The following is a 115,343-nucleotide window of genomic DNA, read 5'->3' on the forward strand; positions in this document are numbered from 1 at the left end:
TGTTAGGTGCTGGGCCTATTCAAAGCCGATTAAGTGAATTGGCTATTCAGTATCACTGTACCTTAGTCTGTGGTAGTTTTCCGATTCAAAGTGAACAATCAGAAAAAATATATACAAGTAGTTTGGTTTTTTCGCCGCAGGGTGAATTGATCGCACATTACAATAAGATACACCTGTTCGATGCCGATGTGGCAGACACTCAGGGGGCATATCGAGAGTCTGATACCTTTATCGCAGGAAAAGAAATTAAGGTCATTGATTGCGGTTTTGCGAAAGTTGGCCTCGCTATCTGTTATGATTTACGTTTTCCAGGATTGTTCCAGCAACTTAGAGAGCTTGAGGCTGATATTATCTTATTGCCAGCCGCTTTTACTAAGGTAACGGGTGAAGCACATTGGCAAGCCTTATTACAGGCTAGAGCCATTGAAACCCAGTGTTACTTTATTGCTGCTAATCAAGGTGGGGAGCATTTTCTTAATCATGCTCACTTCGAGCCGCGTTATACTTTTGGGCATTCCATGATCATAGATGCGTGGGGAAAAATAATGACTCAGCTGACCACTGGTAACGGTGTTATCTATGCCAATTTTGATCAAGAAAAATTACTCGATATAAGAAAAATAATGCCTGTACAGCAACATAATAAATTTAGCTGTACACAAAAACTTTAATAGAAATAAGGATCGTCAATGTCTTTTGAACAAGTAGTAGACAATTTTTTAGCACCTGCTGATATGCAAATTAGTGATTTAGAATCACAACTGAGTCAAATTTCTGGAGCTCAAATTGACTATGCTGATTTTTATTTTCAAGCAAGCCGACATGAATCTTGGTTGTTAGAAGATGGGATTGTCAAAGAAGGCAGTTATAACATCGAAAAAGGCATTGGTATTCGTGCTGTGTCTGGTGAAAAAACCGGCTTTGCATATTCTGATCATATCTCTAAAAAAGCCATTACTGAAGCCGCTAATGCTGCCAAAAGTATTGCTAATTCAGGGCAAGAAAAGTCAGTAAAGCTAGTCATGCCAACAGCACAACCTATTTATTATGGTTCAGCGGATCCTTTGCAAAGCATGAGCCGCGACAAAAAAATTGAGCTATTGAAACAAGTTGATACCTTCGCGCGCGCTCTAGAGCCTTCTGTTAGTGAAGTTACTGTGTCATTAAACGCCGTTTATGAAGAAATATTAGTAGCTGCAAGCGATGGTACATTAGCGTCAGATATTCGCCCTTTGATCCGTTTTAGTTGTTCTGTGTTAATTGAGAAAAATGGTAAACGCGAACGAGGTAGTGCCGGTGGTGGTGGTCGTTTTGATTTAGATTATTTTACCGATACGCAAGAAGGTGAACTTAGAGCCTTCTCTTATGCGCGCCAAGCTGTTCGTCAGGCTCTCGTTAATATTGATGCTATAGCTGCTCCTGCAGGAGCTATGCCGGTTATTGTTGGTGCTGGCTGGCCTGGTGTATTGTTACATGAAGCAGTAGGGCACGGTTTAGAAGGTGATTTTAATCGTAAAGGTTCATCTGCATTTTCTGGAAAAATAGGCCAGCAAGTTGCTTCTAAGCATTGCACTATTATCGATGATGGTAGTATTGCTGATCGCCGTGGTTCAGTGAACATAGACGATGAAGGTACTAAAGGTCAGCGTAATGTTCTCATTGAAAATGGTATTTTAAAAGGTTACATGCAAGATAAACTCAATGCACGTTTGATGGGTGTTGCGCCAACGGGGAACGGACGTCGTGAATCCTATGCGCATTTACCAATGCCACGTATGACCAATACCTTTATGTTAAATGGTGAGTATGAGCATGATGAGTTAATTGAAAGTGTTAAAAAAGGTATCTACGCGCCTAATTTTGGTGGTGGGCAAGTGGATATTACTTCAGGTAAATTTGTATTCTCTGCCTCTGAAGCTTATTTGATTGAAGACGGAAAAATCACCGCCCCGATCAAAGGCGCGACATTAATTGGTAATGGCTTTGATACCATGCAGCAAGTGTCTATGGTGGCTAATAATATGTGCTTAGACCCAGGCGTTGGTGTTTGTGGTAAGGAAGGGCAAAGTGTACCGGTTGGTGTTGGTCAGCCGTCACTTAAAATTGACCAATTAACCGTTGGTGGAACTAATTAACTTTTTAATTTTTAATTTTCAAGTTACAGTTTTAAGCTTAATTAGACTCTTGAGTTTTATGAACTTCAAATGAAAGTTATAAAATAAACGATAAAAAAAGCCTGTCCAGTTCATTCACTGCACAGGCTTTTTATTTAGCTTTGTTAATGTTTTATAAAGACAGCTACTTATAAACAGTTGGTTTTTAAGTAGACAAACAGCTCTTTAGCAGTTTTAGCTGGTTTTTCTAATTTCTTTTCTTTATTCGCTTGGCGAATCATTTGGCGTAGTTTTTGACGTTCAAGTTGTGGGTACATCTCTAGCGCATCATTTACTTTAGGGTCGCCTAATTCAATCAACTGATCCGTTAACAACTGTAAATGCGAAATTGCATGGGTACGTTTACGGTTGTTATCATTGAGAATATCCAACTTAGCAGTAATTTTTTCCATATCTTCGGTACGTAATACTTTCCCGATATATTGTAATTGTCTGCGTAATGCTTCATGTTTAGTGGATATTTTATGCGCTACTTTAATCCCTTCCATCAAAGTATCACTACCAGGGATTTGTGCTAATTGCTTTGTATTTAAGGCCACTAATTGGCGACCAATATCTTTTAAAGCTTCAGCTTCACGTTTAATTTGCGACTTACTGATCTCGTCTTCTTCAAAGATCTCTTCAACTTTTTTATTCATAGCTTATGGTCTATCACGTTAGGGATTAAATAATTAAGCGCATCATACCATCATCACAAGATGCTTACCTTAATCCATGTTATTATTTCTTATCTTAAATTTAATTATACATTGTGGTGCTTAAACATGATTGAACAGAAACAGTTACTAGAAAATGCCGTTAATACGGCGCTTAATATTGCCAATGATTTAGGTGTAAGCCAAGCTGAAGTTGCGTTAGGGAAAAGTGCTGGGATTTCTGTGAACACCCGTTTAGGTGAAGTTGAAAACATTGAGTTTAACCACGATGGTGCAATGGGGATCAGTGTTTATGTTGATCACCGCAAAGGAAGCGCTTCTACCGCTGATTTAAGCGAAGAGGCGATTGCTGCGAGTGTTAAAGCGGCGGTTGATATTGCCAAGTATACAAGCCAAGACCCCTATGCAGGCTTATTAGATAAACGCTTTTTAGAACAAGCTCCCATTGATTTAGATTTATACCATGCAAGTGATAAAAATACCGACCAACTGTTAGCTTTAGCCAAACAATGTGAAGATATTGCGTTGAATTTAGATAAACGCATTGTTAATTCAGATGGTGCAGGTGTTAATAGCCATACTAGTTTGCAGGTGTACGGTAACAGCAATGGTTTCTTAGAAAGTTATGGCAGCAGTCGCCACAGTTTAAGTTGTGTCTTAATTGCACAGGAAAACGGTGAGATGCAACGTGATTATAGTTATACCAGTGCCCGTGATATGGATGACCTCTTTTCTGCACAATGGGTTGCTGAACAAGCAGTGAAGCGCTCGGTTGAACGTTTAGGTGCCCGTAAAATAGGCACACAGGAAAGCCCTGTATTATTTTGTCCTGAAATGGCAAGTGGCTTATTTGGTCATTTAGTGAGTGCGATTAGTGGCGCAAGCTTATATAAAAAATCTTCATTTTTATTAGACTCAATTAATACTCAAATATTCCCTGACTGGTTGTCAATTTCTGAAGACCCACATATCGTTAAAGGGATTGCTAGTTCACCCTTCGATAGTGAAGGCGGACGTACTATAAAACGCAATATTATCGACAATGGCTTTTTACAAACTTATTTATTAACGGGTTATGCTGCACGTAAAATGGGTCTAGAAAGTACTGGCCATGCTGGCGGTATCCATAATTGGTTTGTAAAGGATGGCGGACTTGATTTAGCTGGTCTATTAAAAGAGATGGGCACCGGATTATTTGTCACTGAGTTAATGGGGCAAGGCGTTAATATGGTGACCGGTGATTACTCTCGTGGTGCGGCGGGCTTCTGGGTCGAAAATGGTGTGATTGCTTACCCTGTTCATGAAATTACTATTGCTGGTAACTTGAAAGAGATGTTCATGGATATTAGTGCTGTTGGTTGTGATACCGACCCAAGAAGTAGCTTACAAACGGGTTCTATCTTAATTAAAAAAATGAAGATAGCTGGCGCATAAATTACACATTTTAATTACTTTGTATGTTTAGATTTTATTAACAGCTGGCAGAGAGTAACTGACAGCTGTTTTTATGTTTATGCCAACCATTGTTGATGTAATTTTTCACTATCTCCTAAATAGTTTAATAACCACTTTATTGCCGGTGGTAGAGCACCATCACGCCACGCTAAGCAACAAGGGCTATTATCTTGAGCACCAAAAGCTAACGTTTTCTTTACTAATAGTCCTTGTTTGATTAATGGCTTTGCACGATGCGTAGGCATTAATCCAACTCCTAATCCTGCGATAAAAATCTGTTCTGCACTATGCCAGTTAGGCACTACTAACCGACGTTGGTTATTGAGTAGCCAGGTGGTACGCTTTGGCAATATGCGCGAAGTGTCTTCTAAACAGATACTTGGATAGGTAATTAGTTGTTGTTCGGTCAAGGCTTCGTTTTGCTTTGCTAAAGGGTGATTTTTACTGACGACAAAGTCCCATGATAACTCCCCCATACTCCGGTAAGCCACACCGCCATCAATCGGTACTGCAGAAGTTGCACCAATGGCGATATCAGCACGGCCATCAACCAATGCATCCCAAACACCATTAAACACTTCCATGGTAAGTAATAATTCAATATCTGGGAATTGCTGATAAAAATCTGCAACCAGTTGATTTACGGACGCCTCCCTTACAACATTGTCTAGTGCTATAGAAACACTACTTTGCCAGCCATTAGCAACTCGCTGTGTTTGTACTTTCACTTCCGACATCTGTTTAAGTAGCAAACGTGTTTGTGAGACAAAATACTCACCCGCAGGTGTGAGCTGTACTTTTCGGTGTAGGCGCTTAAACAGCAATACGTCTAATTTATTTTCAATTAATTTCACCGTGTAGCTGATTGCACTGGGCACTTTATGCAACTCTTCCGCGGCACCAGAGAAGCTTCCGCGGCGGGCAACTGTATCGATAACAATCAAATCATGGTGAGAAAACATACACGTCAACTTTTTTGATGGTAAAGGTTAAAATATACCGTTTTAATCTCGTTTTGTACAAGAATATACTGTCGCAAATTTATTATATAGAGCACTTAAATGATTAAACAACAGGTTAAAATTCCTTATATTTGGTTATCTGGATTGAGCATGCTAGGTTTCCTTGCAACTGATATGTACCTCCCGGCTTTTGATGTATTACGCCAAAATTTAGCAACAACAAATCAGATGATCGGTTGGTCATTAAGTATCTTCCTGTTAGGTATGGCGATAGGTCAGCTTATTTATGGGCCATTAAGCGAACGACTTGGTCAAAAAAAAGTGCTTATTTCTAGCTTAGCTATTTTTAGTATTGGTACAGTTATCTGTGCAATATCGGGTAATGTAGAACAATTATTAGTAGGGCGTTTTATACAATCTTTAGGTGCTGCGGGGGCGACAGTTATTTGGCAATCTTTTGTTATCGAAAAATATGATGATAAAACTTCTCAGCATATTTTTGCTACAGTTATGCCGTTAGTCGCATTGTCTCCTGCATTAGCACCATTATTAGGCGGTTTACTTGAAGTTCAATTTGGCTGGCAGAGCATTTTTTATTGTTTACTTTTAATTGGTGTTGTTTGGGCGATCCGAAGTAGTTTAATCGATTTTAGTAGTAATAACGTTACTCAGCAAAAGGTAACTGATCAACCTTCAATCTCGATTTTAAAACAGTATGTTAGTATTTTAAAATCAAAAAAATTCAGCGGTAATATGATCATTTATGCGGCTTGTTCAGCAGCCTTTTTTGCATGGTTAACCGGGTCTCCTTTTGCAATGAGTGCAATGGGTTATTCAGGTACTGATATTGGTTTGAGTTATGTACCGCAAACTATCGCTTTTATCATTGGTGGATATACTTGTCGGACATTACTAAATCGCTATAACACTGAGCAAATACTGCCATTGTTACTGAAAACTTTCATTTTAAGTGTGATTGCAACTTTTGCAGTTGCGGTGGTAGGCACTGGTAATAGTATTGTTCCCTTGCTAATTCCGATGTGTTTTATGGCAGCAGCCAACGGTGCAATTTATCCGATTGTAGCAAATAATGCATTGGTATCTTTCAAAAGTAGCAGTGCGTCAGCATCTGGCTTATTGAACTTTTTACAGATGATGTTGTGTGTACTAGCTAGCGCAATGGTGTCACTGTTCAGTGAGTATGGTGTAATAGCCATGAGCGCAGTCATGGCATGCCAAGGGGTATTTGTTATTGTTGGTTATAGTTTGATAGCAAAAGACCGTAAAGTGACAGAATTAGAGGCTAGTGCCGCTTAATTTAGAGATTGTTTCCTAGCGTTTTTTATCGTACAGCAAAATCGCTAGGATATTTATTTTGTAACTTTTCTAAAAGCGCCTATGCCTCTTTTCACTGTTTAAAGGACCTTATCGCAAGTAATAATTTACTTTTTCTTTAACTGCTTGCGAAGTTATTAGATATTGAACATAAAAATATTCAATAAAAAAGACAACCGAAATTAATGCAGGTTGTCTTTATTTATTGCCTTTATTTTAAGCTTGGTTTTATAGGGTATATACATACCCGTTACATAGAACAAAACCAGATCTGCTATTATTTTAATTCTGTTAGCATTTCATCGCTATAAGCAAGGGTCTCTTCACCATGAATCATTTTGCTAATGTAATCTGGATTAGCAATAAACGGACGACCAATTGCAATTAGGTCAAACTTATCGTCATTAATAGCCTCTTTTGCACTTTCAAAGCTGTAACTTCCTACACCGACTAAAGTACCCTTTGAGTAACCTGCACGTAAATATTCAGACGTTGTTTTACCCTGTAATGAGTCAAAACGTGTGCTGTCATCGAAAATTCCACCGTGTAAGTAAGCTAAGTTTCTACTCTCAAGTTGCGCTAATAAGTAATCAAAAATAGCTTGATCGCGATTATCTTCGCTCATATTAAAGTACGCACCCGGCGTTAAACGTAATGCAGTACGATCGTTACCAATTGCTGCGATCACCGCATCAACTACTTGTAGTGCAAAGCGAGACATATTTTCAGGTGTTTGACCGTATTCATCGCCACGTGTATTGGCTGCATAATGTAAAAATTGGTCGATCAAATAGCCATTTGCACCATGTATTTCTACACCATCAAAACCCGCTTCTATTGCATTCTCAGCCGCTTTTGCATAATCAGCTATTAAGCCTTGAATATCTTCAATCGTCGCAGCTTTAGGCGTGATATAAGTTAGCTCACGCATGCGCGGAACAGAACCTTCAACTGCAATCGCAGAAGGGGCTAACACTTCACCATCGAAAAAGTGTGGATGTGCGACACGACCTACATGCCATATTTGCGCAAACATTTTACCGCCATTTTTATGTACGGCATCAGTGACTTTTTTCCAACCTTGAATTTGTTGTTGGGTAAATAATCCGGGAGTATTAGGGTAGCCTTGTGCATCGGGGCGAATAATAGTCGCTTCACTAATAATTAAGCCAGCATCAGCTCGACGTGCATAATAATCAACCATATCCTGTGTAGGGACTAAATCATCATCTGCCATACAACGGGTCAGTGGTGCCATTAATACTCTATTACTTAGCGTGATCGTGTCGTTTAATTTAAACGGTGAAAGTAAATCAATAGCCATTATATGTTCCCTTGTTGTAATTAGTTGTTGTTACTAATCGTTGTAATTAATTGTGTTAAACAAAATTATTTGTTGTAACCATAGTTAAGTAATGGGGATGGTTTAATGCTTATCAAGGCTTATTTGAATGATTGTTCAAATAAAATTGTAAAAATTTAAGATGTGTTTAAATAACCTGCGTAAAGCAATAAATTCGACTTATAAATAGTTGTCTTTTATTTGATTAAAAATTATAGGTTAATGTTTTTATCCTTTTAAAACAATAAGTAAGATTGCTTTTTTTGTGATCTTCTCTGCATTTGTAGATGTTAATTAAATGTAACCAAGCTTTTAATTAAAAAGTTACTACAATCAATCTAGTCGTGAGTTGTGAACCCATCTTATTAATTTATCAATTGAATATGTTTGCACTACTTTTAATATCAAATCCGTTTATTTAGATTTATTTGCAGCGGATTTTGATGCTGCCCAAGCTAGGCATTAAACGAATAAGTCTGAGCATATCGAAACAGTTGAGCTACATAAGTCAGTAAATAAGCAATTAACTAAAAGCAAGCGAGTAATTACATGCAAAATAGTTTTAAGAAAATTCCATTCAAAGCAAAAATATTAACATTAGTTGTTGCCATCATTACGATTTCAGTAATGATTTCATTCTTAAGTGCAAATTATTATATTAAAGAATACATTTATAAAAATGACACCCAGAATATTCAAGCTCAGCTTAATCTCGTTAAAGATCAGTTGATTAATGATTTTGAAAATAATGTAAAACTTGCTCGTAATAGTAATTTTAGTTTTACGGAAATACAAAAGGCGGTCGACTCCACTGGTTTTAGCAATATTATAAAATATAAGTATGGGTCGGTATTTGATAAACAAGGCAGTATTGATGAGCCGTCAAACAACGAAAAATATATCGCACAAATTGCTAATGCAAAAGATCCATTATCAATCAGTAATGTCTATTTTGAAAATCAGATCCCTTACATCAATATTACTAAAAAAGAAGCTGATGATGCCGGTGATATTTTTGTCATTGACCTTACAAAAATACGTCGTCTTTTTGAAATGTCTGCCGTAGATGGTAGTTACGTTGAATTAAAAGACTCTGTGGGCACTGTTTTATTCTCTAACAAAATAGAGGGTGATTTAACGCCTATTAGCAATACCTTTAGCATTGAAGGTAACGAATGGGCGCTGACCGGTTACATCGATAATAGTTATATACAAGGTAATACCGATAACCTCAATAATTCCATTACTATCGCATTATTAATCGCTGCTGCCGTGATTATTCCACTTAGTGTCTTAGCTCTAAATATTGCCTTCCGTCCTGTTGTGACATTAAGAAATGTGATCACAGACTTAGCTAATGGCAGTGGTGATTTAACACATCGCCTGAAGGTGGAAACAAGTGATGATTTAGGTAAGATTGCTGATGGTATTAATAAATTCATAGAAAACCTACAGCTTATGATGCTCGATGTTTCTCACTCTAGTGTCAACATTAACAATCAGATAAATACCTTAGAAGACTTGACCAAGTCGAGCCATCGCTTATTGCAATCGCATAGCGAAGAGATGGAAATGGCGGTGACTTCTATTCATGAAATGAGTGCGACAGCCGATGCAGTGGCAGAAAGTGCAGCTAATGCCGCGAAACAGACAGAGGCGACCAATAGCGAAGCAGAACAATCTAAAGTAGCGGTACAACAAGCTGTTCAGAGTGTCACGGATTTAGTCGATGAGGTTGAAGATACCGGCAAGACAATTATATCAATGAGTGAAGACAGTGCTCAAATTAGTAGTGTTTTGAATGTGATTGGTGAAATTGCACAGCAAACTAATCTACTTGCATTAAATGCCGCGATAGAAGCCGCAAGAGCCGGAGAACATGGTCGTGGTTTTGCCGTGGTGGCCGATGAAGTAAGGGCACTTGCCGCAAGAACAAGGCAGAGCACGATAGAAATTAATACTATGCTAGAAAAGTTAAGTGTTGGTTCTGAAGCTGCCGTGGTTAGTATGGATTCAACTAAACAAAGTTGCCTCAGTACTGCAACTACAACTTCTAAAGTCTCTTCTTCGCTTGATTTAGTGACTGAAGCCGTACTTAATATTAATGACTTAGTAGGGCAAATAGCAACGTCTGCAGAAGAGCAGAGTTCTGTGAGTGAAGAAATTAATCGTAATATGACGGCGATTCAAGGTATGGTCGATACACTCAGTGTTAATGGTAAAGAGACGGTCAATAGCACCCATCATTTAACTGAATCAAATCTACAGTTAGTGGCTATTATCAATAAATTTAAACTTAAATAATAGGACAATAACGTTGCTGGAGTGTTTAGGAAATACTTGAAGTATTGACTTAAATAGCTAAGCTTTTTTGGAATTACAGTAAAATAAAGTAATAAAACTAACTGTTATATAAGTAATTGTTATAAAAGTTAAATGCCGCGTTGAATATAATCCATTCAACGCGGCATTTTTATTTTCTGAGCAAGCTTTCCTGATTTTAGAAAAGCGATGCCATCTTAAAAAGGCATATTATCTTAAAAGTATGCTCTGTCAAAAAGCAGTTAATAAGTCTGTGTTAATATTAAGGCTCTTGATGAATAATGTAAGCTTTAGGGTAGTCTTTTTGAATAGTTTTTAATAAAGCTTCTGTTTTTGCTTCACTACTTAAAGGACCTATACGTAGATAATAGAGGTTATTTTTTTGTTCAAAAAAAGTCGCTACGTTATGTTTAGTTTTTAATGCGTTGGATAGTTGAGTTGCCTTTGCTGCACTTGATGTCACTAAATATTGAATGGTAAAGGTACCGTAGATACTCTCATTTTGTTGTTTGTCTAATAAGCTAGTACTTTCATCTTCAGAAAAGTGGATTAATTTAATTTCAACTTGTCCTGTACCTGCCTGAATAATATCTAGTTTTTTAGCCGCCGCGTAGGACAGGTCAATAATACGCCCTTTATGGAAAGGACCACGGTCATTCACTCGCACAATAATTTGTTTTTTATTCGCTAAGTTAGTGACTTGCACGTAACTTGGTAAAGGCAGGTTTTTGTGCGCTGCACTCATTGCAAACATGTTATAACGTTCACCATTGGAAGTGAGGTGACCATGAAACTTATTACCGTACCAAGAAGCACCGCCAGTTTCCGTTAGCTCGGTAATATCACGCCATACTTTGTAGTCGATACCACGTACGCGATAGTCTTTGTTACCACCTCGAGATTGTGGCTCATAGCGAGGATTCACATCTTCTATATGTGCTAATGGTGGAATAGCCGTAGGCGCATGATCATCACTATATTGATAGCGTTTTTGCTCACTACTACAGGCACTTAACAAAATACAGGTTAAGCTGAATAGGATTAAATTCTTCATTGTGGGGTCACCGTTTTATATTAAAGCGTTTATGAGTGTGAATAGACATTAGAATGCCAAATCCTGCCAGTAGGGTAACAATCGACGTCCCGCCAAAGCTGATCACTGGAAGTGGAACACCTACCACAGGTAATAATCCGCTCACCATACCAATATTCACAAAGATATAAACAAAAAAGGTCAGGATGATACTGCCTGCGATCAGTTTGGTAAAGGCATCTTGCGCTTGATTAGCAATCCACAGGCCACGACCAATAATCAAAATGTAAATACTCAGTAATAACAACACCCCCATAAAGCCAAACTCTTCTGAAAATACTGAGAAGATAAAGTCTGTATGTCGTTCCGGTAAAAACTCTAGTTGCGATTGTGTGCCTTCTAGCCAACCTTTTCCCCATTGTCCGCCTGAACCGATGGCAATTTTAGATTGGATAATATGGTAACCGGCACCTAAGGGATCCGCTTCTGGATTAAGTAGGGTTAATACTCGCCCGCGCTGATAATCGAGCATTAAAAAATACCATAGAATAGGAATAAACCCGATCACCCCCGCCAAAGCAATAGCAATGTATAACCAAGAAATACCCGATAAAAACAGTACAAATAAACCCGAAGAGGCGACTAAGATAGAGGTACCTAAATCCGGTTGTCTAGCGATTATTAATGTCGGAATAATAACAATGATAAGGGCAACAAGGGCTTGTGTAAAACGTGTTGGAAGTGTGTGTTGGCTGACATAATACGCGACCATTAAAGGCATGATCAGTTTCATAATTTCTGAAGGTTGAAACTTAGTAAAGCCTAAATCTAGCCAACGTTGTGCGCCTTTTCCGGTATGACCTATTACCAATACGGCAATCAATAACATCACACAAATAATAAATATACCGGGTGTCCAGCGTCGATACCATTCCGGTGGTATTTGTGCAATCACAATCATCACGGTTAAAGCAATGGCGAGACGGACCAATTGACGATAGACCATTTCATAGCCGGCCACTGAATATAATACCGTTAAGCTAATACTCATTAGTGCAAATAAACCCAGCAATAGGTACGGGTCGATATGCAAACGATAAAAAATACTTTTTTGAGCTTGGGTGCTAACCATAATTATGAATCCGGTGCAGATTTAGGTGCGATTGGATGTATGTTTTTAAAATATTCATCAAATAATTCACGCGCGATAGGTGCTGCATTACTACTGCCTCCGCCTGCATTTTCTAATACAACTGAGACCACAACTTCAGGTGATTCAAAGGGAGCAAAGGCAACAAACATCGCATTATCACGGTGACGTTCATTAATTTTATCGGCATCATAAACTTCATCTTCTTTGATATTGATGACCTGAGCTGTACCCGATTTACCTGCAACTGTATAAGGTGCATCACCAAAAGCACGATAAGCGGTACCAGAACGTTTACTGGTTACGCCTTGCATGGCTTTTAACGCAATATCCCAATAACGGCTACTGTGTAATTTGATGATCGGTGCGGTTTCGTACACTGGCGTTGAGGTTTCTCCCGCAGCAGTGATCGAGCGTAATACATGCGGTTTAATATTTTCTCCACGCCTTGCCAGAATAGCCGTTGCTTTTGTTAACTGAATAGGTGTAACCGTCCAGTAACCTTGTCCAATACCAATCGAGATAGTATCTCCATCGTACCAAGGTTGATTAAAGCGGCCTCGCTTCCAATCACGTGATGGCATAATTGCCTTTGTTTCTTCTGCAATATCTAAGCCGCTGTACTCACCAAAGCCAAATAAGCGCATAAAGGGCTCGATGCGGTCAATCCCTAACTTATAGGAAGTATCATAAAAGAAGGTATCACAACTTTGTTCAATAGCATGGAACACATCAACTAAACCATGCCCCCAGCGTTTCCAGTCACGAAAACGGCGTTTGGAGTTAGGTACAATCCACCAACCAGGATCTTTTATTTTAGTTTCTTCGGTGATCACTTTTTCATCTAACGCTAATAACGCCATTTGTGGTTTGATGGTCGAAGCTGGAGGGTAGCGGCCTTGAGTCGCACGGTTTATTAATGGGCGATCTCGAGAGGACAGTAAAGATTGATATTTTTTCTGGCTGATCCCTGTTACAAATAAGTTTGGATCGTAACTTGGTGCCGATACTAAACTTAATATTGCACCGGTTTTTGCTTCCATTAATACAATGCTACCGCGGTTATCACCCAATAGCTCTTGTGCTTTTAATTGTAAATTAATATCAATATTAAGGGTGATATCTTTACCCGGTGTTGGTGCTGTAAATTGCAAGGTGCGGATCACTTTACCCCAGCTATCCACTTCCACCTGGCGTTGTCCTGGCTGACCGTGCAAAATATCTTCGTAATAACGTTCGATACCTAATTTACCGATGTAGCGAGTACCTTGGTAACGTGCGCGTTCACCGCGTTGTTCAATTTTTTCTAAATCTCGAGTATTAATTTTTGCGATGTAACCTAAGACGTGTGTGAATGCATTACCAAAAGGATAATAACGTTTTAAGCTCGCTTGAATTGAAAAACCTTTAAAGAGATGTTGGTTAACGGTAAATAGTGCGACTTCTTCAGGCGTTAACTGATCGCGAATAGTGATCGCTTTAAAAGATCGTGAATAACGATTTTGGCTTTTAAATTTAATTAATTCTCTATCTGTTAAAGATAAAAGTTTGGTTAGCCGTTCAATATCTTTTGTTAAGTTATTGGTTTTATTGGCAATAACTTGCAAACTATAAACCGGTCTATTTTCAGCGAGAATAACACCGTTGCGATCGTAGATTAAACCACGATTGGGCGGCACTGTTTGTACACTGATCCTGTTGGCATTAGATCGTGTTTTGTAAGTATCGAAGGAGTTAATTTGTAGGTAATACAAATTGGAGATCAAAATACCCACTGCAAGCAGTATTGCTAAGAAAACAACTAGAGTTCTACGTAAAAAGAGGGCTGATTCAGCACTGTGGTTACGTATGCTATTACGCTTTCTCTTCAACTTTATTCCCTGTGATAAGGGTGGTTAATGGTTAGCGTGAAAGCTCGGTATAAGCTTTCAGCAACTAAGATTCTTACTAATGGATGCGGTAGGGTTAATGCAGAAAGAGACCAGCGTTGCTCTGACTGTTGAATGCATTCCGGTGCTAAACCTTCAGGCCCGCCAATTAATAGGCTAATATTTCGCCCATCGTGCTGCCACTTAGTCATTTCATTCGCTAATTGTTCTGTTGTCCACGATTTCCCTGTCACTTCTAACGTGACAATTTTATTACCTTTTGGAATCGCTTCTAAGGTTAATTCACCTTCTTTTTTCAAAATACGCTTAATGTCCGCGTTTTTTCCACGTTTACCTGCGTTAATTTCTAATAACTCAAGTTGCATCTCTTTTGGGAAACGCCGTGCATATTCAAGGTAACCTTTTTCAACCCAGTCAGGCATTTTAGTACCCACTGCAATTAGCTGAATTTTCATTACGCTGTTTCAGTCCATAGTTTTTCTAGTTGATAAAATTGACGAGTTTCATCTTGCATTACATGTGCAACCACAGTACCCATATCAATTAATACCCACTCACTACCTTCAAGGCCTTCAACGCCTAGTGGCACTTCACCCGCGTTTTTTGCTGCTAATGCAGTTTGTTCTGCAATTGAGCGTACGTGGCGTTTTGAAGTACCAGTACATATGATCAAAGTGTCAGTGACATCTGAGATACCTGCAACATCAATAGTTACGATTTCTTTTGCTTTCATGTCTTCAAGTTGATTGATGATAAAAGCTTTTAATTGTTCGTCTTGCAAAGGAATTTCCTTCCGAGTTTATTGGTTAAATTGTATTAAGCGGCGGAGTATATCACGCAACTTATTAATTGGTCGCCTTTTGAGGATAATTTCACTTTTTTATTAACCGATATAACAAATAAATAAAATACCTAGCCGAGGAAAGTGTGATTGTGATCCTCATTTTAAAAGATCCATTGCTTGCAATAATATCGCAGAATATTAGACTGGGTGTCCAAAAGTGGGAAAAAGTGTCGTTTTGTGGATCTTTTTCTTATAAAATGGATCTTTCACTCATCAATCAATGGAACTGAACCGTCATGTTGCGTGGTGCAAATGCGATCAATCTCGACACAAAAGGACGTATAGCGATCCCTACTCGGTATCGTGATTGGCTATCTGACACTTGTCAGGGGCAGTTTGTGTGCACGATTGATTTTCAAACGCAGAACTGTTTGTTGCTTTATCCATTACATGAGTGGCTATTGATTGAAAATAAATTACGTGGTTTATCAAGTACCAACCCACAGGAAAGACGTATACAGCGATTAATTTTAGGCCATGCCAGTGAATGTGAGTTAGACAAAAATGGCCGTACTTTAATTGCGCCCACCTTACGCCAGCATGCAAAGCTAGATAAAAAAATAATGTTAGTCGGACAATTAAATAAATTCGAAATTTGGGATGAGCAAGTGTGGCATCAACAAGTTCAGCAAGATCTACAAAGTGACATGTCATTAGGCATGGAATTAAGTGATTCTCTCAAGGAGTTCTCGTTCTAGATGAGTGAGCATATAACTGTATTATTAAATGAAGCCGTTGATGGACTAGCGATTAAACCCGATGGGATTTATGTCGATGGGACATTTGGACGTGGTGGACATTCACGACATATTTTATCAAAACTAGGGCCAAATGGTCGTTTGATTGCGATCGATAGAGATCCGCGTGCAATTGCAACCGCAGAAGCTTTACAAAAAGAAGACAGTCGCTTTCAAATCGTTCATGGACCTTTTTCAGGTTTGGCTGAATACATTAAAGACCTAGGTTTGGCCGGTAAAATAGACGGTGTGTTATTAGATCTTGGTGTGTCTTCTCCACAACTTGATGACGCAGAGCGCGGGTTTAGTTTTATGCGCGATGGACCATTGGATATGCGCATGGACCCGACCTCGGGCATTAGTGCCGCAGATTGGTTGGCAAAAGCAGATGTTGATGATATTGGCTGGGCCTTAAAAACTTTCGGTGAAGAGAAGTTTGCCTACCGTATTGCACGCGCGATTGTCGCAGATCGAGTAGAAACTCCGTTTACTCGCACGTTGCAATTAGCACAGTTAATTGAGCGTTTATGTCCTAAGCGTGAAAAGAAAAAACACCCTGCAACGCGGAGTTTCCAAGGCATTCGTATTTATATCAATAGTGAGTTAGAAGAGATCCATAAGGTATTAGACGGTGCTTTAGATATTTTGGCGATTGGTGGTCAACTTTCGGTGATCAGTTTCCATTCTCTGGAAGATCGTATTGTAAAACGCTTTATTCGTAAGCAGGAAAAAGGGCCTGAGTATCCGCCTGGTTTGCCTTTAACTGACGCACAAATGCAAGTGGGTAAAAACGTAAAAGCGGTGGGTAAAGCGATTAAACCAAGTGCTGAAGAAATTGCTGTCAACACACGCGCTCGTAGCTCGGTATTGCGTGTTGCTGTCAAATTGAGACAGCCAGAGGTTAACTAGATGGTGGCTTCTCGTGAAAATTTATTATTACTGATATTAGCGGACTTACGTCAAAACGCGATCCTGGTGATCCTAGGAATCGTGATATTAATCAGTGCTTTGTATAACATTTACATCACTCATGAAACACGAGAATTAGTGACAAAAAAAGAATTCTTATCTCAACAAAAAGATAACTTAATGATCGAGTGGAAAAACTTGCTGATCGAAGAACATACACTCGATGAACATAGTCGCATTCGTTCAGTTGCAACCAAACAGTTATCAATGTCGCAACCAACCAAACAAAATAGTGTATTAGTGGAAATTCGATGAATAAAAGACGGACGACATCAAGGGCAAAGGGAAGCTCACAAACAAGAAAGAAAAAAATCTACCTGAGTTATTCCTCGGGTAGATATGTTTTTGTTGCTGTGACTATTTCATTAATTGCAATAGCCTTAATTTCCCGCCTTGCCTTTATACAGATCTTAGAACCTGAGTACTTAACCAATGAAGCTGACAAACGTAGTTTGCGTGTCACTAAATCCGTGGTGCATCGAGGTAATATTGAAGATCGTAATGGTGAAGAGTTAGCGATCAGTGTACCAGCCTTTGCTATTTGGGTAGATCCTAAAGAGGTCAAAAAACATTTTGCTTTCACCCTTGAAGAGTGGGCTGATAGTGTTGTTGTCAATCCCAAAACAGGGTTAGAGCGACATACCAAAAAATACTTTTATGAATCAAAAAAATGGTCTGCGTTAGCCGAGGTATTAGGCATTGAACGTGAAGCTATTGCTAAAATAATTCAACGACCTAAGGCACGTTTTGCTTATTTAAAACGTCAAGTTAACGATCCTATGGTGCAATATGTTAAGCAGTTAAAACTGTCCGGGATTGCTAGCCAATTAGAGTCTCATCGTTTTTATCCTACTGGTGAAATTAATGCCAATATCTTAGGGTTAACTGATTTAGATGCACAGGGTATTGAAGGTATTGAAAAAAGTTATAATGATTACTTACAAGGACAAACCGGTAAAAAACGTGTTCGTAAAGACCGTTTAGGTAATGTTATTGATAATATTGAAGTACTTAAAGAGAAAAAGTTAGCAGGCAATTTACAGCTTACTATTGATCAGCGTATTCAAGCTGTTGCTTATACTGAATTGAAACGTTCAATTAAAATGAATAACGCAACTTCAGGTTCTATTGTGGTGTTAGATGTTCACACCGGTGAAATCTATGCGATGGCCAATTACCCCTCATTTAATCCAAACGATCGTACTCAATACCAAGCTTACAAATTACGTAACCGAGCGATTACTGATACCTTTGAACCAGGCTCAACGGTTAAACCTTTAGTGGTTGCTAGTGCATTGATACACCATAAAACCGATGTTGATGAAGTGATTGATACTTCTCCTGGTTGGATGACCATTGGTGGTCGTCGCGTTCGCGATGGTCGCAACTACGGAAAAATGGATTTGGCTAAAATTTTGAAAAAGTCCAGTAATATTGGGGTAAGTAAATTAGCCTTACGTTTAAAACCAGAGCAATTGCAGCAAACTTTTGCTGATTTTGGTTTTGGTAATGATACTGGTATTGCTTTGATTGGTGAAAGTGTTGGGCGTTTACCTATTCGCCATCGTTGGTCTGATTTTGAATTAGCCACTATGTCCTTTGGATATGGTATTACCTCGACAACGCTACAGCTTGCTAAAGCTTATGCCATCTTAGGTAGTGGTGGTATGCAATATCCTTTGTCTATTATCAAAGGTCCAGAATATCCAGGCGAACAAGTTATTCCTAAAAATATTGCGCTTGAAGTCGTTGCAATGATGGAAGGGGTTAGTGAACCAGGCGGTACCGCAAAAAAAGCCAAAGTTGAAGGTTATCGTATAGCCGGTAAAACTGGGACTTCTCGAAAAGCTGAAGCAGGTGGTTACGGTGATGATTATGTTGCTGTCTTTGCAGGAGTAGCACCGGCTAGTCGTCCTCGTTTTGCAATTGCTGTGATGATTAATGAACCACAGGGTGATCGTTACTATGCCGGCGATGTGGCTGCGCCTGTATTTTCTGCCGTGATGAAAAGTACTTTGTTATTAACACATGTATTACCCGATGGTGGAGATCAAAGTTACACCTATTTGGAGGCTAAATAATGGTTAAAGAAACGCAACCGGTGCCAGCAAAGAATGTAAAAAGTGTGCTTAATCAACACCAAGATAATATCGACATTACTTGGTTGCTAGCGCCTTGGTTAACTGTTTCATTAACTCAGTCTTTATCTGGCATGACCTTAGATAGTCGTGAAGTTCAGCAAGGTGACTTATTTGTTGCTTTGCAAGGGGCAATTAATGATGGCCGCAGGTTTATCAATAATGCCATTAATGCTGGTGCTGCAGTGGTGCTTGCTGAAACTACCGATAAAACAGCCAATGGCCACATCCGCTTTGAAGCAACGACGCCTGTCATAAATATTTATCAACTAGGCAAACATCTTAGTGCATTAGCTATGCGCTTTTACTTTCCTCAACAAAATCTACATGCGGTTACGGCTATTACTGGTACGAACGGTAAAACCACCATTGCTAGTTTGCTAGCAAATAGCTATATGTTGTTGAATCAGCAAAGTGCACAAATGGGCACTATCGGCAATGGTTTATATGGAAAGTTAACAAGCAGTTTAAATACTACTTTAGATGCCATTTCAGTTTGCCGTGAATTGCAACATTATCAATCCCAAGGTGCCAAACATACAATCATGGAAGTGTCTTCACATGGTTTGGTACAAGGGCGTGTTGCAGCTATCCCTTTTCAAACCGCTATTTTTACTAACTTAACGCGCGATCATCTTGATTATCACGGTACGTTAGAAGCTTATGCTCTCGCTAAGAAGACATTATTTACTGAGTTCCCTCTGCAACATCGTATTATTAATGCCGACGATGCAGTTGGACAAGCTTGGTTAAAAGAATTTCCAAAGGCCATTGCTTATGGCGTGAATGCGCAGCAATATTTTTCAAATCAACCTTTCTTCAGCATTAAAAAAGTACAGTACCTCGCGCAGGGAATTAGTTTTGAATTTGCCTCTAGTTGGGGTGATGGTGTTATCAATGCACCGTTTTATGGTGACTTTAATGTTTCAAACATTGCCGCAGTCTGTTGTGCGTTACTGGCGGATGGTTTTTCGATTAAACAAATTGCAGACGTGATAGCTAAGTTAACTGTTGTGCCTGGAAGAATGGAGCAATACTTTTTTGCGCAACAACAGGTCACGTTTGTGGTTGATTATGCTCATACACCTGATGCTTTGCTGAATGCTTTAAAAGCGTTGCAAAATCATAAACAAAAGGGGCGTATTATCGCTGTCTTTGGCTGTGGTGGTGATCGTGATAAAGGCAAACGACCTGAAATGGCTAAAATGGCGGAGCAAGGTGCAGACCAAGTGGTAATTGTTGACGACAACCCACGTAGTGAAGATGCCCTGCAAATTGTTCAAGATATTAAAAAAGGCTTAACTCAACCTGAGTTGGCCTTAGTGATACATGATCGTAAACAAGCCATTCTACATTTACTACAATCAGCACAAGCTAACGATATTATTTTAATGGCTGGAAAAGGGCATGAAGATTATCAAATCTTTGGCGATAAAAAAGTACATTATAGCGATCGAGAGTGTTTGAGCGACTTGATTGAGAACAAAGATAAACAGCAGGAACAAAGCGTATGATACCGATCACCGTAGAACAGTTATGTGAAGCGACTGATGGTCAGCTTAATTTAGATAGCCTTAATTTAAATAGTCTTAATGTAGATAATCAGAAATCAGATAATCTGACTTTAGCGCAAATTAATTCTGTTGTGATTAATAATGTAAGTACTGATACTCGAACCATCAGTGAAAATGACCTGTTTATTGCATTAAAAGGCCCAACTTTTGATGCGCATAACATGCTACAAAGCGCCCTTGATAAAGGTGCCGCAGTCCTATTAGTTGAAAAGAGCTGGGTTGAAAAAAACAGGGGTGAAAAAAACTCGGTTAAAAATAGTTGCAGTGAAAGCAACATCTTCACTTTTGCCGATGATTGCATTGTGGTGATGGTTACAGATACAAGAATTGCATTAGGTTTATTAGGACGCTATATCAAGCAGCAAATAAAAGGCCTTAAATGTGCAGCGATCACCGGTAGTAACGGTAAAACCACCTGTAAAGAATTATTGAGTGCCATACTATCCGCACATAATGGGAACTCGGACAAAGTATTAGCGACTGCCGGTAATTTTAATAATGATATAGGTTTGCCATTAACGCTATTGAGATTACAAGCACAACATCAATTTGCTGTACTTGAATTAGGGGCTAATCATATTGGTGAAATCGCCTATACCTCAGCACTCGTTGAACCCGATGTGGCACTAGTAAACAACGTAATGCCTGCGCATTTAGAAGGTTTTGGCTCGTTGCAAGGTGTGGCGACTGCAAAGGCTGAAATTTGGTCTAGCTTAAATAAATCTGGTATTGCAGTAGTGAATTTAGATGCAGATTTTGCTGCAGATTTTGTGCGAAACTTAACTAATCAAGAGCAACGCTTTATTACTTTTTCAGCTGAACTTAAAAGTACAGATAGAGCAAAAAACATAGCGGAACCGGATCTATTTGCATCTGACATTACACATAATCAACTCGGGCAAGCGAGCTTTACATTAAATCTTGCAAATACATTAATAAATAACCTCAATTGTTTGCCAAACATACGCATACAATTGAACCTTCCTGGGTTACATAATGTCAGTAATGCACTAGCAGCAAGTACCATGGCGATTGCCTTAGGATGCACCTTACAGGATATTAAACAGGGTTTGGAAACTGTCCAACAGGTAGCTGGTCGAGTGAATTGCTCTGTAGTTTCAGATCGCTTAACAGTGATTGATGATACTTATAATGCAAACTCTGCGTCGGTTAAAGCGGGTATTGATTTATTAACGCAATATGACGCGCAACAAGTGTTGGTTTGCGGTGATATGGGAGAGCTAGGCGAATTCGCGGAACAGGAACATAAAAGTATTGGTGAATATGCTCAACAACAGGGCATTCAGCAATTATTTACCGTAGGAAATTTGAGTCAACTCGCAACCCATGCGTATAATGCGGCTGCGAAAAAAACAGTGGCAGAACATTTCTCAGATAAACAACAACTTAAACAAGCTATCTGTGCTTATTTAAGTGATAAAGAATCTAAAATAGTGATGCTTATAAAAGGGTCGCGTAGTGCAAAAATGGAAGAGATCGTTGCTTTTATTAAACAAACCACTGCGTAAGACGTCTACATTAGCTGTACAACAGCTTTATATAAATAGGATTTAACAATGGTAGTCTGGTTAGCGGAATTACTTTCAAGTCATTACACTTTTTTTAATGTGTTGACATACTTATCCGTGAGAATGGTTTTAGCTGTTTTGACTGCACTTGCATTTTCATTGTGGGCGGGGCCTAAGTTGATCCGTTATTTACAAAGTCAGCAGATCGGACAAATTGTACGTGATGATGGGCCAGAATCTCATTTCAGTAAAGCTGGAACACCAACCATGGGTGGTGTACTCATTTTAGCCGCGATCGTATTAAGCACGTTGTTGTGGGCAAGATTAGATAATCTATATGTTTGGATTGTGCTGTTTACTACCGTTGCTTTTGGCGCGATCGGCTTTATGGACGATTATTTAAAAGTGGTTCGTAAACATCCCGATGGATTAATTGCACGTTGGAAGTATTTCTGGCAATCAGTGGCCGCGCTGGCTTTAGGTATTGTCCTATATATGACAGCACAAGGTGATGCACAATTAACTTTAGTGGTACCTTTTTTCAAAGAATATATGCCGTACCTAGGTTTATTATTTATTCCATTGGTTTATTTCACCGTGGTGGGTAGTAGTAATGCAGTCAATTTAACCGATGGCTTAGATGGTCTAGCAATTATGCCAACGGTGATGGTAGCGTCTGCTTTTGCATTGATAGCGTATTTAACTAGCCATGTTAACTACTCTCATTACCTATTTATTCCATATATTCCACAAGCAAGTGAATTAGTGATTATTTGCGGTACCATTGCCGGTGCTGGTTTAGGGTTTTTATGGTTTAACACTTACCCTGCGCAAGTCTTTATGGGCGATGTGGGTTCACTGGCTTTAGGCGCTATCCTTGGTGTGATTGCGGTATTGGTTCGTCAAGAATTTTTATTAGTGATCATGGGCGGTATTTTTGTACTAGAAACTGTCTCGGTAATTTTGCAGGTGGGCTCTTATAAAATGCGTAAGCAACGTATTTTTAGAATGGCACCTATTCATCATCATTACGAGAAAAAAGGCTGGCCAGAGCCACGTGTAATTGTTCGTTTCTGGATCATTACTATCGTATTAGTGTTGATTGGCTTAGTTACGCTGAAGGTTCGCTAATATGATTGCTAAGCGTATTGCCATTATTGGTTTGGGAGCAACTGGCCTATCTTGTGTCAATTTTTTCCGTAAAAAAGACATTGTAGTTACTGTCTTCGACACTCGTGCAGTTCCGCCTGGCAAAGACCAACTTGACGCAACAACAAAGCTGATCAGCGGGCCTTTATCAGCACAACTTTTATGTCAATTTGATTGTTTAGTGGTTAGTCCTGGCATTGCAATTGCGACGCCAGCAATTGATGCCGCTATCAAGTCGGGTGTGGAAGTGATCGGTGATATTGAGTTATTTGCGCGTGAATTAAAAACAGCACCTTATCAACATGCAAAATTGGTTACCATTACTGGCTCAAATGGCAAAAGTACGGTGACTAGCTTACTTGGTGAAATGGCTGTTGATGCTAACGTTAATGTTGGGGTGGGTGGTAATATTGGTGTACCAGCCTTAGATTTATTAAGCGCCGATGTTGCACTTTATATTTTAGAATTATCTAGCTTCCAATTAGAGACGACCGAGTCTCTAAATGCTGATATCTCTACTATTTTAAACATCAGCGAAGATCATTTAGACCGTTACCCAAGCTACCAAGCTTATATCGATGCAAAACATAAGATTTATCAACAAAGTCAATCGGTTTTGATTAACCGTGACGACCCATTAACCTTTACTGAAAAACAACCTCAATTAAGCTTTGGTTTTGACCAACAGCATTATGGTTTAATGGTTCAAAAAAATGAACATTATTTAAGCCTTGAGCAACAACCTTTATTAGCTTGTTCTGCTTTGAAATTGAGTGGTAAGCATAATTGGATGAATGCATTAGCTGCGCTCGCTTTAGGGCAACAAGTTGATTTACCTATGACGAGTATGTTAGCTACATTACAAACCTATACTGGACTCAAACACCGTTGTGAGTTTGTTAAAGAAGTGCAAGGTGTTCGTTGGATCAATGATTCTAAAGCCACTAATATTGGTGCAACCCAAGCAGCGCTATTAGGCTTGTCTGATACCATTCAAGGTAAAGTGCATGTTATTTTAGGTGGTGACGGTAAAGGCGCTGATTTCTCTGAATTAAAATCGGTATTACAGGAAATAAAAGGGCAGATTGTTTGTTTCGGACGTGATGCTGCATTAATTGCAGAACAGGATGCTCGAACCATTATTGTTGAAAATTTAGATCAAGCGATTTCACATATTAATCAACAGGCCGAAGCTGGTGATTTAGCTATTTTGACACCTGCCTGCGCCAGTTTAGATATGTATAAAAACTTCATGGCACGTGGTGATCATTTTATTGATTTAGTTAACGCTCTTACTGGAAAAATCTAGCCATGTTTAGGGCTATTAGTAATAAGTTAGCATCTGTCTTTAGAACACTAACTTTTCAGTCGTCGCTGCAGCCGCAAGCTTATGATCGTTCTTTATTGGTGTTAGTGCTTACACTTATGGGCGTTGGCTTAGTGATTGTCGCCTCTGCTTCAATGCCAGAAGGAATAGCACTTTCCGATGACCCATTTCGTTTCTTAAAACGTCACCTTATTTATATTATTTTATGCTTATTTATATTAGCTGCGGTGGTGTCGATCCCAATTACACGCTGGCATAAATACACGCCTTTGATCTTATTACTTTCCACTTTAGCTTTATTTTCAGTGTTATTAATTGGTACTGAAGTGAATGGTTCCTTACGTTGGTTGCGTTTTGGACCCTTGAATATTCAACCTTCTGAGTTTGCAAAGCTGTCTGTGGTGTTGTTTATTTCAAGCTACCTTTTACGTCGGCAAAAAGAGGTGATTGATACTATTAAAGGCTTTATAAAACCTTTGGCGATATTAGCGTTACTGGCGTTGTTACTATTATTACAACCAGATCTAGGTTCAACCGTGGTGATCGTAGTGATCATGATGGGCATGTTATTCATTGCTAATGCACGCATGATCTCTTTCGTGGGGATCGCAGTGGCCTTGTTATCGGTGATCATCCTATTGATTGTTACCTCACCCTATCGTATGGCAAGGGTTTTTGGTTTCTTAGATCCCTGGGCTGATCCATTTGGCCGAAGTTACCAGTTAACACAGTCTTTAATGGCTTTTGGGCGAGGCGGCTGGTTTGGTGAAGGGCTAGGTAACTCAGTACAAAAACTTGAATATTTACCTGAAGCACATACTGACTTTATTATGGCTATTCTCGCGGAAGAGTTAGGTTTTATTGGTGTTAGTATTGTTATTATTCTTGAGTTTATTCTCGTTTATAAAGCTTTTTCGATTGGTAGAAGAGCGTTACAACAAAACTTTGTTTTTGCTGGTTACGTTGCTATCGGTATTGCAATTTGGTTCGCTTTCCAAACCGCAGTTAATATTGGTGCCGCTTCCGGTGTCGCACCTACTAAAGGTTTGACCTTACCTTTGATTAGTTACGGTGGTTCGAGTTTGATCACGATTGCTATTGCTGTGGGATTGGTATTGCGTATTGATTTTGAAACGCGTTTAAGCTCTGCTCAGGTGCGCATTACAAAGAAAGTCAAAAAGAAAAAATCGAAGCCAAAAAACATACCTAGCGATATACCTAGCTTTGCACCTAATACTGTATCCAGTATTGATTTCGATACGGAATCAGACAAGACGATTGACAACGCTGCCGACAACACTGCCGACAACACATCCAGCAAGGTATCTAAAAGTGTGCCTGACAATGCATCAAGTAATGACCTAAAGGTTGAATAATATGAATAAAACTAAAACCTTATTGGTGATGGCTGGCGGTACTGGTGGGCATGTATTTCCGGGCTTAGCGGTCGCAGATAAATTAAAAAGTGAAGGCTGGCAAGTTAGCTGGTTAGGTACAGCTGCAAGAATGGAAGCAAGGTTAGTACCTGAACACGGTTATGAAATCGATTTTATTGATGTGGCCGGAGTTAGAGGGAATGGCATCAAACGTTTGCTAGCAGCTCCTTTTCAAATTTTGAAATCAATTTTTCAAGCACGTAAAGTCTTAAAAAATAGACAAGTAGATTTAGTATTGGGTATGGGAGGCTTTGCCAGTGGACCAGGTGGCATTGCGGCTTGGACTTTAGGTATTCCAGTTGTTTTACATGAGCAAAATGCAACCGCTGGAATGACCAATCGCTTACTCTCTTATTTCTCAAAAAAGGTATTAATGGGCTTTAGTGGTGCATTTTTGAATGAAAAAGCTATTTTAGTCGGTAATCCAATACGCAAAGATCTTTTGGCTTTACCTGAAAAGCAATTTTCAGCATCCTCTTCTAGCTTAAGGGTACTCGTAATTGGTGGAAGTTTAGGCGCACAAGTTTTAAATGAAACAGTACCTCAAGCATTAATGAACTTTGATGCGACAAAAGTGTCTATTTTGCATCAAACTGGAAAAGGCTTTTCTGAGTCTGTTTTAGCACGTTATCAAGACACTCATGTAGAGTATAAAGTACAAGATTTTATTACTGATATGGCTGCCGCTTATGATTGGGCGGACGTTATTATTTGTAGGGCAGGGGCGCTTACAGTTGCAGAAGTTGCTGTGGTAGGCTTACCTGCTATTTTTGTTCCTTTGCCGCATGCGGTAGATGATCATCAAACAAAAAATGCACAAAGTTTAGTCAATGCAGAGGCTGCAATATTACTTCCTCAAAAAGACTTAAATGCAAAAAAATTAAGTGAATGTTTGGCGACATTAAGTCAAAATAGGCAGTTGCTTGTTGATATGAGCACAAACTGTAAAAATATAGCAATTAGAAATGCAACGGAGCAAGTGGCTGCGGTTTGTAATTCCTTAGTGAAAATATAGTGAAAGTGAATTCCGATGACAAAAATTGAATTAGCAGAAATCCGTACCATGATCCCAGAAATGCGCCGTGTAAAACAGATCCACTTTGTGGGGATAGGTGGCGCTGGTATGGGGGGGATTGCTGAAGTATTAGCCTATGAAGGCTATAAAATCACTGGTTCTGATATTGCTGAAAATACCGTCGTTAAACGTCTGCGTACCATTGGGGCAGAAATCTTTATTGGTCATGCACAAGAGAATATCTATGGTGCCTCAGTGGTGGTTGTATCAACAGCCATTAATAAAGAAAACCCTGAGTTATTGGCCGCGCAGCAAGCGCGTATTCCCGTGGTTCGTCGTGCTGAAATGTTAGCCGAGTTAATGCGTTATCGCCATGGTGTTGCTGTGGCGGGTACGCATGGAAAAACCACCACAACTAGTTTGATTGCGAGTATTTATCGTGAAGCAGATTTAGATCCTACTTTTGTGATTGGTGGTTTGCTAAATAGTGCTGGTACTAATGCTAAATTAGGGCAAAGCCGTTATTTAATTGCCGAAGCAGATGAAAGTGATGCTTCATTCTTGCATCTACAACCCATGGTGTCAGTAGTGACCAACATTGAAGCTGATCACATGGATACCTATCAAGGTGACTTTGAAGTTTTAAAAGATACTTTTGTGCAATTTATTCAAAACTTACCTTTTTACGGTACTGCGGTTGTTTGTTTAGATGACCAAGTGGTTGAGAGTTTGATCCCGCGTTTTGCTCGTCAATGTGTGACCTATGGTTTTCATGAGCAAGCCGATGTGCGTATTTCTAACTTTCAACAAACGGTTAGCAGAAGTGAATTTTTAGTACACCGTAATAATCGCCCTGATTTAACGATCCAGTTAAATTTACCGGGTAAACATAACGCATTGAATGCTGCTGCGGCAATTGCTGTAGCGATGGAAGATGATATTGAAGATGCGGCTATTTTAGCTGCATTACAAAGTTTTGAAGGCATTGGTCGTCGCTTTGAACAATATGGTGAATTCGAAACCGGTCGTGGTAAAGCGATGTTAGCAGATGATTATGGCCATCACCCAACGGAAGTACAAGCAACCATTAACGCAGCACGAGCAGGTTGGCCCGAAAAGCGCCTTGTGATGGCGTATCAGCCGCATCGTTATACACGTACTCGTGATTTATACGAAGATTTCGCGCACGTTTTATCGCAGGTTGACCAACTATTATTATTAGATGTTTATTCCGCAGGGGAAACGCCAATCGCAGGTGCAGATAGCCGTTCGCTATGTCGCACGATTCGTCAACAAAGTGGTAAAGAGCCTATTTTTGTTGCCTCACCTGAAGCTTTGCCGGGTGCATTAGCAAAAGTGATTCAAGAAGGTGATCTAGTCCTTACTCAAGGTGCGGGCAATATTGGCGCAGTTGTTAAAACCTTAGCTGAATTAAAATTAGATATTGAAAAAATGACACAAGTGAGCGCAAGTTAATGGCGATAGATTTTGGAAAAGTAGCTGTTCTGTTTGGTGGTAATAGTGCAGAACGAGAAGTCTCTTTAATGTCAGGCAATGCCGTTTTAAATGCGTTAATTCGTCAAGGTGTTGATGCGCATGCCGTGGATCCTAAAATTGATGATATTTCACAAATTAAAGCGTTAGGTTTTGAGCGAGCTTTTATTGTATTGCATGGTCGTGGTGGCGAAGATGGCACTATTCAAGGCTTTTTAAATACATTGAATATTCCCTTTACGGGCAGTGATGTATCGAGTTCTGCAATTGGTATGGATAAAGCCAAAACTAAGCAAATTTGGCAAAGTTGTCAGTTGCCTACTGCAAGCTATCAAATTATTATCAAAGAAAACTTTGAACCATCAACCGCTACCGATATACTAGCTTCCTTATCGGGTGCTGTAATGGTTAAACCGGTACACGAAGGCTCAAGTATTGGTATGGCTAAAGCAGAAAATGCAGAACAATTAGTGGCTGCTTTAGAAGAAGCCTTTAAGTTTGATAATAAAGTATTACTTGAATCTTGGATAACCGGTGATGAATTTACTGTTTCAATGCTAAATGGTCGCGCATTACCGGCTATTAGTATGAAAACAACTAATCAGTTTTATGATTACCAAGCAAAATATCAATCCACAGAAACACAATACTTGTGTCCCTGTGGGCTGTCAGATAATGAACTAATCGAGTTAAACTATTTAGCTGAAGAAGCTTTTAAAACTATTGGTTGTAGCGGTTGGGGACGTGTTGACTTTATGCGTGATGAAAACAAAAACTGGTTCCTATTAGAAGTGAACACCGTGCCGGGAATGACTGAAACCAGTTTAGTACCAAAAGCAGCGAAGCAAGCTGGTATTAGCTTTGATCAATTAGTGTTATCTATTTTAGAGCAAACTTTATAATCTATGTGGCATAAGTTAAAACAGGTCAAAATAAGCAAATGGATTGGTTTCTTTGTTTTTGTACTATTAATGTATGCCTTACAGGATAGCTTTTTTAAATTAAAATTTTGGTTAACGGACCACCAATCATCACCATTAACGGCATTAGTGCTCACGGGTGACCGCGAGCATATTACTGAAGATGTGGTGAGAGAGGTGCTAGCAGACCAAGAAGATAGGTTAAATTTCTTTACTTTAGAAATAGCTGAGATACAAAAACAATTAGAGCAAAAGCCCTGGGTTTATTCTGCATCGATTCGAAAAAATTGGCCCGATACATTAAAGATTCATATTGTTGAGCAATCGATTGTTGCTTCATGGAATCAGAAGTCATTATTAAATCGGTTTGGCGAAATTATCGATGTGTTACCTGAGCAGGACAATAATTATATTGCGCTGTCAGGTGATGATAAACATTCTGAACAAGTGCTGAATACATATTTACAATTAAATCAGTTATTGTTGCCGAGTCATTACAGAATTGCTGCTTTACATAGTGACCAACGTAATGCCAGTGAATTAGTGTTAAGAAATGGCATTAGTTTGAAGTTAGGTAAAGAACAAAAATTAGAACGTATACAACTATTTTTAAATGCATTTCCAAGAATTGCACAAAAATATGAAATCAGCTCCATCGATTATGTTGATCTTCGTTATGATACTGGGTTGGCAATTGGATGGAAGAAAACAGAAAATAATAAAACCTAATATAATAATTTTATGCTCATGTTGAGTTAATTCTTCTCTCTTAAAATAGAGAAAATGGTGATAGACGAATGGAAAGTAATTACACAGTTGGTTTAGACATTGGTAGTAATAAAGTGGTTGTCTTAATCGGTGAGTTATTAGCAAATGATGTAATTAATATCGTTGGAGTGGGCAGTGCCCCGTCCAAGGGAGTTGATAAAGGCTCTGTAACGAACTTAGATGCAGTCGTTGAGTCGATCGCAAGTGCGTTAAAACAAGCAGAAGATATGGCTGACTGTCGAGTCTCGTCAGTTAACTTATCAGTTTCAGGTTCGCACATTGAATCAATGAATGAATCGGGTACTTGGGCGATTGATGCACACGAAGTGACTAACTATGACGTTGAAAGTGTGATCCATAATGCGCGTTCAGTGAAAATTCGTGATGAACAGCGCTTATTACATGTCATTCCTCAGGAATACTCTATTGATTCCCAAGGGCACATTAATAATCCTATTGGATTGTCGGGTGTTAAGCTAAAAGCAAATGTACATTTAATTACTTGTCATAATGACCTAGTTAAAAATTTAGAAAAAGCAGTTGAACGTTGTGGTTTAGTGATTGACCAATTAACATTTTCAGGTGTTGCATCAAGTGAAGCTATTCTTAGTGAAGATGAAAAAGAGCTAGGTGTCTGTATGATCGATATGGGGGGTGGTACAATGGACCTTTCTATCTATATCGCAGGTTCATTACAGCATAGTATGGTACTTGATTATGCGGGTAACTCAGTGACTAACGACATTGCCATTGCATTTAGTGCTCCGCCAACGTCAGCTGAAGCAATAAAAGTTAAATATGGGTGTCTAAATAAACGCTTAGTACTAGATGAAGAGACCATCGATTTACCAAGTGTCGGTGGCCGACCTGCACGTAGTTTGCAGCGTTCAATATTAGTAGATGTTATTGAGCCACGATATAGTGAGTTATTAACTTTAGTTAAGAATGAAATCTTTAAATTGAATGATAAATTTGCGCGTGAAGGTTTAAAGCAACAATTAGCGGCGGGTGTTGTCATAACAGGTGGTGCTGCTCAAATTGAAGGTTTGGTTGAAGTTGCTGAAGAAGTATTTGGTAATATTCAAGTTCGAATTGGTAAACCGGAACATATTCAAGGGTTAGCTGATGATGTAAACTCACCAGCTTACTCTACGGCAGTAGGTTTATTACGTTATAAAAATGACGAGTTTGCAGGTGAAGAGGATGCTGAGCCTGAAAATCGTTTTGCAAGTTTATTCAGTAAAATAAAAAACTGGATAAAAAAAGAATATTAGTTATCAAGTTACATGGATTGGGTGGTAACAGACGATGTCACAAGAAAATAATAGAGTGGAAGAGAGTCAAATGTTTGAAATAATCGATGATGAAGACCATTCAGCACAAGCCATAATTAAAGTTATTGGCATTGGTGGTGGTGGTGGTAACGCGATCAATTATATGATCGAAAAAGGCCTAACTGGCGCTGAATTTATTGCTATGAATACGGATGCGCAAGCATTACGTTCATCAAAAGCAGATATTCGCTTACAATTAGGAGCTAATATCACTAATGGTTTAGGTGCCGGTGCAAACCCTGAAATTGGTTATAAATCAGCACTTGAAGATAAAGAGCGTATTCGAGAGATCGTCACTGGTGCCGATGTTGTATTTATTGCTGCTGGTATGGGTGGTGGAACAGGTACCGGTGCTTGTCCAGTTGTTGCTGAAATCGCTAAAGAAGAAGGTGCATTAACCATTGGTGTGGTTTCAAAACCTTCTTTGTTTGAAGGCCGTAAGCGAATGAATTACGCAACGCAGGGGATTGCTCGTTTATCTGAAAATATTGACTCTTTGTTGATTATTCCAAATGATAAACTACAAAAATCTTTACCACGTGGTATCTCTTTCTTAGATGCGTTACGTGCTGCGAATGGCGTACTTTATGATGCGGTTTCTGGTTTTTCTTCAATCATTAATAATGAAGAAAGTACTATCAATATCGATTTCGCGGATGTACGCACTGTAATGACAGAAGCGGGTACTACTGCGGTAATGGGAATCGGTGTATCTTCTGGTGAAAACCGTGCTGAAGAAGCCGTTGAAGAAGCTATTTCATGTCCATTATTAGAAGATGTCGATCTATCAGATGCACGCGGTGTCCTTGTTCATATCGTTGCTGGTATCGATTTCAGTTGGGATGAATACCACACTGTGGGTGATGCGTTAAAACAATTCGCTTCCGATGACTCTCAAAATATCATTGGTGTAACTGTTGATCCAACCTTAGAGACGGGTGAATTACACGTTACAGTAATTGTGACGGGTATTGGTGAGCGTAAATCTGAATTAAATGTAGTTAAAAACCCTACGCTTAATACTCAGAAAACACCAGAAAGTGTTGAAAAAGCACCTGAAGTTGAAGTTGCAAAAAGCAATGTTGAAGCTGAAGATGCTAGTCAAGCGGAGCCTGAAATAGTAGAGCCAATTGCTGAAGTTAAAGATAAAACTAGCACCGAAAGTTACTTGGATATTCCTGCTTTTTTAAGACGTCAAGCAGATAACTAAATTAAAGCCAAAGATATAACAGTTTGTGATATTGATCTCAAACTGTTATCATTCGTCGCAGATATCATCGTAGTGGAGGTCATTTTATGATTAAGCAAAGAACATTAAAACAAAGTGTTAAATCAACGGGTGTTGGTTTACATTCAGGGAACAAGGTAACAATAGAGTTGCACCCTGCACCTGTTAACACGGGTATTGTTTATCGTCGTATTGACCTTGACCCGGTGGTTAGCTTTAAAGCACATGCACAAGCAGTGCAAGAAACGCTTTTATGTACTTGTTTAGTAAATGATCAAGGACAGAAAATTTCTACTGTTGAGCATTTATCTGCTGCATTGGCTGGTTTAGGTATTGATAATATTATTATCGATGTTGACGCACCAGAGATTCCAATCATGGATGGTAGTGCGAGTCCTTTTATTTTCTTGCTTCAATCTGCTGGTATCGAAGAGCAAAATGCAGCTAAAAAATTCATCCGTATTAAAAAAACAGTACGTGTAGAAGATGAAAAAGAAGGTAAGTGGGCTGAATTGCATCCTTCTGATAATGGATTCAGTTTAGATTTTAAAATTCATTTTGATCATCCTGTATTTGAAGGTCAAAACCAACATGTTGAAATGCAGTTTTCAGGTGACTTATTTGTTAAAGAAATCAGTCGCGCACGTACTTTTGGTTTTATGAAAAGCGTTGAGTATCTACAATCTAATAATCTAGCATTAGGTGCAAGTTTAGATAATGCGATTGGTTTAGATGAGTTCCGTGTATTAAACCCTGAAGGTTTACGTTACGAAGATGAATTTGTTAAACATAAAGTATTAGATGCTATCGGTGATTTATATTTATCTGGTTATAGCATTCTTGGTCATTTAAAAGCCTTTAAAACTGGTCATGCCTTAAACAACAAGCTTTTGTGTGCGTTGCTTGCTGATCAAGAAGCATTTGAAATGGTGACCTTTGAAGAACCTGTTAGTGAATCACCAATACAATACATCGAACCTGTTTTTGTTACTGCTTAAAATACTTAATTAAGATTGAATAAGTGTTTAGTTAAGCAAAGATAGACTTCAATGAAAGCCACTTTATTTTTAAAGTGGTTTTTTTTTGCATTTTTTAGAGCGGGGATAAATGTTCGTGCCCTTTAGAATCTGCAACACAGAATTGGTTTACTTTAAGCATAGAACTGAATAGAACTCGAATTGAATAGTTTTGGTTAGTTAATCGCTATTATTCACTTTTATTGGTTGAAAATTTAGCTAATGATTGTAGTGCTTTTTTTAATTTAGGATCGGCATTTTCAGCTAATGCTAAAAAAGAGTCTGCAATATCTTTACTCATTTTTTGGGCGCGTTTTTTTACTGGTTTGTTAGTTTTTAGTTGCGATGGGGTCACTTTTGCAAGGGCTGGGTTAACTTTGACCTTGATGCTAATCAAAGACGAATGATGGGTGCGCAATTCGCTGAGGAGATCACTTCGTATAAATTGTAAACGCTGAAGCCATAGTGAGGTCGGACTTTCTATAATCAAAGTCCCATTTTCAATATTTCCTATACGACATCCACTGATGTTGTGTTGTTTTAAAAGCCTTTGTAGTACCATATCCAACTTAGTTATCAAGGATGTACTTTTCTGATAACTATTTTTTTCTAATAATAGTGCAATGGGTTTAGGTTGTTTCTTGTAAGATTTCATAGCAGCCATCAATAGTGAATTAAGTTTATGAGTATAACGGTTATTTATAATAGGAAGGAGACTGAACATAGCTTTTCTATAACAAGATCGACATTTATTTTCGTGTGCATATTGATTGTCGCGATCTTGATGACGAGTGCTTGGCTGTTACAATCGCATTACCATCAACAATTAACCCAACATAAAATACAAGCTCTCAGTGAGCGAGACCTCATTAAGCAACAATATTTAGACACCTTACAATCTCAAACCAACCAACAAGTGCAAGCACTGGCTGTTAAAATAGGTCAATTACAGGCACAGAGTATTCGCTTAAATAATTTAGGTGAACGTATTGTCGATAAATCAAATTTTCCCAAAGAGGAATTTGAGTTTGATATTAACCAATATATTGATCAAGGGCTTATCCTTGATGCCGATAACCTAGATAAAAGTCTAGATCAAAGTTCAGACCAAAGTTTAGAGCAAAACCTAGACCAAAATGTAGAGTCTGACAACGAGCAAGTCGTGGAAGAGGCGATTGACCATGAGCCAATTGATAATATATCTGCAAATGCAGAGTCAGTAGATGAAGAAATTGAGCAGCCAGTGCCGTTAAATGTTGTTTCCAATGTAAAAGCATTAGACACTTCAGACCTAGCAAAACTTCATAAAAATGTATCACTCCTCGCATATCAGTACCAAAAGAATCAAAATTTACTGCAACAACTTGAAATTACATTAACTAATCTCCATCTTACAGATGAGTTATTCATTTCTGGTCGCCCTGTTCCAATTCAAGGATCTTGGATATCTTCCCCCTTTGGGACTCGAACAGATCCATTTACGGGGCGTTTACGTCGTCACAAAGGCGTTGATATTGCTGGACATACAGGTATGCCGATTAATGCTACTGCGGCAGGGGTAGTAACAACATCAGAAGCACGCACTGGTTATGGTTATGTGGTAGAGATCAATCACGGTAGTGGTTTGAGAACACGCTATGCACATGCTTCATCGTTACTTGTAGCGGTCGGGGCTGTTGTTGAAAAAGGGCAACAAATTGCAGTGATGGGAACAACAGGCCGCTCAACAGGGCCACATGTGCACTATGAAGTCATCAAAGATGGCACCCAAATAGACCCAGTTTATTATATACAAAGATTACCAAGCTAAATTACAACTTTTATCCGACTTTTTACAATGAGAAAAGCAAAATGATCACATCGCTAATAACAAAAATAATAGGTAGTCGAAATGACCGTTACCTTAAAAGCCTACGTAAAGTAGTAAATGAAATTAATAAACTTGAACCGGAGATTAAAGCGCTATCGGAAGAAGAGTTAAAAGCTAAAACCGCTTATTTTAAAGAACGTCTCGCTAAAGGCGAAACCATCGATGATATTTTGGTTGAAGCTTTTGCCGTAGTCAGAAGTGCTTCTGAACGTGTATTTGGAATGCGTCACTTCGATGTGCAGTTGATTGGCGGTATGGTATTAAATGAAAACAAAATTGCAGAAATGCGTACTGGTGAAGGTAAAACCTTAACGGCCACATTACCTGCTTATTTAAATGCGTTAACCGGTAACGGTGTGCATGTTATTACCGTGAATGATTACCTAGCGCGTCGTGATGCGGAATGGAATGCAACACTATTTGAATATCTTGGATTAACCGTTGGTATTAACTTGTCAGGTATGACCGGTGAAGAAAAACGTACTGCATACGCTGCCGATATTACCTACGGTACGAATAACGAATTCGGCTTTGATTACCTACGCGATAACATGGCTTTTGAAGCATCACAACGCGTTATGCGCGGTCTCCATTTTGCTATTGTCGATGAGGTTGATTCTATTTTAATCGATGAAGCAAGAACACCATTGATTATTTCAGGCCCTACCGATGGTGATGCAACGCTTTATACTAAACTAAATTCAATTATTCCTTTACTGACTCAGCAGGATAAAGAAGATACTGAAGAATATGTTGGTGAGGGGGACTTCACTGTTGATGAGAAAAGCAAGCAAGTATTATTAACTGAACGCGGTCAAGAAAAAGTTGAACGTATCTTACAAGAACGTGGGTTATTAGAAGAAAATACTTCTTTATATGCGGCATCTAGCATCAGTTTATTACATCATGTGAATGCAGCATTACGTGCTCATACTCTGTTTGAAAAAGATGTTGAATACATTGTAACAGCACAAGGTGAAGTCGTTATTGTTGATGAACATACCGGGCGTACTATGCCTGGTCGTCGTTGGTCTGAAGGTTTACATCAAGCTGTTGAAGCAAAAGAAGGGGTTAAAATTCAAAATGAAAACCAAACTCTTGCCTCAATTACTTTCCAAAACTACTTCCGCTTATATGAAAAATTAGGTGGGATGACAGGTACAGCAGATACAGAAGCATTTGAATTCCAGTCTATTTATGGCTTAGAAACTATTGTAATCCCTACCAATCGCCCTATGGTTCGTAAAGATGGTGGCGATTTAGTTTATTTGACTGAGCTCGAAAAGTATCAAGCTATTATTGAAGATATTAAAACACGTTTAGAGCGTCGCCAACCTGTGTTAGTCGGTACGGTTTCGATTGAAAATTCTGAATTACTTTCTGAGTTGATGACCAAAGCCAATATTAAACACAATGTTTTAAATGCTAAATTCCATGAAAAAGAAGCTGATATTATCGCACAAGCAGGGGCGTTAGGATCAGTTACTATCGCAACTAACATGGCCGGTCGTGGTACAGATATTGTATTAGGTGGTAATTTACAAAACCGTCTAGAAAAACTAGGTGAGTTGACTGAACAACAAATTGTTGCTGAAACCGCTGCATGGAAAGAAGATCAAGCGGCAGTGTTAGCTGCTGGAGGCTTGTACATTGTAGGTACTGAGCGTCATGAATCGCGTCGTATCGATAACCAATTACGTGGTCGTGCGGGACGTCAAGGTGACGCCGGTGAAAGTCGTTTCTACCTGTCGATGGAAGATTCGTTAATGCGTATCTTTGCTTCTGAAAAAGTGTCTAATATGATGAAAAAATTAGGCATGGAAAACGGCGAAGCGATTGAACATCCTTGGGTAACTCGTGCTATTGAAAATGCACAACGTAAAGTAGAAGGCCGTAACTTTGATATGCGTAAATCATTGTTGGACTTTGATGATGTTGCCAATGATCAACGTAAAGTCGTTTACCAACAACGTAATGGTATTATGGACAGTGATAATATCACTGAAAACATAGAGCAAATGTGGGCAGACGTATTCAATACCTGCATTGACGAATATGTACCGCAACATTCGTTAACCGAGCAATGGGACTTAGCTGGATTAGAAGCGCGTCTGAAACAAGACTTCTTGATCGAGTTACCAGTGCAACAATGGTTAATCGACGATGCGAATATACAAGAAGAAACCATTCGTGAAAATATCGTAGATCATGCGCGTAATACTTACCAAGATAAAAAAGAACAAGTGGGCGAGTCTATTATTGCTGGATTTGAAAAATCAGTAATGCTGCAAACTATTGATATGTTGTGGAAAGAGCATTTAGCCGCGATGGACCATCTTCGTCAAGGTATTCACCTACGTGGTTACGCTCAAAAAGATCCAAAACAAGAATATAAACGTGAATCTTTTGAACTGTTTATTGCGATGTTAGAAAACTTGAAAATGGATGTAGTAGGCATTTTATCTAAAGTACAAATTCAAAGTAAAGAAGAAGCCGAAGCAATTGATCAACAGCGCCGAGAAGCGGAAGAGAAAGCGAAAATTCAATATCAACATGCACAGGTCAATAGTGATGGTGAAGCTGAAAAAGAAGCTGATGAAACGGCTGATACCTTTATTCGAGAAAACAAAAAAGTGGGTCGTAATGAGCCATGTCCTTGTGGATCAGGTAAAAAATTCAAGCAATGTCATGGTAAATTAGGGTGAGCTAATATCAGTGTTATTTAGATAACACCAGTGCAGCATGACATAAAAGGTGGTACTTCTTTGAAGACCACCTTTTTCTTTTTAAAGCGTAAACAACCTTAATCGATACAAGTAAGTGTGAATATTATGATAGAACAACAAACCATCAGTATTGCCATTGTACAAAATGAACAGAAACAATTACTTATTAGCCGCCGTCAACAAGGTAAGCACCTCGCTGGAAAGTGGGAATTTCCGGGAGGTAAAGTTGAACAGGGTGAGTCGCTTGAAAGCGCAATGTTACGCGAGCTAAAAGAAGAAGTAGGATTAAGCGCAACCCAGTTCACTTTATTTGATTCACTTAACTTTCAATATGACCAACTAAACCTGAGTCTGCATTTCTATTTAGTTAAAGCCTATGAAGGCGAACCTGTGTCTTTAGAAGGACAGGAGATAAAATGGGTTAGCGCATCTCAACTCATTGAATATGAGTTCCCTAAAGCTAATTTAACCGTGATTAATAAATTACTCTAACGCGCATGAATGAGGTAAATCGTGGTACATTGTTACGCGTTTTGCCGGTATAACGATAGCTGATAGTTGCGCCAATTGGCGGTGGATTTTGGCGTTCTTTATCACTAAAACCAGAGCCTATCTTAAAGGTGATACCATCTTCGGTTTTTACTAATAAAGAACCCAGTTTTCCTTTATATTTACCTTTGCCGGGTAGATGTTCGATCACTGTCGCTTCAGCATCTTCAAATTTTTTCAGTTTCATCAAGTCTCTATTACGTTTATGTTGATACAAAGCCTGTTCATGGTGCAGCATTAAGCCCTCTCCAGTTTCAGCTACAACCTTATCTAGTAATGCGTATAAAGCAGTAATAGAGGTTAACTTTTGTTGCTTTATGACCTGTAAATAGGGGCTCTTCGCTTGATCAACTAATTGTTGCATCTGCTGAATGCGTTGTGAAAATGGTGCTGGGCTGAGTGGTAGATCAAAGATCATAAACTTTACCTGTTGCCATCGAGGATTATTTATATCTTGAGTACGCACAATACCTGACACTTTTTCAAATTGTTGTCGTGATATCCATAACTCACCATCAAGTGCAGTAGTGGGGAAATCGCGTGTAAACCAAGCTGGGGCAGTGAAACGGTTACCCTGCTTAGATATAAGTTGCTCTCCATCCCAGTAAGCACGTAACCCATCTAATTTTTCACTGACAAAATATTGTTCAATATTAATGTCTTGACGAAAGGTGGTTGCAAGTTGGATTGCCGGTGTCTGGGCATAGCAAAAAGTTGTGCTAAAGAAGATGATTATCAGCAGGCATGTTTTAGTCAGTTTGGAGCAAATGAGGCCGTTGCATGGTATATAATAGTAGTTTATTAATCTTTTTATCGTGACGACAAATAGGCAGGGACTGAAGCGATTAATCGTATTTATCATAAGAACCTCCAACACAGTAAAAGAACAAAGACTTTTACAAGTGTAGGAAGTTTTTTGCAGTTAGGTTATTTTTTATTCTTGGATAAAGCGCATTGATAAGTCGACAGCATGTAGATGCTTGGTTAATGCACCTACAGAAATATAGTCCACGCCGGTTTCGGCATAACTTAAAATAGTCGTGTTATCTACATTGCCTGATACTTCTAAGTCTGCTTGACGTGAATTACCTTTATTAATGGCTACAGCTTCTAACATCATTGCAATGCTGAAGTTATCTAACATAACACGTTGCGCACCTGCATCTAATGCCTGTTTAAGTTCATCAATACTTTCCACCTCAACTTCTACCCAACGTTCAGGGTGTTGTTGATTAGCAACTGTTATTGCTTGTTTAATGCCACCACAGGCCATAATGTGGTTTTCTTTAATTAAGTAGGCATCGTAAAGGCCAATGCGATGGTTAAAACCACCTCCGCATACCACCGCATATTTAGAGGCATTGCGTAAACCGGGTAATGTTTTACGCGTATCTAATAATTTACATTGAGTTGAAGCAATTAAGTCTGAGTAGTACTTGGTAGTGGTTGCGATACCAGATAACGTCTGAATAAAGTTTAATGCTGTACGTTCGCCTGTTAATAATGTTCTTGCTGGCCCCTGTAATGTGAACAACGGGCTATTAGCGAGTACAAAATCTCCGTCCTTAACATGCCAAGTGATAGTCACTTGATCACCTAATTGGCGAAATACTTCTTGGGTCCAAGCCTTACCACAGAAAACTGCATCATCACGTGTAATTACTGTCGCTTTTGAGCGTTTATCTTCAGGAATTAAATTAGCGGTAATGTCACCTTCAGCTGCTGATAATCCATTTAAATCTTCGTTTAACGCTAAGCTAACACTTTGTGCAATTTCTTGTTCAATCATGGTAAATTTCCAGACGGGGATAAAAAATGAAATATTACCCTAATGGCCTTTGAATACCAATGACCTTAATGCTTAACTCTTATAAAATAAGAGATACAGATCAATATAAAGAGAAGATATAATGCAAGTGATTATTGGCTTAACTGGCGGTATTGGCAGCGGAAAATCAACCGTAGCAAAAGAATTTACCGCTTTAGGAATAGATATTGTTGATGCAGATAAAGTTGCTCGACAGGTGGTTGAACCTGGACAACCTGCATTAGCTGAAATTGAACTTTATTTGGGCCCCGATGTCTTAAATGCTGCAGGCGAACTTAATAGAGCTAAGCTGAGGCAACTTATTTTTCAATCTGAAACTAAAAAACAATGGTTAAATGCATTATTGCACCCCATTATTCGCGATACATTATTAGCTCAACTAAACATGGCTAAGAGTGAATATGTGATGTTGGAAGCGCCATTATTACTGGAAAATAAACTGACTCAATATACTGACTATACGCTAGTCGTTGATGTAGACGAAAAATTGCAAATCGAGAGAGCAATGCAACGAGACGACAATTCAAAATCTCAAATTCAAGCCATTATGGATGCGCAGATTAGCCGTTCGCTTCGCTTACAACAGGCTGATTATGTTATTGACAACACTAGTGTTGATCGCGTGGCTTTAAAACAACAAATTAAATCGTTACATTTGAAATTTTTATCCCTAAAAAAGAAGACATTTAATTCTTAGTTATGCCTTTTAATGTAACCTTACTTTTTACAAAACAAATAAATAGACTATTTTATGATCTCTTTTGAATACCCCCTAACAGAAAAAAGTCGTTGTTACTTACGCTTTGAGTCACTTTTTTTACAAATTAAACAAAGCATGGGTTTGGATCATGAAAGTGATGCTACTGCCTATTTCAAATCATTATTTGAATTAATAGAATTAAGTGACCGCAGTGATATTCGACATGATTTAATTAAAGACTTACGCGCTTTATTAGAAGATATGCAATCATGGTTGGCTTGGGAGCAGGCAGACACTGAAGCCATTAAGGCATTAATGGTAGAAATAAGTGAATTGATTAGTACCTTATTAGTAATGTCAAAACAATTGAAATTCTTTAAAGATAGTCGTTTTTTAACATCGTTAAAACAACGTTTTTTCATTCCAGGTGGTTGTTGTAACTTTGATTTACCGCAGTTTCATTTCTGGCAAGCACAGCCTATTTCGGTACAAAAAGCAGATGCTCAAAAATGGTTTGAACACTTTGATGTATTAGAACGCGCGTTAACATTATTTTTGAAAATGAAACGTCATCAAGGTATTAAGTCTAAACAGCGTGCTAAAAATGCTTTTTACCAAGGTGAAGTTGAACATGCCTTGTTTATTATCATTAATGTGGATCCTGCGCTACAGGTATATCCTATGATATCAGGGCATAAACATCGTTATTCGGTTCGTTTTATGAATGCCAATGCTGAAAATAGTCACGCTGATTATATAGAGTTTGAACAGATTTTTTGTTAACAAAAAGCGATTAAAGTTAAAATAAAAGATTAAATATGTAAGGAAGAACGATGAAAGTTAATTGTCCAACTTGTAAAAAACAAGTTGTTTGGGATAAACAAAGTTTGTACCGTCCATTTTGTTGTAAACGTTGCCAGCTTATTGATTTAGGTGAATGGGCGGACGAAGAAAAACGCATTAAAGGGGAATCAGTAAGCCCCGAGAATCTTCCTCAAAATAAAACGATTTATTTTGAGGAAGATTAAATAAAACTATTTATTGTTAATAAATGATTAGAAAAACTTCTTTTTTAATCGAATCAACAAAATATTTTATACTACCAAAAAAAAATCAAAACTTAATACTGTAAAAATTCAGAATGCTAGCGTAACTTAGGGTACATTCTGAATGTTTACAGTCCATCCTAAACATTCATTAAATATCCATCAGCGCTTCACCTTTATGCTTAGTATTTTTTACATCAAGGTTTGCTGATTTAGTATCTTAAGAGAAATGTAGTCGTACAGTAATCGGTATATGGCTCTATTCAAAAAGGGGACCTATGAACGAATATAGACGAAGTTTATTGTATTTTATTTTGTTTGTTAATTCTGAGCTATGCGTTATATGGCGCCTATGCAGGGTATACAAAGGAGAAAGAAGCAGTTCGTTCGCGTATAGCCAATACCAGCTTCTTGGTTACTGAATGGCTTAAAGGAGAGTTTCAAGCATCAGATTACGTCCTATTAAATATAATGAGTCATCTCTCTTCAGATGATTTGATTTACCCTCACCCGGATCCACAACAGCAACAAGCGAGCACCAAATTTTTCACCTCCAAACTACAAACTTTACCTAATTATTATACTGGTGTGGGTACGGCAGATAAAAATTGTATTCTTACTCATGTTTATAATTATCCCCCTCGATTATCTGTACTTGGCTTTGATGGTAGCCTACGAGATTGGTGTGTTGAGCACAAAAATGATGAAAACTCTGAACAAGTTGTGACACCTGCTTTTATTAGCACTACTGGTAACATTGGTGTAGTGCAGAGTCGCGCCTTTCGTGGAGGCTCAAAAAAAGTGGCTGGGGTGGTTGCTTTTCAGGTGGAGCTAAATTTCTTTTCAACATTCATTGAACAAGTCACATTGGATAAACACGGTGTAATTGCTGTAATAGATAGTAATATGATGCTATTGGCTCGAAGCCCCAATATTTCGGAAAAAATCGGGGTACAAGTTAAGGAGGACGTTGCTGCTGATTACATTGCTTCCAAGCGTAAAACTTTAATGACATTTAACTATACCTCTCCACTGGATAATCAGAACAGATTTTATGGGTTGCGCAAAGTAGATACTTTACCTTTTTATGTTTTAGTGGGTGAAGCTAACGAAGACTGGTTACAAAGTTGGTATTCAAAAACATTGATGGTGTTCTGTGTTGTGAGCATATTATTTATTATGTCGATCCTATTGTTGTTGAATCATCGGAAACAACTTGATCAAGCTAAAAATTTATTATTATTAGCACAAACAGACTCGCTCACTAAAACATTAAACCGACGCGGTTTTATGTTACAGGCCAAAAAAGAATTGGATATAGTGCATCGATATGACACTGATCTTGCTATTTTTGCACTGGATATTGACCGCTTCAAATTAATCAATCATACACATGGGCATGCAACAGGCGATAGAGCAATAGTTTCTTTTACAAAAGTCTGTTTTGACTCATTACGTGATGTCGATATTTTTGCCAGAATCGGGGGGATGAATTTATTATTTTATTACCGCACACCAATTTTAAACACGCGCATATTGTCGCTGAACGTATCAGGCAAGCAGTGCAGGCATGTATTGTTATGAACGATAGCAATAAGTCGGTAGCAGTTACATTAAGTATCGGTGTTGCAATGATTGCTCCTGAAGTTGAAAGTGTTACTGAGATGATGGGGATAGTTGATAAAGCACTTTACTCTGCAAAACAGAATGGACGTAATCAGGTACAATATATTGAAAATGATTATACCTATCTCTCAAATCGCTTTGATCAGATATAAATAATTATTATTACAGACCACGTGAATAGTTATTATTATTCATTTGTGCACTTCATTTTTTTACTTCATCTATTCAACGTATTAACGGTTATATTTTAATTATAAAAGCTTAACTTGATTCAAAGTATATTCAAGGTCATGATCAAAACATGCTATTGAAACAGATATTATGTATTTCAATAAATATTGAACAAACATTGAAGCAACATCGTAGATAAAAAAAGGGAATATAATGACGTTACAAGACTTTATAAAAAAATTGCAGACACAACCACAAGTGATTGAGTTTGCGGATACAATGGCTGTTATTGAAGAAAATTATAACTTTACTGAAACGTCGTTTAGTAATGGGCAACAAAAAAACGCTGCTGGCGAAAATGCAGGCTCATGTAAGATTTTTTCATTTGCACAATTAAATAACTTATCTGAAGAACAGACCTTGGCTTGTTTTGGTGTTTATTATCGCGACCATGTTTTAGGTCATCCAGATGCTACGGATCATCAGAATATTCGTCAATTTATGGCCAATGGTTGGGCTGGTATTAATTTTGATAGTGTGGCATTAAAGCCTTTATAAGGTGATGATTGCTGTTATTTAATGAGTAACAGAAGTATCAAGTTGTAATAAAAAAAGCAATAAAATGGGGTTAATTCATAACCCCATTTTTGTAGCGTATTACAGGTCATGTATTACAGGGTAAAAACAACGCTTAACTACCAGCTAATTTAACTTGATAACCTTGTTTTTCTAATACCGATTTAATAATGTCACGTTGATCGGTTTGGATTTCAATCACAAAATCTTTAACTGTACCACCACATCCAGTTCGCTTTTTAATCTCTTTTGCCAATGCTTTAATGGCTTTATCGTCCAGTTGCAAACCTTTAATCAAGGTCACTCCCTTACCTTTACGTCCTTTAGTTTCACGATGTAGACGAATAATGCCGTCACCCTCAGGTGCAACCTGCTTTTGCTTGCTTTTTTCTACTTTGCCACCGTCTGTAGAATAAACTAAATTTAAATCACCAAAATCCATCATCATCCCTACCTATTCAATTTTTATCTATTTTATACCGGTTAATACGGTAGATGCAAAAATCAATACAAAGCTTATTTAAGGTGACAAATTGATCTAAAACAAGAGTCTTGTTTATAGCGGCCATTTTAGTCTACTTTACGTTGTTAATGATAATAGTTTGTATTACCTTGTTAGTTAGTAACAAGCACTGATTGATGCATTCAGTGCAGCAGTGGTGAGGTATAAAAATGGTATTATCTGAATTAAAAATAGGACAAATGGCAAGTATTGTGAACATCAATGCTATTGAGCCTATGATGCGCAAAAAATTACTCAATTTAGGCTTTTTACCAAAAGCAAAAATACAATTATTACGTGTTGCTCCGATGGGGGATCCGATTGCAATTCGCTGTGCAAACAGTTCTATCGCGTTACGTAAAAGCATCGCTAATCAAATCATAGTGGAGCGCTAAAATGAACTTAAATATCGCAACGATTGGTAACCCTAATTCAGGGAAAACAACGTTATTTAACGCGCTCACTGGTAGTAATCAACGAGTGGGTAACTGGAGTGGTGTAACGGTTGAGAAAAAAACGGGTCACTTTACTTTAGACAAACAGCAAGCCGTTAAAATCATTGATTTACCGGGTATTTATAATCTGGATCATGACCAGTTTGGATCATCACTAGACGAACGCGTTGCATTTGAGTACATGATGCAAAGTGAACCTGATATTGTAATGAATATTATTGATGCGAGTTGCTTAGAAAGAAGCTTATATTTAACCTTACAACTATTGGAATTGGGGTTGCCGGTATTAGTGGTACTCAATAAGATGGACCTTGCAGATAAACAACACTTAGTGATTAATGAGAAAGCTCTCAGTAAGCAATTAGGTTGTCCTGTGGTGTCATTATCGGCGCATGATCAACAAGCAATAAAGCAATTAAAACGCACTTTTATGGATCTGGATTTAACTGCTCTAAGTAATGATTTCTCGCTTGATTATGGTCCTCAATTAAGTCCTGTCATCGAACAAACATCGCAATTATTCCCTGCCAACACGCGCTTAAAACGACAAGCATTAGCCATTAAATGTATTGAAAATGACCACTCAATACTAAAAGGCTTTAATCAACAAGAGAAACAGAGCATTCAACAACTGCGAGATTCATTGGCGATTGATGTCGATTTGCAAGTCGCAGATGTACGATACACTTTTATTTATGCACTAACACAACAAGCTGTCAGAACGAAAGGGCACCTCAGCCAAACTCTAACAGAAAAAATTGATGCTATTACCTTAAATCGATTCACTGGTATTCCTGTGTTTTTATTAGTGATGTACTTGATGTTCATGTTTTCTATCAATATTGGTAGTGCATTTATTGATTTTTTTGACATTGCTGCAGGTGCCTTGTTTGTAGATCAAACAGCGCAGTGGTTAAGTCTTGTGAATACACCTGAATGGCTTATTAATGTCCTCGCTTATGGGGTTGGAAATGGCATTCAAACCGTCATGACATTTATTCCTGTGATTGCTTGTTTGTATCTGTTTTTAGCCGTCTTAGAAAGCTCAGGATATCTTGCTCGAGCAGCTTTTGTTATTGACCGTGCAATGCAATTTATTGGTTTACCGGGTAAGTCTTTTGTGCCGATGATTGTTGGTTTTGGTTGTACAGTACCCGCTGTGATGGCAGCAAGAACCTTAGAGAAAGAGCGTGAACGTTTATTAACCGTGATCATGTCTCCGTTTATGTCCTGTGGTGCTCGGTTACCTGTGTACGCTTTATTTGCCAGTGCGTTTTTTCCAGACCAAGGTCAGAATATCGTTTTTTTACTGTATTTAATCGGTATTTTAGTGGCGGTATTGACGGGCTACGTATTAAGCCGAACGATTTTACCTGGTAAAAGCGAAAATATGTTTTTAGAAATTCCAGATTATGAGTTACCGACGATTAAAAATACCTTAATTAAAACCTGGCAAAAACTTAAAGGGTTTATATTTGGTGCTGGGCAAACCATTGTCTTAGTGGTGACATTACTTAACGTAGTGAACTCTGTGGGTATTGACGGTAGCTTTGGTCATCAGGATAGTGAAAGCTCATTGCTTAGCCAAGGGGCGCAGATTATCACACCGATTTTATCGCCACTGGGTATTAATGACGATAACTGGCCTGCAACGGTAGGTATCGTTACGGGGATATTTGCTAAAGAGGCAGTGGTAGGCACGCTCAATAATCTCTATTCAAGTCAGACTGCAGGGTCTGAAGCTGAATTAAGTTTATTAGAAAAGCTTAATCAAGCATTGGCCACTATTCCTGAAAACCTTATGGGCATTGATGTTAGCGATCCATTAGGTATAAATGTCGGGGAATTAGGAGATTTAGCTACTGCAGCAGATGAGCAAGGTGTTGACCTGACTATTTATGGCAACATTCAGCAAGCCTTTGTGAGCCAAGAAGCGGCCTTTGCTTACCTGCTGTTCATTCTACTTTATGCACCTTGTGCTGCCGCTATGGGAGCGATCGTCAGAGAAGTTGGGATGAACTGGGCACGATTTATCGCCGTTTGGTCTACCGCTATCGCTTACATTGTGTCGGTTGCTTATTACCAAATGGCAACTTTTGCATTGCACCCAATGGCGAGCTTAGCTTACCTATTAGGTTCAGCTTTGATTATTTTAATCGTGCTATATAAATTAAAACTAAAAGGCAATTTGTTGGCTGATGTCTCTATTACTTCTAAACAATCTTTGGTGTAAAGGAGTAAAACATGATTTTAAAACGTTTATCTGACTATATTGAAACGCAACAACGTGTCGAAGAAGGCACAATATTAAAGCATTTCAGATTACAAAAAAATGGACTCGCACCGATGATTGAAATACTGATCCGAGCAGGACATATACAAAAAACAGTCAATCAACGCGGTGATAAACTACCACCACAGGTTTTCTATAGTTGGCATAAACAACAAGTTATCCCTATGACAACGTTATTATAGCCACACAATATAAGCCGCTTAATAACAGAAATAGGGTGTTTAAGCTTGTTTCGCTGATCATAACTTTTAAATTTATTATTTTGGTAATAAACCTTACACAACAAATACCTGATGCAGTAACTTGCTCAGGTATTTTTTTAGTTAAAATTTGTGACTAGCATCAGTTATTCAAAATATGTACAATCCACCTCCGAATTTATACCAGAATTAGTCTAGTTGAGGCATTCCATGAGTCAGAAAAAAGTAAACCTGTTAGATTTGAACCGTCAAGGTTTACGTGATTTTTTCACCGAAATGGGTGAAAAACCGTTTCGTACCGAACAAGTAATGAAATGGATTTACCATTTTGGTTGTGAAGATTTTGATCAAATGACCAATATTAATAAAGCATTGCGTGAAAAATTAAAGCAACGTGCAGAGATAATTGCGCCTGAAGTTAAAGTTGAACAACGCAGTGAAGATGGCACTATTAAGTGGGCAATGACAGTAGGTAACCAAGAGGTTGAAACTGTTTACATTCCTGAAAAAGATCGTGCTACGTTATGTGTTTCATCACAGGTAGGTTGTGCTCTAGCCTGTGATTTCTGCTCTACAGCTCAGCAAGGATTCAACCGTAACTTGACCGTGTCTGAAATTATCGGCCAAGTATGGCGAGCAGCTAAAATTATCGGTGTGATGGGTGAAAGTGGAACTCGACCTATTACCAACGTGGTAATGATGGGAATGGGTGAACCGTTATTAAATTTAAACAACGTTATTCCTGCAATGGAATTAATGTTAGATGATTTAGGTTATGCGTTATCGAAACGTCGCGTAACATTATCTACATCGGGTGTAGTGCCTGCGTTAGATATTTTAGGCGACCGTATTGATGTAGCATTAGCGATTTCATTACATGCGCCAAATGATGCGCTGCGTTCTAAAATGATGCCTATTAACGACAAATATGATATTGCCGACTTCTTAGCGGGTGTAAAACGTTATATTAGTAAGTCGAATGCAAACCGGGGTAAAGTGACCGTGGAATATTTATTATTAGATCACGTTAATGACTCTACGGATCAAGCTCACGAGTTAGCGCATTTATTAAAAGATACGCCGTGTAAAATTAATTTGATCCCATTTAATCCATTCCCTGGTAATGACTATACTAAACCAAGTAATAGTCGTGTTGACCGATTCAATAAAGTGTTGATGGAGTATGGTTATACGGTGATCGTGCGTAAAACACGCGGTGATGATATCGACGCTGCTTGTGGGCAATTAGTGGGTGATGTTATTGACCGTACTAAGCGCACCATGAACAAACGCCAACATGGCGAAAACATCAATATTCAACAGAGTTAATAACAGAAAGCCTAAATTCTGTTCTTGAACAAGACGATCCAGTTCAAGAACAGTTAAAAAAAGCATGCATCAAACAACAAGTTACTTCACAATAGAGATGCTTGAAAGACATTTCCTGCACGACTTTTCGTTCTTGAGGAATTTATGCGTTTTATATTGATTAGCTTAGTCTCTTTATTTTTTATTTCAGCTTGTGTCTCAAGCGAAACAACTAAAACCATTAATAGCCCCAACGGTCAAAAAATGGCTTTTAATCCTGAACGCGCTGCGGATACACGTTTAAAATTAGCTTTGTTATATCTAGAAAACAAGCAGATGCAGCAAGCCAAAGAAAATCTTGATACCGCCTTAAAATACCAACCTAATAGTGCCAAAGTCTTTCGTATCTACGCTTATTATTATCAAAAAGTAAACGAAAACGATAAAGCAGAGCAATTTTATAAAAAATCCTTAGCCTTAGATGATGATAATGGCGATACTTATCATAACTATGGTACTTTCTTATGCGCACAAGGTAAGTATGAAAAAGCAGAAGAGGCTTTCTTAAAAGCAATTTCATTACCACATTACACGCGCGTTGCCCGTACTTACTCCAATGCGGCCGTATGTGCAGAAGAGGCAAAAGATAATAAGAAAGCCATTTTCTATTATGGTTATGCTTTATCACATAGCCCTAATAGTATTGGTATTAATTTATCTTTAGCTAAGTTAAATATTACTGAAAAAAATTATAAAGCGGCTGCAATCAACTTATTTACCTTTCAACGTAGCTCACCTGCAACGGCAGAAAGCTTATGGCAATGGGTTCGTTTGAGTTATGCTTCCGGCAAAAAAGCAAGTTTAGCAAGATATTCGGCACAACTTTTAGATAAATTTCCTACCTCTCAACAAGCTTTGAGCTATTTAAATAATGAGCACTATGACTGATCAAACTCTACAGATGGAAACGACAATGACACTCGATAAAGTTCTTAAAGAAAGTCGATTAGCGGCTAATTTATCTATTGATGAGCTTGCTCTTAAACTCAATTTGAAAGAAACCGTTATTTTAGATATTGAAAATAATTTAGAGCAAGTGATTGCTGAAAATCGATACCCGATCATTTATTTACGAGGTTATATTGCCAATTACAGTAAAATGGTGGGGGTGACTGATCTAAAATCTTATCCTGAATACCAACAATTAATACACCCTGAAAAACGTGTAACAACCTTAAAAAGTCCGCATATTCTCAGGGCAAAAAAAAGCTCAGCAAAAAAAGTGCTCTGGACAATCTTCCTACTGATGTTACTCACCGCCACAGGATTGGCTGTGTTTTGGAATTATTCTGCTTTGTTTTCTATGGTAAAACCAGGTGTTATAACTGAAAATAGAGAGATGCGCTTGCCTGAACAATCTGATGAAAATGAGCCTTTGTTTAATGACCAAGATACTTTGCCGGCTGAGTCGATAGCGCAACCTGTGACAGCTGATGAACAAAGTGTTGAAACAGAAAGCGCACAGTAATGATCAGCAAGATAGAGCAATAGCGACTACCAATCTAACTAATAAATAATATTAGACGCACTAATATGTGAATGAAAAGTCGTTAGTTAATACTTGCAGGAGCGGCTCTATTTCAACTAAAATTAGCGCAATCTATATTGCGGCGAAGTTTCTATTAAATGATGTTAAATTTGTGCGAGTAAGCAACTAATTGTCACTTCGTACAGTCATAATTCAGTCATAATAATTCGACAATAAAAGCGATATACTAACGTATCACCTTGAACCTTTAACTTTAAAGAGTAATTACAATGAGTCATACCTCTTCGATAATACGCCGCGTATCTAAACAGATCATGGTGGGCAATGTCCCTGTGGGTGGTGGTGCACCAATTACCGTGCAATCAATGACTAACACGTTAACAACAGATGTGGATGCAACCGTTGCACAAATCAGACGCTTAGAAGCGGTTGGTGCCGATATGGTGCGAGTTTCTATTCCTACTATGAATGCGGCTGAAGCGTTTCGTGAAATTAAAAAGCAGTGCAACATTCCTTTGATAGCCGATATTCACTTTGATTATCGTATTGCGTTGAAAGTGGCTGAGTACGGTGTAGATTGCCTACGCATTAATCCTGGCAATATTGGTAATGAGCAACGAATCCGCAGTGTTGTGGATTGTGCACGTGATAAAAATATCCCTATTCGAATTGGCGTTAACGGTGGTTCTTTAGAGGTGGATATTCAAGAGAAATATGGTGAACCGACTGCGCAGGCATTAGTGGACTCTGCGTTACGTCATGTGGACATTCTAGATCGCCTTAACTTTGATCAATTTAAAGTCAGCGTAAAAGCATCTGATGCACTATTAGCCGTTGAATCATATCAACTATTAGCAAAGCAAATTATTCAACCTCTACACCTTGGTATCACTGAAGCCGGCGGTTTACGTAGCGGTAGCGTTAAATCAGCGGTAGGTCTTGGTATGTTATTGTCGCAAGGCATTGGTGATACATTGCGAGTGTCATTAGCTGCTGATCCGGTAGAAGAGATCAAAGTAGGTTTCGATATTTTAAAATCCTTACGCATTCGTAGCCGTGGCATTAATTTTATTGCTTGCCCAACCTGTTCTCGTCAAGAGTTTGATGTGATTGCAACGGTTAATGCCTTAGAAGAACGTTTAGAAGACGTAGTCATGCCGATGGATGTATCGATCATTGGTTGTGTTGTAAATGGACCTGGTGAAGCATTAATATCTGATATTGGTATTACTGGCGGCAAAAACAAAAGTGGTTTTTATGAAGATGGAACACGCCAGCGTGATCGCTTTGATAATGACAACGTGATTGACCAGCTTGAAGCAAAAATTCGTGCTCGTATCAGCCGTACTGACCAAAGTAACATTATCGTTAAAGGTTAAAAATAACCGGAGCTTAATAAATTAAGTCTGTGTTAATCAACACTTTTAGTGAAAACTTCGTAATAAGCCCAACTGTTTTTAATATTTGGGCTTTTTATTTACCTTAAACGCGGCAAACCTCTGCAGTATTGTTCCATCTAGACACAAACTTCCTTATAATGACTGATAATTTTATTAACAATACATACTGTATGTATTTTTATTCATCGACAGAATTCGGAAATCATTGTGGCAAAGAAGATACAAGCTATTCGTGGTATGAACGATACCCTTCCTGAACAAACCCCTGTTTGGCAGAAATTAGAGTCATTAATTAGACAAACCGTCAGTAGTTACGGCTATTCTGAAATTCGTATGCCGATTGTAGAAAGTACCCATCTATTTAAACGTTCGATTGGTGAAGTGACCGATATCGTTGAAAAGGAGATGTACACCTTTGAAGACCGTAATGGCGACAGCTTAACCTTACGACCAGAAGGGACTGCCTCTTGTGTGCGTGCCGGTAATGAGCATGGTTTACTTTATAACCAAGAGCGTAGAATGTGGTACATCGGACCGATGTTCCGCCATGAACGCCCACAGAAAGGTCGCTACCGTCAGTTTCACCAAGTTGGAATAGAAACCTTTGGTATTGCAAGTGCAGATATCGATGCAGAAGTTATTTTATTATCTGCACGTTTATGGAAAGCACTTGGCATTGAGCAACATGTTGAACTGCAATTAAATTCTTTAGGTAGCAATGAAGAACGTAATGTTTATAAAGCGAAATTAGTTGAGTTCTTGCAGTTACACGAAGATAAACTCGACGAAGACAGTAAACGTCGTATGTTAACCAATCCATTACGTGTGTTAGATAGCAAAAATGAAGCGGTTCAAGCAGTCTTAGAAGATGCTCCGAAACTATCTGATTATTTTGGTGACGAAACAGCAGCACATTTTGCCAAAGTACAAGCATACTTAGATGCAGCGGGCGTTAAATACGTGATCAATGAACGTATAGTACGTGGTTTAGATTATTACAACCGTACTGTATTTGAATGGGTAACAACTAGCCTAGGCTCTCAAGGTACAATTTGTGCTGGTGGTCGTTATGATGGTTTAGTTGAACAACTTGGTGGTAAAGCAACACCTGCAGTGGGCTTTGCAATGGGGCTCGAACGCATTATTTTAATGCTAGAAACCCTAGAACTAAATGAAGATGTTAAAGGTGATGTTGATATCTATAGTATTCTTGTTGGTGAAGGTACTGATATTGCTGGCTTTAAAGCTGCTGAAATCGTACGTGACCAATTACCACAATTAAAAATGATGCATCACTGTGGCGCAGGTAACTTTAAAAAGCAGATGAAGCGTGCCGATAAAAGCGGTGCAAAAGTTGCGTTGATTATTGGTGAAAGTGAATTAGAGAGTGGTTGCGTCACAATTAAAGACTTGCAAGGAAACTCAGAGCAACAAACCGTTGCAATTGACAGCTTAGTTAAGGTATTACCTACCTACTTTGCATAGTGTATTGATAAAAACAGAATAAGTAAGGAACACACGTGGTTGATATTATTGAAGGTTACGAAACAGAAGAACAACAAGTTGATGCCATTAAAAAGTGGTGGAGCGAAAATGGAACCATGTTGGTTGTGGGTGCTGTTGTTGGTTTAGCGGGTCTTTGGGGATGGCGTTATTACGGTGAAACCGTGACGACAAATCAAGAAAAAGCATCGACTGAGTTTCAGCAAGTATTAAGCAAGTTTGAAGCCGAAGGTGAAGATCAAAGCAGTACTGAAATGCGTACATTCATTGCCGAAAACAAAGACAATAACTACGCGACATTAGGTGCATTATTATTAGTTAAAGAAGCCGTTCAAGCTAAAGATTTTGCATTAGCAAAAACACAGTTGACTAATTTGTTAACCAGCAATAGCTATGAACCGTTAACACCGGTTATTCAATTACGTCTTGCACGAGTAAATAGTGAGTTAGGTGATTATCAAGCGGCATTAACAACGTTAGACAAAATCACAGCAAAAGGCTTTATTGTTAAAGCTAATCAAAGTAAAGGCTTAGTTTATTTAAAGCAAGGCGATCTTGAAGCTGCTCGTAGTGCATTTCAAACAGCAGTTGATGCAAGTGAAGGCCGTGTTGATCCTTTATTACAATTACAATTAGATGATTTAGCCGTTGCTAAAGCAGATGTTGCTCCAGCACCTAAGTTAGATGCTGCGCAATAAATTGAGATAATACAATGATTAAATGGGTTAAAAAGCTAACTGTCATCACCACAACAACACTCGTGTTAAGTGGCTGCTCTATTTTCAGCAGTGAAGATGATGTTGTTAAAATGGCTGAATTGCCAGAGTTTGAAGCGACTTATGAACCATCTATTGCTTGGACAAGCAGTATTAGTGATGGCGTAGATAAATACTACTCACAATTACAGCCTGCCGTGGACAGTAATGCCGTTTACATTGCTGCCCGTGATGGTGAAGTAAAAGCACTGACGGTTAAAAATGGTAAAAAACTATGGTCAATTGACCTAAGTGACCATGAGTCTAATGATTCTAATCGTTCTGCGCGTTTATCTGGTGGTGTTAGTTTAGGTGGCGATACACTTTATATCGGTACTGAAAATGCACAAGTATTTGCACTTGATGCCACTAACGGTGACATTAAATGGATGAGCAAAGTCTCTGGTGAAGTGGTCGCACAACCTATTTATGATAATAGCCTAGTAGTAGTGCATACTTCCCGTGGTGAATTAATTGCGCTTGATAGCTTAACCGGCAAGGAAATGTGGAACTTAACGAATGCTCAACCTAAACTTACCTTGCGTGGTAGCGCAACACCGAGTATCTCACAAGGTGGGATCATATATGGTCGTGCTGATGGTTATTTAGCTGCTGCATTATTAAAAAATGGCCAACCATTGTGGCAAGTTCCGGTTTCAAGGCCTTATGGCGCAACTGAGTTAGATCGTTTATCCGACGTTGATATGAAGCCTGTTATTGTTAATGGTACGGTTTATGCCTTGGGTTACAATGGTAACTTAGTCGCAATTGACCTGTTAAAAGGTGAGTTGTTGTGGTCTAAAAAATATTCAGGCTTTAAGAATTTAACGGTATCTGGTCGTGATATTTTCTTAACCGATTACCGTGGTTATGTGTTTGCTGTCAATCGTAATGACGGTGAGCAACGTTGGATGAATAAAGAATTAGCTTACCGCAATGTTACAGGGGTAACCGTCGCTAATGAATATATTGTAGTCGGTGATGCAGAAGGTTATTTACATTGGATTGACCGTGAAAGCGGACAATTTGTTGCACAACAAGATCTAGACTCTGATGGTTTGTATATCGAACCGATCGCAACGTCTACGCATCTTTATTTACAAACACGCAGTGGTGATTTAATTGCCATTGAAAAACCAATCTTAAATGTAGAATAATTTAATTGGTTTTTACGCTATACTGTAGCCCCTTGCTGTGCATGGGGCTTTTTTAGTTTTATAGGATATACAAAATTTATGTTACCAGTCATCGCTTTAGTAGGTCGCCCTAATGTAGGTAAATCTACTCTTTTCAATCGTTTAACTCGCACCCGAGATGCGATAGTTGCCGATTTCCCCGGTTTAACGCGTGACCGTAAATATGGTCAGGCTAAAATTGAAGAGCTTGAATTTATTGTTATTGATACCGGCGGTATTGAAGGCGATGAAAAGGGCATTGATGCCTTAATGGCTGAGCAATCATTGATTGCAATTGAAGAAGCCGATGCTGTTTTATTCCTCGTTGATGCTCGTGCTGGATTAACCGTAGCCGATCAAGCCATTGCTGCTCACTTGCGCAAGCAAAATAAAAACATCATGGTAGTTGCGAATAAAACCGATGGTATTGATGCAGACTCCGTTTGTGGTGAGTTTTATGCGTTAGCACTTGGTGAGGTTTACCACATTGCGGCAGCTCACGGTAAAGGTGTGCGTCAAATGATTGATGCGGCACTAGAAGAATTTCAAGAAGAAAATCCAGTTACAGACGAAGTAGACGAATATGAATTCGCACTCGATCATGATGACGAAGATGAAGATAAAATCGCGGAAGAGCAAGCTCGTTTAGCTGCTTTACCGATTAAACTTGCGCTAATTGGCCGTCCGAACGTAGGTAAATCAACACTGACTAACCGTATTTTAGGTGAAGAGCGTGTACTCGTATTCGATATGCCTGGTACTACGCGTGACAGCGTTTATATTCCGATGGAACGTGATGGACGTCAATATGTATTAATTGATACTGCCGGTGTTCGTAAGCGTAAAAAAGTAAATGAAACCGTTGAAAAATTCTCAGTTATTAAAACCTTAAAAGCGATCGAAGATTCAAACGTAGTGCTATTAATTATTGATGCACGCGATGGTATTTCAGATCAAGACTTAAGCCTACTAGGTTATACCCTAAACTCTGGTCGTTCATTAGTAATTGCAGTGAACAAATGGGATGGCATGACTGAGTATGATAAAGAGCGTGTTAAAACAGAATTAGATCGCCGTTTAGGCTTTATCGATTTTGCTAAAATTCACTTTATCTCAGCATTACATGGAACAGGTGTTGGTCATTTATTTGAATCAGTAGATGAAGCTTACACCTCTTCAACTAAACGTATTTCAACAGCAATGTTGACACGTATTATGGGTATGGCGACAGATGACCATGAGCCACCAATGGTTGGCGCTCGTCGTGTGAAATTACGTTACGCGCATGCGGGTGGTTACAATCCACCATTAATTGTTATTCATGGTAACCAAGTTAAAAAATTAGCTGATTCTTATAAACGTTATTTAATGAACTACTTCCGTCGTACATTAGAGATTATGGGGACGCCGATCCGTATCGAGTTTAGAGAAGGGACTAACCCATTTGAAGGACGTCGTAACAAATTAACGCCGCATCAAATGTATAAACGTCAACGTTTACTACGTAACTACGCTAACAGTAAAAATAAAAAGTAATATGCAGTTATCTTGTCCAGATTGTGAATCAGAGTTAGCAAATAGTGGCGAATTAAAACGCCACTGCCCAAGTTGCAATAGTGACTTTGTAGTTAACGTTTGTTGTCGTGAATGCGGGCAACCATTACAGCGTCTAAAAGCCTGTGGTGCGGTGAGTTTTTGGTGTGATCATTGTAATGAGCTGAAGAGTAAATCGACAGCCATTTACAACTTAGTAAAACAAGCATAGCGCTTGCTATATTTTAAAATAAGCTAAACTAAAAATAGCGATAAAAAAAGGGAGTCTCTACATTAATGTAGTCACTCCCTTTTTTATACTTTCAATTTTAAGAACTATATAAGGGCAGACGTTACTAATCTCAATCTTTAAGCCCAGTATCTAAGATTAGTAACCTGAGTCTTCAATCCTTGTTTATTTTTTATCTGGTATCGTTTCAAACACTCTGACTACTTGTTTAACGCCTTCAACATTACTGGTAATGTTGGTCGCAAAGTCAGACATCTCTTTGGTTACTTGACCAATCAAAAATACTTCTGCATTTTCGGTAACCACTTTAATTTTTAAAGGGTCTACTTTATCGTGTCCAGTAAGCTTACTTTTGACTTTAGTGGTCAGCCAAGTATCTTGTGTTTGTCTTACTAGGCCGATGGTTTGACCGATACGTAGTTGGTTATAAACCCCTTTAATACCATCAATATTAATCAAGATATCTTCTATTTTATTACTATTCGCTTGACTATCTGCTTGCCCAATTAATAAAATAAAACTGTTATTAGTGACGATATTAATACGCATATTTTTGTTATATACATCTGAATTAACGACTTTATCAATGGCTACCATGGATAAACGATCATCTTCAATTTGTTGAGAAAGAGTGCGTTCATCACTATTTACCGCGACAGCGGTACCAGCAGCAACAATCAAACCACTTGCACAACCTTGTAACAGTGCAAAACACAATAAAGCGGGTAAAAAACGGGTCATAAATTTCATAATTTTTCCTAGAGGCGGTGAATCTTGCAAGTATATTTTACAACGAGTTTCTGGCTTTTTATATAAGCCTAGACTGATGACCGGTAGTTAGTGCACATAAATAAGTGAAAATGCAGTATAAATAGTCACTTAACCACAAACTTCGCATCACCACAGAGGTATTGAGCTTTATTGGCGAACACTACTTGAATAAGCAGACATTCTTTGTCTGCTTCGATCAAAACATCTCATGGTGCACAAAACAAAAACGATCAGCAGGCTTAATACTGAGGGAATAATTGTTGATCGATTAAGTCACTTAAACAGTTAACTACGAGTAAATGAATCTCTTCAATGCGCGCACCTTTATCACTTGGTGCACGTATTTCAATATCATCTGCTCCTAATAAGCCTGCAATTTCGCCGCCATCAACTCCCGTCATGGCAACAATTTGTATATTTTTACTTAGTGCTGTTTCTACTGCTTTCACCATGTTACGGCTATTACCACCATGGCTGATAGTAATTAATACATCGCCCGGTTGTGCTAATGCAGATATTTGGCGTGCATAAATTTGGTCAAAATGGCTATCACTGGCAATAGCTGACACCAACGATGAATCGGAAGTGATTGCGATGGCAGGTAAAGCAGGGCGATCCGTTTCATAGCGATTAAGCAAGTGTGATGCAAAAATCTGCGCTAAACCTGCTGCGCCACCATTGCCACAAACCAGCAGTTTATGGCCATTGATTAAACAATCTTTAAGCAATAGTGCTGCTGCTTCTATCTGCTCTGGCAGCGCTTCTGCTGCAACGATCTTAGTTTGAATGCTCTCTGCAAAATGAGCTTGAATTTTTTCATTAATCATGTGACATGTTACTCTTGAAATGCATCTTGTATCCACTGCGGTGTTGATGTTTTTTCACTGATCGCGACCACATCAAAACGGCAATAGGGTTCACTATTAAGTTGCGATAAATAATGCTTTGCTGTTTTAATTAACTTCTGTTGTTTTTGATAGGTTACGGATGCCGTTGCGCCACCATAATCTTGATTTTTTCTATACCGTACTTCAATAAAAACTAATGTATCTTGGTCTGACATAATCAAATCTATTTCACCGAATCGGCAATAGAAATTCTGACATACGAGCAATAAGCCTTGCTTCTGTAAAAAAGCCAAGGCTTGTTGTTCGTATTTTACGCCACTGCTATTACTGTTCTGAAACAGACGAGGTAACTTCAACGAGTTCGCCTTGTTGATATTTTGCCCAGTGTAACTTACTACGTAAGGTATTGCGCTGATCTAATGTTAACTCGCCCACCAAACCTTGATATTTATATCCTTCAATAACTTGCATTTGTTTTAACTGCTCAATCAAGTTGTAGCTGTCATACCCAAGTGCAAATAAACGTAATGTTCTAAAGCTTTGGTGTGGCCAGATTGCTTGAATATTTTTATTCATTTGACTGTCGTCATCCATTAAAAAGGCAATATCTGAAAAAGTCAGTTCAGAAAGCTCTTTATTTTGAATATTGGCCAAATCAGAAGCATGGCTACGTGAACTTGCATAAAGAGGAATACTCTCTGCAAAAGGGCTCACTGTCACTGCAATAAAAGGTTTCAATAAAATTAATTCACTACGGCTACTAATAATATAGATAGCATCCACATCACGACGGCTTCTAAGCTCCGAGTCAATACCATAGCCAATGACCGATCTCATCTGGTTAATACGTTGTTGGCTTTTATCTGTTTGTAATGCAGCTGATATTAACTTTGGATACTCTGATTTAGCTGCAAAATAATGCGTTTCAGCAGGGTAACCCTCTACACCATTATCAGATTCTGCTTGTTGCTCTTCATTTAACGCTTTCCAACGCGCTTCAAATGCAGCGGCAACACGCTCACCAAATTTAGATTTTGGCGCTAACAATAAAGGCTTTTTATGATTATGTTCAAAAATAGTTTCTGCCGCTTGCTCTGCTTCATTTTCCGGAGAAAGTGGAAATGCGTAATGAATTGATGAGCTTGCCGCCGCTGAGTCATCATCTTCTTGGAAGCGATTTAAAGCTAATACGGGAATATCTGTAATTAAAGGTAATAACTGATCAATATTAGATTTTACTAAAGGGCCGATTACAAAATCAATACCTTGAGCATGTAATTGGTCCGCAATCGATTGTGCAGTTTGTTTTGTTGTGTCAATAAACAGCAAATCGGCCGGAGGCGCTTTTAACTCACTCGGAATAATGATTTCAGGTGTATAAGCCATTGACGGATCAGACTCTTTAAACTGTGCCTGTTCGCTATCTAACTGCTTTTCCAATGCTAATTTATTATAAAAAGCATGGCTGATGCCATATTGTATTGCTTCTGCTGGTTTCTTAAATCGACCTGATAACGGTAATAGCACCGCAATTTTATGTGCTTCGTAAGGAATTGCCTCTTCAATATTAGTTAATTGCGTTGGCATATAATCAATAACAGGGTGAGTTGAATAAGCTAACTTCCAAGCATCCACCGCTTGCAGTAATTGGTTATTACGTAATTGATAGCGTTGATAAACGCTAGCTAATGCATACCAACCATGTACAAACATCTCTTTTTGCTGTGTAACAAGTGCTGTTTGTGCATTTGCATTATCACCAGTCGCATCGCTGATTGGTGCCTCATTTGAGAATATTTCTGCGCTTGAGGTAACTTTTTTAAATTTGTTTAAAATGCTTGGGTCTAATAGCGATAACTCATTTAATAACAAATCATTGTAAGTTTGTTTCTCTTGACCTGTAGTTAATAGAGGTGTTAATTCCAGCAATGTATCGGACGCTGCTTGATGTTCTTTATTACTAACTTGCAAATCAACTTTTATCTTTAAGTAATGGAAATTTGCAGGTGCACTTAATACATTCTGATCAATCTTTTTAAGTGTCGTATAGGTGTTATCAAATTGATTAAGCGCGTAGTCATTTTCAGCAATCAATAACAATAAATGATTGTTTTGTTGTGTCGTCAGCGTTTTCTTTTGTAAATGTTCAATCACAGAATCTGCTAAAACAAATTTATTTTCCTGTGTTAATGCTTGTACAGCCGCTAATTGCCATGTCGTATTGTTAGCTTCATCGAGCTTATCGGCTTGTTTTAATAAATATTGTGCTGATTCATTAAACTCAGTAAACAATGTTGGTGCAGTACTTTTATCTGGCTCAATGACAGAACAAGCAGACACAAACAACATGCTCAAAACCATGAGAGGAAAGTATAAAGCGCGTTTAGATAAGATTGCAGTGTTCAAATTTTTTGTCCTTTTTAATCAAACCAATCTCAGATCAGTTTTCAGATAGGTATCAAGATGCCTATAGTGTAATATTGCCGACTTAGTTAAACAATCCTTAACACTTTAATAGAGTCGAATATGTCTGAAAATAATCAATTAAATAACGAAGTAAGCGCAAAACTGTATATTGTTGCCACTCCTTTGGGCAATATTGGAGATATTACTTACCGCGCCATTGAAATATTAAAAAACGTTGATTTAATTGCAGCAGAAGATACTCGCCACAGCGGTAAACTATTAAGTTACTACCAAATAAGTAAGCCTACTTTTCCATTACATGATCATAATGAACGTCAACGTGGCAGTGTATTGATTGAAAAGATTAAAGCAGGGCAGTCTGTTGCTTTGATCTCAGATGCAGGTACTCCGTTAATTAGTGATCCTGGTTACCATTTGGTTAATGAATGTCGTGAAGCGGGTGTTGATGTTGTGCCTGTCCCCGGTGCATGCGCTGCTATTACTGCGCTTTCAGCAGCTGGTTTACCCTCGGATAGATTTTCATTTGAAGGTTTTTTACCGGTTAAAGAAAAAGCAAAAACAGAGAAACTGACCGCATTAGCAGAAGAAACACAAACCATGATCTTTTATGAATCACCACGTCGTATTCAAGATACAGTGAAACATATCATTAATATCATGGGTGCGGATCGTAAATTAGTGATTGCACGTGAATTAACTAAAATGTTTGAGTCGTATTACGTGTTACCAGCTGGTGAAATGTTGGATTGGTTAGGACAAGATACCAACCATTGCCGTGGTGAATTTGTATTGATGGTAGCAGGTGCGAGCAAAGATAAAGATGCACTCTCGGTAGAGGCGATCAAAACACTGACTTTATTGAAAAAAGAGCTACCACTTAAAAAAGCAGCGGCCATAACCGCTGAAATTCATCATCTTAAGAAAAATGACCTTTACAAATGGGGTCTAGAAAATTTATAGGCAGAATAAAGCCCGTACCAGTTTTTCTACATCACCTTTCAAACTATAAATCTGCCTTTAGTAAGTAAAGGCAGGTTTATAGTTCTTCGTTTAGTTCGTGTATTACTTTAAATATTTGATAGCCCTTAATCTATACCCGTTACCATTCAAGATGCAAAGTTCAGCAAGTTGTGAGGTGAGTAGCTTCTAGGCAGAAAGTTGAAGATCTAACTAGTTCAATCAATACTTTCTAACAACGAAGATACTTGCCTCACAACTTGCCCTGTGGGTCGTTAGCTCGAAAAGCAATTCAGCGTTGCAACATTCGATAAGGACTAGCCATTGTCATCATGTTACGCCTTGCCTTGCTGTCCAAGCTAACGACTGAATAAAGCATCTCGATTGATAATGGGTATATAACTGCTTTTAATCTATAAATACCTTTAGTCTATAAAATGATTTAATTTGTTAATGCAAGTCGTTTGAAAAATGAAATAACTTACATGTTTGCTTATTATTTGAACCTAAGAATTATTACAACAATTATAATTGCTTTAACTACTTGTAGTGTGATCGCTTTACCGTATAATACGCCGCGGAGTTGGCCAGATCGTCGCCGCTTTGATTGCTTTAGATGTATTTCTAGAGTATTGAAAAGGGGAGGAAAGTCCGGGCTTCAAAGGGCAGGGTGCCAGGTAACGCCTGGGTAGCGCGAGCTAACGACAAGTGCAGCAGAGAGGAGACCGCCTGCTAATTTATTAGTAGGTAAGGGTGAAAGGGTGCGGTAAGAGCGCACCGGCTAGTGGGTAATCATTAGTGCAAGGTAAACTCCACCCGAAGCAAAACCAAATAGGCTTCCTGAGGCATGGCCCATGCTGGAAGCGGGTAGGTTGCTTGAGCCTGTGAGTGATTGCAGGCCTAGACGAATGACGATTCAACGACAGAACCCGGCTTATCGGCCAACTCCAACCATTCTAGACCCTGTTTACTTGATGTGAACAGGGTCTTTTTCGTTTATAGAGTTTTAGTTTTATATTTAAATTACTTGATGATTGCAGGGCATTTACAGACGTACGCGAATGACTATACACGATAGAGTCCAGTCTATCGGCCAACTCCAACCATTCTAGACCCTGTTTACTTTATGTGAACAGGGTCTTTTTCGTTTATAGGGTTTTAGTTTTATATTTAAATTACTTGATGATTGCAGGGCATTTACAGACGTACGCGAAAGACTATACACGATAGAGTCCAGTCTATTGGCCAACTCCAACCATTCTAAACCCTAGTTTATGCAAATAAACTAGGGTTTTTTCGTTATTGGAGTTTAATCTTTCATGAAGTCGCTTGATAATTGCCAGAGCACTTACAGATTTATGTAAATGACGACCTAACGATAGGACGTGTTTACAGATCAAGTCCAACCATTTTAAGAACTGACGTGGTTTAATTTATTCTGCTAACCCAGTGAATACATCATTGATTTAACTGGAGGTTGAAATGAAAATACCTAAAATCTCTTCAATACATACAGTGTGTTATACTTCTTTTTTGTTAAACAGTGGGTTTTTATTGAGTCACTGTTCTTTTATGGAATGGAGAGCACTAATGGAACATCGTTTAAGCATAATTTCTGTGTGTTTTTTGTTAGTTTCTACTCTGTGGCTTTCTGGTTGTGCCAATGTACAGTTGCAACAGAAAAAAGTAGCTGAATCAATGGCGAGTGTTCAGGTTGATTTAAAGCAACACAAGCAAAGCGATTTTAAACAGGTGGAAGCGCGTTTTTATACTTACAAATCTAAAGAGCTCGTGTTTAGAGTCTTATCAAATATTAAGCAAACATCACAATGGTTGCAGCGGTTGGATAGCGTAGAAGTATTGACAGTCTATAATAACCAGAAATATTTATTGCGAACCATCATAAACAGCCCTTGGCCGTTTAAAAATCGAGAGCTCATTACCTGTGTTAACACTTCCTTTGAGGAAACGATCATCACTATTAATATTGTTTCTTGTAGTGAACAAGTAGCAACTAATGATCTTTATGTTCGTGTTTCACAAGTTGAATCGAGTTGGGTAATCAAAAAGCGTAGTGACTCATTAGTTGAAGTCAATTATAAAACGTGGATTGATCCTGCTGGCAACGTGCCTGCATTTATCTTCAATAATGAACTGGTGGATAGCACTGAACGGGATCTGAAAAAGCTAAACGCTATTATCGATGACGCTTCATTAGAACAGTTTTCCTATTAGGTTTATTCATTCTCACTACTCATTATTAACGCTTGGATGTGCTCATTGCGGCATTATTAATACTAGTTTTCTCCTCTCATCGACTTTATTTCCTATGACATTGTCATCAACAAACAAATCAAAGCCGTTGTACACAGTGATAAAGGAAAACGCAACAAAGTTTATGATGACAGCTGAGAGTAATAGATCAAAAAGTAGGATCGCGGTCAATCACTTTTCACTACCGTATCACTCCGTGATTAAATTTCACCTTTTAAAGGTGAAATTTAATCGTTATTCAAATGCGGAATGACAGTGCTAATGCTATTTATATGCAATTTATTAGTTTTTAGATAGTGCAATAGCCTGCTTCAGGATCACATCACCTTTCATCATTCCGTAATCGATCATTTCGATTTTTCCACAACCCAATCCTTTTTTAACACAGATACTGTTAAAGTGATCGAACTGATACGAAATCTGGGGGGCAATCATACACACATCATATTTATCAACAACATCGTTAAACTCTGATTGTGAATATGCCTTAATTTCAGCATCAATACCTTCTGCTATTGCTGCTTCTTTCATTTTATTAACTACCATTGAGGTAGACATGCCAGCTGAACAAACGAGAAAAATTTTTATAGCCATTTTATGCCTCTTTAATTATCGTTACAGATTGCCTGCTTATAAGTTGTGTTTATTATCAGTGTTTTATTATCAGTGTTCTGTTATAAATTTTTCTAACAACACTTTTGTAGAATCTAAACCGGTTAATGTGTATTTTCTTTAGATGTACGACCATTTTATTTTAAAAATTGTATTTTTTCTTAGCCTAAAATAGTTGTTTAGATTTAATAACAGCATACCAATAAAACCATATGGTTTTTATTTTCTTTAACGAAAACAAAGCTTTTATCACAAAACAATATACTTAAAATTTTAATATGAAAGCACTATGTTTATTAACCATATAGTTTTATATAATCAACAGACTGTTATTGGAGAACCGTATATGAAATTTGGTTTAATATGCTCCATAAACTATAAAAAAAGTCTGTTTACAAAATAGAAATAGCACTGATGAAAGGGAATACATGGTTAAATATTTAAAAATATACGAGACAATTAAACAGCGTATTCTAGAAATGGAATATCGATTAAATGAAAAACTCCCCGATGGTGCTTCTTTAGGTAAAGAATTTGATTGCAGTGAACTTACTATTAAAAAAGCCCTAGATATTTTGGTTGCTGACGGTTTAGTGGTAAGAAAACGCGGCTCTGGTTCATTCGTGAAACGTCCACTGAATACAACTACATCGCATTTACATGGAACTAAAGCAAACGCAATCAAACATGGTAAAGAAGTTACCTCTAACAACTTAAAATTTGAAATTGTTCCCGCAGATGAACGTATTGCTGAACGTTTAAATTGTAATAGGGGAGATCTAATTTATCACATCATTCGAGTGCGGATTATTGATAGCTTACCGACTGTTATTGAAGATACTTATATGCCAGTGAATATTTTGAATGGATTAACGATTGAGCATACCCAAGACTCGATTTATAGTTTTATTACCAATCAGCTGAAGCTAAAAATACATAGCTCGACGATGGAAATCAGTATTGTAAAAGCGAATGAAATTGAATCTGAAAACTTAAATGTACCGTTAAATGATAAATTAGTCGCTGTAGAACAAATAGTTTATCTTGATAATGGGGATATTTTTGAATATTCAATCTCAAAACATACTACTGATACATACCATTTCTCCACTAATTTCGTCAGATTATAAGTTTGCAATCTACGTAAAAAATATTAATTTGAACGAATCAGATTACCATTAAATACTATGATCTTTCGAAGTCGAATTACACCTAACTAATTCATAGGGTCTGGATATTAGGTGTTAAGTATTATGTGCTTATTCTAGATATTAGAATAAGCAGCACAAAACTTAACTATCTGAATAAGCAATCAAGTTACTTTATACTCGTTATCGTTCAAGCTAACGACCCAGAGGGCAAAAGATGAAGCAAACATCTTCGTTATTAGAAAGTGTCGATTTAATCCGCTAGATCTTCCTCTTTCTGCCTTGAATCTGTTCACTTCACCGCTTACTGAATTTTACACCTTGAATGGTAACGGGTATATATTGATAAGGATAACTTGATTGCCACGCTTAATATCAAGGTGTGTAGAGCTTTATCCTTGTTGATGTAAAAATGCAGCTCCGCGTACGCCTGACGAATCGCCATAAACATTTTTGAGCACTTGAGTAACTGTATTCTTAGTGAATGTATATTTATTTAATTTAGCATTTACTAACGGATATATTTCATCAATATTAGACATGCCGCCGCCTAAAACAATCACTTCTGGGTCAACAAAATTTACAATATTGGCGCAAACACGTGCGAGCTGGTCACAATATAAATCCAAATGTTTCCTCGCTTCAGTATGGCCTTGAGCATACAACTCCATTATTTGTTTTGAATTTGCGTGAAAATACTTTTCCGAGAAAGTACGTGAAAAACCAGTACCAGAAACAAACGATTCTGTGCAGTTTTTAGAACCGCAATAACAATCAATTTGTTCACCATCAATCTTTGATGAATAACTAGGCAAAGGATTATGCCCAATTTCTCCGCCCAGTTTATTCAAGCCTGTGACTAATTTATTGTGTACAATCACTCCAGAACCACAACCCGTGCCGATAATAATGGCAACACATGAATTCATTGCCTGTTTTGCCGCTCCATCTTTAAACTCAGAAAGCGCCAAACAATCAGCATCATTGGCGATAGCAATCGGTACATTTATTTTTTGTTTTATATCTCCAATAAAATCTTTACCGTTTAGAATGATCACATTAGCGCCTTGCATCAATCCATTTTTATCTATGGAGCCACAACAGCCAAGACCAATAGAATCAATATCACCATACTTTGCAACTTCATTAATAACTGACATGATAGATGATAAAAAACCTTCATAAGTCTCAGTATCAGTATCATATCTATAAGTTATTAAAGTGTCGTATGTTACTGAATCTAAACCTACTCCTTCAATTTTTGTCCCACCAATATCTAAGCCAACTATCATATTATCTACCTAAATTAGTTACCTACGTTATCTACCTAAGTTCTGCACCTAAGTTAACGGGATGAAAAATAGGGGGCTTTTATCTCTATTCGATTAAAACCCACTTCAAAATATAACTTATTAACTTTATTCGAAACCATTGTATTTTGATACTTGGGCAATCCACTCACCCGATTTTTTAATCGTTCGCTTTTGTGTTTTTAGATCTAATGCAATCCAACCATAACGGTTTTTATATGAATTAGCCCATGACCAACAATCGATAAATGTCCACAAATGGTAACCACGACAATTAGCCCCTTCTTCGATAGCTTTATGTAACCAAGTTAAATGATCTTTTACAAACTCAATTCTGTAGTCATCTTGAATTTGGCCATCGATATTGAATTTTTCTTCCCCCTCAACACCCATTCCATTTTCTGCGATAAACCATTCAATATTGTCATATTCATTCTGAATAATTTTAGCAATATCATAAATCCCCTTCTCATAAATCTCCCAACCTCGATGTGGATTCATTTTTCTATTAGGCATCACGTAATCATCAAAGAATAACTCTGGCATAAAGATCGCATCAGCGTGACGAGCATACTTAGGGGCTTGAGCTCGACGCGGGGCATAGAAATTAACACCTAATAGATCGACAATCCCCTGTTTTAATATTGTTGAATCACCTTCCACAGTCTCGGGTAATTGTTTGTGTTCAGTCAGTAATTCAACCAAGCCTGTTGGGTATTGACCTTTAGTTACAGGGTCTAGAAATGAGCGATTAAAAAACCAATCTGCAATTTCAGAAGCTTTCAAGTCAGCAGGATTTTGAGAGCGTGGATAAGAGGGGGTTAAATTCAAAATAATACCAATCTTGCCATCAAATTTTAATTCACGGTAAGCAATCACTGCCTTAGAATGTGCGATTAGGGTGTTATGAGCAACGGTTGCTGCTCGTTTAAAGTCCACTATATTTGGGTAATGAAAGTCATACAGGTAACCGCCTTCAACGGGTACGATAGGTTCATTGAATGTAAACCAATGTTTAACTCTATCGCCAAATAGTTCAAAACAGGTTTTAGCATATACAGCATAGGCTTCTACAACCTCACGAGATTCCCACCCTCCTTTATCTTGCATACACATCGGCATATCAAAATGAAAAAGATTGATAAATGGTTCAATTTCATGCGCAATTAACTCATTAATGACATTATTATAGAAATCAATCGCTTTCGGATTGACTTCACCAGTACCATTTGGAATTAATCGAGACCAACTAATTGAGGTACGAAAAGAGTTATGTCCTAGCTGCTTCATCAATGCAATATCATCTTTCCAATTGTCATAGAATGTTGAAGCATCTGCACAGCCTACGTTATTGTGGAAACGATTTGGTTCTGTTTTAAACCAATGATCCCAAATGCTGGGCGATTTTCCATCCTGTAATGATGCACCTTCTGATTGTGGTGCTGAAGTAGCGGATCCCCACCAAAAATTCTCAGGAAATAATTTCATTTTTTGCCTCTCTGATATTAATTAATTTTCAATTTTTTAATAATCAATTTTTAATAATCAATATTAAACTGCTTAGCTTACGACCATTAATTTCTTCAATTCAGCCATCTCTTGACGGAGTAAAATAATCTCCTCTGCAACTTCTTTAGCTAACACCCCTGTCATAATATGGTCTTGGATGTGAGTCAAAATTAAGGTCATAGGCACCTTTCCTTCTCCTTCGTCAAAACCAATTAATGCAGTTTGCGTTTTGTGTACTTCAGTGAAGGCTAAATTGGCTTGCTTTATGAGTAATGATGCTCGTTCAAAATCACCATCTCGGGCAACCAACATTGCTTCCTTCGCAGCGGACTCGCCCATTGCAGCCTGTGTAAGTAGCGTCATTAGAAAGGTTTCAGAGATGTCTTCGACCGAATTTATTTCAAAAATTTCTGACATGATGTGTAATTCCTGATTAATGAATGTAAAAAGTGAATACTTTTTATTGAGCACCCCAAAAATACTTTAAAGTGCTCTACAGATTTCATCGTCTATTGTTGAAGCATAGACATGCATTATACCGCCGATGCTTTATCTGCTTTTGCGTTAGCAGCTTCTTGTTCTAGTAACTCTTTTTCATGCATTTTGAAGAATGGGTAATAAATGACATAAGCGATACATAGGTTAATCATTACCGTCACAAACGCCATAACAGACCAATTCGTTGCCCACATAGCGCCAATCGGTGCAGGTGCAGTCCAAGGTGGTATAGCAATAATGCGATGCACTAACTCAAACTTGAACATACACCAAGTAAAGATGCCACAAAGCTGCGGAGCCAAAATCCAAGGTATAAAATAAGTTGGATTCATGACAATTGGAGTGCCGAATGAAACGGGTTCATTAATATTAAAAATCCCAGGAATAAGTGACATTTTACCAATCGTTCTCAAATGAATGGCACGTGATCGCAAGAATAAAAGTACTAATGCCATGGTTGCACCAGAGCCGCCGAACATAATGAAAAAATCAAGCAACGGTTGTGCAAAAATTGCAGGTAATTTTGTGCCTTCAACACCCGCTGCCAATGCATCTTGATTAGCAACTAAGTTAGATAACACAAACGGTGCAATGATCCCTCCGGTAATAGCAGAGCCGTGCACACCCGCCCACCATAAAACTTGAGCAATAAAAGAGACTAATAGAAATGCAGCTAACGAGTCCGATGCAGAGATAAGCGGTTTAAATATCTCCATGATAGCTTCTGGAATAATAAAACCAGTTTCTGCATGAATAAAAAGATTGAGAGGATAAATAGTCACCATCACTATCGCAATGGGTATTAACAGGTCAAATGAATCACGTATTTTCTCTGGTACTTGATGAGGTAACTTAATACCCACATTGTATTTATGTAGTAGACGCATCATTTCCGGTACAAATATACCAATGAGAATCGCAGTGAAGATACCCGTTCCTCCCATGAATTGCATTGATAATGCGCCGTCAGAGACTGGAGCTGAAATCATCAAAAATGTTGAGAGTGATAATAAACCGGCCATAAATGGGTTTAGAGTAGAATAAAAACGAGCTAAGTTATAACCTAAACCGGTAACGATCCAAAGCGTCATAATACCCATTGTAAAATTGAATGGGTGTAGAATTTGCTCTCGGTATTCACGGGCAAATGTTGACCAAATATTAGTTGCATTTTCTCCAAAAGGAGGGAAAGCAATAACCAGTAGAAATGAACCAACAATGATAAAAGGGATTGCACCAATAAATGCATCACGAATGGCTTGCACATGTCGCTGTTGCCCGACTCGCCCAGCAACGGGGGCTACTGTACTTTGGAGGAATCCAAAGAATTTATCTTTTATAGTCATTAGCGAATCCTTTTTCTATTTGAATGTAAGTACTAATATTACAATTGGGTATAAGGTTGTTATTTATTGAGCCAAAAAATAAAATATAAATAGCAAGTCATAAACATGAACTTTAAAAGTAAGAATACATATTTAAATTATGTTTTATAGATATTAAGTATATTTTCATGTTCTAATTTTGATAAGCAATATCATTACATTAAAACCATATGGTTTTAAGTGAGTTAATTAAAAAACAATACTTCCATCACAAAACTATATGGTTTTAAATTAAAGTGATAACGTTATTAGGAGGGGTTAAAGTTGGATCTGATAGGGTTAAAAGAAACTTTAATAAGCATATAAAGCATTGAATCATATTCATTAATAATGAATATCTGAGAACTAACACTTAAGTGATAAAAATCAACCACTTAAAGTTTAGTTATTTAAACTCTCTCTTTTTATAGCAACGTAAATGGTCCCCGATAATGTCGATGTTATTTAATTTAATCGGAGGCTCTTATTTTTATGAGTACTCTTAGTCGTCTGCGCTTATCCAGCCATTTTGATACTTATTTACTAGATGTTTTACCCTTGCAGTGACTTTCTTTTGCTTTCCAAAAATAAAAAATTATATCTAAAAATAGCAAAGAAAAAGGCACATCGGTTCGTTCTCTGATCCAAGCTAACTATTCATTTTAAACGTATTTTTTCAGGGTGGCGCTCCATCGCTATTCTTTTTTATTATCAAATTAAGCAATGCGACTTTATATTTTCCCATCTAATCATTTATACATAAAACACCCATATGGTGGTATTTTTTTGATTGTAATATGTTTTTAATGTATTGTGTGCGCGAATTAAATATAGCTTCTTTATTGAATGAAAAGATATTCCATTATTGAGTTAACTTATTGTGTTTATATCCTTTTCTAGATTCGCATAATAAGTGTAATTTCCTATATTTGATTTAAATAACCACATAGAGATTACGCTAAGACTTTGATATTAATTTCAGACATCTCAAAGTGAAAAAACGTAATTTATCTAAATAATATAAACGACTAACAATCGTCTTCGATGATTTAAATTTAAAAGGATAGGTAATGAAATTTGTAAAGGTTGCTGTATTGGCTCTCACTGCTTTAATAATATCTGGGTGTGCAGGTGGATTAAATTCAATGCAAAAAAGGGAATATGCAGCTTTTGAAAATGAAGGTATTTTAATCGAAGAAAAAAAACCAATGGTTGGTGCTGCGTTGGGTCTTTTACCTGGATTTGGTTCTTTCTATGCTAGAGAGCCTGGTTATGGCGTTGTTAATTTATTATTTTGGCCTGCCTCTATCTTGTGGGATCCTGTCAGTGGTTATGATGGTGCTCAATCAATTAACTACGATATGACTAAAACATATTTAAGAAAAGAAAAGGGTAAGGAATTAATTGCTTTAGAAGAACTATTAATTGCTGATCAAATCGATAATAAAACTTATCTTATTGAGAAAAGAAAGATTGAGCAAAAATACGAGTATTAATCGATTTTCGACCCTGTAAATAGTGCTGTTATCTTTTTCAGCTATATTTTGCATTAGTTAAAAATCTCTTAATCTCTTTGCGAGGTAGTAAGCTTAGCCATGCTAAGTTACCTCCTCGCAACTTTATTTCAAAACAGCGTCTAACAACAATGCTTATCAATAATACCTATCAACAATACCTATCAAAAAATCTCTTAACAATTATCCAAAACAGCGTCTAACAACAATACCGATCAATAACACTTAACCCCACAACAGAAACTAATCCTAAATTATATGCTTAGCCATATAGCGTTCACTTCACGACGGTTCTTGTCTTTAAGTGCTTGCCTAGCCAAAAAGTATAAAAGCGATTATTTTCTTTTTCAAAAAATTATAGCCAGCCCAATAGTTGCCACCATAAGTAATCAAGTGGCATTAACACCACTATGGTTAATATCGCTAACGGTATCGTTATTTTTACTAAGCTCGTAAGTGACTCCCTTGATAACTGCATGGCAAGCACTAAAGGAGCTACTTGATAAGGGAATAATACAGTTGAAAAGCCGATAACTTGTGTCATTAATACTGCGGGTAATGAAAGTCCTGTGGCTTGTGCAAAATCAGTGGCCATCGGTGAGAGTACGGTAGGGACACCGGGAACAGTTGTTACTAATCCTGTTAATGTTGAAATAAGTGAAAGCGACATAAAACTAAAAAAGCCGTTTTCCGATGCGCTCGGTAATAAATGAGTAAATGCTTCTCCCATAAACGCACCTACACCTGAAACATTAACCAATGTACCTAAGCCGAGTGCTGCAGCAACAAATACGACGGTACCAAAATCAACTGAACTGTTAAATTTCTTTGTTTCAAGTACACCCCATCGTGGTAATAATAAAACGATAGTCGCAACAAGACCGACCCAAGCTGGGTTCACACCATGTATTGAGTCAGTGATCCAAAACAGTAAGGTGAGTCCGAGAATAATGACAACTTTTCTTTGTAATTTATTGATATGTATATGGTCACTCGGTTCATTTGTATCCTGAGCATGCAGGCTCTTAGTAGGTTTGTCGACAATTGACGCAGGAAACAACTTCAATACTAAGTATATAATTAAGAGTGATTTAACAATTCCTAGTATTGGAAAATGTAATAGTAAATATTCCATATAACCAAAGTGTACATTAAACAGTGTTTCACTGGATCCGACTAAAATCATATTAGGAATATTTGCTGGTAGTACCGCAAAACTAGGCATGTTGCATGAAATTGCTAACGCCGTTGCCACACCTTTACGGCCATTACTTCCTTGAGCAAAGCCCACATGCTCAGCAAGCGCCATCCCCACTGGAATTAATACCACGGCGCGACCAACTGAAGAGGGCATAATAAACCCTAAAATAATGGCACTAAACACTAACCCTGAGATAAGTCGTGGATAGCTAAGTGTTAAATGTGGTGCGATGAATGAAGCACATTTTTTATCTAAAGCTGAGGTGGAAATAGCTGAGCCAATAATAAACCCTGAAATAATCAGCCAAATAGCGGTGGATGAGAATCCTGAAAATAAAGCACTAGGTTCGATTAATTGCAATATCACTGATAAAGCAAAAAACATTAATCCAGTTAAGAAAGGGGGGAGCAATGAAGCACTCCAACAGGTCAGAGTTATTAGTATAACTGCAGCGCTATATGAAAATGAAACGGGATAGTTTGCTAATGGAAACGCCATCATATAGAGAGCGGCAGCAATAGCCGTAAATGCAGCTATGCTTTTAAAATTAAGTGTAGGCGCCACGACAGTGATCCTTGTTATGTTGAAAAATGTTGCAACGAAGACGTTGATGCGTCTATGATATCTGACCTTTGTTGGCGTTTTAAGTGGTTATTATGACAAAAGATATCGCTAATGCGACAATGTTACCTCCGAGCAATGTTGCCTCCGAGCAATGTCGCCTTTATTGTAGACTCGACCAAACCTGTACTTACCCATCAAAGGAGTATGCCAGCAGAAGCTAACATCATGTCCCATGCTCATCCTCGAGGTCAATTATTATGGGCTGAGAAAGGTGTATTGCGAGTGACAGGAGAAGAAAACGTTTGGGTTGTTCCTTCTTCACATGCAATGTGGATCCCTGGTGATATTACCCATCAAGTTAGTAGCGAAACCAATACACGTATTCGTAATTAATACCCGTTACCACTCAATATGCATTATTCAGTCGCTAACTCGGACATCAAGACAAGGCGTAACATGACGACAATGGTTAATCCTTATCGAATGTTACAACGCAGTATTGGTTTTCGAGTTAGCGACCCACAGGGCATGCCGTGAGATAACCATCTTCGTTGTTATAAAGTTTCTATTTAACTCATTATATCTTCAACTTTATGCCTAGAACCTGTTCACCTCACGTCTTGCTGATTTTTGCATCTTGAATGATAACGGGTATGTATCGACCCCAGTTATAAAGTACGGAAGCAAGAACAAACGATAGTGATGGTCGCTATTAGTCCGCTATTACAATAAATAATATTGCGTTTAACTGATACCAAGCAAACATTATCTGAAATACGTAAACAACGATTGGGTTTAGTAGCAATCGATGAATTAGAAGTCTTGCCCGCGGTTAACGCGTGTATACATTCAGGACATGATCCAAGGTTGCAACGTCTAGTTAGCTATATCGTGCTGCACCCTAAGCAGTCGCTCTCATTAGTAGAATTATCTAGGTTAGCTGGCGCAAGTGTAAGAACCATTGAACGACTCTTTAAAACGGAAACTGGTATGACCTTTCGTCAATGGCGAAGCCGGTTTCGATTAATGAATGCATTGGTGCAATTATCTGAAGGTGAAAGTTCAACGGCCGTAGCCTATGAATTAGGGTATAAAAGTGTCAGCAGTTTTATCCAAGCGTTCAAAATACAGTTTGGTTGTACACCGCAAGAATACAATAGACGCCAATTATTGTAGGTTGCTAATAAACTAATCTAACGCATTATCTATTGATACCTGTTAAATGCTGTTTCGTTATTCTTTATGTAAAGTGCTGCTTCATTATTGAGCTACTTAATAGACCACGTAATGGACCATTTAATAGATTACGTAACCAAGGTAATTCGTTACCAAAATTAACATTTTCCTTTTATCCATTTTTCCTGACGTTCAAAAAATAACTTGGTGCTTATTACGCGAATCCAAGGAGTAATTAGGTTGCGATTATTTGAAACAATAGACTGCTACAGATAAGTGTTATATTTTTTTGATTTATTAATAATTAATTTTAATGCGTTGATAAATAATGATATTTACATTTTATTGCTTTATAAAGGATGTTTCGAATTTGTATTAAAATTTAAGCGTGCTATAAATAATTGTCTAATTTAATTTTTATCAATTCGATAAATTAATATCATAAATAATAATCTATTGCGCTAATGCATCTGATTCAGTAATTACAATATTATTAGCTAGAAAAAGGCAACTTAAGGGAAACCTTAATACGCAAAACCACCGGCCTATTGACAATTTATTGTCTACGGTAGCGGAGTTACCGAGGCCATGATACTTCTCATTTATCCTCTTTATTTTTTTCTTCTGTTATATATAAAAATTTCTGAATCATCACTTTTGTTGGAGACAAAAATGATGATTTTAAAAACCACGCTATTTAAAGCGATGTTATGTCTTTTTCCTGTTTTATTAATGGGTTGTGGTTCATCTGGCTCATCAAGTTCAGAGTCAGCTAAAGTATCAGAACAAGCTGATTCAAGTGAAGAATCTGCTGCTAAAGAGTCATTAGATACAATAATCGCCACAGAAGATGATGCAGTAGAAGACTCTACTTCAGAGAACACTCTAGTTGAGGACTCAAGAAGTGAGACTCCTATTCTTAGTGGGTCGATTGATAATGGAGCGATTGTTAATGAATCTATTCTTGAAGAAGAAAGCACACAACAAACGGATACGTCTTCAAATACCGATGATTTACTCAGCACTCCTGAGTCAGAACAAGCGAGTGAAGTCGATTTATATATCACTTGGGGTGATAATTCTGATAATGAAGTAGAATTTATTATCGAGCGCCGTATTCAATCTAATGTTGATTATGGAACTACGTATTATGTTGCTGAAAATACAACATCATATAATGACGAAGGTGTTCAAGTAGGTGAAACTTACTGCTATCGTGTTAGTGCATCAAACAGTATTGGTAAATCGTCATCGTCTGAACAATGTATAGAATTATAATTTCAGTCCAAATCTAAGCCAAACACTCTGTTTGGCTTTGCAAATAAATCACTTTCTTATTCCATATCAAAACCCAGTGCTGGCATCGTACTGATATCAATACTATACGTTTGCGCTGATCATGGTATTTATCGTAGTATTTTATCCTGTTTCGCTTTGCTAAAAGCAATTGATCATTTGCTAAGGCTTAACGTGGCGGGAGCTAACTATGTTGAGCATGGTCTTATTTGAAGTGATTTTTAGATCATGGTGCAAAAGGTAATGCTTTCTCGGTTAGCTCTACACTCTCATTAGTCATTTAAAAGTAACCTATCCCAATTATAAGATTCTAATCTAAACGTAGAGCAAATTGCCTTAGATAAATAAAGTTATTATAATACAATTGGCGCATTCAAATTCTTACCTATTATTAACTATTAATTTTGCCAATTCTGCTGAAATTAAATATATGACTGAAGATGATTTAAATCAATGGGGAAGGCAATACTGACCCCATCCATTGATACTTTTTTATTACCTGCTTATTCAAAGACTGGAAGTTATTTAAAGCGGATCACTAGCTCATGAAGATCGTCAGCCGTTTTACTCAGGTCATTAATAGAAGAGGCTGCATCGCTTGTAATAGTTACATTGTCATCGGTTAAGTCTGAAATACTGACTACTTGGCGATTAATATCTTCAGATACGTGAGTTTGCTGTTCAACAGCTGCGGCGATTTGGATAGACATATCTGAAATTTTACCAACAGAGTCAACAATGCCATTAAGCATTTCCCCACTCTCTAATACCCTTTCTAAACCGTTATTTGCTTCAATGGTGCCTTTTTGTACGTGAGCGACGGCATCGTCTGTTTTTTGGGTTAATAATTCAACGATATTATAAATCTCACTGGTTGAATCTTGTGTATTCTTGGCAAGGTTCCTCACTTCATCGGCAACAACCGCAAAACCTCTGCCTTGTTCGCCTGCTCGAGCGGCTTCAATCGCGGCATTTAATGCAAGTAAATTGGTCTGTTTTGCAATTTTCTCAATCATATTCGTCGCTGTAGCAATTAACTTTGCTTGTTCTGATACGCTAATAACCGATTGACTAATGGTTTGCACCGTTTTTCGTAGTTCATTGATTGAATCACTGGTAACTTTAGCTAGTTGTTTACCTTCTGTAGCAAGCCCAAATGCAGTTTCAGTATATTTTGCCGTATCATTAACTCGTTCAGAGACCTCTGCAATTGTTGATGTTATTTCATTCATTGCAGTTGCAACTTGAGTGGTTTCTGACTGTTGTTGCTCCAGGCTATTTTTAGAGTTTTGCACGAGTGTCGATGATTGATGAGAGCTTGCAGAAACTTTTTTTGCCGCATCTTCAATACGGCTAATAATAGTTGTTAAATGAGCCTGTTGACTAAGAGTTGCCACTTCTAAACTACCCAGCATACCAGTGTTGTTTGTATAGGATTGCACCGCTTGTTCGTGAGAAAAGTTATGTTTTAAACATTGAGACAAATTAGTAATAATGCGTTTTTTTACCGCGCTAACCCAAATACCATATAAAATAGTTGAACAAACAAGAAGGTTAAATGCAACGGGTATTGACCCTGCTATATAACTAATAATAGACAAAATCAACATGACACTTATAAATATAGTTGGCGTTGAAACAGACGCAGGTTTCTTCAGTCCCTTTCCTGCAGTTACTCGTTTATAAAGCTTTTCTGCTCTTTCTACATTCTCCTGTTTAGGGCATGACCGAACAGACTCATAGCCAATAATTACACCATTTTCAGTCACGGGTGTGACATAGGCATCAACCCAATAATATTGCCCATCTTTGCAGCGGTTTTTAACCAAACCCATCCAAGGTTTACCTTGCTTTAGGTGCTCCCACATTACTTCAAATACTGCTGGTGGCATATCAGGGTGTCTGACTAGATTATGCGGTTGGCCAATTAACTCATCACGCGAAAAACCACTTATTTCAACAAAAGCATCGTTACAATAAGTTATATTGCCATCGTTATTTGTTACTGAAATTAACTTGGAATCTGGAGAGAATGTTTTTCGTTGATCGATAACGGGCAGATTTTTACGCATTAAATTTAACCTTGGTTGATATTAAAACTTGGTTGATATTAAAACCCATTAAATACAATAGATTTTTGATAAAAGTAAACTGTAGTGTGTCAAATAAGTTGTAAGGACTTAATACGAAATTAAATCGTTAATTACTGTAAAACCATAGTAAGAGCTCTGATGAATTTGCATGTAAGTAACTCCTACGAGGTATCTTTGAAGATGTTACAGGACTTGTTAACAAAAAAACACCTGATATCTGCCGGTTAATACTTTGTTTCTTATATAGTGATTTAGCCTTGTTTTTTGATAAAAATATTACTCTGTAGATAAATCAATGATGAAAGTAAGCAGTCGGATTTTGCTCTTTTTATTTATATTCATGCACGAAGGTTGGCGCTATTTAAAGCATATTATTTATTCCCTAGTAAGGCGAAGATTACGTAATTTAGTCAAATGTCTGATTTGGTTTTGTTAACAGCCATGCTTTTGCGAAAGTATAACGGGGATGGATATTGCCTAAATTGCTTAAATGAATAAGGTTTTAAACGGAGAAACAGGCGCACTTACAAAATAAAAACGTTATTTTTTAGAACACTTTTAGTTTCTAATGGGTTTAAGTCTAACTGGTTTAATTTTAATTACTTTAACTACTCTAATCGCTTTAATCTTAATTTTTGGCTTATTTATTAAGCTTAATTATTTTCAGGTGTGGCGCATACCCTATAGGAGGTGTTTTTATTTTTTTGTTAAAAATGAAAGGCTTTCATTACTTATTGCGCATATACTCGGTGAGTTAAATCAATTAATGTAGACAGGAGAATTTTGTTTAAATTAGATAAAAGATTCAATGATACAGGGTGGTTTATCTGTATTTATTGGTTGTTATGGCGAACATCCATTAGAGGTTGTCTGTTATGTATTTAGTCAATATATCTTCAGAGCTTATTTATACCGTCGAATCCCCCTCAAGCTTTGTTTTTAACATCGCAGCTGCGAATACTGTGCATCAAAAAACACTACAAGAAAATCTTATTATCTCTCCTTCCATCGACAGTGAATGGTTTCAACTAAATGATTTTGGTTGTCGTGGTTTACGTTTACAAACAGATCCCTGTGAACTTAGCATTCGATATAATGCCAGCGTCGAATTATCACCAGAAATAGAACGCGTATTTTATTTAAATGAAGTAGAACATAAAAGGCTACCCGCTGCCGTTCTGCCTTTTTTAAGTCCGAGTCGTTATTGTGAGTCAGACCGATTAGGGCGCTTTGCTTGGAAAGAGTTTGGTCAGTTAGCCAGTGGTTACTCGCGCGTTCAGGAAATTTGTAACTGGGTCAATACGCATATTGATTATGTTGCGGGCAGTACAGATAGCTCGACAAGTGCCTGTGATGTGCTCATTCAGCGTGCGGGTGTTTGTCGTGATTTTGCACATGTGAGTATTGCGCTATGTCGTGCTTTGGGGATCCCCGCACGCTATGTGTCGGGTTATGCGGTTGGATTAAAGCCGCCAGACTTTCATGGTTTCTTTGAAGTTTATTTGGAAGATCGTTGGTATCTTTTTGATGCAACCCGTATGGCACCCATTAGTGGGTTGGTTAGGGCGGGGATTGGCCTTGATGCAGCGGATGCGTCATTTGCGAATATTGTTGGTCAAGTAACTATGTTGTCAATTAATGTTCAGGCGGATGCTGCAGATCCGTCTTTTTTATATAGTGATGGTGTACCAGTATCGACGGCGTAGTTTAGCTTTTTAGTTATGTTGTTATTTTATTAGGTAGCTATGTAGCTGTGAAGTTTATAGATATGGGGTTAATGTTTGTCTGCGCTCATGCAGTTATTTTAATTATTGTTTGCTTGGTGTTTCGCCCTTGTGGCGAGTGACTTTCTTTTACTTGCCCAAAATAAAAATATAGCTACAAATAGCAAAGAAAAAGGCACACCGATTCGCTTTCTGATCCAAGTAATAAATTCCTTTCTCAACGCATCAGTCCATACGGAATATTCACCGGTCATGTGCTGAATGAACTTAAGCCAAACGTCCTGTTTGGCTTTGTTGAAAAGAATTGATGACTTGAGAAAACTCAACGGTGGGAAGTTGTAGCCGCTGAGTCATGTTTTATTTGAACCTATTGTTCAGCAGTGTGTAATCATAATTTTTCTATTCCTGCTTTAACCGCATTTATTAATAATTGTAAGGTGCCTTTTTTCTGAGAAGGCTGGATTATCTTTATCTCCGGCTCTAATAAATTTAATAGTTCAATTAAAGTGTTTTTTTCATTCCCAAGAAAATCACGTATATTGATTGATTTATACCTGTTGAAAAGAAAATCAGCAAACTCTCCAATATCTCTAATTGACCAGTTGTTAATGACTTTAAACCATTGTTCAGAAGTGTATTTATTAATAAAGTCATCGTGTTGGAATTTATTATATATTTCGATATCTGTCTCTACCCATGATTTTTTAATTTTTTCAAAAAGTGAGTCATTATCCTCTGCTACTTTTTTAATCGTCGATATTTCTTTTTGATTATTAAATTTATCAAGTATTACCTGTGTATAAATTTTCAATGATTGGTGCCTATTTTCTAAAGAAAGTAGGTCAAAATTCTTTTCTTCACATAAATCTGAAATTTGATTAAGAAAAACTATTTTATCTCCTTCTATAAATTCTTGATCTAATAAATAAAGGTAGAAATCACAGCCTTCAAACCATTTCGATATCGGTACCTCAATGTCTTCAAAAATAAATTCTTCTAGTTTTTGTACCGAATCAGAAAACTCAGTTTTTGATAACGTATAACCTCTTGAAAACATCAGCTTGTCGATTGGATCATCTTTAATAGGTAATCTACCTAATTCATTTATTAACGGGGGAAGGTGTGCTTTACCGCTGCAATATTCGATAATTTTTTTTGATGGTACGTTGATCGTTCTATATTTCGTAAACTCATCTTCTTGATTATCTTTTTTTGGATTACTTGGATTAAGTATGACGTCTAATCTAGATTGATCATTTAGGCCTTTAATTATTTCCTCTGAACTTTTTCCCAAACAATAATGTAAATAAGAAATTCGTAGAACGTCTTTAATTATTAATTCCATACTTGGATCAACATCAATAATCTTATCATTGGTTATTATTCTGTGAATATTTGCTAACCTATTGGCAGCGCGTTTTAGTGCCCTTAGATTGCTAAAATTTAGTGTGTTAACTTCTCGTCCAATGATATGTTGGTACTTGTCAAAGTAGACGCAGTTTTGAAATGCAATTGTTAATATTTCTTGATTTGTTATCTGAAAATAGACGCGATCAGAAAAAGACTTTTCAACCATCGCTTTATCAATTTTTGCTTTCTTACCATTCATAACAAAAATAAACTCTAGGTTTTTTTCGTTAATAAGTTGTAGGCATTCACCTACGATAATTTTTTCTAAATCAGCATTATCAACACGTTCTAGATCGTCTAGTATTACTGTGACATCTGCAATTCTATTTAACATCGCATGTTTTACTGCGCCGGTTGAGCCCTTGAGAATAGATGCTACCGTCCCAGCACCTTCACTTGTATGTTTTAATATAGAAAAAGCACTGTCTTTGAGTTTATTTATAAGGCTTGGATCTAAATTTTCCGATAAATAAACTGAAGATATTAATTTATCTCTAAAGTCATCGATATTAGATAATCCAGTTAAAGAAAAGAAAATAACTTTTTTTTCTTTAACTTCGAGAATTGGTATTAATTCATTTTTAATGTAATGGGTTTTACCAACTCCCCATTCGCCATCAAGTATAACCATTGATGGAAATGAGTCGTCCTTAAGTAATGCTAATATTTGTTCAGTTGTTTGCGACATAATTATCTTTAACTTTTTGAGTATTAAAAGAAATTCTATTAATCATTAAATTAAAGTATCAGTACCGTTCAATGGAAGCAATAATAAATAGTATCAAATACAGGGGCAGATCTTCTTAAGCCATAGCTTCATTATTAATAATCATCTCTTAGTAAAGGCTACTGAAACAACCAACTCACAATATTTAACTTCCTAATTACCAAATAGATTCAATTACTTAACCCAACCACGTTGATGGATTTTCATATTTTAAAAAATAACCGTTGTCGAACTTGAAACTCGCTCTATAATGCGGCTAATTTAGCGCTATACCGCCTTCATTGGTTTGTTTAAGCGTGTTGAGAATGTGTTAAATAGTCATCAATTTGGGTGGCTATGGTGTGATGAAAGGGTTGGAAGATGAGTGATGTGTTGAGCATTGTTTTATTAATACTAGCGGGTGCTTTATTTGCTATGTCGGAGATTTCGGTTGCGGCGGCTAGGAAGATTAAGCTGCGTGTGATGGCGGATGAAGGCAGTGCTAAAGCGCTTGATGTGATTGAGCTGCAACAGCAACCCGGTAACTTTTTTGCGATGATGCAAATTGCATTAAATGGTATCTCTATTCTTGGCGGTATTATTGGTGAGCAAGCATTAACTCCTTATATTCGTAAGATGGTCAGTCTGTTTTATCAAGGCCCGTTATTGGGTGAAGTCAGTTTTGTCCTTTCTTTTATTTGCTTAACTTCTTTGTTTATTTTGTTTGCTGATTTATTACCTAAACGGTTGGCTATTATTATGCCGGAAGCGGTGGCTATTCGTATTGTGTCCTTGATGCGCTGGATAACCTTTTTGTTAATGCCGGCGGTGTTTTTGTTTAACGGCCTGACTAATATTATGCTGCGTTTGTTTGGTATTCCTACCGAGCGTACGGAGTTGGTGACAACGGAAGATATTATCGCAATGATGGATGCGGGCGCGGAAGATGGCAGTTTGCAAAAGCAAGAATATCAATTGATTGGTAACGTGTTTGATTTAGAAGTTAGCACCATCGGCAGTGTGATGACTCCGCGTGACCAGATCATCTTTTTTGATTTAGATGATAGTAGCGATGAAATCAGCAAGAAAATTATTGAACAGCCTCATAATGACTTTCTAGTGTGTGATGGTGGCTTGGATAAAATTCGTGGCAGTATTGAATCAAAAGAGATTTTACGCCTAGTGTTAAAAGGGGAGTTGGCACAAATTCACCCGACACAGGTGGATAAAGATTTGTTCTACTTACCTGAAACATTGACGCTTTCTGAAGCATTGAATGCCTTTAAAGTGGCGACTCAACCTTTTGCGGTGATTGTTAATGAATACGCCACTGTAGTAGGTATTGTGACGGTAAAAGATCTGTTGAGCAGCTTTATGGGTGAATTGATCACGCATCAAGATGAAGAGCAAATTGTACAAAGGGATGATTCGTCTTGGTTGATTGAGGGTTTAACGCCAATTAATGAAGTGATGCGTTGCCTGGCGATTGAAGAGTTTCCTGATCGTATTCAATATGAAACGATTGCTGGTTTTATGATTTATACGCTGAAACGTTTACCTAAACGAACCGACCATTTTACCCACCAAGGTTACAAGTTTGAGGTGTTGGATCTGGAAGGTGTTCGTGTTGAACAAATTCTGGTGACTAAGCTTAAGTAACCTCTGTTCTGGATAAGCAAAGCGATACAACACCGTTATTTCCGCGGATTTCTTTGTTAAACACTCTCTCAATAACCAGTTGTTGAGAGATAAAGTAGTTCATTTAACTTGTTTGATAGATACGAGTACATATCTAGAACCACATAACCATCGCCACATAACCACATAACCACATAACCATCACCACACAGCAATCACACAATAAGCGCACAAAATAAATTTTATTATTGTGCGCTTATATCCAGCCCATTCTCTTCTTATTTTACACACTATTTAGCATCACTTTTTTTGTAAGTTTAACCTGTCATTTTTGTGTGTTTATTTTGTATAACGCTTTTTAAATCAATTACTTTTATTTTCTTAAATTGCTTGATTTTTAGTCTATATTGGCGTTTTCAATCAATAAAAATGGTTGAACTAGCTATCTGTTCAATTTTTTTTGTTAAACAACACAAAATTATTATCTAGACGTGATGCCGTTATTACCCAATAATCCGCGGCATAAATTGTGCGATAGCCATTGTTTTTAATTCTATTTAATTCCTGTTAATTAGAAAAATAAAAAGGCGGCCATCGAGCTGTGATTTCAGTTCACTGAGTCATCATTATTCCTACATTATTATTGAGAGATCTAAATTTGCAACATTCAACTGATATGGAACGCATTCGAGCGGAATACAATGTTCGTTATTGGAGCCAAGGTTTTTATGGGATTAACGACCAAGGTGAGGTGTATGTTTCACCGCGCAGTGGCAGTGATCATCAACTTGCATTAAGTGACATTGCAGCGCAATTGGCTGAGCGTAATTTAAGCATGCCTGCTTTAGTGCGTTTCCCACAAATATTACACCAACGTGTACACAATATTTGTGATGCTTTTAACCAAGCAATTCAAGAAGTTGAATACGATAATCGTTACTTATTGGTTTACCCTATTAAAGTTAACCAACAAAAAGAAGTGGTTGATGAAATTTTAGCAAGCCAAGCTGGATTAGAGCATAAGCAACTTGGGCTTGAAGCGGGCAGTAAACCTGAATTATTAGCCGTATTAGCGTTGGCGCATAAAGCCAGTTCAGTGATTGTTTGTAATGGTTACAAAGACAGAGAATATATTCGTTTAGCATTAATTGGTGAAAAACTAGGCCATAAAGTACTGATCGTATTAGAGAAATTATCTGAACTTGATTTAGTGTTAGAAGAAGCTCGTTCGTTAGGCGTTAAACCGCGTATGGGCTTGCGTATTCGTTTAGCTTCTCAAGGCGCAGGTAAATGGCAATCAAGTGGTGGTGAAAAGTCTAAATTTGGTCTTGCTGCTGCTCAAGTATTAACGGTTGTTGAACGCTTAAAAGCAGAAAATCAATTAGATACATTACAACTAGTACATTTTCACCTAGGTTCGCAAATGGCGAATATTCGTGATGTACGTAATGGTGTGAGTGAAGCGGCACGTTTTTATTGTGAATTACGTACGATGGGTGTGCCATTAGATTATTTAGATGTCGGCGGTGGTTTAGCGGTAGATTACGATGGAACACGTAGCCAATCTCATAATTCAATGAATTATAGTTTAGCGGAATATGCACGTAATATTGTGATCACGATTAGTGATATTTGTAATCTTTATGATCAACCTAAACCTGCGATTATTTCTGAGTCTGGTCGTTCATTAACAGCGCATCACGCGGTGTTAATCACCAATGTTATTGGTGCAGAAACTTACAAACCAGAAGTAATTGAAGCACCGGTTGAACCTGGTTCGTTATTACTACAAAACATGTGGAATAACTGGAGCTTATTATCTGGCGGCAGTGATGACCGTGCGTTAATTGAGATTTACAACGATACACAAAGCGACATTGTAGAAGTACATAATCAATTTGCGACGGGTGTATTAAGTTTGCAAGAACGCGCTTGGGGTGAGCAAGTTGCATTACGCATTTACCATGAATTAAGTGCGCAAATGAGTACTAAAAACCGTTTTCATCGTCCTATTTTAGATGATTTAAACGAGCGTTTAGCGGATAAGTTCTTTGTTAACTTTTCACTATTCCAATCAGTACCAGATGCGTGGGGAATTGATCAAGTATTCCCAATTTTACCGCTGTCTAATTTACAGAATGCGGGCGAACGTCGCGCCGTATTATTAGATATCACCTGTGATTCTGATGGTGTGATTGACCAATATGTTGATGGTCAAGGCATTGAAACGACCTTACCGGTACCAGCTTGGTCTGCTGATAAACCTTACTTAATGGGCTTTTTCTTAGTGGGGGCTTATCAAGAGATTTTAGGTGATATGCATAACCTATTTGGCGACACGCACAGCGTCGTGGTTAATGTGGATGAGCAGGGTGGATGGGAAATAGAATCGATTAATGAAGGTGATACGGTTGAAGATGTGATGAAATACGTACACATCGACGTTGAAGCGATTCGTGATAATTACCGTGCATTGGCATCATCGCGTATATCGGTTGAAGAGCAGCAAAGTATTTTAGACGAGTTAGAGCAAGGTTTAGCGGGTTACACTTACTTAGAGGGTTTTTAAATGTCGGCATCCTTTAACGATTTATTCACCAAAGAAGATTACTCATTATATTCTAATGCGATGACGTTTATGCGTCGTCCGTTAGTGAAAAATCCTTTAGCGAAAGAGCCATTGGCAGAAAGTGCGGATGTAGTGGTGTTAGGCGTGCCTTTTGATATGGCGACATCAGGCCGTTCGGGTGCGCGTATGGGCCCAGATGCTGTGCGCCGCGCATCGGTTAATTTATCCTGGGAAAGTAAAAAGTTCCCATGGGAATTTAAACTGTTTGATCATACTAAGGTGATTGATGCCGGTGATTTAGTATTTGATTGTGGTGATGCAGAAGACATGACACAACGCCTTGAAGCTGCAGCGGATCAAATTCTAAGCAGTGGTAAAATGTTGCTGAGCTTAGGGGGCGATCACTTTGTTACGCTTCCTTTGTTACGTGCTTATGCGAAGCATCATGGTGAGATGGCATTAATTCATTTTGATGCGCATACGGACACCTACAATAACGGCAGTCGTTATGACCACGGCACGATGTTTTACCATGCGCCTAAGGAAGGGTTGATTGACCCTAAGTCGTCGGTACAAATTGGTATTCGTACTGAATATAAACAGCAAGGTCATGGCTTTAATGTGATTAATGCAATGCAAGCGAATGATTTATCAGTTGATGAGATTGTGTCTCAAGTTAAACAGATTGTCGGTGACAAACCGGTATATTTAACCTTTGATATTGATTGCTTAGATCCTGCTTTTGCGCCGGGTACGGGTACACCTGTTTGTGGTGGTATTAGCTCCGATAGAGCGTTAAAGATTATTCGAGCTCTGCAGGGGATTAATTTGGTGGGTATGGATGTGGTTGAAGTGTCACCAGCCTACGACCAAAGCGAGATCACTGCGCTTGCTGCTGCAACAATTGCATTAGAGTTATTGTACGTTTGGACAGCTAACAAATTGAACGCGTCTAACGTCACTGCTTAGCATTTGCTTGGTACTTACTTAGCATTACTGCTATTTACTTTCTAATACAGCGTCTATTTACGGCAGGATTTTAAAAAATCCTGTAAATAGACGTTATGCACTTCTAAGTTGAATCTGCCGTTTAATTAACTGATTAATAAACCAACTTAGTAAACTATATTAGCCTGCTAGTCTGCCGAAAAGTCATCTTAAACGTCATTAAAAATTGTTATCTAATAATGCTTTTAATACACGACGGCGAGATATCACACCAACCACTTTATTATTTTTGTTATTGTTTTCGTTGATAACAGGATAAGTTTTTGGTTGAGAACCCACCATCTTTTCAGCTAATGAGAAAATCGTTTGATCTGCTCTAACACTTAATACTTCTTTACGCATAATGGTTACTTGATTTATTGCAAGGGGCTGTACTTCGCTTTGAGCTTATTTTCTCTCATCTTATTTCTTTTCATCTCAAAACAATATTAATACAGATAGGGCTGGGGCAAGCTAGGTTAATGAGGTTAATGAGGTTAATGAGTCGCAGAGCAGTCGTTAATTGAGCTGACATGTATAACGTTTAATTATTATTATGATAATTAATCATAATTTTAATGTATCAATAGGAAGGCGTATATTGCTACCTATCGAAGCGATACTGCGCTTCATAATTAATCATTACGCTTGGCGTTGAAGGTATTTACGCAGCTTGCAGCAAGGTAAATGCAACAGGTAAAAAAGTGACTCGGCACTATTAAAGATGGAATCACTCATATTACTTTTAATAAAGACTCCGATGAATATCAAACAGAATTGATTCAAAGTGAATCTTAATGCCAAGCTGAATAACTTTTAAAGGAAATTATAATGACAGATTTACTCTTTCAACCACTTCAATTAGGCAACATTTCATTAAAAAACCGTATTGTGATGCCACCGATGACACGCTCTCGTGCTACTCAACCGGGGAATGAAGCGAATGAAATAATGGCTGAGTATTATTCACAACGCACTGGTGCAGGGCTTATTGTTAGTGAAGGCACACAAATTTCTGCATTAGGTCAAGGCTACGCTTGGACACCGGGTATCTATAGTGCAGCACAGATCGCAGGTTGGAAAAAAGTAACAGATGCCGTACATGAAAAAGGCGGTGTTATGTTTGCTCAGCTTTGGCATGTTGGTCGAGTATCACACCCAGATAACACGGGTGGTGTTCAACCGATTTCTTCTTCTACTTTAAAAGCTGAAAATGTAAAAGTATTTGTTGATGACGGTGTTGGCGCGCCTGGTTTTGTTGATGTAGTTGAACCTCGTCAAATGACGAAAGCGGATATTAAAGCTGTTATTGAAGAATATCGTCAAGCGGCACTGAATGCTCTTGAAGCGGGATTTGATGGTATTGAACTTCATGCTGCCAATGGTTATTTAATCAATCAATTCATTGATTCAAATGCCAATAATCGTACTGATGAATACGGTGGCAGTATTGAAAATCGTCTGCGTTTTCTGGGTGAAGTGGTTGCTGCAATGGCTGAAGCTATTGGCGCAGAGCGTGTGGGTGTTCGTTTAGCCCCGTTTACGTCATTAAATGGTACGGTTGATGCAACGCCCGTTGAAACTTATAGCGCCGCCGCTGCATTATTGAATACGCATAATGTTGTTTATATTCATATTGCAGAAGTGGATTGGGACGATGCACCTGAAACACCTTTATTATTTAAAGAAAATGTTCGCGCAGCTTATCAAGGTACATTAATTTACGCGGGACGTTATGATGCTGAAAAAGGCGAGCAAGCTATTAAAAGTGGATTGGCTGATATGATTGGTTTTGGACGGCCATTTGTGTCTAACCCCGACTTACCAAATCGTATAAAAAATGGATACCCATTAGCAGCTCATGATCCAGAGTCGTTATTCGGTGGAGCTGAAAAAGGCTTAACGGATTATCCTGAATATAGTCAGCCTGAGTAAGCTAAGCTATCTCTTAAAAAGGTATACCTCAGAAAGCTATACCTTAAAAACTATACTTTAAAAAGCTATACCTTAGAAAGCTATTCCTTAAAAAGCTATACCAGAATAAATCTAAGCATGGTTAATCTGAATGTTGCAAATAAGTTAAGCTAATTCTTGTGACTCAGTTAAACTAGCGTGACTAGTCATTCAGTTTATTAAAAGCAACCTTACGGAACAGTCTGGTTGCTTTTTTGTGTTTATAAAACGTAAAAATAAAACAACTAAAAAGAGAAAACCGATGCGCGGAGAGTTTCATTTATTATTAGCTACATTGCTAGCAGCTGTTGGTTGGATTGCTTCTAAAATAGTGATTGAGTCAGTACCGGGTGACATCTTTTTATCGGTTCGATTTTTGTTCGCGAGTCTTATCTTATTTCCTTTTTGTTACAAAAAAGTATTACGCTTAAACTTCAAACAAGTTATATCAGTGTGTTCCGTTGGCCTTATTTTAGCCGCTTCAATGAAGGTCTGGATATATGCGATGTCTATTACAGCAAGCGTCTCTGAAGGGGCCTTTATCATGAGTTTAGCGATGATTATTGCGCCTTTTACTTCATGGTTGTTTTTTCGTCAACGTCCTAGCAGAGCATTCTGGTTCGCGTTACCTATTGCGATTGCTGGCATGATGTTGATGACACTGTCTAATGGTTGGCAGGTAGAGAAAAGCCAATGGTGTTTTTTACTTGCTTCTGCGTTACTGTCTATGCATTTTGTATTTAATAAAAAGATGTCCAGCAGTGTTAAACCGCTTATCTCTATCTTTATACAGTTATTGACGGTAGGTATTTTTACTGCACTTTTTGCTGTGTTTAGCGAACAAGCTCATTTTGAATTAACCAATTACGTGATAGTTTGGTTCGTTATTTCTGCTGTTGTTGCGACTTCAATCCGTTATTTATTACAAACCATGGGACAACTTTCAATTAAGATCGAAACCGCCGCATTAATCATGATTTTAGAACCCATTTGGACACTGCTCATGAGTATGCTGGTGCTTGGAGAAATACTTGAAACACAAAAGCTGATAGGGGCTGCTATTATATTTTTGTCGTTATTTCTTTATATTAAGCTTTCTAGAAGATACTGAAGTTTTGTAGAGAATAGTGCTGTTTTGTAGGAAATAGTGAAGTATTGTAGAAAATAGCGCAGTTTTGTAAATATTAGCTTAGTGATTAGTTTGCTTTAAAAGAGGAAATAGAATGTACAATCTAGACTTATTTTCAGCGCTAGAAGAGTCGCCGATTAACATTATTAATTACGATGGGATAGTAGAGTACCATGGGCTGTTAATCCCCTTTGACGAAGCGAACTATTTCTTTGATATCTTGCTTAACACCATTCAATGGAAACATGACCAAGCAAATATTTTAGGTGAAGTGATTGTGACTAAGAGGAAGGTCGCTTGGTATGCTAATGAATCTTTTAATTATACTTATTCTAATATGACGAAAGTGGCCTTACCCTGGACGCCTGAACTGCTAGTATTAAAAAAGAGAGTAGAAGAAGCAACGGGGCATCAATTTAATTCTTGTTTATTAAACCTCTATAGTACTGGTGAAGAAGGGATGGCTTGGCATAACGACAGTGAAACTGATTTACAAAAGAATGGGGCAATTGCTTCATTAAGTTTTGGTGCAGAGCGTAAGTTTTCTTTTAAACATAGAGTAAACCAAGATACGAAGTCGATTTTCTTACAACATGGCAGTTTATTAGTCATGAAAGGCGCAACCCAAACTCACTGGTTACATCGATTACCACCGACTAAAAAAGTCACTACAGCACGTATTAATTTGACATTTCGTACCATTGATCAGAACTATTAAATAATAGGCGATTAAATAGCAATCGGTTAAAACAAAAACACCGAACGTATTAGGCTCGGTGTTTTAAGTCGCTTTTAATCAAATATTACACAGATTGCAATTAAGCGTAACTTCATTTGTAAAGAAGGACTAAAGCTCTTTGTATTTATCAAATACGATATGCGAATAAGCACCTACTGGTTTTTTAGTGATCACCGGAGCAGAGTCACTACCGAGTAGAATATTAACCGTTCGCTCGTAAGCCGCTGGATCTAAGTAACCCATGCTATCACCAGTTCCTAATAGTTTAGCAACTTCTGTCATCATACGTGTTTGATGATGTTCTGTTTGTGCACCTGTATCATCATATTCTAATACGATCATTGCGGCTTTCTCTGGGTTTTCAGCGGCCCATTTCCAACCTTTTAAAGAAGCTTTTAAGAATTTAGCGTATGTTTCTACTTTTTTCTCATCTTTTAGATCTTTTTCCAATACGTATAAACCATCTTCAAGCGTTGCTACTTTTTCATCTTCATATTTAAACAGTACAAGCTCTTCTGGTGTTAAACCGCCATCCATGATTTGGCCGTATTCGTTGTAGGTCATGGTTGAAACACAGTCAGCTTGTCCTTGGAAGATTGGGTCAACATTAAAGCCTTGTTTTAATACCGTTACGCCATCGTCACCGCCAGTGGTTGGATAACCTAACTGAGACATCCAGCTTAAAAATGGGTATTCATTACCAAAGAACCAAACGCCTAATGTTTTCCCTTTAAAATCACTAGATGTTTTAATTCCGCTTGATTTTAAACAGGTAAGCATCATGCCCGATTGACTATAAATCTGCGCAATGTTGACCATTGGTAAACCTTTTTCACGTGTTGCTAATGCAGAAGGTAACCAGTCAATAATCACGTCTGCACCGCCGCCAGCTAATACTTGAGCTGGCGCAATATCTGGTCCACCGGGTTTAATCGAAAGATCGATACCTTCATCTTTATAATAGCCATTCTCTAATGCAGCATAATAGCCAGCAAACTGAGCTTGTGTTACCCACTTTAACTGTAATGTAAGTTTATCTGCTGCACTAGCGCTGAAGCTTGATGCAAATAAAGCAGCACCCGTTGCGAGTGTGATTAGCGTTCTTTTCATAGTTTATTCCCTTTTCTATTTTAAAGTTACGTGAAATCAATTGAGTCAATATGCAGTGTTATTAACTGCTATTGAGTTGATTAGATGGTGTTAACTGTTTTTACCTTCACGGTACGAAGGGTGCCAAAATAATAAGGATCTCTCTAATAAAGCAAGAGCCCCATAACTTAATGAACCGGCAACAGCTGCCACGACAATAGTGGCCCATACCAAGTCCATATTCATTCGACCTACTTCAGTCGAAATTCTGAATCCCATGCCAACGATGGGTGTGCCAAAAAATTCAGCAACAATCGCTCCAATTAAGGCTAATGCTGAATTTAATTTCAGTGCATTAAAGATAAATGGAAGGGCATGAGGTAATTGGTTCTTAAAGAATATTTGTGATTTTTTAGCCGCGTAGGTATGCATTAAATCTTTATGCAGGGCATCGGTAGATTGCAAACCAGTGAGGGTGTTTATAAACATCGGAAAGAAGGTCATTATCACAATGACGGCAGCCTTAGATTGCCAATCAAACCCAAACCACATCACCATAATTGGTGCTATGCCAACGATAGGGATCGCGGACATAAAGTTACCTAAAGGCATCAATGCATCTTTAAGGGCTTTATTTCTGACGGCCCATTGTGCGACCAGAAAACCTGATAAACAGCCGATAACATAGCCCGCGACGACTGCTTTTAAGTAGGTTTGTTTAAAGTCAGCCCAGAGCATCGGAATATTATTGATTAAGGCTGTAAAGATATTACTTGGTGAAGGCATTAAGATTGGGGAAATCGCATATCCTTTGACAATGCTTTCCCATGTTAATATCAGCATAAATGCAAACAATGTTGGGATTAAAGGTTTAACAAATTTATATTTATTATTCAACGTAGTTAGTTGCCCTAATAGCATTGCCATACTGTACGCGGCTGCGAACAATAGCAGGATATATAAAGACATAGCATCATAAAAGCCAACATCACTAAGGGTAACTAAGCTTAGTTGCATTGTGATTAGTACAATATAAATAATATTTTTTAAACTATTAGGCATGGTCAAGTCCTCCACGACGACGTAATAACACTTTCTCAGCGATACCCACTAACCACACTAAAATTGAACCTAAGGTGGCAGCTACAATCAGTGCTGACCAGATCTGTTCTGTTTGTCCATAATAAGAACCACTCAGTAAGCGTGCGCCTAAACCACCCTGTGCACCTGTTGGTAATTCTGCAACAATAGCGCCTACTAAAGCCGCAGCAATAGCCACTTTTAAACTAGCAAATAGGTAAGGCTGTGCTGAATACCAACGTAACTTCCAGAAAATATCCTTAGCCGTTGCACTGTAGGTATGCATTAATTCTTCATGTAATTTATCTGACGAGCGTAAGCCCTTTACCATGGCAATGGTCACGGGGAAGAAGGATAAGTACATAGAAATAATAGCTTTGGGGATCACTCCAGTAATATTGACGGCACCTAATACCACTACAATCATTGGCGCGATAGCTAAGATGGGAATGGTTTGTGAGGCGATGACCCAGGGCATTAAGCTCGACTCTAGGGTTTTGTTATGAACGATCCCAACGGCAATTAAAATCCCCAATAATGAACCAAACACAAAACCTAACAAAGTAGAGTTCAAGGTGATTTGTGCATGGTAGATAAGCGAACGTTTAGAGGTCACAGGCTTGTCGATAATTGACTTTATTAATTCCTGTCCCACTTGATGAGGCGCAGGCAACATCGGGCGTTTTACATCATAAGCACCTGCAATCACTTGCGAGTAGGTCCACTGTTGATTTTTACGCTCTAGGTTATTAATCAGTTGGTTGCCATTCATCAGCAATGCCGCGAGATACCAAATGGCAATCACGATCACCAATAAGCTGACTAATGAAAATAGCTTTTGTTTCATAATGGTCTAATCCTTTAGTCTGTAATGATTAATCGATAGCATGCTCGTGAGCAAGTGCTGTACGGATCTCACTGGCTAATGCATGGAAAGCAGGGTCGTCACGCAACGCTAGGGTTTTTAACCGAGGCAATGGGCTTTCAATCACTTTTATAATGCGTCCCGGACGAGGCGACATCACCACAATATGAGTGGATAACAAAACCGCTTCATCAATGGAGTGAGTCACGAATACCACGGTTTTTTGGGTTTCACTCCAAATGCGTAATAACTCAATATTCATATGGTCGCGAGTGATCTCATCCAATGCACCAAAGGGTTCATCCATCAATAATAAATCAGGGGTTAAACACAGCGCGCGCGCAATAGAAGCACGTTGTTGCATACCACCCGATAACTGCCACGGAAACTTTTTATGGAAGTCCTGAAGGCCAACCATTTTTAAGTATTTATCTATTTGCTTGTTCTGTTGTGCTGGTGATAATCCTAAAATTTCCATTGGCAATGCACAGTTTTGTTGAATGTTGCGCCAAGGTAATAAAGCAGGAGCTTGGAATACATAGCCATATAAACGGTTTAAACGTGCGTCTTGAGCATCGGTACCATTGACTTTTAAGTTGCCTGACGTTGCTTTTTCTAAGTCCGCAATAACGCGTAATAAGGTCGTTTTACCGCAACCCGAGGGACCGATAAAAGAGACAAAATCACCACTTTTAATGCTTAAATTAATATTTGATAGTGCATGGACATCACCGTCTTTACTTGGAAAAATAAGTGATAAATCCTCTATTGAGATCATTTCTCGCTCAGGTTTAACAGCCAACTCTGGTTTGGGTGTAATAATTTGTTGCGCAGCTACAGTCATATTCCCTCTCTTATATATTTAATTATCTCAATTAACGTTCAACCGAATAGGGTGCATTGGTTTGGTTATATTTATTCACTGCATCAAATATGGTTGGATAAGCAGGGCGTTTAATATAGCGTCCAGCACCTTCAATAACGTTTAACTTACCGTCTTTAAAGACCACGTTACCTTGGCTGATGGTGATACTTGGAGAGCCTTTAACTGTTCTTCCTTCAAAAATATTGAAGTCGATTTTTTGGTGGTGTGTGGTGGCAGAAAGAGTGTGTTCTTTGGCCGGATCCCAAATCACTATGTCGGCATCTGAACCCACTGCAATACAGCCTTTCTGGGGATAGATATTAAATATTTTTGCAGTGTTGGTAGAAGTAACTGAGACAAATTCGTTTTCTGTTAAACGGCCCTTATTAACACCTGAATCCCATAACACCATTAAACGGTCTTCAACGCCTGCAGTGCCATTTGGAATTTGTGTGAAATTGTCTTTACCCATGGCTTTTTGATCTTCACAAAAACAACAATGGTCAGTCGCGGTAGTTTGCACTGTGCCACCTTGTAATGCTTTCCACAGAGCTTCTTGATGACCTTTAGGGCGGAAAGGAGGGCTCATAACATGCGCTGCTGCGGTCGCCCAATCTGGATTTTTATATACGCTATCATCTAACTCTAAGTGGCCCGCTAAACATTCACCGTAAACACGTTGGCCTTCTGACTTTGCGCGAGCAATTTCATCAATCGCTTCTTTACATGACACATGTACTAAATACAGAGGAACACCAATAGATTGCGCAATACGAATTGCACGATTGGATGCCTCACCCTCAACTTCTGGCGGACGTGATTGTGGATGTGCTTCCGGACCGGTGATACCTGCGGCTAACATTTTTTGTTGTAAATGATGGACCAGTTCACCATTTTCAGCATGTACCGTTGGCATTGCACCTAACTCTAAACAGCGGTTGAAACTATTTACTAAGGTTTCATCTTCTGCCATGATCGCATTTTTATAGGCCATGAAGTGTTTAAAGCTATTCACTCCCTCTTCTGTAACTAAGGTTTCCATGTCTTTTGATACGGATTCATCCCACCAGGTGACAGCCACATGAAAAGAATAATCTGATACCGAACGTGAAGCCCAACCTTTCCATGTTTCAAAGGCTTCCATGAGAGGTTGTTGTGGGCTGGGAATAACAAAATCGATAATCATGGTGGTGCCGCCAGCTAGACCGGCTGCGGTGCCTGAATAAAAATCTTCACTGGCTACTGTGCCCATAAAAGGTAATTGCATATGTGTATGCGGGTCAATGCCGCCTGGCATCACTAACTTTCCTGTTGCATCGATCACTTCTGTATCTGCTGGTACATCAAGCTCATTACCTATTGCCTTAATAACGCCATCTTCACAATATATATCTGTAAATATGCTTTGATCTGCGTTAACTAGCTTTCCGCCTTTGATTAATAAACTCATTATGATCAACTCCTCCATGATGGTGGCATTGCGCGCACCGCTAATAAAAATTCAGATGCTTATCTTGGTCAATGATGTGTACAAGATAAAATTTCTCATTAATTAGAGGTTTGCAATTAACAAGCCAATAACAAACTAACTGACCATTTGGACGAGTTTTCTATGTGGAGGCGGTGTCGTTACTTGCTTTTAATGTGTTGAAGCTACTATTTTCAATAGAAGGTGGTGAGCTTTGTTGGAGATGGTTGCTCACTATCGGGGCATTTGTCTCACTATATTGGTGCGTAAAATTTGTACTTGTTTTGTTTGATATAGCAACTCTTGGTATTAATATTGAACAAGTGTTGCTCTGTATGGGTTGTGAGCGAACTTAAAATTTGTTGTCCAATTGGTCAGTATCTTGCATTGTAATAAATTAATTATGTTATGTGCGTAATGTCGTTTAAATCAACTTTTATTGGAGTCAAACATGGAAGCATTAAAAATTAATAGTGATCGCCTGTGGGATAGTTTAATGGAAATGGCAAAAATAGGCGGCACTGCAAAAGGTGGATGTTGTCGTCTAGCATTAACTGATTTGGATAAACAAGGAAGAGAACTCTATATAAAGTGGGCCGAAGAAGCGGGTTGTATTGTTAAGGTTGATGCTATTGGTAATATTATGTGTACACGCCCTGGTGAAGACATGAGTTTAGCACCTGTCGGCACAGGTAGTCATCTTGATACTCAGCCAACGGGAGGCAAGTTTGATGGCGTGTATGGTGTATTAGCTGGTTTAGAAGTTGTGCGTTCGATGAATGACCAAGGCATTAAAACTAAGCACCCGATTGAAATTTCAGTATGGACAAATGAAGAAGGGTCGCGCTTTGCACCCGCAATGATGGGGTCTGGTGTTGTATCTGGTCGTTTTACGCTTGAAGAGATTTTAGATAAAACTGATGTAGACGGATTACGTTTAGGTGATGAACTGGAACGTATAGGCTTTGCGGGAGAAACTCCAGTGACAGGGCGTAGTTTCCATGCTTTTTTTGAAACTCATATTGAACAAGGGCCATATTTAGAAGCGGAACAAAAGCAAGTTGGTGTTGTAACCGGCGGGCAAGGCCAACGCTGGTATAATGCAACATTAACTGGGCGTGAATCGCATGCGGGAACGACACCAATGCATCTACGTAGCGATGCATTAATTGCAAGTTCACAGCTAGTGTTAAAAGTCGAAGAGATAGCTAAAGCGCATCCGCCAGGCTGTGGTACGGTGGGCTTTATGCAAGTGATGCCTAACTCGCGTAATACTATTCCCGGCGAGATCTCCATGAGTATTGACTTGCGTCATCCGATTGATCAGGAACTTACTAAAATGGATGCCGCGTTAAAACTTGCTATTGCTGAAATTGAAGCGACAGGACCTAGCGTTGCTCTTGACCCATTTTGGTATTACGAACCTATTCATTTTAATGCAGAATGCATAAATGCAGTGCGTCAGGCCACGATTGATTTAGGTTATAGTCACATGGATATTATCGCAGGTGCAGGCCATGATGCATGTTATGTATCTGATTTTGCAGCAACGAGTATGATTTTCACGCCATGTTTAAATGGTATTAGTCATAATGAAATTGAAAGTACTACGCAGCAGGAGTGTGAAGGGGGCTGCTCTGTATTATTGAATGCGATGTTGACCATGGCCGAAGTGGTTTAAGCTCGTTATAGCGGTAATGTAAATTAGGTGTTGTAACACCTAATTTACATTTAGTTCTGTTTTAAAGGAGTTTGATACCGCATCCCTTTAACACTATTTGTGTAATAAGTTCTGCACCTGTTTCAAAATCATCATCTTCGAGTTCTGTTTTACCCATCAATATACTACTTTGTAAGCCATAGTCAGCATAGGCCTGCGTAGATGACCAGATCATAAATAGTAAGTGTTCAGGGCTGATCGGATTCATCCACTGTTTCGCTATCCATTCTCGAATCACTTGGCAGGTTCGAATAAACTGAGTTTTTAAATCCGTTTGTAATTTATCCCTCAGGAAAGGTGCCCCGTGCAGTAGCTCTGAGGCGAAGATCCGTGATGCATTTGAATGGTCTTTAGATTGTTTTATCTTAAGCAATATATAGTGCCTAAGGGCTTGTTTAGGGTGTTGCTCAGCGGTCATCTCTTCCATATCAACCATCCAGATTTTTAAAATCTTACTGAGCACTTCTTTATACAGAACTTCTTTGGTTTTGAAATAATAAAGGATATTAGATTTAGGGAGTTTTGCTTGGTCTGCAATAGCGGAAATAGTGGTGCCGTTATAACCGTACTCGGCAAAGCGTTGTTCGGCCACGCTTAAAATCAACTGTAAATTATCTTTACGAATATCGGCTGATTTTCGGCGTTTTATTACACTTTTTTTCATGTCATTCATTGATGATTCTCCGCACTGTTATATTGCAACAGCCTTGTCATGGTGCAATATTATTCCATATTCTTACTCTAAATCGAAGTGATTATTATTTAATCTTTTATCAGCGACTTAGATGAACAATATAAGCTTAATTTATATACTAAGCAAAACAATCGCTTAGCTTGTTTTTTGTATTTTTAATTGAACTTGTTGACTCCGTGGTCAGGTAGTTGGCTTGCAGATTGCATTATTCCATTGTAATTCACAATGAGATAAGCCGATCATTAATTATAAATAGGAGAGATTATAGTGATGAATAAGGATAATTCAGTAAGCTATTCACAACAGCAATTAGCTTTAAACCAAATGTTTAAGGATATCAACCCCGCACTAAGTGCTCGACAAGCCGGTATCGAGAGTTCACGTTGTTATTATTGTTACGATGCACCTTGCATTAAAGCATGTCCTTCGAAAATCAATATTCCTAGCTTCATCGCTAGTATTCATGCCGATGATTTAACTGGTGCAGCTAAAACTATCTATAAAGAAAATATCATGGGCGGAAGTTGTGCGCGTGTTTGCCCTACAGAAATTCTTTGTGAGCAAGCTTGTGTGAGAAATCACGAAGCAGAGCAATTACCAGTAAAAATTGGTTTGTTACAACGTCACGCAACGGATAACGCAGAGTTTGAAGGCCATCCCTTCGAACGTGCCGCATCGACAGGCAAACGAATTGCGGTAGTTGGTGCAGGTCCAGCAGGGTTAAGTTGTGCTCATCGTCTGTCATTACTAGGTAATGATGTAGACGTCTTTGAAGCCGAAGATAAAGCCGGTGGTTTAAATGAGTACGGTATTGCTAAATATAAACTGACTGAAAACTTTGCACAAAAAGAAGTTGATTTCATTTTAAGCATTGGCGGAATTACTGTGCACTATGAAACTGCATTGGGTCGAGATATTACTCTTGAACAATTGAAAGAAGATTTTGATGCAGTGTTTTTAAGTATTGGTTTACAAGATACCTCATCACTGTATTTAGATAACGAAGACAATGAGATGGTGATTAACTCCGTTGATTATATTAAAGAATTACGTCAAGCAACGGATCTCAAACAGTTAGATATTCCTAAAGATAGCGCGGTTGTTATTGGTGCTGGTAATACTGCGATTGATATTGCTTGTCAGTTAAAACGTTTAGGTACGGAAGAAGTGACGTTAGTTTATCGCCGTGGCGAAGAGCAAATGAGTGCAACAAAGCATGAGCAACAAATTGCTAAAAACCACCAAGTCAGAATCAAAACATGGAGCCAGCCAGAAAGTATCGATGTCGATGATAACGGTAAAGTAACAGGCATGAGCTTTCGTAAAACTTATTTAGAAGATGGCAAACTTAAAGGCGGTGATGTGCAGTTTGATGTTGCGTGTAGCGCCATTTTTAAAGCGGTAGGTCAAAAAATGGCTTACCCAGATGCAGAACAATTAATTCCTACGATTAGTAACGGAAAAATCGCTACGTTTCACAACCAATTAACCAGTATTGATGGCGTATTTGCTGGTGGAGATTGTACTGGTGTCGGCCAAGATCTCACTGTTGAAGCGGTACAACAAGGAAAGTTGGCCGCAATCGCTATCAATGAGCAACTTAATGTCTCAACTACTACAAAATTACAAACAGCACTTAGCGCATAACAGGGAGAAATAACATGGCTGACTTATCAATTGACTTCGTAGGTATTAAATCTCCTAACCCATTTTGGCTGGCATCAGCGCCACCAACGGATAAAGCGTATAACGTTGAACGTGCTTATGAAGCAGGTTGGGGCGGTGTGGTGTGGAAAACATTAGGTGAAGACCCTGCCGCGGTAAATGTGTCTTCTCGTTACTCTGCGCTTTACGACCATAACGGTGATGTATCAGGTTTTAATAATATTGAATTAATCACCGACCGCAGTTTAGAAATCAATTTACGTGAAATTACAGAGGTTAAAAAACGCTGGCCAGATCGTGCATTAGTGGTGTCTTTAATGATGCCCTGTGAAGAGCAAGTCTGGAAGCGTATTCTCAAACTCGTTGAAGCAACGGGTGCGGATGGTGTTGAGCTTAACTTTGGTTGTCCACATGGTATGCCTGAACGTGGTATGGGCGCAGCGGTTGGACAAGTGCCAGAGTATGTTGAAATGGTGACTCGTTGGTGTAAACAGCACAGTAAAATGCCGGTTATTGTTAAATTAACACCGAATATTACCGATGTACGCCTTCCGGCTCGTGCCGCTAAAAGTGGTGGGGCTGATGCGGTTTCTCTGATCAATACGATTAATTCGATCACGGGTATCGACCTTGATGCAATGGCTGCTCGTCCGATGGTGGATGGTAAAAGTACCCATGGTGGTTATTGTGGTCCTGCGGTGAAACCTATTGCGCTTAGCATGACCAGTGAGATTGCCCGTGACCCTGAAACAGCGGGTCTGCCAATTTCTGGTATCGGTGGTATTGGTAACTGGAAAGATGCGGCTGAGTTTATTGCATTAGGTGCAGGCTCTGTACAAGTGTGTACTGCCGCGATGATTTACGGTTTTAATATTGTCGAAGAAATGAAAGAAGGCCTTTCAAATTGGATGGACAGTAAAGGCTACGAAAATATTAATGACTTTAAAGGTTTAGCAGTTCCCAACACCACAGATTGGAAAAAACTCAACATGAACTACAAAGTGGTTGCGACCATTGATGAGGATAAATGTATTGGGTGTGGTCGTTGCTACCAAGCTTGTGAAGATACGTCGCATCAGGCCATTACAGTAACCTCTAATGATGATGGCACCAATACTTTCGGTATTATTGATGATAACTGTGTGGGATGTAATTTATGTGAAATCACTTGCCCAGTTGATGATTGTATCACCATGGATGAACGCTCTGAAGGCCAACCCTATATGAACTGGATGGAAGATGTGCGTAATCCTCACCGTGAAGAAGCGTAACGTAGTGAATAAAAATATGGCATTAGCTAATTAATTTTGAGGTGAATAATGAATAATGAAAAATTACTAAATACTGGCATAACTCAATCCCAACTCGATGCTCATTGGATGCCTTATACAGGTAACCGTGAATTCAAAAAAGACCCGCGTATTATTACCTCTGCGCAGGGTAAATATTATACCGATTCAAAAGGGCGACAAATATTTGATGGGCTATCTGGCTTATGGTGTTGTGGTTTAGGGCACGGTCGACCAGAGATTGCTGAAGCCGTTAGTGAACAATTAAAAACATTAGATTACTCTCCAGGTTTTCAATTTGGACATGCCAAATCATTTCAACTTGCAGAAAAAATTACGGATTTTATGCCTAAGGGCCTTAATCGTGTTTTCTATACAGGCTCGGGTTCTGAAGCCGCTGAAACGTCATTAAAAATGGCGCGCGGTTATTGGCGTAAAAAAGGCATGGCGGGTAAAACTAAATTAATTGGTCGTGGTTTAGGCTATCACGGTAGTAATTTCGGTGGTATTTCAGTGGGCGGTATTGGTGGAAATCGTGCTTTATTTGGTCCTGCGGTTGAGGCTGATCATTTACGTCATACCCTTTTACCTGAAAATTTATTTTGCCAAGGTCAACCGAAATCTGGTGCTGAATTGGCTAATGAATTAATAGAGCTGATTGCATTACATGATGCCTCTAATATTGCGGCAGTAATTGTAGAGCCGCTATCAGGTTCTGGAGGGGTTATTCCACCGCCCATCGGTTATTTAAACCGCCTGCGTGAAATCTGTGATGATAATAATATTTTACTTATCTTTGATGAAGTTATTTGTAGCTTTGGTCGAATGGGCGAAAACACGGGGGCTGAAGCTTTTGGTGTTGTACCCGATATTATCAACATCGCTAAACAAGTGACGAATGGCACTATCCCAATGGGTGCGGTGATCGCGAAGCAAGAGATATATGATACTTATATGGACCAAGGTGGCCCTGAATATATGGTTGAGTTCTCTCATGGTTATACCTATTCAGCTCACCCCGTGGCTTGTGCTGCTGGTATTGCAGCATTAGATATATTGAAACAAGATAAATTAGTTGAACGTGTTAAAGCACTTAGTCCTTATTTTGAAAATGCAGTTCACAGTTTAAAAGGCTGTAAATATGTAACAGACATTAGAAACTATGGTTTCTCCGCTGGTTTTAGTATTGAAGCTTTTCCTGGTGAACCCGCATTACGTCCTTATCAAATCGCCATGAAAATGTGGGAGAAAGGATTTTATGTTCGTTATGGAGGCACAAACATTCAATTAGGTTTGCCTTTCACCAGTGAAAAAGAAGAGATCGACTCTTTGATTAATGCACTTGGCGACACTTTTAATGAAATGGCTTAGAAAATTAAGCGAGTTGGTATCAATAGCCGCATGGAGATTTTTATGACACAAGTAGTAGGCCACCTTATCGATGGCGAAATAATAAATGACAATCATCAAACGCAAGATGTTTTTGATCCTGCGCTGGGTACAGTCGCAACACAAGTCGCATTAGCTTCTAAAGAAACGGTTGAATTGGCAATTGCATCAGCCCAAAAAGCGTTTCCTGAATGGCGTAATACTCCGCCTTTAAAGCGTGCACGTATTATGTTTAAATTTAAAGAATTATTAGAAATCAATAGAGATAAAATTTGCAATTTATTAGGCAAAGAGCATGGCAAAATATTACATGATGCCGCGGGGGAATTACAGCGAGGTATTGAGAATGTTGAATATGCTTGTGGTGCTCCCGAGCTGTTAAAAGGCGAACACAGTAAGAATGCGGGGCCAAATGTTGATTCTTGGAGCGAGTTACAGCCATTGGGTATAGTTGCTGGTATTACACCTTTTAACTTTCCTGCCATGGTGCCAATGTGGATGTTTCCATTGGCGATTGTGTGTGGTAACTGTTTTATTTTAAAACCATCGGAAAGAAATCCAAGTGCTACTTTGTACATTGCACAATTATTACAAGAAGCAGGCTTACCTAAAGGTGTGTTGAATGTCGTTAATGGAGACAAAGAGGCGGTTGATGCACTGTTAGCTGATAAGCGTGTTAAAGCGGTTAGTTTTGTGGGTTCAACTCCGATTGCAGAGCATATTTATACTAAAGCAACCGCTAACGGTAAACGTTGCCAAGCATTAGGCGGTGCTAAAAACCATGCCATTATTATGCCTGATGCTGATATGGATAATGCTGCAAACCAACTATTGGGTGCTGCATTTGGATCTTCTGGTGAGCGTTGTATGGCGTTATCTGTTGTGGTTGCCGTGGGTAATAAAGCCGCGGATGAGTTGATTGAAAAAATGACCGTTTCGATGAAAGCGCTAAAAGTCGGCGTATTTGATAATACGGATAATGACTTTGGACCTGTTATTACAAAACAGCATCAAGAAAAAGTAATTGGTTACATTGATAGTGCTGAGCAACAAGGCGCTAAAATTATTGTCGATGGACGTACGTTAAAAGTAGAAGGTTATGCTAATGGCTACTTTGTTGGCGCAACATTAATTGATAATGTGAAAGCAGAAATGGATAGCTATAAAGCGGAAATATTCGGCCCAGTATTACAGGTGATGCGCGTTGAGTCGATGCAACAGGCGATGCAGTTAATCAATAACCATGAATATGGTAACGGTACTTGTATCTTCACCCGTGATGGTGAAGCGGCGCGCTACTTCTCTGATAATATAGAAGTTGGGATGGTGGGTATTAACGTACCATTACCAGTGCCGGTTGCTTATCACAGTTTCGGTGGTTGGAAACGTTCGTTATTTGGTGACTTAAGTGCCTACGGCCCAGATGGTGTTAAGTTTTATACTAAACGTAAAACCATCACTCAGCGTTGGCCTTCAAGTGGTGTAAGAGAGGGTGCTAGCTTTGCTTTTCCTAGCTAATGATTGGTAAGCTTTACTCAGTAAAGTCTACTTTAAGGTTATTTACTAACGCTATATTTCAACGTAATAGCCCCTTGAGTGTTAAACACTTAAAGGGGCTTTTTTATACTGACTAGACCCATTTAATAACACTTGTTGAAATTAAATAACTGATTCAAAAAGCAATCATTTTCGTTTATGTTATAAAGAAAATAGATATCTATTTATCTATTTTCTTTAATCTACCTGCTTTAAATCTATATGCCTTTAATCTACCTATTTTAAATTTATCTATTTTTAGATTATCTAACTATACGACGATTTAAATCTGCTACGCTTATGGTTGTAGTGGTATAAGTGCAAATTTATAAATAAGAGCTAAACATATATTTCTTGTATTGCGGTTAACGATATTAGCTTAACGGGTATAAGTTCATGAAAGGGAGCAGTGTTAGTGAGTCAGCATCAACAAAGTGATTATCAAAAAATCAATGATCATAAAAGTGAGCAGAAAAACAAGGAACAAAAAAATAGCTATCACAACAGTCGTCTATTAAAAATGCTTAAAGATTATCCGCAAGGGATCAAAGAGTATGATCTGTTAACACTGTTACAGCAGCAACAATGTCCACAACAGCCCCCACAAGAATCTCCCAAAAAAACGCCTGAATCAGCACCAAAAACACCAGAACAAGAGCAGCAAGCAAATTCGATAGATACGGCTTACTCGAAAAAAGAACCTTTTTCTAGAAATGCCACCTTCTTTGATAACTTAGACCTGTTTCAGAAACACTTTCTTTTATTTCATGCACTCTATAAGTTAAATGATCAATTACAAGCACCTCAAGAGGGCATGCTTATTATCGAAGCCTTAAATATTCAATTTTTACCCGCCGAGCAAGGTCAGCAAAATAGAGCTAATGACCCTAAGTATAATCTACACCTTGAGTTGGCAAATCATGATCCATTAAGGGATTATTATTTGGATATCAAAAACTTGCACGATACATCAAGTGAAGATGTCGATAATCTATTAGACAGTTTTTGGCTTAATATGGGAGATAATAGTGAAAAGAACAGCGCATTAGCTTTACTTGATCTACAAGAACCCTGTGATTTAGTGATTATTAAAAAGCGCTATCGACAATTATTGGTAAAATACCATCCCGATAAAGGCGGGTGTGTTGAAACGACTAAGGCATTGAATGATGCGATGTCGGTGCTGAAGCGTTGTTATCCTGCTTAATACATGAGTTAAATAAGCTTTGTATGGTAACGCTGTTATCCTAACTAAAGTGAATAAAAGGGCGTCAAAAACTCTGTGTATCTCCCCGATACTAAATTGTTATTTTGGGGTCTATGAGATGTTTGTAACTTACAAAGCCGCAATAAAAAATGCATCGTGTATTAGCGCGATGCATTTTGTTAACGATTAACATATTTCAGTGATAAATTAAGCCATGCTTGAAGTTATTCTTAAAGCTATATTAGGCTAAATAGTGGTTAGTTTTTGGTTCACCTTAATATGTTACTAGCTTAGTAATTAACAGTCTTTATCTTCAGCGCCTAATTCACCTTTAACATCTTCACAGGCATCTTCTATGGCATTACCTGTATCAGTTGCTGCGTCTTTTATTTTGTCACCTGCATCGCTAGCGGCATCTTTAGAGTCAGAGACAGCTTCGGTTAATGTATCACCTGCTTCTCCCGCTGCATTTTTAGTATCTGAAACAAGCGTATCAAGATTATCGCCAGCGTTTTCTGCAAATGATTTAGTTTCTGCAGCTGCTTCGTCAATATTTTCGCCTGCTGTTTCTGCGCTATCATCGCTACAAGCCGCTAAACCTAATGTTGAAGCCAGTGTTAATACTAATAGTGTTTTTTGTTTGTTAAAGTTCATAGTCGATCTCCAGTAATAATTGATTTATGTGATATAGATTCACTGTAATGTTTAAAGTTCAAATGTTTTATGTGTATAAAATAGATTTGTTGAAATGCGTAACATTCAAATCCTTAAAGCTTTGGTGTTCGACCTCTTAGCGCATTAGCAATTAATGAAATCACCAGTAATACGACAAACACAAAGAATATTATTTTAGCTATTCCTGCCGCTGCTCCGGCTATTCCTGCAAAACCTAACACACCTGCGATAATTGCGACGATAAAGAAAGTTAATGCCCAACCTAACATGTGATGCTCCTTTTTTTGTATGTTGAATGATGTTGTTGATATACATATTGCGAGATACGTGCCAGTTTTTAAGTAATTGATTTTAAAGTTTTAAATTATTTTTCCTGTTTTTGTGGAAATGAGTTGAAGTAAACTTTACAAGATAAAATGTAAAGTTTGCAGAGCAAAGAAGGCGTGAATTACTCTATTGCTTATGCTGTTTAAATACTGCGAGGAAGGCTGTTATTAAACTTGATTGGTTATGAGAGAGGGTTGGTGATGGGACTTGATAGGTTTTGGGGCTTGATAGGTTTTGGGAATAGTAGGTCGAATAATCTTTAGAGGCATTTAATTTATTGTTAATAAATTGCACCGATAACCATCGCAAATAATAAGCAATGGTTATCGTTGTAGTGATGTAATAGGGGAGTAGTTTAGTGATGCGGTAGCTTTACCGATTTAACTAAAAAGTTAAAACTACTTCAAGATTTAACTCGAAGTTAAATAGAAGTTAAATAATGCTTTTAAGCATCGCTAAATTGATGGGCTTTAATAACGCTTGGTCAATCGCAAACTCGGTTAAGGTTTCAGTGCTAATTTCATTACCGCTGATGATGGTTATTTTACTATCTGGCAATAACAAGCGTAATTCTTTTGAAAAAGCTAACCCGTTTGCATCGGGTAAATTGATATCCAGTAAAATACGGTCGTATAGATCATCTTTAGTTGGTTGATCTTTACTGGTTAATAAAGATATCGCTTCAGCAGCGCTGTGCGCAATTTGCGTTTGTACATTGAGGTTATTCAGTAATAATGCAGTTATTTGAGCGGCATCTTGATCGTCTTCAATAATTAAAAACCGTTTTGATACCTCGGCAGCCTCTAAATTCAGTGCTGTCGGTTGAGAGCTTATTGCTGAAGTACCGTTAAGATTATTAGCATTCAGTTGATCATCGATTGAGTTGTTTTTTGTTTGTTGCGGCGCGATTAAATGGCCATCTTTAGTATTAAAAAATGCTGAGGCAGCGTTACCAGTTGTTTCGGTTTCAGCTGCAATTTCAGTTTTAATACCAGAAGAGTTTATATTGATGCCTAAACAATTTACTAATGCTCGATATAATGCTTCTCTATCTACCGGTTTTGCCACTACATCATTAAAACCGAGCAATTTTAGTTCTTGATCAACACCCTTCATGGTGGCTGCTGTAACCGCGATAACCGGTGTAGTGATCTTCATGCTTCTTAATTTGGCAATGGCTCGTTTACCATCTAACACTGGCATATGAATATCCATCAAGATGCTATCAAAGGGCGTCCCTTGTACCTGTGCTTCGATGATTTTAGTAACTGCTTGGCCACCATTAACTGCATAGCAAACACTTAACCCAAAGGAGCGGCAAATAAAGCCAATTAAGTTTCTAATATCTTTTATATCATCAACAATTAAAATACGTCCGCTTATTTGCGGCAGAGTAGCCTCAGGTGCTTGCGCGTTGATAGGGTTAAAGGCAAATGGTTCAATAGGAGTATTAGATAAGTCACCAAGATTCAAACTAATAATGAATTTACTGCCAACATTTTCCTCTGATTCAACTTTTATTGTGCCATCCATCTTTTTTAATAATTCGCAGCAAATGGCTAGCCCTAATCCCGCTCCTTCCTCATTACGAGAAACAATGTCTTCAACTTGCTCAAAGGGTTTAAAGATGGTTTTTAATAAATGTTGAGGAATACCAATACCTGTATCGGTGATAGTGAAATATAAGGTATTTTTATCCGCCTCTGTTTGTAACCAGATATCAATGGTCACGGCCCCATTATCGGTAAACTTGATGGCGTTATGAATCAAGTTTATAAATACTTGCCTTAAACGAATAGGATCGGCATTGATTTCAAGTGGTAGTGGGGTGGTTGTGTTGATATTTAGTGAAATACCTTTGTCTTCTGCTGTCACTGACATTAACGCGTACAGGTCTGTAATAAAGTTGTCTAAGGCAATATCTGCATTATTTAATTCTAATTTATCTGCGGCTATTTTAGATAGGTCTAATACGTTATTTAACAGCCCTAATAAATGCTTACCATTATTTAATATCGTATTTAATTCAGACTTAATATGGGTATTTTCCTGGTGCGATAATAAAAGTTCCGTATACCCTAAAATAGAGGTCAGGGGAGTTCGTAGTTCATGGCTTAGATGTGCAACAAACTTATCCTTGGAACGGTTTTTAGTCTCTGCTTTAATGCGCTCTAAGCGTTCATTTTCAACTTCTTTACGGGAAAGTGCATAGCGAATCGCACGGTGAAAACGCGTGGTATTAAGTTCTGACTTGATAACGTAATCAACCGCGCCTGCATCCAGCGCATTATTATCTAATTGGCTATCCGACTGCCCAGTCAACATAATAATAGGAATGGTGCAGCCTGCATTAATCGCTTGCTTTAACACTTTTAAACCATTCAATGAGCCAAGTTGAAAATCAAGTAAACAGATATCGTGTTTATTTTGCTTGAGTAAGACTAAAGCTTCAACGGCACTATCTGTCCATTGAATTTCAAATTGATAATTGGAGACCTGTTGAAGATAGTCACTGGTTAATAGGTAATCATCTTCATCATCTTCTACCAGCAATACTCTTTTTATAGATTCAGTCATGGCTAAGTCTTCATTGATTATAATTTAAATTGAATTCAGCTTTTAAAGCGTTTGGTTCAGGCGTTACAGAGTACTACTTCGGCTCTATTTAGAGGCTAGTTAAATACTAGCCATATATTTTCAGATAGTAACTGATGAGTTCTGTTGGTTCACGGACAAGTAACTCAAGCATTTTTAAAAATAACTAACGTTTACAAATAACTAACGTTTACAACTAACACTAACAACTTACGCTAACAATTAATGCGAACAACAATTAGCGCTAGAAAAATTGGTTATTACAAGAAGCGGTTAATCATCATTAGAAACAGGAAACTCAACAAACTCAATCCAATATTTCCCTAATACTTTCATCAATTCAACTAAACCTTCAAAATTAACGGGCTTAGTAATATACGACGCAGCGCCTAAGTTATAGCCCTTAATTTTGTCTTCTTCTTGTTTTGAAGTGGTTAAAATAACTACCGGAATACCCTTTAAGTTTGGGTTCTCTTTAATCTCTTTAAGCGCCTCGCGTCCATCTTTACGCGGCATATTAAGGTCTAGTAATATTAAATCAGGCCTTGGTGAGTTGCATTTATCTTGGTATTGACCTTCTCGGTTTAAATATTCAAGTAATTCAACACCGTCTTCAACACAATGCAGTTTATTTAATACACGGCTTTCTGCTAGGGCATCTTGAGCTAATAGGCGATCATCTTCATCATCATCTGCGATTAAAATGGTAATTGCTTTTGTATTCATTTATGTAACCTTAACTGGTTGTTGTAAAAGTAAAATTATGTGGGATTTTGATTGTAAATTCAGTGCCTACATCAACCTCACTTTGTACTGAAATAATACCGCCATGGCGCTCTACGATACGTCTACATACCGCTAGACCAATGCCTGTTCCTTTATACTGCGTACGTGCATGTAAACGTTGGAATGGGATAAATATTTTATCTTCAAACTCTTGTGAAAAACCAATGCCGTTATCTTTTACGATGATTTCATACCATAAACTGTCGGTTTCTAATTGCGGGTCGTAGACTATAGTTTCTTTGTAATTGATATTGATATGAGGTGAAACGGCTTCTTTTTTGAATTTTATTGCATTGCTTAGCAGGTTCAAAAATAGTTGATCAAGTTGTGATTTATCACCATTTATCACGGGTAATGAGGTTACTATGATCTCCGCCTTACTTTCTTCAACGGCCACTTCTAAATCATCTAATACGGCTTCTAATACTTCATCTAGCGCAACATTTACAAATTGTTTACCTCGAGTGTTGATACGAGAATACTCGAGTAGGTCATTGATTAAATTCGACATCCGTTCTGCCGCATTATACATTCGTTGAAGGTAATCCTGACCTTTAGGGTCAATTTCAGTAGCGTAGGTGGTCATCAGGCGATCACCAAAAGCCCTAATTTTTCTTAACGGCTCCTGCAAGTCATGTGATGCCACAAAAGCAAAGTCTTCTAATTCTCGGTTACTGCGTGATAACTCCTCGGAGTACAGAGTTAACTCTTTTGTACGCTCTCTCACTTCATCGGCTAGTTTTTCATTTTGTTGCTCTAAAGTATCTTTGTATTGTTGCTCTGTTTTATTATTAATACGCACTAAAAACCATAATCCAAACAATAATAAAAAACTGGTGATAGCGGAGATACTGAAGGTCACCTGTGCTTCTTTTTCAATCTTATTGAGTTTTTTGTATAGGTTATAACGATGTTGAACTTCAGCATTTTGTAATTCATCAAAATAGGTTTTGATTTCGCTATAAAGGTTTTTACCTCTACCCGTCATTACTGCGCGAATAGCACTTTTTTCTTTGTCGTTCAGGGCGAGTTCAACGGTGTAGGTCAGTTCATCTAATTTTGTTTCAACGAGCTTCAACAATACTTGTTGTTTTTCTTTATTAGCGACCATATCTAACTGCAGTGCTTTGACTTTTAGAATTTGACTTAATACTAATGAAAGCGCTTCTTGATAGGGTGCTAAATATTCCTCATCTTCAGTTAATAAATAACCACGTTGCCCAGTTTCTGCTGATAAAACAAGTATATGTAATTTATCTAAGGCTAAAATAACTTCCCCTGTGTTGGTTAAGCTTTTCTGTGTTTTTGCTAGTTCATCGATTGTTTTTAATGCTAATACGACATTAATAGTGATCATGCCGATGACGATAAAGTAGATTAATGCCCATGAAATTCGTTTGTTATCTAATAAGCGAGCAATCGATGTCATTTATTTTCCTATATATTTGCTTTAAAAGCGTTTTTAAAGATAAGTTAAAACTTAATTTACTCCAGATTATCTAGCCTCGATTAATCCGATTTTTTATTCGCAATATGCTCTAAAGACTGGCTACATTGTTGGCACGAAATAAGAATTTTATCAGCGGCTTCTAATGCTTTTTCGATTGGCATATTATTTTCAAGCACTAATTTAATCATCTCTGCCTGCATTGAAATTCTATTTAATGGGGCACGGGCATCATGAATTAGTTCATTGATTTTTTTTGCTTCACTGTTGTTTATTTGCTCACTCATTACTTAAGTAACCTTATCTATTAGTTAATGATTTAACGTAGAAGTCTTTGAAAATAGAACCTCACTCAGCTTTCGTTTTAGTTGCTAACTCAGCGCTTATACAAATGGCTTACTGAAATGCTTTACTCTTTAAATTCGCCATAGGCATGCAGGCGGTTGTATAAGGTTTTAGTACTAATGCCTAGCATCTCAGCTGCCAGTGATTTATTACCATTTACATCTTTTAAGGTGACTTTGATTAATTCTTTTTCAACATCTTCTATGGTTTGTCCTGCGCTTACACTGTGGCTACTTTCTGATATCGAAGAGAAAGGCGACCTGAATATTGTTGGTAACTCAATCGATGTCGACTGTGGATCTGACATAATAAAAGCGCGATGAATGGCATGACGCAATTCTCGTACGTTACCTGGCCAGTCATAGTCCATAAGGCGTTGTAATTGTACCGCTTGCCATTGGTACTGGCGGTTATTCTCTTCATTAAGTTCATGCAAAAAAGTATGGGCTAATAAAGGAATGTCCTCTTTACGTTCGCGTAAAGCTGGGATCGCAATAGGAAAAACGGCGAGCCTGAAATAGATATCTTCGCGTAAACATTTCTTCTCTGCAATCTCTGCAACGCTGCGATTAGAGGCTGAAATAACACGGCAATTAACCGTTACTTCTTTGGTGCCACCTACCGAGGTGACTTTTTTATTTTCTAATACACGTAATAAATTTGGTTGCATATCAATTGGCATTTCAGTCACTTCATCTAAAAATAAAGTGCCATCACCTGCACGTTGAAATACGCCTTCTTTTTTAGCAATTGCGCCCGTAAAAGCACCTTTTTCATGACCAAATAATTCACTTACAATGAGCTCTTTGCTTAAAGCGCCACAGTTGGTTGCGATCAGTTGATGCGCTGTGTTGTTTACTTTATTAGTCGCGCTATGAATAGCTTCGGCAACAACTTCTTTACCAACGCCACTTTCTCCCATCAACATCACATTAGCCTGTGTCAAAGAAACACGTTCAATCATGGTATAAAGGGCTTTCATCGCATCGGACTCACCAATTAAACAACCAAAATGTTTATTTGGTAACGATGAATTATGTTTTTTATTTGTTGCTTTGGGACTTTTGTGTGAAAGCGCTTGTTCTAAATCTTCACGTTGTAAAGGTTTAGCAAGGTAGTCTATTTTAGGGCCACATAAGCTGTCTAACATTCCTTTTACTAAGGGGTGTCCTGTGATCAGAGTGATATAAGGTGTTTGATCAGACTTATTAATGTAATCAATTAAGTGCAAGCCGCTTCCATCGGGCAACATAAAGTCTAAAAAAATATGCTCAAAGTCATTATTTTCTAGTATCTGATATGCTTCCTGCAAAGAATTAGCCGTCATGATGTCATGCCCAAGAAACTCAATAATATGACATGCTACACTTGTAAACTCTTCATCGTCATCAACTAATAATATATTTAACACGGTCATCCTTTATGGTCATTCAATAGACTTTTTGCCTATCACTAAAATATTTTATAATGTCACATACTAGCAATTTTTAACGGCAAGTGATTACACATTTTTATTCAAATATCGACTTTTTAACAACCTGCCTCGTTTAAAAGGAAGATTTTTTATTGTGTATTATTAATTAGTTAAAGATCTTTATACAAATTACTCCTTAAGATATAGGCATTAATACTTTAGAATTTGATAGGGAGGTTTGTATGATTTAATCAAAAGGTTTAGATAGCTTTTAAATAGTTTTTAAATGGCTTTGAATTAGTGATCGCTTTATGTGCATGAAAAAAGCACACCGAAGTATGCTTTATTTTATTCTTGAGCACTGATTAATATTTAACTGTCAGCAATTTCTAATTTGTTTATAACAGATTTTACATCTTCGCTGTTTTTAGCGATCATCACTGCTAATTCTTCTTCACTGTCTGAGTCAACTTCACCGGTTAATATCACTACGCCATTAAGCACTTCAACTTCGATGCTTGTTCCGCTCACGTCCGATGACATTAATAATTTACTTTTAACCACGGCTTCAACTTTTGAGTCGGTTAACGAAGCAACCAATTCACTATCTTGTTCTTTATTAATCACTGAAAGTTTGTTGTCAACTGAATCAACACCTT

99 protein-coding genes, 1 other RNA gene, 1 pseudogene and 1 riboswitch (2 of these 102 cut by a window edge) are annotated in these 115,343 nt (G+C 38.1%); of the genes and pseudogenes, 62 read left to right on the forward strand and 39 right to left on the reverse strand.

Features of this window, described 5'->3' with window-relative positions; genetic code table 11:
- A protein-coding gene (locus GQR44_RS04545; RefSeq protein ID WP_166369714.1) for a carbon-nitrogen hydrolase family protein crosses the window boundary here: on the forward strand, positions 1-671 show its 3' portion. 208 nt of this gene lie to the left of the window's left edge; the window shows 671 of its 879 coding nt (coding positions 209-879); the start codon falls outside the window, past its left edge; it ends in the stop codon at positions 669-671.
- A gap of 18 nt (positions 672-689) precedes the next feature.
- Positions 690-2,135 (forward strand): metalloprotease TldD, encoded by a 1,446-nt coding sequence (tldD, locus tag GQR44_RS04550; RefSeq protein ID WP_166369716.1) that lies wholly within the window; start codon positions 690-692, stop codon positions 2,133-2,135.
- A 167-nt stretch (positions 2,136-2,302) separates the two neighbouring features.
- Here tldD and yjgA read toward each other — a convergent pair whose 3' ends face one another.
- Complete coding sequence (yjgA, locus tag GQR44_RS04555) at positions 2,303-2,812, reverse strand: ribosome biogenesis factor YjgA (RefSeq protein ID WP_166369718.1); 510 nt, start codon at positions 2,810-2,812, stop codon at positions 2,303-2,305.
- 126 nt (positions 2,813-2,938) lie between these two features.
- Between yjgA and pmbA the strand changes: the two genes are divergently transcribed.
- Positions 2,939-4,264 (forward strand): metalloprotease PmbA, encoded by a 1,326-nt coding sequence (gene pmbA / locus GQR44_RS04560; protein WP_166369720.1) that lies wholly within the window; start codon positions 2,939-2,941, stop codon positions 4,262-4,264.
- Between the two features lie 77 nt (positions 4,265-4,341).
- Here pmbA and punR read toward each other — a convergent pair whose 3' ends face one another.
- Positions 4,342-5,247 carry a DNA-binding transcriptional activator PunR gene (gene punR, locus GQR44_RS04565; protein WP_166369722.1) on the reverse strand — a complete coding sequence of 302 codons (906 nt, stop codon included), beginning with the start codon at positions 5,245-5,247 and terminating at the stop codon, positions 4,342-4,344.
- Positions 5,248-5,346: 99 nt separating this feature from the next.
- Between punR and punC the strand changes: the two genes are divergently transcribed.
- The gene (gene punC, locus GQR44_RS04570) at positions 5,347-6,564 is read left to right on the forward strand and encodes a purine nucleoside transporter PunC (protein WP_166369724.1); all 1,218 of its coding nucleotides are present in this window, start codon (positions 5,347-5,349) and stop codon (positions 6,562-6,564) included.
- 295 nt (positions 6,565-6,859) lie between these two features.
- Here punC and GQR44_RS04575 read toward each other — a convergent pair whose 3' ends face one another.
- Complete coding sequence (locus tag GQR44_RS04575; protein ID WP_166369726.1) at positions 6,860-7,906, reverse strand: alkene reductase; 1,047 nt, start codon at positions 7,904-7,906, stop codon at positions 6,860-6,862.
- 567 nt (positions 7,907-8,473) lie between these two features.
- Here GQR44_RS04575 and GQR44_RS04580 point away from each other — a divergent pair.
- Positions 8,474-10,228: a methyl-accepting chemotaxis protein gene (locus GQR44_RS04580; RefSeq protein WP_166369728.1), complete on the forward strand. Its 1,755-nt coding sequence runs from the start codon at positions 8,474-8,476 to the stop codon at positions 10,226-10,228.
- A 280-nt stretch (positions 10,229-10,508) separates the two neighbouring features.
- Here GQR44_RS04580 and GQR44_RS04585 read toward each other — a convergent pair whose 3' ends face one another.
- From GQR44_RS04585 to rsfS, 5 genes are read right to left on the reverse strand one after another with little or no spacing between them, the layout of a single operon-like run.
- Positions 10,509-11,300, reverse strand: coding sequence for a septal ring lytic transglycosylase RlpA family protein (locus GQR44_RS04585; protein ID WP_166369730.1), 792 nt, complete (start codon positions 11,298-11,300; stop codon positions 10,509-10,511).
- 7 nt (positions 11,301-11,307) lie between these two features.
- Positions 11,308-12,411 carry a rod shape-determining protein RodA gene (rodA, locus tag GQR44_RS04590; RefSeq protein ID WP_166369732.1) on the reverse strand — a complete coding sequence of 368 codons (1,104 nt, stop codon included), beginning with the start codon at positions 12,409-12,411 and terminating at the stop codon, positions 11,308-11,310.
- Positions 12,412-12,413: 2 nt separating this feature from the next.
- On the reverse strand, positions 12,414-14,300 hold the full coding sequence (gene mrdA, locus GQR44_RS04595; RefSeq protein ID WP_166369734.1) for a penicillin-binding protein 2: 1,887 nt from the start codon (positions 14,298-14,300) through the stop codon (positions 12,414-12,416).
- Positions 14,301-14,302: 2 nt separating this feature from the next.
- Positions 14,303-14,773 (reverse strand): 23S rRNA (pseudouridine(1915)-N(3))-methyltransferase RlmH, encoded by a 471-nt coding sequence (rlmH, locus tag GQR44_RS04600; RefSeq protein WP_028869769.1) that lies wholly within the window; start codon positions 14,771-14,773, stop codon positions 14,303-14,305.
- Positions 14,773-15,099: a ribosome silencing factor gene (rsfS, locus tag GQR44_RS04605; protein ID WP_137297296.1), complete on the reverse strand. Its 327-nt coding sequence runs from the start codon at positions 15,097-15,099 to the stop codon at positions 14,773-14,775. The genes rlmH and rsfS overlap by 1 nt, the downstream gene beginning before the upstream one ends.
- Before the next feature lie 299 nt (positions 15,100-15,398).
- On the opposite strand from rsfS, the gene mraZ reads away from it, so the two are divergent.
- The 16 genes from mraZ to lpxC all read left to right on the forward strand — a co-directional run bounded on the left by mraZ (position 15,399) and on the right by lpxC (position 33,778).
- Positions 15,399-15,860, forward strand: coding sequence for a division/cell wall cluster transcriptional repressor MraZ (gene mraZ, locus GQR44_RS04610; RefSeq protein WP_028869771.1), 462 nt, complete (start codon positions 15,399-15,401; stop codon positions 15,858-15,860).
- Positions 15,861-16,808: a 16S rRNA (cytosine(1402)-N(4))-methyltransferase RsmH gene (gene rsmH, locus GQR44_RS04615; RefSeq protein WP_166369736.1), complete on the forward strand. Its 948-nt coding sequence runs from the start codon at positions 15,861-15,863 to the stop codon at positions 16,806-16,808.
- On the forward strand, positions 16,809-17,123 hold the full coding sequence (gene ftsL, locus GQR44_RS04620) for a cell division protein FtsL (RefSeq protein ID WP_028869773.1): 315 nt from the start codon (positions 16,809-16,811) through the stop codon (positions 17,121-17,123).
- Positions 17,120-18,949 carry a penicillin-binding transpeptidase domain-containing protein gene (locus GQR44_RS04625; protein ID WP_166369738.1) on the forward strand — a complete coding sequence of 610 codons (1,830 nt, stop codon included), beginning with the start codon at positions 17,120-17,122 and terminating at the stop codon, positions 18,947-18,949. The genes ftsL and GQR44_RS04625 overlap by 4 nt, the downstream gene beginning before the upstream one ends.
- Entirely contained in the window at positions 18,949-20,520 is a 1,572-nt protein-coding gene (murE, locus tag GQR44_RS04630) for a UDP-N-acetylmuramoyl-L-alanyl-D-glutamate--2,6-diaminopimelate ligase (protein ID WP_166369740.1), read from the forward strand. Before GQR44_RS04625 ends, murE begins: the two co-directional genes overlap by 1 nt.
- Positions 20,517-22,109 (forward strand): UDP-N-acetylmuramoyl-tripeptide--D-alanyl-D-alanine ligase, encoded by a 1,593-nt coding sequence (murF, locus tag GQR44_RS04635; RefSeq protein WP_166369742.1) that lies wholly within the window; start codon positions 20,517-20,519, stop codon positions 22,107-22,109. The genes murE and murF overlap by 4 nt, the downstream gene beginning before the upstream one ends.
- 48 nt (positions 22,110-22,157) lie before the next feature.
- The gene (mraY, locus tag GQR44_RS04640) at positions 22,158-23,240 is read left to right on the forward strand and encodes a phospho-N-acetylmuramoyl-pentapeptide-transferase (RefSeq protein WP_166369744.1); all 1,083 of its coding nucleotides are present in this window, start codon (positions 22,158-22,160) and stop codon (positions 23,238-23,240) included.
- Between the two features lies 1 nt (position 23,241).
- The gene (murD, locus tag GQR44_RS04645) at positions 23,242-24,567 is read left to right on the forward strand and encodes a UDP-N-acetylmuramoyl-L-alanine--D-glutamate ligase (RefSeq protein ID WP_166369746.1); all 1,326 of its coding nucleotides are present in this window, start codon (positions 23,242-23,244) and stop codon (positions 24,565-24,567) included.
- Between the two features lie 2 nt (positions 24,568-24,569).
- Entirely contained in the window at positions 24,570-25,961 is a 1,392-nt protein-coding gene (gene ftsW / locus GQR44_RS04650; RefSeq protein WP_166369748.1) for a putative lipid II flippase FtsW, read from the forward strand.
- On the forward strand, positions 25,954-27,036 hold the full coding sequence (gene murG / locus GQR44_RS04655) for an undecaprenyldiphospho-muramoylpentapeptide beta-N-acetylglucosaminyltransferase (protein ID WP_205962963.1): 1,083 nt from the start codon (positions 25,954-25,956) through the stop codon (positions 27,034-27,036). Before ftsW ends, murG begins: the two co-directional genes overlap by 8 nt.
- Before the next feature lie 15 nt (positions 27,037-27,051).
- A complete protein-coding gene (gene murC / locus GQR44_RS04660; RefSeq protein ID WP_166369752.1) occupies positions 27,052-28,512 on the forward strand; it encodes a UDP-N-acetylmuramate--L-alanine ligase in 1,461 nt (486 codons plus the stop codon).
- Positions 28,512-29,432, forward strand: coding sequence for a D-alanine--D-alanine ligase (locus GQR44_RS04665; protein WP_166369754.1), 921 nt, complete (start codon positions 28,512-28,514; stop codon positions 29,430-29,432). Before murC ends, GQR44_RS04665 begins: the two co-directional genes overlap by 1 nt.
- Positions 29,433-29,435: 3 nt before the next feature.
- Positions 29,436-30,179: a cell division protein FtsQ/DivIB gene (locus GQR44_RS04670; RefSeq protein WP_166369756.1), complete on the forward strand. Its 744-nt coding sequence runs from the start codon at positions 29,436-29,438 to the stop codon at positions 30,177-30,179.
- Positions 30,180-30,247: 68 nt separating this feature from the next.
- Positions 30,248-31,492 (forward strand): cell division protein FtsA, encoded by a 1,245-nt coding sequence (gene ftsA / locus GQR44_RS04675; RefSeq protein ID WP_166369758.1) that lies wholly within the window; start codon positions 30,248-30,250, stop codon positions 31,490-31,492.
- A 34-nt stretch (positions 31,493-31,526) separates the two neighbouring features.
- Positions 31,527-32,762: a cell division protein FtsZ gene (ftsZ, locus tag GQR44_RS04680; RefSeq protein WP_240923558.1), complete on the forward strand. Its 1,236-nt coding sequence runs from the start codon at positions 31,527-31,529 to the stop codon at positions 32,760-32,762.
- A gap of 86 nt (positions 32,763-32,848) precedes the next feature.
- Complete coding sequence (lpxC, locus tag GQR44_RS04685) at positions 32,849-33,778, forward strand: UDP-3-O-acyl-N-acetylglucosamine deacetylase (protein ID WP_166369760.1); 930 nt, start codon at positions 32,849-32,851, stop codon at positions 33,776-33,778.
- 208 nt (positions 33,779-33,986) lie between these two features.
- Here the strand turns inward: lpxC and GQR44_RS04690 are convergent, their stop codons facing one another.
- On the reverse strand, positions 33,987-34,520 hold the full coding sequence (locus GQR44_RS04690) for a DciA family protein (RefSeq protein WP_240923559.1): 534 nt from the start codon (positions 34,518-34,520) through the stop codon (positions 33,987-33,989).
- 60 nt (positions 34,521-34,580) lie between these two features.
- Between GQR44_RS04690 and GQR44_RS04695 the strand changes: the two genes are divergently transcribed.
- The 3 genes from GQR44_RS04695 (at position 34,581) to mutT (ending at position 38,884) form a co-directional block, all read left to right on the forward strand.
- Entirely contained in the window at positions 34,581-35,606 is a 1,026-nt protein-coding gene (locus tag GQR44_RS04695; protein ID WP_166369762.1) for a M23 family metallopeptidase, read from the forward strand.
- 41 nt (positions 35,607-35,647) lie between these two features.
- Positions 35,648-38,371: a preprotein translocase subunit SecA gene (secA, locus tag GQR44_RS04700; protein WP_166369764.1), complete on the forward strand. Its 2,724-nt coding sequence runs from the start codon at positions 35,648-35,650 to the stop codon at positions 38,369-38,371.
- 126 nt (positions 38,372-38,497) lie between these two features.
- Entirely contained in the window at positions 38,498-38,884 is a 387-nt protein-coding gene (mutT, locus tag GQR44_RS04705; protein WP_166369766.1) for an 8-oxo-dGTP diphosphatase MutT, read from the forward strand.
- Here mutT and GQR44_RS04710 read toward each other — a convergent pair.
- On the reverse strand, positions 38,868-39,803 hold the full coding sequence (locus GQR44_RS04710) for a DNA ligase (RefSeq protein WP_166369768.1): 936 nt from the start codon (positions 39,801-39,803) through the stop codon (positions 38,868-38,870). The genes mutT and GQR44_RS04710 overlap by 17 nt on opposite strands.
- 72 nt (positions 39,804-39,875) lie before the next feature.
- Positions 39,876-40,730, reverse strand: coding sequence for a carboxylating nicotinate-nucleotide diphosphorylase (gene nadC / locus GQR44_RS04715; protein ID WP_166369770.1), 855 nt, complete (start codon positions 40,728-40,730; stop codon positions 39,876-39,878).
- A 121-nt stretch (positions 40,731-40,851) separates the two neighbouring features.
- On the opposite strand from nadC, the gene coaE reads away from it, so the two are divergent.
- The 5 genes and pseudogenes from coaE (at position 40,852) to GQR44_RS04745 (ending at position 44,870) form a co-directional block, all read left to right on the forward strand.
- Positions 40,852-41,466, forward strand: a complete 615-nt coding sequence (gene coaE, locus GQR44_RS04720; protein WP_166369772.1) for a dephospho-CoA kinase — start codon at positions 40,852-40,854, stop codon at positions 41,464-41,466.
- Positions 41,467-41,520: 54 nt separating this feature from the next.
- Entirely contained in the window at positions 41,521-42,252 is a 732-nt protein-coding gene (gene zapD, locus GQR44_RS04725) for a cell division protein ZapD (protein WP_166369774.1), read from the forward strand.
- A gap of 50 nt (positions 42,253-42,302) precedes the next feature.
- Positions 42,303-42,497 (forward strand): DNA gyrase inhibitor YacG, encoded by a 195-nt coding sequence (yacG, locus tag GQR44_RS04730; protein WP_166369776.1) that lies wholly within the window; start codon positions 42,303-42,305, stop codon positions 42,495-42,497.
- A 1,308-nt stretch (positions 42,498-43,805) separates the two neighbouring features.
- A pseudogene (locus tag GQR44_RS19745) lies at positions 43,806-44,293 on the forward strand (GGDEF domain-containing protein).
- Positions 44,294-44,525: 232 nt separating this feature from the next.
- Complete coding sequence (locus GQR44_RS04745) at positions 44,526-44,870, forward strand: HopJ type III effector protein (protein WP_166369780.1); 345 nt, start codon at positions 44,526-44,528, stop codon at positions 44,868-44,870.
- A gap of 133 nt (positions 44,871-45,003) precedes the next feature.
- On the opposite strand, the gene yciH is transcribed toward GQR44_RS04745, so the two are convergent.
- Positions 45,004-45,330, reverse strand: a complete 327-nt coding sequence (gene yciH, locus GQR44_RS04750) for a stress response translation initiation inhibitor YciH (RefSeq protein ID WP_166369782.1) — start codon at positions 45,328-45,330, stop codon at positions 45,004-45,006.
- 230 nt (positions 45,331-45,560) lie between these two features.
- On the opposite strand from yciH, the gene GQR44_RS04755 reads away from it, so the two are divergent.
- The 12 genes from GQR44_RS04755 (at position 45,561) to GQR44_RS04810 (ending at position 57,793) form a co-directional block, all read left to right on the forward strand.
- Entirely contained in the window at positions 45,561-45,785 is a 225-nt protein-coding gene (locus GQR44_RS04755) for a FeoA family protein (RefSeq protein ID WP_166369784.1), read from the forward strand.
- Position 45,786: 1 nt separating this feature from the next.
- Positions 45,787-48,078 (forward strand): Fe(2+) transporter permease subunit FeoB, encoded by a 2,292-nt coding sequence (gene feoB, locus GQR44_RS04760; RefSeq protein ID WP_166369786.1) that lies wholly within the window; start codon positions 45,787-45,789, stop codon positions 48,076-48,078.
- An 11-nt stretch (positions 48,079-48,089) separates the two neighbouring features.
- Entirely contained in the window at positions 48,090-48,320 is a 231-nt protein-coding gene (locus GQR44_RS04765) for a FeoC-like transcriptional regulator (RefSeq protein ID WP_166369788.1), read from the forward strand.
- Positions 48,321-48,548: 228 nt separating this feature from the next.
- Positions 48,549-49,667, forward strand: coding sequence for a bifunctional tRNA (adenosine(37)-C2)-methyltransferase TrmG/ribosomal RNA large subunit methyltransferase RlmN (locus tag GQR44_RS04770; RefSeq protein ID WP_166369790.1), 1,119 nt, complete (start codon positions 48,549-48,551; stop codon positions 49,665-49,667).
- A 144-nt stretch (positions 49,668-49,811) separates the two neighbouring features.
- Positions 49,812-50,594: a type IV pilus biogenesis/stability protein PilW gene (gene pilW / locus GQR44_RS04775; RefSeq protein ID WP_166369792.1), complete on the forward strand. Its 783-nt coding sequence runs from the start codon at positions 49,812-49,814 to the stop codon at positions 50,592-50,594.
- A complete protein-coding gene (locus GQR44_RS04780) occupies positions 50,587-51,174 on the forward strand; it encodes a helix-turn-helix domain-containing protein (protein WP_166369794.1) in 588 nt (195 codons plus the stop codon). The genes pilW and GQR44_RS04780 overlap by 8 nt, the downstream gene beginning before the upstream one ends.
- A 290-nt stretch (positions 51,175-51,464) precedes the next feature.
- Positions 51,465-52,574, forward strand: coding sequence for a flavodoxin-dependent (E)-4-hydroxy-3-methylbut-2-enyl-diphosphate synthase (gene ispG / locus GQR44_RS04785; RefSeq protein WP_166369796.1), 1,110 nt, complete (start codon positions 51,465-51,467; stop codon positions 52,572-52,574).
- A gap of 228 nt (positions 52,575-52,802) precedes the next feature.
- Entirely contained in the window at positions 52,803-54,080 is a 1,278-nt protein-coding gene (gene hisS / locus GQR44_RS04790) for a histidine--tRNA ligase (RefSeq protein WP_166369798.1), read from the forward strand.
- Positions 54,081-54,115: 35 nt separating this feature from the next.
- The gene (locus GQR44_RS04795) at positions 54,116-54,796 is read left to right on the forward strand and encodes a tetratricopeptide repeat protein (RefSeq protein WP_166369800.1); all 681 of its coding nucleotides are present in this window, start codon (positions 54,116-54,118) and stop codon (positions 54,794-54,796) included.
- Between the two features lie 14 nt (positions 54,797-54,810).
- Positions 54,811-56,010: an outer membrane protein assembly factor BamB gene (gene bamB, locus GQR44_RS04800; RefSeq protein WP_166369802.1), complete on the forward strand. Its 1,200-nt coding sequence runs from the start codon at positions 54,811-54,813 to the stop codon at positions 56,008-56,010.
- A gap of 78 nt (positions 56,011-56,088) precedes the next feature.
- A complete protein-coding gene (der, locus tag GQR44_RS04805; RefSeq protein WP_166369804.1) occupies positions 56,089-57,564 on the forward strand; it encodes a ribosome biogenesis GTPase Der in 1,476 nt (491 codons plus the stop codon).
- A gap of 1 nt (position 57,565) precedes the next feature.
- Complete coding sequence (locus tag GQR44_RS04810) at positions 57,566-57,793, forward strand: zinc ribbon domain-containing protein (protein ID WP_166369806.1); 228 nt, start codon at positions 57,566-57,568, stop codon at positions 57,791-57,793.
- A 183-nt stretch (positions 57,794-57,976) separates the two neighbouring features.
- On the opposite strand, the gene GQR44_RS04815 is transcribed toward GQR44_RS04810, so the two are convergent.
- From GQR44_RS04815 to GQR44_RS04830, 4 genes are all read right to left on the reverse strand, one after another.
- Positions 57,977-58,561: a BON domain-containing protein gene (locus GQR44_RS04815; protein WP_166369808.1), complete on the reverse strand. Its 585-nt coding sequence runs from the start codon at positions 58,559-58,561 to the stop codon at positions 57,977-57,979.
- 260 nt (positions 58,562-58,821) lie between these two features.
- Positions 58,822-59,409: an SIS domain-containing protein gene (locus tag GQR44_RS04820; protein ID WP_182690220.1), complete on the reverse strand. Its 588-nt coding sequence runs from the start codon at positions 59,407-59,409 to the stop codon at positions 58,822-58,824.
- Between the two features lie 8 nt (positions 59,410-59,417).
- Positions 59,418-59,786, reverse strand: a complete 369-nt coding sequence (locus GQR44_RS04825) for a YraN family protein (RefSeq protein WP_166369810.1) — start codon at positions 59,784-59,786, stop codon at positions 59,418-59,420.
- Positions 59,755-61,836: a penicillin-binding protein activator gene (locus GQR44_RS04830; protein WP_166369812.1), complete on the reverse strand. Its 2,082-nt coding sequence runs from the start codon at positions 61,834-61,836 to the stop codon at positions 59,755-59,757. The genes GQR44_RS04825 and GQR44_RS04830 overlap by 32 nt, the downstream gene beginning before the upstream one ends.
- 120 nt (positions 61,837-61,956) lie before the next feature.
- Between GQR44_RS04830 and rsmI the strand changes: the two genes are divergently transcribed.
- From rsmI to GQR44_RS04845, 3 genes are all read left to right on the forward strand, one after another.
- Complete coding sequence (rsmI, locus tag GQR44_RS04835; RefSeq protein WP_166369814.1) at positions 61,957-62,817, forward strand: 16S rRNA (cytidine(1402)-2'-O)-methyltransferase; 861 nt, start codon at positions 61,957-61,959, stop codon at positions 62,815-62,817.
- 576 nt (positions 62,818-63,393) lie between these two features.
- Positions 63,394-63,767: RNase P RNA component class A (rnpB, locus tag GQR44_RS04840), an RNA gene on the forward strand.
- A gap of 529 nt (positions 63,768-64,296) precedes the next feature.
- On the forward strand, positions 64,297-65,049 hold the full coding sequence (locus GQR44_RS04845) for a hypothetical protein (RefSeq protein ID WP_166369816.1): 753 nt from the start codon (positions 64,297-64,299) through the stop codon (positions 65,047-65,049).
- A 321-nt stretch (positions 65,050-65,370) separates the two neighbouring features.
- On the opposite strand, the gene GQR44_RS04850 is transcribed toward GQR44_RS04845, so the two are convergent.
- On the reverse strand, positions 65,371-65,682 hold the full coding sequence (locus GQR44_RS04850) for a PTS sugar transporter subunit IIB (protein WP_166369818.1): 312 nt from the start codon (positions 65,680-65,682) through the stop codon (positions 65,371-65,373).
- 446 nt (positions 65,683-66,128) lie between these two features.
- On the opposite strand from GQR44_RS04850, the gene GQR44_RS04855 reads away from it, so the two are divergent.
- On the forward strand, positions 66,129-66,830 hold the full coding sequence (locus tag GQR44_RS04855; RefSeq protein ID WP_166369820.1) for a GntR family transcriptional regulator: 702 nt from the start codon (positions 66,129-66,131) through the stop codon (positions 66,828-66,830).
- A gap of 410 nt (positions 66,831-67,240) precedes the next feature.
- On the opposite strand, the gene GQR44_RS04860 is transcribed toward GQR44_RS04855, so the two are convergent.
- The 4 genes from GQR44_RS04860 to GQR44_RS04875 form a co-directional block, all read right to left on the reverse strand.
- Positions 67,241-68,140 (reverse strand): ROK family protein, encoded by a 900-nt coding sequence (locus tag GQR44_RS04860; RefSeq protein ID WP_166369822.1) that lies wholly within the window; start codon positions 68,138-68,140, stop codon positions 67,241-67,243.
- A 126-nt stretch (positions 68,141-68,266) separates the two neighbouring features.
- Positions 68,267-69,646 (reverse strand): glycoside hydrolase family 1 protein, encoded by a 1,380-nt coding sequence (locus tag GQR44_RS04865; RefSeq protein WP_166369824.1) that lies wholly within the window; start codon positions 69,644-69,646, stop codon positions 68,267-68,269.
- Between the two features lie 72 nt (positions 69,647-69,718).
- Positions 69,719-70,084 carry a PTS lactose/cellobiose transporter subunit IIA gene (locus tag GQR44_RS04870; RefSeq protein WP_166369826.1) on the reverse strand — a complete coding sequence of 122 codons (366 nt, stop codon included), beginning with the start codon at positions 70,082-70,084 and terminating at the stop codon, positions 69,719-69,721.
- Positions 70,085-70,200: 116 nt separating this feature from the next.
- Positions 70,201-71,511, reverse strand: a complete 1,311-nt coding sequence (locus GQR44_RS04875; protein WP_166369828.1) for a PTS transporter subunit EIIC — start codon at positions 71,509-71,511, stop codon at positions 70,201-70,203.
- Between the two features lie 1,088 nt (positions 71,512-72,599).
- Between GQR44_RS04875 and GQR44_RS04880 the strand changes: the two genes are divergently transcribed.
- Positions 72,600-73,025, forward strand: a complete 426-nt coding sequence (locus tag GQR44_RS04880; RefSeq protein ID WP_166369830.1) for a hypothetical protein — start codon at positions 72,600-72,602, stop codon at positions 73,023-73,025.
- Positions 73,026-73,398: 373 nt separating this feature from the next.
- Here GQR44_RS04880 and GQR44_RS04885 read toward each other — a convergent pair whose 3' ends face one another.
- Positions 73,399-74,808 (reverse strand): SLC13 family permease, encoded by a 1,410-nt coding sequence (locus GQR44_RS04885; RefSeq protein ID WP_346774323.1) that lies wholly within the window; start codon positions 74,806-74,808, stop codon positions 73,399-73,401.
- Between the two features lie 111 nt (positions 74,809-74,919).
- On the opposite strand from GQR44_RS04885, the gene GQR44_RS04890 reads away from it, so the two are divergent.
- The 3 genes from GQR44_RS04890 to GQR44_RS04900 all read left to right on the forward strand — a co-directional run bounded on the left by GQR44_RS04890 (position 74,920) and on the right by GQR44_RS04900 (position 77,262).
- Positions 74,920-75,201: an AraC family ligand binding domain-containing protein gene (locus GQR44_RS04890; RefSeq protein WP_166369832.1), complete on the forward strand. Its 282-nt coding sequence runs from the start codon at positions 74,920-74,922 to the stop codon at positions 75,199-75,201.
- A 345-nt stretch (positions 75,202-75,546) separates the two neighbouring features.
- The gene (locus GQR44_RS04895; RefSeq protein WP_166369834.1) at positions 75,547-75,984 is read left to right on the forward strand and encodes an AraC family transcriptional regulator; all 438 of its coding nucleotides are present in this window, start codon (positions 75,547-75,549) and stop codon (positions 75,982-75,984) included.
- Between the two features lie 496 nt (positions 75,985-76,480).
- A riboswitch (cyclic di-GMP riboswitch) is annotated at positions 76,481-76,569 on the forward strand.
- Positions 76,570-76,656: 87 nt separating this feature from the next.
- Complete coding sequence (locus GQR44_RS04900; protein WP_166369836.1) at positions 76,657-77,262, forward strand: hypothetical protein; 606 nt, start codon at positions 76,657-76,659, stop codon at positions 77,260-77,262.
- 539 nt (positions 77,263-77,801) lie between these two features.
- Here GQR44_RS04900 and GQR44_RS04905 read toward each other — a convergent pair.
- On the reverse strand, positions 77,802-79,352 hold the full coding sequence (locus tag GQR44_RS04905; protein WP_166369838.1) for a PAS domain-containing methyl-accepting chemotaxis protein: 1,551 nt from the start codon (positions 79,350-79,352) through the stop codon (positions 77,802-77,804).
- A gap of 896 nt (positions 79,353-80,248) precedes the next feature.
- On the opposite strand from GQR44_RS04905, the gene GQR44_RS04910 reads away from it, so the two are divergent.
- Positions 80,249-81,079 (forward strand): transglutaminase family protein, encoded by an 831-nt coding sequence (locus GQR44_RS04910; RefSeq protein WP_166369840.1) that lies wholly within the window; start codon positions 80,249-80,251, stop codon positions 81,077-81,079.
- Between the two features lie 406 nt (positions 81,080-81,485).
- On the opposite strand, the gene GQR44_RS04915 is transcribed toward GQR44_RS04910, so the two are convergent.
- Entirely contained in the window at positions 81,486-83,195 is a 1,710-nt protein-coding gene (locus GQR44_RS04915) for a hypothetical protein (RefSeq protein WP_166369842.1), read from the reverse strand.
- Positions 83,196-83,594: 399 nt separating this feature from the next.
- Between GQR44_RS04915 and GQR44_RS04920 the strand changes: the two genes are divergently transcribed.
- The 3 genes from GQR44_RS04920 (at position 83,595) to speB (ending at position 88,389) form a co-directional block, all read left to right on the forward strand.
- Complete coding sequence (locus tag GQR44_RS04920; RefSeq protein WP_166369844.1) at positions 83,595-84,872, forward strand: hemolysin family protein; 1,278 nt, start codon at positions 83,595-83,597, stop codon at positions 84,870-84,872.
- Positions 84,873-85,509: 637 nt separating this feature from the next.
- Positions 85,510-87,420 (forward strand): biosynthetic arginine decarboxylase, encoded by a 1,911-nt coding sequence (gene speA, locus GQR44_RS04925; protein ID WP_205962964.1) that lies wholly within the window; start codon positions 85,510-85,512, stop codon positions 87,418-87,420.
- Positions 87,421-88,389: an agmatinase gene (speB, locus tag GQR44_RS04930; protein ID WP_166369846.1), complete on the forward strand. Its 969-nt coding sequence runs from the start codon at positions 87,421-87,423 to the stop codon at positions 88,387-88,389.
- Positions 88,390-88,587: 198 nt separating this feature from the next.
- On the opposite strand, the gene GQR44_RS04935 is transcribed toward speB, so the two are convergent.
- The gene (locus tag GQR44_RS04935) at positions 88,588-88,770 is read right to left on the reverse strand and encodes a CBS domain-containing protein (RefSeq protein ID WP_166369848.1); all 183 of its coding nucleotides are present in this window, start codon (positions 88,768-88,770) and stop codon (positions 88,588-88,590) included.
- A gap of 468 nt (positions 88,771-89,238) precedes the next feature.
- Between GQR44_RS04935 and GQR44_RS04940 the strand changes: the two genes are divergently transcribed.
- The 3 genes from GQR44_RS04940 to GQR44_RS04950 all read left to right on the forward strand — a co-directional run bounded on the left by GQR44_RS04940 (position 89,239) and on the right by GQR44_RS04950 (position 92,207).
- Entirely contained in the window at positions 89,239-90,342 is a 1,104-nt protein-coding gene (locus tag GQR44_RS04940) for an alkene reductase (RefSeq protein ID WP_166369850.1), read from the forward strand.
- 280 nt (positions 90,343-90,622) lie between these two features.
- Positions 90,623-91,471: a DMT family transporter gene (locus tag GQR44_RS04945; protein ID WP_166369852.1), complete on the forward strand. Its 849-nt coding sequence runs from the start codon at positions 90,623-90,625 to the stop codon at positions 91,469-91,471.
- A 112-nt stretch (positions 91,472-91,583) separates the two neighbouring features.
- The gene (locus tag GQR44_RS04950) at positions 91,584-92,207 is read left to right on the forward strand and encodes an alpha-ketoglutarate-dependent dioxygenase AlkB (RefSeq protein ID WP_166369854.1); all 624 of its coding nucleotides are present in this window, start codon (positions 91,584-91,586) and stop codon (positions 92,205-92,207) included.
- Between the two features lie 129 nt (positions 92,208-92,336).
- Here the strand turns inward: GQR44_RS04950 and GQR44_RS04955 are convergent, their stop codons facing one another.
- The 5 genes from GQR44_RS04955 to hydA form a co-directional block, all read right to left on the reverse strand.
- A complete protein-coding gene (locus GQR44_RS04955; protein ID WP_166369856.1) occupies positions 92,337-93,338 on the reverse strand; it encodes an ABC transporter substrate-binding protein in 1,002 nt (333 codons plus the stop codon).
- A 90-nt stretch (positions 93,339-93,428) separates the two neighbouring features.
- The gene (locus tag GQR44_RS04960; protein WP_166369858.1) at positions 93,429-94,379 is read right to left on the reverse strand and encodes an ABC transporter permease; all 951 of its coding nucleotides are present in this window, start codon (positions 94,377-94,379) and stop codon (positions 93,429-93,431) included.
- Positions 94,372-95,244: an ABC transporter permease gene (locus GQR44_RS04965; protein WP_166369860.1), complete on the reverse strand. Its 873-nt coding sequence runs from the start codon at positions 95,242-95,244 to the stop codon at positions 94,372-94,374. Before GQR44_RS04965 ends, GQR44_RS04960 begins: the two co-directional genes overlap by 8 nt.
- A 28-nt stretch (positions 95,245-95,272) precedes the next feature.
- Complete coding sequence (locus GQR44_RS04970) at positions 95,273-96,106, reverse strand: ABC transporter ATP-binding protein (RefSeq protein WP_166369862.1); 834 nt, start codon at positions 96,104-96,106, stop codon at positions 95,273-95,275.
- A 31-nt stretch (positions 96,107-96,137) separates the two neighbouring features.
- On the reverse strand, positions 96,138-97,577 hold the full coding sequence (gene hydA / locus GQR44_RS04975; RefSeq protein WP_166369864.1) for a dihydropyrimidinase: 1,440 nt from the start codon (positions 97,575-97,577) through the stop codon (positions 96,138-96,140).
- Positions 97,578-98,046: 469 nt separating this feature from the next.
- Between hydA and GQR44_RS04980 the strand changes: the two genes are divergently transcribed.
- Positions 98,047-99,276 carry a Zn-dependent hydrolase gene (locus GQR44_RS04980; RefSeq protein ID WP_166369866.1) on the forward strand — a complete coding sequence of 410 codons (1,230 nt, stop codon included), beginning with the start codon at positions 98,047-98,049 and terminating at the stop codon, positions 99,274-99,276.
- 61 nt (positions 99,277-99,337) lie between these two features.
- Here GQR44_RS04980 and GQR44_RS04985 read toward each other — a convergent pair whose 3' ends face one another.
- Positions 99,338-99,979 carry a TetR family transcriptional regulator C-terminal domain-containing protein gene (locus tag GQR44_RS04985; RefSeq protein WP_240923560.1) on the reverse strand — a complete coding sequence of 214 codons (642 nt, stop codon included), beginning with the start codon at positions 99,977-99,979 and terminating at the stop codon, positions 99,338-99,340.
- Between the two features lie 300 nt (positions 99,980-100,279).
- On the opposite strand from GQR44_RS04985, the gene GQR44_RS04990 reads away from it, so the two are divergent.
- From GQR44_RS04990 to GQR44_RS05010, 5 genes are all read left to right on the forward strand, one after another.
- The gene (locus tag GQR44_RS04990; protein WP_166369870.1) at positions 100,280-101,656 is read left to right on the forward strand and encodes an NAD(P)-dependent oxidoreductase; all 1,377 of its coding nucleotides are present in this window, start codon (positions 100,280-100,282) and stop codon (positions 101,654-101,656) included.
- 14 nt (positions 101,657-101,670) lie between these two features.
- Complete coding sequence (preA, locus tag GQR44_RS04995) at positions 101,671-102,945, forward strand: NAD-dependent dihydropyrimidine dehydrogenase subunit PreA (RefSeq protein ID WP_166369872.1); 1,275 nt, start codon at positions 101,671-101,673, stop codon at positions 102,943-102,945.
- A 48-nt stretch (positions 102,946-102,993) separates the two neighbouring features.
- On the forward strand, positions 102,994-104,334 hold the full coding sequence (locus GQR44_RS05000; protein ID WP_166369874.1) for an aspartate aminotransferase family protein: 1,341 nt from the start codon (positions 102,994-102,996) through the stop codon (positions 104,332-104,334).
- A gap of 42 nt (positions 104,335-104,376) precedes the next feature.
- Positions 104,377-105,870 carry a CoA-acylating methylmalonate-semialdehyde dehydrogenase gene (locus tag GQR44_RS05005; protein WP_166369876.1) on the forward strand — a complete coding sequence of 498 codons (1,494 nt, stop codon included), beginning with the start codon at positions 104,377-104,379 and terminating at the stop codon, positions 105,868-105,870.
- A 433-nt stretch (positions 105,871-106,303) separates the two neighbouring features.
- Entirely contained in the window at positions 106,304-107,095 is a 792-nt protein-coding gene (locus GQR44_RS05010; RefSeq protein ID WP_166369878.1) for a DNA-J related domain-containing protein, read from the forward strand.
- Between the two features lie 297 nt (positions 107,096-107,392).
- Here the strand turns inward: GQR44_RS05010 and GQR44_RS05015 are convergent, their stop codons facing one another.
- The 8 genes from GQR44_RS05015 to GQR44_RS05050 all read right to left on the reverse strand — a co-directional run.
- The gene (locus GQR44_RS05015) at positions 107,393-107,749 is read right to left on the reverse strand and encodes a hypothetical protein (protein WP_166369545.1); all 357 of its coding nucleotides are present in this window, start codon (positions 107,747-107,749) and stop codon (positions 107,393-107,395) included.
- A 113-nt stretch (positions 107,750-107,862) separates the two neighbouring features.
- Complete coding sequence (locus GQR44_RS05020; protein ID WP_166369880.1) at positions 107,863-108,039, reverse strand: DUF1328 family protein; 177 nt, start codon at positions 108,037-108,039, stop codon at positions 107,863-107,865.
- Positions 108,040-108,529: 490 nt separating this feature from the next.
- Positions 108,530-110,674 carry a response regulator gene (locus GQR44_RS05025; RefSeq protein ID WP_166369882.1) on the reverse strand — a complete coding sequence of 715 codons (2,145 nt, stop codon included), beginning with the start codon at positions 110,672-110,674 and terminating at the stop codon, positions 108,530-108,532.
- 291 nt (positions 110,675-110,965) lie between these two features.
- Positions 110,966-111,418 carry a response regulator gene (locus GQR44_RS05030; RefSeq protein WP_166369884.1) on the reverse strand — a complete coding sequence of 151 codons (453 nt, stop codon included), beginning with the start codon at positions 111,416-111,418 and terminating at the stop codon, positions 110,966-110,968.
- A gap of 10 nt (positions 111,419-111,428) precedes the next feature.
- Positions 111,429-112,907, reverse strand: a complete 1,479-nt coding sequence (locus tag GQR44_RS05035; RefSeq protein WP_166369886.1) for a sensor histidine kinase — start codon at positions 112,905-112,907, stop codon at positions 111,429-111,431.
- A gap of 80 nt (positions 112,908-112,987) precedes the next feature.
- Positions 112,988-113,212 (reverse strand): histidine kinase, encoded by a 225-nt coding sequence (locus tag GQR44_RS05040; RefSeq protein ID WP_166369888.1) that lies wholly within the window; start codon positions 113,210-113,212, stop codon positions 112,988-112,990.
- A gap of 122 nt (positions 113,213-113,334) precedes the next feature.
- On the reverse strand, positions 113,335-114,681 hold the full coding sequence (locus GQR44_RS05045; protein ID WP_166369890.1) for a sigma-54 dependent transcriptional regulator: 1,347 nt from the start codon (positions 114,679-114,681) through the stop codon (positions 113,335-113,337).
- Between the two features lie 375 nt (positions 114,682-115,056).
- Positions 115,057-115,343, reverse strand: the 3' portion of a protein-coding gene (locus GQR44_RS05050; RefSeq protein WP_166369892.1) for a BON domain-containing protein. The gene runs 259 nt beyond the window's last position; the window shows 287 of its 546 coding nt (coding positions 260-546); its start codon lies beyond the right edge, outside the window; the stop codon is at positions 115,057-115,059.

Source organism: Psychromonas sp. SA13A, from assembly GCF_011378715.1.
GTDB lineage: Bacteria > Pseudomonadota > Gammaproteobacteria > Enterobacterales > Psychromonadaceae > Psychromonas.

What these genes read in the sequence shown, in the direction of transcription:
- tldD (WP_166369716.1), top strand. Translation starts at nt 690, where the DNA reads ATGTCTTTTGAACAAGTAGTAGACAATTTTTTAGCACCTGCTGATATG.
- yjgA (WP_166369718.1), bottom strand. Translation starts at nt 2,812, where the DNA reads ATGAATAAAAAAGTTGAAGAGATCTTTGAAGAAGACGAGATCAGTAAG.
- pmbA (WP_166369720.1), top strand. Translation starts at nt 2,939, where the DNA reads ATGATTGAACAGAAACAGTTACTAGAAAATGCCGTTAATACGGCGCTT.
- punR (WP_166369722.1), bottom strand. Translation starts at nt 5,247, where the DNA reads ATGTTTTCTCACCATGATTTGATTGTTATCGATACAGTTGCCCGCCGC.
- punC (WP_166369724.1), top strand. Translation starts at nt 5,347, where the DNA reads ATGATTAAACAACAGGTTAAAATTCCTTATATTTGGTTATCTGGATTG.
- GQR44_RS04575 (WP_166369726.1), bottom strand. Translation starts at nt 7,906, where the DNA reads ATGGCTATTGATTTACTTTCACCGTTTAAATTAAACGACACGATCACG.
- GQR44_RS04580 (WP_166369728.1), top strand. Translation starts at nt 8,474, where the DNA reads ATGCAAAATAGTTTTAAGAAAATTCCATTCAAAGCAAAAATATTAACA.
- GQR44_RS04585 (WP_166369730.1), bottom strand. Translation starts at nt 11,300, where the DNA reads ATGAAGAATTTAATCCTATTCAGCTTAACCTGTATTTTGTTAAGTGCC.
- rodA (WP_166369732.1), bottom strand. Translation starts at nt 12,411, where the DNA reads ATGGTTAGCACCCAAGCTCAAAAAAGTATTTTTTATCGTTTGCATATC.
- rlmH (WP_028869769.1), bottom strand. Translation starts at nt 14,773, where the DNA reads ATGAAAATTCAGCTAATTGCAGTGGGTACTAAAATGCCTGACTGGGTT.
- mraZ (WP_028869771.1), top strand. Translation starts at nt 15,399, where the DNA reads ATGTTGCGTGGTGCAAATGCGATCAATCTCGACACAAAAGGACGTATA.
- rsmH (WP_166369736.1), top strand. Translation starts at nt 15,861, where the DNA reads ATGAGTGAGCATATAACTGTATTATTAAATGAAGCCGTTGATGGACTA.
- ftsL (WP_028869773.1), top strand. Translation starts at nt 16,809, where the DNA reads ATGGTGGCTTCTCGTGAAAATTTATTATTACTGATATTAGCGGACTTA.
- GQR44_RS04625 (WP_166369738.1), top strand. Translation starts at nt 17,120, where the DNA reads ATGAATAAAAGACGGACGACATCAAGGGCAAAGGGAAGCTCACAAACA.
- murE (WP_166369740.1), top strand. Translation starts at nt 18,949, where the DNA reads ATGGTTAAAGAAACGCAACCGGTGCCAGCAAAGAATGTAAAAAGTGTG.
- murF (WP_166369742.1), top strand. Translation starts at nt 20,517, where the DNA reads ATGATACCGATCACCGTAGAACAGTTATGTGAAGCGACTGATGGTCAG.
- mraY (WP_166369744.1), top strand. Translation starts at nt 22,158, where the DNA reads ATGGTAGTCTGGTTAGCGGAATTACTTTCAAGTCATTACACTTTTTTT.
- murD (WP_166369746.1), top strand. Translation starts at nt 23,242, where the DNA reads ATGATTGCTAAGCGTATTGCCATTATTGGTTTGGGAGCAACTGGCCTA.
- ftsW (WP_166369748.1), top strand. Translation starts at nt 24,570, where the DNA reads ATGTTTAGGGCTATTAGTAATAAGTTAGCATCTGTCTTTAGAACACTA.
- murC (WP_166369752.1), top strand. Translation starts at nt 27,052, where the DNA reads ATGACAAAAATTGAATTAGCAGAAATCCGTACCATGATCCCAGAAATG.
- GQR44_RS04665 (WP_166369754.1), top strand. Translation starts at nt 28,512, where the DNA reads ATGGCGATAGATTTTGGAAAAGTAGCTGTTCTGTTTGGTGGTAATAGT.
- GQR44_RS04670 (WP_166369756.1), top strand. Translation starts at nt 29,436, where the DNA reads ATGTGGCATAAGTTAAAACAGGTCAAAATAAGCAAATGGATTGGTTTC.
- ftsA (WP_166369758.1), top strand. Translation starts at nt 30,248, where the DNA reads ATGGAAAGTAATTACACAGTTGGTTTAGACATTGGTAGTAATAAAGTG.
- ftsZ (WP_240923558.1), top strand. Translation starts at nt 31,527, where the DNA reads ATGTCACAAGAAAATAATAGAGTGGAAGAGAGTCAAATGTTTGAAATA.
- lpxC (WP_166369760.1), top strand. Translation starts at nt 32,849, where the DNA reads ATGATTAAGCAAAGAACATTAAAACAAAGTGTTAAATCAACGGGTGTT.
- GQR44_RS04690 (WP_240923559.1), bottom strand. Translation starts at nt 34,520, where the DNA reads ATGTTCAGTCTCCTTCCTATTATAAATAACCGTTATACTCATAAACTT.
- GQR44_RS04695 (WP_166369762.1), top strand. Translation starts at nt 34,581, where the DNA reads ATGACGAGTGCTTGGCTGTTACAATCGCATTACCATCAACAATTAACC.
- secA (WP_166369764.1), top strand. Translation starts at nt 35,648, where the DNA reads ATGATCACATCGCTAATAACAAAAATAATAGGTAGTCGAAATGACCGT.
- mutT (WP_166369766.1), top strand. Translation starts at nt 38,498, where the DNA reads ATGATAGAACAACAAACCATCAGTATTGCCATTGTACAAAATGAACAG.
- GQR44_RS04710 (WP_166369768.1), bottom strand. Translation starts at nt 39,803, where the DNA reads ATGATAAATACGATTAATCGCTTCAGTCCCTGCCTATTTGTCGTCACG.
- nadC (WP_166369770.1), bottom strand. Translation starts at nt 40,730, where the DNA reads ATGATTGAACAAGAAATTGCACAAAGTGTTAGCTTAGCGTTAAACGAA.
- coaE (WP_166369772.1), top strand. Translation starts at nt 40,852, where the DNA reads ATGCAAGTGATTATTGGCTTAACTGGCGGTATTGGCAGCGGAAAATCA.
- zapD (WP_166369774.1), top strand. Translation starts at nt 41,521, where the DNA reads ATGATCTCTTTTGAATACCCCCTAACAGAAAAAAGTCGTTGTTACTTA.
- yacG (WP_166369776.1), top strand. Translation starts at nt 42,303, where the DNA reads ATGAAAGTTAATTGTCCAACTTGTAAAAAACAAGTTGTTTGGGATAAA.
- GQR44_RS04745 (WP_166369780.1), top strand. Translation starts at nt 44,526, where the DNA reads ATGACGTTACAAGACTTTATAAAAAAATTGCAGACACAACCACAAGTG.
- yciH (WP_166369782.1), bottom strand. Translation starts at nt 45,330, where the DNA reads ATGGATTTTGGTGATTTAAATTTAGTTTATTCTACAGACGGTGGCAAA.
- GQR44_RS04755 (WP_166369784.1), top strand. Translation starts at nt 45,561, where the DNA reads ATGGTATTATCTGAATTAAAAATAGGACAAATGGCAAGTATTGTGAAC.
- feoB (WP_166369786.1), top strand. Translation starts at nt 45,787, where the DNA reads ATGAACTTAAATATCGCAACGATTGGTAACCCTAATTCAGGGAAAACA.
- GQR44_RS04765 (WP_166369788.1), top strand. Translation starts at nt 48,090, where the DNA reads ATGATTTTAAAACGTTTATCTGACTATATTGAAACGCAACAACGTGTC.
- GQR44_RS04770 (WP_166369790.1), top strand. Translation starts at nt 48,549, where the DNA reads ATGAGTCAGAAAAAAGTAAACCTGTTAGATTTGAACCGTCAAGGTTTA.
- pilW (WP_166369792.1), top strand. Translation starts at nt 49,812, where the DNA reads ATGCGTTTTATATTGATTAGCTTAGTCTCTTTATTTTTTATTTCAGCT.
- GQR44_RS04780 (WP_166369794.1), top strand. Translation starts at nt 50,587, where the DNA reads ATGACTGATCAAACTCTACAGATGGAAACGACAATGACACTCGATAAA.
- ispG (WP_166369796.1), top strand. Translation starts at nt 51,465, where the DNA reads ATGAGTCATACCTCTTCGATAATACGCCGCGTATCTAAACAGATCATG.
- bamB (WP_166369802.1), top strand. Translation starts at nt 54,811, where the DNA reads ATGATTAAATGGGTTAAAAAGCTAACTGTCATCACCACAACAACACTC.
- der (WP_166369804.1), top strand. Translation starts at nt 56,089, where the DNA reads ATGTTACCAGTCATCGCTTTAGTAGGTCGCCCTAATGTAGGTAAATCT.
- GQR44_RS04810 (WP_166369806.1), top strand. Translation starts at nt 57,566, where the DNA reads ATGCAGTTATCTTGTCCAGATTGTGAATCAGAGTTAGCAAATAGTGGC.
- GQR44_RS04815 (WP_166369808.1), bottom strand. Translation starts at nt 58,561, where the DNA reads ATGAAATTTATGACCCGTTTTTTACCCGCTTTATTGTGTTTTGCACTG.
- GQR44_RS04820 (WP_182690220.1), bottom strand. Translation starts at nt 59,409, where the DNA reads ATGATTAATGAAAAAATTCAAGCTCATTTTGCAGAGAGCATTCAAACT.
- rsmI (WP_166369814.1), top strand. Translation starts at nt 61,957, where the DNA reads ATGTCTGAAAATAATCAATTAAATAACGAAGTAAGCGCAAAACTGTAT.
- GQR44_RS04845 (WP_166369816.1), top strand. Translation starts at nt 64,297, where the DNA reads ATGAAAATACCTAAAATCTCTTCAATACATACAGTGTGTTATACTTCT.
- GQR44_RS04850 (WP_166369818.1), bottom strand. Translation starts at nt 65,682, where the DNA reads ATGGCTATAAAAATTTTTCTCGTTTGTTCAGCTGGCATGTCTACCTCA.
- GQR44_RS04855 (WP_166369820.1), top strand. Translation starts at nt 66,129, where the DNA reads ATGGTTAAATATTTAAAAATATACGAGACAATTAAACAGCGTATTCTA.
- GQR44_RS04860 (WP_166369822.1), bottom strand. Translation starts at nt 68,140, where the DNA reads ATGATAGTTGGCTTAGATATTGGTGGGACAAAAATTGAAGGAGTAGGT.
- GQR44_RS04865 (WP_166369824.1), bottom strand. Translation starts at nt 69,646, where the DNA reads ATGAAATTATTTCCTGAGAATTTTTGGTGGGGATCCGCTACTTCAGCA.
- GQR44_RS04870 (WP_166369826.1), bottom strand. Translation starts at nt 70,084, where the DNA reads ATGTCAGAAATTTTTGAAATAAATTCGGTCGAAGACATCTCTGAAACC.
- GQR44_RS04875 (WP_166369828.1), bottom strand. Translation starts at nt 71,511, where the DNA reads ATGACTATAAAAGATAAATTCTTTGGATTCCTCCAAAGTACAGTAGCC.
- GQR44_RS04880 (WP_166369830.1), top strand. Translation starts at nt 72,600, where the DNA reads ATGAAATTTGTAAAGGTTGCTGTATTGGCTCTCACTGCTTTAATAATA.
- GQR44_RS04890 (WP_166369832.1), top strand. Translation starts at nt 74,920, where the DNA reads ATGCGACAATGTTACCTCCGAGCAATGTTGCCTCCGAGCAATGTCGCC.
- GQR44_RS04900 (WP_166369836.1), top strand. Translation starts at nt 76,657, where the DNA reads ATGATGATTTTAAAAACCACGCTATTTAAAGCGATGTTATGTCTTTTT.
- GQR44_RS04905 (WP_166369838.1), bottom strand. Translation starts at nt 79,352, where the DNA reads ATGCGTAAAAATCTGCCCGTTATCGATCAACGAAAAACATTCTCTCCA.
- GQR44_RS04910 (WP_166369840.1), top strand. Translation starts at nt 80,249, where the DNA reads ATGTATTTAGTCAATATATCTTCAGAGCTTATTTATACCGTCGAATCC.
- GQR44_RS04915 (WP_166369842.1), bottom strand. Translation starts at nt 83,195, where the DNA reads ATGTCGCAAACAACTGAACAAATATTAGCATTACTTAAGGACGACTCA.
- GQR44_RS04920 (WP_166369844.1), top strand. Translation starts at nt 83,595, where the DNA reads ATGAGTGATGTGTTGAGCATTGTTTTATTAATACTAGCGGGTGCTTTA.
- speB (WP_166369846.1), top strand. Translation starts at nt 87,421, where the DNA reads ATGTCGGCATCCTTTAACGATTTATTCACCAAAGAAGATTACTCATTA.
- GQR44_RS04935 (WP_166369848.1), bottom strand. Translation starts at nt 88,770, where the DNA reads ATGCGTAAAGAAGTATTAAGTGTTAGAGCAGATCAAACGATTTTCTCA.
- GQR44_RS04940 (WP_166369850.1), top strand. Translation starts at nt 89,239, where the DNA reads ATGACAGATTTACTCTTTCAACCACTTCAATTAGGCAACATTTCATTA.
- GQR44_RS04945 (WP_166369852.1), top strand. Translation starts at nt 90,623, where the DNA reads ATGCGCGGAGAGTTTCATTTATTATTAGCTACATTGCTAGCAGCTGTT.
- GQR44_RS04950 (WP_166369854.1), top strand. Translation starts at nt 91,584, where the DNA reads ATGTACAATCTAGACTTATTTTCAGCGCTAGAAGAGTCGCCGATTAAC.
- GQR44_RS04955 (WP_166369856.1), bottom strand. Translation starts at nt 93,338, where the DNA reads ATGAAAAGAACGCTAATCACACTCGCAACGGGTGCTGCTTTATTTGCA.
- GQR44_RS04960 (WP_166369858.1), bottom strand. Translation starts at nt 94,379, where the DNA reads ATGCCTAATAGTTTAAAAAATATTATTTATATTGTACTAATCACAATG.
- GQR44_RS04965 (WP_166369860.1), bottom strand. Translation starts at nt 95,244, where the DNA reads ATGAAACAAAAGCTATTTTCATTAGTCAGCTTATTGGTGATCGTGATT.
- GQR44_RS04970 (WP_166369862.1), bottom strand. Translation starts at nt 96,106, where the DNA reads ATGACTGTAGCTGCGCAACAAATTATTACACCCAAACCAGAGTTGGCT.
- hydA (WP_166369864.1), bottom strand. Translation starts at nt 97,577, where the DNA reads ATGAGTTTATTAATCAAAGGCGGAAAGCTAGTTAACGCAGATCAAAGC.
- GQR44_RS04980 (WP_166369866.1), top strand. Translation starts at nt 98,047, where the DNA reads ATGGAAGCATTAAAAATTAATAGTGATCGCCTGTGGGATAGTTTAATG.
- GQR44_RS04985 (WP_240923560.1), bottom strand. Translation starts at nt 99,979, where the DNA reads ATGAAAAAAAGTGTAATAAAACGCCGAAAATCAGCCGATATTCGTAAA.
- GQR44_RS04990 (WP_166369870.1), top strand. Translation starts at nt 100,280, where the DNA reads ATGAATAAGGATAATTCAGTAAGCTATTCACAACAGCAATTAGCTTTA.
- preA (WP_166369872.1), top strand. Translation starts at nt 101,671, where the DNA reads ATGGCTGACTTATCAATTGACTTCGTAGGTATTAAATCTCCTAACCCA.
- GQR44_RS05000 (WP_166369874.1), top strand. Translation starts at nt 102,994, where the DNA reads ATGAATAATGAAAAATTACTAAATACTGGCATAACTCAATCCCAACTC.
- GQR44_RS05005 (WP_166369876.1), top strand. Translation starts at nt 104,377, where the DNA reads ATGACACAAGTAGTAGGCCACCTTATCGATGGCGAAATAATAAATGAC.
- GQR44_RS05015 (WP_166369545.1), bottom strand. Translation starts at nt 107,749, where the DNA reads ATGAACTTTAACAAACAAAAAACACTATTAGTATTAACACTGGCTTCA.
- GQR44_RS05020 (WP_166369880.1), bottom strand. Translation starts at nt 108,039, where the DNA reads ATGTTAGGTTGGGCATTAACTTTCTTTATCGTCGCAATTATCGCAGGT.
- GQR44_RS05025 (WP_166369882.1), bottom strand. Translation starts at nt 110,674, where the DNA reads ATGACTGAATCTATAAAAAGAGTATTGCTGGTAGAAGATGATGAAGAT.
- GQR44_RS05030 (WP_166369884.1), bottom strand. Translation starts at nt 111,418, where the DNA reads ATGAATACAAAAGCAATTACCATTTTAATCGCAGATGATGATGAAGAT.
- GQR44_RS05035 (WP_166369886.1), bottom strand. Translation starts at nt 112,907, where the DNA reads ATGACATCGATTGCTCGCTTATTAGATAACAAACGAATTTCATGGGCA.
- GQR44_RS05040 (WP_166369888.1), bottom strand. Translation starts at nt 113,212, where the DNA reads ATGAGTGAGCAAATAAACAACAGTGAAGCAAAAAAAATCAATGAACTA.